The organism is Stutzerimonas stutzeri (genome assembly GCF_000590475.1).
In the GTDB taxonomy this organism is placed as follows: domain Bacteria; phylum Pseudomonadota; class Gammaproteobacteria; order Pseudomonadales; family Pseudomonadaceae; genus Stutzerimonas; species Stutzerimonas stutzeri_D.
Genome location: NZ_CP007441.1, coordinates 4537789 through 4653131, shown reverse-complemented (window position 1 = coordinate 4653131; position 115343 = coordinate 4537789). Strand labels below are relative to the sequence as shown.

Annotated in this window: 105 protein-coding genes and 1 tRNA gene (2 of these 106 only partly in view); 56 read left to right on the top strand and 50 right to left on the bottom strand. The window is 61.6% G+C overall.

Annotation, left to right across the window (positions count from 1 at the left end):
- The 4 genes from CH92_RS21100 to mdcH form a co-directional block, all read left to right on the top strand.
- Positions 1–785 carry the 3' portion of a biotin-independent malonate decarboxylase subunit beta gene (locus CH92_RS21100; RefSeq protein ID WP_025243749.1) on the top strand. The gene continues 82 nt to the left of window position 1, outside the view, so 785 of the gene's 867 nt are visible here — the last part of the coding sequence; the start codon falls outside the window, past its left edge; the stop codon is at positions 783–785.
- Positions 782–1567, top strand: coding sequence for a biotin-independent malonate decarboxylase subunit gamma (mdcE, locus tag CH92_RS21095; RefSeq protein ID WP_025243748.1), 786 nt, complete (start codon positions 782–784; stop codon positions 1565–1567). The genes CH92_RS21100 and mdcE overlap by 4 nt, the downstream gene beginning before the upstream one ends.
- Before the next feature lie 81 nt (positions 1568–1648).
- Positions 1649–2269 (top strand): malonate decarboxylase holo-ACP synthase, encoded by a 621-nt coding sequence (locus CH92_RS21090; RefSeq protein WP_025243747.1) that lies wholly within the window; start codon positions 1649–1651, stop codon positions 2267–2269.
- Positions 2266–3201, top strand: coding sequence for a malonate decarboxylase subunit epsilon (gene mdcH / locus CH92_RS21085; RefSeq protein ID WP_025243746.1), 936 nt, complete (start codon positions 2266–2268; stop codon positions 3199–3201). Before CH92_RS21090 ends, mdcH begins: the two co-directional genes overlap by 4 nt.
- Positions 3202–3477: 276 nt before the next feature.
- On the opposite strand, the gene CH92_RS21080 is transcribed toward mdcH, so the two are convergent.
- From CH92_RS21080 to CH92_RS21040, 8 genes are all read right to left on the bottom strand, one after another.
- Positions 3478–4794, bottom strand: coding sequence for a TRAP transporter large permease (locus CH92_RS21080; protein WP_025243745.1), 1317 nt, complete (start codon positions 4792–4794; stop codon positions 3478–3480).
- Positions 4791–5360: a TRAP transporter small permease subunit gene (locus CH92_RS21075; RefSeq protein WP_025243744.1), complete on the bottom strand. Its 570-nt coding sequence runs from the start codon at positions 5358–5360 to the stop codon at positions 4791–4793. Before CH92_RS21075 ends, CH92_RS21080 begins: the two co-directional genes overlap by 4 nt.
- Before the next feature lie 90 nt (positions 5361–5450).
- Positions 5451–6443: a TRAP transporter substrate-binding protein DctP gene (gene dctP, locus CH92_RS21070; RefSeq protein WP_025243743.1), complete on the bottom strand. Its 993-nt coding sequence runs from the start codon at positions 6441–6443 to the stop codon at positions 5451–5453.
- Between the two features lie 173 nt (positions 6444–6616).
- Positions 6617–7558 carry a LysR family transcriptional regulator gene (locus CH92_RS21065; RefSeq protein WP_025243742.1) on the bottom strand — a complete coding sequence of 314 codons (942 nt, stop codon included), beginning with the start codon at positions 7556–7558 and terminating at the stop codon, positions 6617–6619.
- Positions 7559–8332: 774 nt separating this feature from the next.
- Positions 8333–9496: a class C beta-lactamase gene (gene ampC / locus CH92_RS21055; RefSeq protein WP_025243740.1), complete on the bottom strand. Its 1164-nt coding sequence runs from the start codon at positions 9494–9496 to the stop codon at positions 8333–8335.
- Between the two features lie 120 nt (positions 9497–9616).
- Positions 9617–10318: a fumarylacetoacetate hydrolase family protein gene (locus tag CH92_RS21050; protein WP_025243739.1), complete on the bottom strand. Its 702-nt coding sequence runs from the start codon at positions 10316–10318 to the stop codon at positions 9617–9619.
- Between the two features lie 68 nt (positions 10319–10386).
- Positions 10387–12096 (bottom strand): IlvD/Edd family dehydratase, encoded by a 1710-nt coding sequence (locus CH92_RS21045; RefSeq protein ID WP_051517621.1) that lies wholly within the window; start codon positions 12094–12096, stop codon positions 10387–10389.
- A 115-nt stretch (positions 12097–12211) separates the two neighbouring features.
- Entirely contained in the window at positions 12212–13258 is a 1047-nt protein-coding gene (locus tag CH92_RS21040) for a LacI family DNA-binding transcriptional regulator (protein ID WP_025243737.1), read from the bottom strand.
- 216 nt (positions 13259–13474) lie between these two features.
- Here CH92_RS21040 and CH92_RS21035 point away from each other — a divergent pair, with 216 nt between their 5' ends.
- The 9 genes from CH92_RS21035 to CH92_RS20995 all read left to right on the top strand — a co-directional run bounded on the left by CH92_RS21035 (position 13475) and on the right by CH92_RS20995 (position 21984).
- Complete coding sequence (locus CH92_RS21035; protein ID WP_025243736.1) at positions 13475–14626, top strand: mandelate racemase/muconate lactonizing enzyme family protein; 1152 nt, start codon at positions 13475–13477, stop codon at positions 14624–14626.
- A 116-nt stretch (positions 14627–14742) separates the two neighbouring features.
- Entirely contained in the window at positions 14743–15720 is a 978-nt protein-coding gene (locus tag CH92_RS21030; RefSeq protein WP_025243735.1) for a Bug family tripartite tricarboxylate transporter substrate binding protein, read from the top strand.
- 34 nt (positions 15721–15754) lie between these two features.
- A complete protein-coding gene (locus CH92_RS21025) occupies positions 15755–16222 on the top strand; it encodes a tripartite tricarboxylate transporter TctB family protein (protein ID WP_025243734.1) in 468 nt (155 codons plus the stop codon).
- A gap of 32 nt (positions 16223–16254) precedes the next feature.
- Entirely contained in the window at positions 16255–17763 is a 1509-nt protein-coding gene (locus CH92_RS21020) for a tripartite tricarboxylate transporter permease (protein ID WP_025243733.1), read from the top strand.
- A 55-nt stretch (positions 17764–17818) separates the two neighbouring features.
- A complete protein-coding gene (locus CH92_RS21015) occupies positions 17819–18733 on the top strand; it encodes a dihydrodipicolinate synthase family protein (protein ID WP_025243732.1) in 915 nt (304 codons plus the stop codon).
- A 20-nt stretch (positions 18734–18753) separates the two neighbouring features.
- Positions 18754–19770 (top strand): 2-hydroxyacid dehydrogenase, encoded by a 1017-nt coding sequence (locus tag CH92_RS21010; RefSeq protein WP_025243731.1) that lies wholly within the window; start codon positions 18754–18756, stop codon positions 19768–19770.
- Positions 19760–20932, top strand: a complete 1173-nt coding sequence (locus CH92_RS21005) for an alpha-hydroxy acid oxidase (protein ID WP_025243730.1) — start codon at positions 19760–19762, stop codon at positions 20930–20932. The genes CH92_RS21010 and CH92_RS21005 overlap by 11 nt, the downstream gene beginning before the upstream one ends.
- Before the next feature lie 26 nt (positions 20933–20958).
- Complete coding sequence (locus CH92_RS21000; RefSeq protein ID WP_025243729.1) at positions 20959–21417, top strand: heme-binding protein; 459 nt, start codon at positions 20959–20961, stop codon at positions 21415–21417.
- A gap of 150 nt (positions 21418–21567) precedes the next feature.
- Entirely contained in the window at positions 21568–21984 is a 417-nt protein-coding gene (locus CH92_RS20995) for a VOC family protein (RefSeq protein ID WP_025243728.1), read from the top strand.
- 33 nt (positions 21985–22017) lie between these two features.
- On the opposite strand, the gene CH92_RS20990 is transcribed toward CH92_RS20995, so the two are convergent.
- From CH92_RS20990 to rutA, 7 genes are all read right to left on the bottom strand, one after another.
- Positions 22018–22386: a PH domain-containing protein gene (locus CH92_RS20990; RefSeq protein ID WP_025243727.1), complete on the bottom strand. Its 369-nt coding sequence runs from the start codon at positions 22384–22386 to the stop codon at positions 22018–22020.
- 206 nt (positions 22387–22592) lie between these two features.
- Positions 22593–23120 (bottom strand): NADH-dependent FMN reductase RutF, encoded by a 528-nt coding sequence (gene rutF, locus CH92_RS20985; protein ID WP_025243726.1) that lies wholly within the window; start codon positions 23118–23120, stop codon positions 22593–22595.
- A 13-nt stretch (positions 23121–23133) separates the two neighbouring features.
- Positions 23134–23724: a malonic semialdehyde reductase gene (locus CH92_RS20980; RefSeq protein WP_025243725.1), complete on the bottom strand. Its 591-nt coding sequence runs from the start codon at positions 23722–23724 to the stop codon at positions 23134–23136.
- Positions 23725–23736: 12 nt separating this feature from the next.
- The gene (gene rutD, locus CH92_RS20975) at positions 23737–24534 is read right to left on the bottom strand and encodes a pyrimidine utilization protein D (protein WP_025243724.1); all 798 of its coding nucleotides are present in this window, start codon (positions 24532–24534) and stop codon (positions 23737–23739) included.
- Positions 24535–24659: 125 nt separating this feature from the next.
- Positions 24660–25046, bottom strand: coding sequence for a pyrimidine utilization protein C (gene rutC, locus CH92_RS20970; protein WP_025243723.1), 387 nt, complete (start codon positions 25044–25046; stop codon positions 24660–24662).
- 61 nt (positions 25047–25107) lie between these two features.
- Positions 25108–25854, bottom strand: coding sequence for a pyrimidine utilization protein B (gene rutB / locus CH92_RS20965; protein ID WP_025243722.1), 747 nt, complete (start codon positions 25852–25854; stop codon positions 25108–25110).
- A complete protein-coding gene (gene rutA / locus CH92_RS20960) occupies positions 25854–26942 on the bottom strand; it encodes a pyrimidine utilization protein A (RefSeq protein WP_025243721.1) in 1089 nt (362 codons plus the stop codon). Before rutA ends, rutB begins: the two co-directional genes overlap by 1 nt.
- A 292-nt stretch (positions 26943–27234) precedes the next feature.
- Between rutA and rutR the strand changes: the two genes are divergently transcribed.
- From rutR to CH92_RS20920, 8 genes are all read left to right on the top strand, one after another.
- Positions 27235–27945: an HTH-type transcriptional regulator RutR gene (gene rutR / locus CH92_RS20955; RefSeq protein WP_025243720.1), complete on the top strand. Its 711-nt coding sequence runs from the start codon at positions 27235–27237 to the stop codon at positions 27943–27945.
- A gap of 33 nt (positions 27946–27978) precedes the next feature.
- Positions 27979–28635 (top strand): cysteine hydrolase family protein, encoded by a 657-nt coding sequence (locus CH92_RS20950; protein WP_025243719.1) that lies wholly within the window; start codon positions 27979–27981, stop codon positions 28633–28635.
- A gap of 318 nt (positions 28636–28953) precedes the next feature.
- A complete protein-coding gene (locus CH92_RS20945; RefSeq protein ID WP_025243718.1) occupies positions 28954–29964 on the top strand; it encodes an isopenicillin N synthase family dioxygenase in 1011 nt (336 codons plus the stop codon).
- A complete protein-coding gene (locus CH92_RS20940; RefSeq protein ID WP_025243717.1) occupies positions 29961–30347 on the top strand; it encodes a VOC family protein in 387 nt (128 codons plus the stop codon). The genes CH92_RS20945 and CH92_RS20940 overlap by 4 nt, the downstream gene beginning before the upstream one ends.
- Before the next feature lie 25 nt (positions 30348–30372).
- A complete protein-coding gene (locus tag CH92_RS20935; protein WP_025243716.1) occupies positions 30373–31473 on the top strand; it encodes a BMP family ABC transporter substrate-binding protein in 1101 nt (366 codons plus the stop codon).
- Positions 31470–33047 carry an ABC transporter ATP-binding protein gene (locus CH92_RS20930; RefSeq protein ID WP_025243715.1) on the top strand — a complete coding sequence of 526 codons (1578 nt, stop codon included), beginning with the start codon at positions 31470–31472 and terminating at the stop codon, positions 33045–33047. Before CH92_RS20935 ends, CH92_RS20930 begins: the two co-directional genes overlap by 4 nt.
- The gene (locus CH92_RS20925) at positions 33040–34176 is read left to right on the top strand and encodes an ABC transporter permease (protein ID WP_025243714.1); all 1137 of its coding nucleotides are present in this window, start codon (positions 33040–33042) and stop codon (positions 34174–34176) included. The genes CH92_RS20930 and CH92_RS20925 overlap by 8 nt, the downstream gene beginning before the upstream one ends.
- Positions 34176–35102 carry an ABC transporter permease gene (locus CH92_RS20920; RefSeq protein WP_025243713.1) on the top strand — a complete coding sequence of 309 codons (927 nt, stop codon included), beginning with the start codon at positions 34176–34178 and terminating at the stop codon, positions 35100–35102. Before CH92_RS20925 ends, CH92_RS20920 begins: the two co-directional genes overlap by 1 nt.
- A gap of 259 nt (positions 35103–35361) precedes the next feature.
- Here CH92_RS20920 and codA read toward each other — a convergent pair whose 3' ends face one another.
- The 3 genes from codA to codB are packed head-to-tail and all read right to left on the bottom strand — an operon-like array spanning position 35362 to position 39109.
- Positions 35362–36597: a cytosine deaminase gene (codA, locus tag CH92_RS20915; protein ID WP_025243712.1), complete on the bottom strand. Its 1236-nt coding sequence runs from the start codon at positions 36595–36597 to the stop codon at positions 35362–35364.
- Positions 36594–37832, bottom strand: a complete 1239-nt coding sequence (locus CH92_RS20910; protein ID WP_025243711.1) for a PucR family transcriptional regulator — start codon at positions 37830–37832, stop codon at positions 36594–36596. Before CH92_RS20910 ends, codA begins: the two co-directional genes overlap by 4 nt.
- Positions 37829–39109, bottom strand: a complete 1281-nt coding sequence (gene codB / locus CH92_RS20905) for a cytosine permease (protein ID WP_025243710.1) — start codon at positions 39107–39109, stop codon at positions 37829–37831. The genes CH92_RS20910 and codB overlap by 4 nt, the downstream gene beginning before the upstream one ends.
- Positions 39110–40082: 973 nt before the next feature.
- Between codB and CH92_RS20895 the strand changes: the two genes are divergently transcribed.
- From CH92_RS20895 to CH92_RS20840, 12 genes are all read left to right on the top strand, one after another.
- Complete coding sequence (locus CH92_RS20895) at positions 40083–40598, top strand: MaoC family dehydratase (protein ID WP_025243708.1); 516 nt, start codon at positions 40083–40085, stop codon at positions 40596–40598.
- Between the two features lie 104 nt (positions 40599–40702).
- A complete protein-coding gene (gene dctP, locus CH92_RS20890) occupies positions 40703–41698 on the top strand; it encodes a TRAP transporter substrate-binding protein DctP (RefSeq protein WP_025243707.1) in 996 nt (331 codons plus the stop codon).
- Between the two features lie 104 nt (positions 41699–41802).
- Positions 41803–42261 (top strand): TRAP transporter small permease, encoded by a 459-nt coding sequence (locus tag CH92_RS20885; RefSeq protein WP_235206176.1) that lies wholly within the window; start codon positions 41803–41805, stop codon positions 42259–42261.
- A 10-nt stretch (positions 42262–42271) separates the two neighbouring features.
- Entirely contained in the window at positions 42272–43543 is a 1272-nt protein-coding gene (locus CH92_RS20880) for a TRAP transporter large permease (RefSeq protein ID WP_025243705.1), read from the top strand.
- A gap of 13 nt (positions 43544–43556) precedes the next feature.
- On the top strand, positions 43557–44948 hold the full coding sequence (locus CH92_RS20875; protein ID WP_025243704.1) for an MmgE/PrpD family protein: 1392 nt from the start codon (positions 43557–43559) through the stop codon (positions 44946–44948).
- 44 nt (positions 44949–44992) lie between these two features.
- On the top strand, positions 44993–46144 hold the full coding sequence (locus CH92_RS20870; RefSeq protein ID WP_025243703.1) for an acyl-CoA dehydrogenase family protein: 1152 nt from the start codon (positions 44993–44995) through the stop codon (positions 46142–46144).
- On the top strand, positions 46141–47289 hold the full coding sequence (locus tag CH92_RS20865) for a CaiB/BaiF CoA transferase family protein (protein ID WP_025243702.1): 1149 nt from the start codon (positions 46141–46143) through the stop codon (positions 47287–47289). The genes CH92_RS20870 and CH92_RS20865 overlap by 4 nt, the downstream gene beginning before the upstream one ends.
- A 33-nt stretch (positions 47290–47322) precedes the next feature.
- Positions 47323–48093 (top strand): GntR family transcriptional regulator, encoded by a 771-nt coding sequence (locus CH92_RS20860; RefSeq protein WP_038623206.1) that lies wholly within the window; start codon positions 47323–47325, stop codon positions 48091–48093.
- The gene (locus CH92_RS20855; protein ID WP_025243700.1) at positions 48086–49285 is read left to right on the top strand and encodes an MFS transporter; all 1200 of its coding nucleotides are present in this window, start codon (positions 48086–48088) and stop codon (positions 49283–49285) included. Before CH92_RS20860 ends, CH92_RS20855 begins: the two co-directional genes overlap by 8 nt.
- A gap of 59 nt (positions 49286–49344) precedes the next feature.
- The gene (locus CH92_RS20850) at positions 49345–50145 is read left to right on the top strand and encodes an HpcH/HpaI aldolase/citrate lyase family protein (RefSeq protein WP_025243699.1); all 801 of its coding nucleotides are present in this window, start codon (positions 49345–49347) and stop codon (positions 50143–50145) included.
- Between the two features lie 28 nt (positions 50146–50173).
- A complete protein-coding gene (locus CH92_RS21515) occupies positions 50174–50758 on the top strand; it encodes a TetR/AcrR family transcriptional regulator (RefSeq protein WP_025243698.1) in 585 nt (194 codons plus the stop codon).
- Between the two features lie 267 nt (positions 50759–51025).
- Positions 51026–52804: an acyl-CoA dehydrogenase gene (locus CH92_RS20840; protein WP_025243697.1), complete on the top strand. Its 1779-nt coding sequence runs from the start codon at positions 51026–51028 to the stop codon at positions 52802–52804.
- 820 nt (positions 52805–53624) lie between these two features.
- Here the strand turns inward: CH92_RS20840 and CH92_RS20830 are convergent.
- A tRNA-Arg gene (locus tag CH92_RS20830) sits at positions 53625–53701 on the bottom strand.
- Between the two features lie 327 nt (positions 53702–54028).
- Here CH92_RS20830 and gabD point away from each other — a divergent pair.
- From gabD to CH92_RS20810, 4 genes are all read left to right on the top strand, one after another.
- The gene (gene gabD, locus CH92_RS20825; RefSeq protein WP_025243695.1) at positions 54029–55477 is read left to right on the top strand and encodes an NADP-dependent succinate-semialdehyde dehydrogenase; all 1449 of its coding nucleotides are present in this window, start codon (positions 54029–54031) and stop codon (positions 55475–55477) included.
- 348 nt (positions 55478–55825) lie between these two features.
- Complete coding sequence (locus CH92_RS20820; RefSeq protein ID WP_025243694.1) at positions 55826–57931, top strand: 3-hydroxyacyl-CoA dehydrogenase NAD-binding domain-containing protein; 2106 nt, start codon at positions 55826–55828, stop codon at positions 57929–57931.
- Positions 57932–57977: 46 nt separating this feature from the next.
- Entirely contained in the window at positions 57978–59174 is a 1197-nt protein-coding gene (locus CH92_RS20815; protein ID WP_025243693.1) for an acyl-CoA dehydrogenase family protein, read from the top strand.
- 12 nt (positions 59175–59186) lie between these two features.
- Entirely contained in the window at positions 59187–60329 is a 1143-nt protein-coding gene (locus CH92_RS20810; RefSeq protein WP_025243692.1) for an acyl-CoA dehydrogenase family protein, read from the top strand.
- A gap of 402 nt (positions 60330–60731) precedes the next feature.
- On the opposite strand, the gene CH92_RS20805 is transcribed toward CH92_RS20810, so the two are convergent.
- Entirely contained in the window at positions 60732–61634 is a 903-nt protein-coding gene (locus CH92_RS20805; RefSeq protein ID WP_025243691.1) for a serine aminopeptidase domain-containing protein, read from the bottom strand.
- 92 nt (positions 61635–61726) lie between these two features.
- On the opposite strand from CH92_RS20805, the gene CH92_RS20800 reads away from it, so the two are divergent.
- On the top strand, positions 61727–62314 hold the full coding sequence (locus CH92_RS20800; RefSeq protein ID WP_025243690.1) for a TetR/AcrR family transcriptional regulator: 588 nt from the start codon (positions 61727–61729) through the stop codon (positions 62312–62314).
- Between the two features lie 9 nt (positions 62315–62323).
- Here the strand turns inward: CH92_RS20800 and CH92_RS20795 are convergent, their stop codons facing one another.
- On the bottom strand, positions 62324–63106 hold the full coding sequence (locus CH92_RS20795) for an IclR family transcriptional regulator (RefSeq protein WP_025243689.1): 783 nt from the start codon (positions 63104–63106) through the stop codon (positions 62324–62326).
- Positions 63107–63693: 587 nt separating this feature from the next.
- Here CH92_RS20795 and rpmB point away from each other — a divergent pair.
- Positions 63694–63930, top strand: a complete 237-nt coding sequence (gene rpmB, locus CH92_RS20790; RefSeq protein ID WP_025243688.1) for a 50S ribosomal protein L28 — start codon at positions 63694–63696, stop codon at positions 63928–63930.
- Between the two features lie 11 nt (positions 63931–63941).
- Positions 63942–64097: a 50S ribosomal protein L33 gene (gene rpmG / locus CH92_RS20785; protein ID WP_025243687.1), complete on the top strand. Its 156-nt coding sequence runs from the start codon at positions 63942–63944 to the stop codon at positions 64095–64097.
- 248 nt (positions 64098–64345) lie between these two features.
- On the opposite strand, the gene CH92_RS20780 is transcribed toward rpmG, so the two are convergent.
- Positions 64346–65665 carry an aspartate aminotransferase family protein gene (locus CH92_RS20780; RefSeq protein ID WP_025243686.1) on the bottom strand — a complete coding sequence of 440 codons (1320 nt, stop codon included), beginning with the start codon at positions 65663–65665 and terminating at the stop codon, positions 64346–64348.
- Positions 65666–65863: 198 nt separating this feature from the next.
- On the opposite strand from CH92_RS20780, the gene CH92_RS20775 reads away from it, so the two are divergent.
- The gene (locus CH92_RS20775; RefSeq protein ID WP_025243685.1) at positions 65864–67357 is read left to right on the top strand and encodes an aldehyde dehydrogenase; all 1494 of its coding nucleotides are present in this window, start codon (positions 65864–65866) and stop codon (positions 67355–67357) included.
- Between the two features lie 141 nt (positions 67358–67498).
- Here CH92_RS20775 and CH92_RS20770 read toward each other — a convergent pair whose 3' ends face one another.
- The 9 genes from CH92_RS20770 to CH92_RS20730 all read right to left on the bottom strand — a co-directional run bounded on the left by CH92_RS20770 (position 67499) and on the right by CH92_RS20730 (position 79400).
- The gene (locus CH92_RS20770) at positions 67499–68899 is read right to left on the bottom strand and encodes a glycosyltransferase family 2 protein (RefSeq protein WP_025243684.1); all 1401 of its coding nucleotides are present in this window, start codon (positions 68897–68899) and stop codon (positions 67499–67501) included.
- The gene (locus CH92_RS20765) at positions 68896–70014 is read right to left on the bottom strand and encodes a HEAT repeat domain-containing protein (RefSeq protein ID WP_025243683.1); all 1119 of its coding nucleotides are present in this window, start codon (positions 70012–70014) and stop codon (positions 68896–68898) included. Before CH92_RS20765 ends, CH92_RS20770 begins: the two co-directional genes overlap by 4 nt.
- On the bottom strand, positions 70004–71134 hold the full coding sequence (locus CH92_RS20760) for a YaiO family outer membrane beta-barrel protein (RefSeq protein ID WP_025243682.1): 1131 nt from the start codon (positions 71132–71134) through the stop codon (positions 70004–70006). The genes CH92_RS20765 and CH92_RS20760 overlap by 11 nt, the downstream gene beginning before the upstream one ends.
- On the bottom strand, positions 71131–71520 hold the full coding sequence (locus CH92_RS20755; RefSeq protein WP_025243681.1) for a response regulator transcription factor: 390 nt from the start codon (positions 71518–71520) through the stop codon (positions 71131–71133). The genes CH92_RS20760 and CH92_RS20755 overlap by 4 nt, the downstream gene beginning before the upstream one ends.
- A complete protein-coding gene (locus CH92_RS20750; RefSeq protein WP_025243680.1) occupies positions 71517–74393 on the bottom strand; it encodes a CHASE3 domain-containing protein in 2877 nt (958 codons plus the stop codon). Before CH92_RS20750 ends, CH92_RS20755 begins: the two co-directional genes overlap by 4 nt.
- Positions 74394–74564: 171 nt before the next feature.
- On the bottom strand, positions 74565–76199 hold the full coding sequence (locus tag CH92_RS20745; RefSeq protein WP_025243679.1) for a diguanylate cyclase: 1635 nt from the start codon (positions 76197–76199) through the stop codon (positions 74565–74567).
- Positions 76192–76581, bottom strand: coding sequence for a response regulator (locus tag CH92_RS20740; RefSeq protein ID WP_025243678.1), 390 nt, complete (start codon positions 76579–76581; stop codon positions 76192–76194). The genes CH92_RS20745 and CH92_RS20740 overlap by 8 nt, the downstream gene beginning before the upstream one ends.
- A complete protein-coding gene (locus CH92_RS20735; protein ID WP_025243677.1) occupies positions 76578–78971 on the bottom strand; it encodes a PAS domain S-box protein in 2394 nt (797 codons plus the stop codon). The genes CH92_RS20740 and CH92_RS20735 overlap by 4 nt, the downstream gene beginning before the upstream one ends.
- Positions 78972–79013: 42 nt before the next feature.
- The gene (locus tag CH92_RS20730; protein WP_025243676.1) at positions 79014–79400 is read right to left on the bottom strand and encodes a response regulator; all 387 of its coding nucleotides are present in this window, start codon (positions 79398–79400) and stop codon (positions 79014–79016) included.
- A gap of 528 nt (positions 79401–79928) precedes the next feature.
- On the opposite strand from CH92_RS20730, the gene desA reads away from it, so the two are divergent.
- Positions 79929–81119, top strand: a complete 1191-nt coding sequence (desA, locus tag CH92_RS20725; protein WP_025243675.1) for a delta-9 fatty acid desaturase DesA — start codon at positions 79929–79931, stop codon at positions 81117–81119.
- Between the two features lie 141 nt (positions 81120–81260).
- Positions 81261–82259 (top strand): GGDEF domain-containing protein, encoded by a 999-nt coding sequence (locus CH92_RS20720; RefSeq protein WP_025243674.1) that lies wholly within the window; start codon positions 81261–81263, stop codon positions 82257–82259.
- A 121-nt stretch (positions 82260–82380) separates the two neighbouring features.
- Here the strand turns inward: CH92_RS20720 and aguA are convergent, their stop codons facing one another.
- From aguA to CH92_RS20705, 3 genes are all read right to left on the bottom strand, one after another.
- Positions 82381–83559 (bottom strand): agmatine deiminase, encoded by a 1179-nt coding sequence (aguA, locus tag CH92_RS20715; protein ID WP_025243673.1) that lies wholly within the window; start codon positions 83557–83559, stop codon positions 82381–82383.
- A 134-nt stretch (positions 83560–83693) separates the two neighbouring features.
- Positions 83694–84572 carry an N-carbamoylputrescine amidase gene (aguB, locus tag CH92_RS20710; RefSeq protein ID WP_025243672.1) on the bottom strand — a complete coding sequence of 293 codons (879 nt, stop codon included), beginning with the start codon at positions 84570–84572 and terminating at the stop codon, positions 83694–83696.
- Between the two features lie 134 nt (positions 84573–84706).
- On the bottom strand, positions 84707–85366 hold the full coding sequence (locus tag CH92_RS20705; RefSeq protein ID WP_025243671.1) for a TetR/AcrR family transcriptional regulator: 660 nt from the start codon (positions 85364–85366) through the stop codon (positions 84707–84709).
- 302 nt (positions 85367–85668) lie between these two features.
- Between CH92_RS20705 and CH92_RS20700 the strand changes: the two genes are divergently transcribed.
- Positions 85669–86211: a DinB family protein gene (locus tag CH92_RS20700; protein ID WP_025243670.1), complete on the top strand. Its 543-nt coding sequence runs from the start codon at positions 85669–85671 to the stop codon at positions 86209–86211.
- A 70-nt stretch (positions 86212–86281) separates the two neighbouring features.
- A complete protein-coding gene (locus CH92_RS20695; protein ID WP_025243669.1) occupies positions 86282–86632 on the top strand; it encodes a VOC family protein in 351 nt (116 codons plus the stop codon).
- A gap of 437 nt (positions 86633–87069) precedes the next feature.
- Here CH92_RS20695 and CH92_RS20690 read toward each other — a convergent pair whose 3' ends face one another.
- Positions 87070–88446, bottom strand: coding sequence for a glutamine synthetase family protein (locus CH92_RS20690; RefSeq protein WP_025243668.1), 1377 nt, complete (start codon positions 88444–88446; stop codon positions 87070–87072).
- A gap of 251 nt (positions 88447–88697) precedes the next feature.
- Between CH92_RS20690 and CH92_RS20685 the strand changes: the two genes are divergently transcribed.
- The 8 genes from CH92_RS20685 (at position 88698) to CH92_RS20650 (ending at position 98157) form a co-directional block, all read left to right on the top strand.
- Positions 88698–89444, top strand: coding sequence for a gamma-glutamyl-gamma-aminobutyrate hydrolase family protein (locus CH92_RS20685; RefSeq protein WP_025243667.1), 747 nt, complete (start codon positions 88698–88700; stop codon positions 89442–89444).
- 45 nt (positions 89445–89489) lie between these two features.
- On the top strand, positions 89490–90845 hold the full coding sequence (locus CH92_RS20680; protein ID WP_025243666.1) for a glutamine synthetase family protein: 1356 nt from the start codon (positions 89490–89492) through the stop codon (positions 90843–90845).
- A 178-nt stretch (positions 90846–91023) separates the two neighbouring features.
- Positions 91024–92382, top strand: coding sequence for an aspartate aminotransferase family protein (locus CH92_RS20675; protein WP_025243665.1), 1359 nt, complete (start codon positions 91024–91026; stop codon positions 92380–92382).
- A 247-nt stretch (positions 92383–92629) separates the two neighbouring features.
- Positions 92630–93727 carry a polyamine ABC transporter substrate-binding protein gene (locus tag CH92_RS20670; RefSeq protein WP_025243664.1) on the top strand — a complete coding sequence of 366 codons (1098 nt, stop codon included), beginning with the start codon at positions 92630–92632 and terminating at the stop codon, positions 93725–93727.
- Between the two features lie 228 nt (positions 93728–93955).
- Positions 93956–95041, top strand: coding sequence for a polyamine ABC transporter substrate-binding protein (locus tag CH92_RS20665; RefSeq protein WP_025243663.1), 1086 nt, complete (start codon positions 93956–93958; stop codon positions 95039–95041).
- A gap of 98 nt (positions 95042–95139) precedes the next feature.
- Positions 95140–96291, top strand: coding sequence for a polyamine ABC transporter ATP-binding protein (gene potA, locus CH92_RS20660; RefSeq protein ID WP_025243662.1), 1152 nt, complete (start codon positions 95140–95142; stop codon positions 96289–96291).
- Positions 96288–97184, top strand: coding sequence for an ABC transporter permease subunit (locus CH92_RS20655; RefSeq protein WP_025243661.1), 897 nt, complete (start codon positions 96288–96290; stop codon positions 97182–97184). The genes potA and CH92_RS20655 overlap by 4 nt, the downstream gene beginning before the upstream one ends.
- 76 nt (positions 97185–97260) lie before the next feature.
- Entirely contained in the window at positions 97261–98157 is an 897-nt protein-coding gene (locus tag CH92_RS20650) for an ABC transporter permease subunit (RefSeq protein ID WP_025243660.1), read from the top strand.
- A 114-nt stretch (positions 98158–98271) separates the two neighbouring features.
- On the opposite strand, the gene CH92_RS20645 is transcribed toward CH92_RS20650, so the two are convergent.
- Positions 98272–98859, bottom strand: a complete 588-nt coding sequence (locus CH92_RS20645) for a DUF6436 domain-containing protein (RefSeq protein ID WP_025243659.1) — start codon at positions 98857–98859, stop codon at positions 98272–98274.
- A gap of 86 nt (positions 98860–98945) precedes the next feature.
- Here CH92_RS20645 and CH92_RS20640 point away from each other — a divergent pair, with 86 nt between their 5' ends.
- Positions 98946–99884: an alpha/beta hydrolase gene (locus tag CH92_RS20640; protein WP_025243658.1), complete on the top strand. Its 939-nt coding sequence runs from the start codon at positions 98946–98948 to the stop codon at positions 99882–99884.
- Positions 99885–99894: 10 nt separating this feature from the next.
- Here the strand turns inward: CH92_RS20640 and CH92_RS20635 are convergent, their stop codons facing one another.
- Positions 99895–100665, bottom strand: a complete 771-nt coding sequence (locus CH92_RS20635; RefSeq protein WP_025243657.1) for a hypothetical protein — start codon at positions 100663–100665, stop codon at positions 99895–99897.
- A gap of 151 nt (positions 100666–100816) precedes the next feature.
- Here CH92_RS20635 and CH92_RS20630 point away from each other — a divergent pair, with 151 nt between their 5' ends.
- The gene (locus tag CH92_RS20630; RefSeq protein WP_025243656.1) at positions 100817–101425 is read left to right on the top strand and encodes a 2OG-Fe(II) oxygenase; all 609 of its coding nucleotides are present in this window, start codon (positions 100817–100819) and stop codon (positions 101423–101425) included.
- A 59-nt stretch (positions 101426–101484) separates the two neighbouring features.
- On the opposite strand, the gene dctM is transcribed toward CH92_RS20630, so the two are convergent.
- From dctM to rfbB, 9 genes are all read right to left on the bottom strand, one after another.
- Positions 101485–102765, bottom strand: coding sequence for a C4-dicarboxylate TRAP transporter large permease protein DctM (gene dctM / locus CH92_RS20625; RefSeq protein ID WP_025243655.1), 1281 nt, complete (start codon positions 102763–102765; stop codon positions 101485–101487).
- A complete protein-coding gene (locus CH92_RS20620) occupies positions 102766–103392 on the bottom strand; it encodes a TRAP transporter small permease (protein ID WP_025243654.1) in 627 nt (208 codons plus the stop codon). It lies immediately after the preceding gene.
- Between the two features lie 228 nt (positions 103393–103620).
- On the bottom strand, positions 103621–104616 hold the full coding sequence (gene dctP / locus CH92_RS20615; protein ID WP_025243653.1) for a C4-dicarboxylate TRAP substrate-binding protein DctP: 996 nt from the start codon (positions 104614–104616) through the stop codon (positions 103621–103623).
- 605 nt (positions 104617–105221) lie between these two features.
- A complete protein-coding gene (locus CH92_RS20610) occupies positions 105222–106610 on the bottom strand; it encodes a sigma-54-dependent transcriptional regulator (RefSeq protein WP_025243652.1) in 1389 nt (462 codons plus the stop codon).
- 1 nt (position 106611) lies between these two features.
- Positions 106612–108411 carry a sensor histidine kinase gene (locus CH92_RS20605; protein WP_025243651.1) on the bottom strand — a complete coding sequence of 600 codons (1800 nt, stop codon included), beginning with the start codon at positions 108409–108411 and terminating at the stop codon, positions 106612–106614.
- A gap of 97 nt (positions 108412–108508) precedes the next feature.
- The gene (gene rfbD / locus CH92_RS20600) at positions 108509–109420 is read right to left on the bottom strand and encodes a dTDP-4-dehydrorhamnose reductase (RefSeq protein ID WP_025243650.1); all 912 of its coding nucleotides are present in this window, start codon (positions 109418–109420) and stop codon (positions 108509–108511) included.
- On the bottom strand, positions 109417–109962 hold the full coding sequence (gene rfbC, locus CH92_RS20595) for a dTDP-4-dehydrorhamnose 3,5-epimerase (protein WP_025243649.1): 546 nt from the start codon (positions 109960–109962) through the stop codon (positions 109417–109419). Before rfbC ends, rfbD begins: the two co-directional genes overlap by 4 nt.
- Positions 109959–110831 carry a glucose-1-phosphate thymidylyltransferase RfbA gene (gene rfbA / locus CH92_RS20590; RefSeq protein WP_025243648.1) on the bottom strand — a complete coding sequence of 291 codons (873 nt, stop codon included), beginning with the start codon at positions 110829–110831 and terminating at the stop codon, positions 109959–109961. Before rfbA ends, rfbC begins: the two co-directional genes overlap by 4 nt.
- On the bottom strand, positions 110828–111898 hold the full coding sequence (gene rfbB, locus CH92_RS20585; RefSeq protein WP_025243647.1) for a dTDP-glucose 4,6-dehydratase: 1071 nt from the start codon (positions 111896–111898) through the stop codon (positions 110828–110830). Before rfbB ends, rfbA begins: the two co-directional genes overlap by 4 nt.
- A 313-nt stretch (positions 111899–112211) precedes the next feature.
- Here rfbB and CH92_RS21510 point away from each other — a divergent pair, with 313 nt between their 5' ends.
- Entirely contained in the window at positions 112212–112508 is a 297-nt protein-coding gene (locus tag CH92_RS21510; protein WP_025243646.1) for a hypothetical protein, read from the top strand.
- Between the two features lie 77 nt (positions 112509–112585).
- Here CH92_RS21510 and CH92_RS20575 read toward each other — a convergent pair whose 3' ends face one another.
- The 4 genes in view from CH92_RS20575 to CH92_RS20560 are tightly spaced (each overlapping or abutting the next) and all read right to left on the bottom strand, a layout consistent with a single transcriptional unit that may run on beyond the window.
- Positions 112586–113209, bottom strand: a complete 624-nt coding sequence (locus CH92_RS20575; RefSeq protein ID WP_025243645.1) for an ABC-type transport auxiliary lipoprotein family protein — start codon at positions 113207–113209, stop codon at positions 112586–112588.
- Positions 113206–114144, bottom strand: coding sequence for an MlaD family protein (locus CH92_RS20570; protein WP_025243644.1), 939 nt, complete (start codon positions 114142–114144; stop codon positions 113206–113208). Before CH92_RS20570 ends, CH92_RS20575 begins: the two co-directional genes overlap by 4 nt.
- Positions 114145–114930, bottom strand: coding sequence for an ABC transporter ATP-binding protein (locus CH92_RS20565; RefSeq protein ID WP_038623201.1), 786 nt, complete (start codon positions 114928–114930; stop codon positions 114145–114147).
- Positions 114930–115343: the 3' portion of an MlaE family ABC transporter permease gene (locus CH92_RS20560; RefSeq protein WP_051517619.1), read on the bottom strand. The gene runs 684 nt beyond the window's last position; 414 of the gene's 1098 nt are visible here — the last part of the coding sequence; the start codon falls outside the window, past its right edge — the gene reads right to left on this strand; the stop codon is at positions 114930–114932. The genes CH92_RS20565 and CH92_RS20560 overlap by 1 nt, the downstream gene beginning before the upstream one ends.

Sequence of the window (115343 nt, the reverse complement as noted above, 5' to 3'; positions counted from 1 at the left end):
GCGCGCTGATGGATGAAGGCAGTTTTCGCGAACTGCTTGATCCCTTTGAACGCATCACCTCACCCTGGCTGCCGAAGCAGGGCATCGTCACCCAGTCCGATGACGGCGTGGTGGTCGCCAAGGGCACTCTCGACGGCCAACCGGCAGTAATCGCCGCCATTGAAGGCGCATTCCAGGGCGGCAGCATGGGTGAAGTCGGCGGCGCGAAGATCGCCGGCGCGCTGGAGCTGGCCATCGAAGACAACCGCAATGGCATCCCGACCCGCGCCGTGCTGCTGTTGGAAACCGGCGGTGTACGTCTGCAGGAAGCCAACCTGGGCCTGGCGGCCATCGCCGAGATCCAGGCGGCCATCGTCGAATTGCGTGACTACCAGCCAGTGATCGGCGTGGTCGCCGGCTCGGTCGGCTGCTTCGGCGGCATGTCCATCGCGGCTGGGCTGTGCAGCTACCTGGTCGCCACCCGCGAAGCCCGTATCGGCCTCAACGGCCCACAGGTGATCGAGCAGGAAGCCGGCATCGAAGAATACGATTCGCGCGACCGCCCGTTTATCTGGAGCCTGAGCGGCGGTGAGCAGCGTTATGCCAGCGGTCTGGTTGACGCCTATGTCGCCGACGATACCGATCTTATCCGCGAGAAGCTGCACACGCTGTTTGCTCTGGGCAAGCCTGCGCAGCCACGCAGTCGCCGTCATGCCTGGTTCCTGCAACGCCTGACAGGGTTGGATTCCCGCACGCAGCACGGTGCCGCCGCGGTGCGTGCCCTCTATGAAGGAGATGCCCAATGAGCCGCGGATTGATCTGGTTGCAAGCCTTGGCCGGCGGCCAAGTTCTCGCGGGGTATCCGCCGTCGGTAAAGGTCGTCGACGGAACGCTGGGCAATCGCGCCGCACGCTACATCGCCGTGGTGCCGGATGCCGAGAATCCGTTCCTTCGTGCCCGCAATGGCGAGGTCGGCCTGCTCGAAGGTTGGGGCCTGGGCAAAGCGGTGGACGAGGTGATCGAAGCCGATCGCGACAAGGCTGACAAGCGTGTGCTGGTGGCCGTGGTCGACGTGCCGAGCCAGGCCTATGGGCGCCGCGAGGAAGCCCTTGGCATTCATCAGGCACTCGCCGGGGCGGTGGATGGTTATGCCAGGGCGCGGCTGGCCGGCCATCCGGTGATCGCCCTGCTGGTGGGCAAAGCCATGTCCGGTGCCTTTCTCGCCCACGGCTACCAGGCCCAGCGGATCATCGCCCTGCGCGACCCGGGCGTGATGGTGCACGCCATGGGTAAGGCCGCCGCCGCGCGCATCACCCTGCGCAGTGTCGAGGAGCTCGAAGCGCTGGCGTCGAAACACCCACCGATGGCCTACGACATCGACAATTACGCCACCCTCGGCCTGCTCTGGGAAACCCTGTCGGTGGACGACATCGAGCAGCCGGCGGGTGATGACCTGCAGCGGGTGCGTGACTGCCTGCAAAAAGCCGTGGCTGACATCGGTAGCAGCACCGATCTGAGTGGCCGTCTCGGCGCGCCGAACCGCGAGGCATCACTACGGGTGCGGGAGCTATTGCGCGAACAATGGTAGACATTGCGCAGGGCGGTTAGCCGCTCTGCGCCGCTTCAGCTGTTCAGCGACTCGACAATGATGATTATGAGGACGCCGCTAATGCGTGAGGCTCCACTCGCTCATGACCTGCTGTGGGGCATGACCCCAGCCCATCTCCCGGCCGACGCACCCGCCTGGGCGCGTCAGGTGCTAATCGCCGGGCAGCCAGTGGTGGTGCGCCGGGCCATGGTGGCGAGCGGTCAGATAGCGGTGGGTCTGCGTGGCGCCAGCCGTGACCAACGTTTCGCTGCGGTGGTACCGGCGAGCGCTCTCGTGCGTTGCGTGCGCCCCGAACAGCTCGTCGAATCAGTGCCACCCGGCGGCCAGCCGGCACTGTGTGCGTTGGCGTTGCTGAAGCCCGCTCTAGACGGCCTGGGGCTACGTTGGGGCGTAACCGGTTCGGTCGGTTATCAACTGGCTACTGGGCTTGCGGTTGTCCATCCGCAAAGCGACCTAGATCTGCTGCTTCGCACGCCGACCGAGCTGTCGCGCCCTGCGGCGCGGGAACTGCTGGGTCTTCTGGAAAGCAGCCCATGCCGCGTGGACCTGCAACTGGAAACGCCGTCTGGCGCCATCGCCCTGCGTGAGTGGGCCGGTGACTCGGCCCGCGTTTTGCTCAAGTGCCCCACCGGCGCGCGGTTGATCGACAACCCATGGCAGCAGCAGGCGCAGGTCGCATGAGCAGCCTGTTCGCCTTTCCCGGACAGGGTGCGCAGAAACCCGGCATGCTGCATCGTCTTCCGCAGGAGCCGGACGTGCGGGAATGCCTTGACCAGGCAAGCGAGGCTCTGGGCGAAGATGCGCTGGCTCTGGACAGCGAACAGGCGCTGGTCTCCACCCGCGCCGTGCAACTCTGTTTGCTGATCGCCGGTGTCGCCGGGGCTCGGTTGCTGATGCGCGGCGGTCAGGTGCCCGACTATGTTGCGGGCCTGTCCATCGGCGCCTATGCCGCCGCGGTGGTGGCCGGTGCGCTGGATTATCGCGATGCCGTGCGGCTGGTCGCCCTGCGTGGCGAGCTGATGCAGAACGCTTATCCAGAGGGCTTCGGCATGACCGCAGTCATCGGCCTCGACCTGGGAACGGTCGAACGGCTACTCGCAGAAGTGCATGGCGAACAATCACCGGTGCACCTGGCTAACATCAACGCCGACAACCAGATCGTCATCGCCGGTGCAGACTCGGCCATGGCTGCGGTCGCACAGCGGGCACAGGCGTTGGGTGCCTCTTGCGTCAAGCGGCTCGCCGTGAGCGTGCCATCCCACAGTGCTTTGCTGGACACCCCGGCCGCGCAATTGGCCGAGGCCTTCACCCGCGTCGAGCTGCGCGCGCCACGTATCCGCTACCTGAGCAGCACCACGGCACGACCCATCGCCGATCCTGTGCGATTGCGCGATGATCTGGCCTTCAACATGTGCCGCGTCGTCGACTGGCACGGCACCCTGCGCACCGCCTACGAGCGCGGGGTACGGCTGCATATCGAACTGCCCCCGGGCTCGGTGCTGACCGGCCTGGCGCGGCGGGTTTTCGATCAAGGCACGCTGGTCGCTTTCGATGGCGCCCGGCTGGACACCCTGGACGCCTTGCTGCGTCAGGAAGCCGATCGAGCCGAGTAGAGATACAAAAGCGTATCTTGAGCCCCAATCGCACCGACACCGATTCTCGAAGTAGCTGCCTGCGAGGCCGCGCGCCCTTCAGCCGTCCTCGCTCTAACAGCGGCGCCTCATAGGTCTACCAACGCTCCTTCAGTGACATCTGACGAACCGGGCTGGTCGATGATTGCCATCGGATCTGCCGCTATTGCTCAGGGATTGGACTCAGTTCATCGCAGAAAAAACGGGCTTCCGAGGAAGCCCGCTATATGGCCGATGGGCCGAGGCCGACATCTTGCTCTAGAGCGCTTCGCCCATGACGTAGTCAGGCAGAACGGTCGCGATCTGTGGGAATAGGCACAGCACAATGATCGCCAGCACCATGACCAGTGCGTATGGGAGGGCGCCCCAAAGAATTTCCCGCGTCGGCACCTGGGGTGCGATGCCATTGATGACGAAAAGATTCAGGCCCAGCGGCGGGGTGATCAGGCCGATCTCCATGTTGATGGTCAGCACCACCGCGAACCAGTAGGGATCGAAGCCGGCCTGCACGACGATAGGGAACAGCAAAGGCGCGGACATCACGATGACGGCCACCGGCGGAAGGAACATCCCGGCCACCAGCAGGAACACGTTGATCACGCCCATCAGGACCCAGCGGTTGACCTCCAGACTGGCAATCGTCTCGGCCAGCGATTGAGTGATGTAGAGCGAAGACAATGCGAAGGCAAACAGCTCGGCGGAAGCCAGGATCATCATGATCATGACGCTTTCACGCATGCCGGAGCTGAAGATGTTGCGGAAGGTGCCCAGCTTGAACAGCCGGTAAGCCAGCACCACCACCACCAGCGTGAGCATGGCGCCGGCGCCCGCTGCTTCGGAAGGCGTGGCCACTCCGCCGTAAAGCACGTAAAGCACGCCGATGATGACCAGGATCAGCGGGAATATCCGCGGCAGCGCTGACAGCTTATCGCGCAAGCTGTAGTACACACCTTCGGTACCGAAGCGAAAGCCCTTGCGGCGGGCATCGATCATCGCCCAGCACATGAACATGGCGGTCAGCATCAGGCCCGGTAGAACCCCGGCGAGGAAAAGCCGGCCGATGGATGTTTCCGTGGCGATGCCGTAGATGATCATCGTCACCGACGGCGGCAGCAGGATGCCGAGCGTGCCGCCCGCGGCAATCGACCCGGTCGCCACCGAAGAGGGGTAGCCTCGGTTGATCATCTCAGGAATGCCCAGCTTGCCGATCGCAGCGCAAGTGGCCGGGCTCGAGCCGGTCATGCCGGAAAATACCGCACAGGCCCCGATGTTGGATAACACCAAGCCACCTGGAACCTTGTACATCCAGCGATCCAGTGCGCGATAAAGGTCGGCTCCGGCGGGGGTGCCGGCGACGATGGCGCCCATCAGCACGAACATAGGAATCGAGACGAATGCCAGATTGCCGATGCCAGCGAACATGGTTTCCGCCACAACGCCGATGACATCGGGCCCCATCGCCATGAACAGACCGCCCATGGCCGCCAGGCCGAGGGCAAAGGCGATCGGCATGCCGGTGGCCAGAAACAGGAGCAAGGCACAGATCAGAAGCGTACCTGCAAGGGTTGGAGTCATGGTGCTTCTCCCAGATTCTGGCGGCTGTGGCCGATGATTTCGTCTTTCGCGGCCGAGTCGCTTTGCTGCCCCGAGATCGCCAGCGCGGGGCATATCAGCTTCATCATCTCTACCACGTATTGCAGACACAGCAGGCCGAAGCCCACCAGCATGGGCGTTGCGGGAATCCACAGCGGTATGGCGGCAATCGTCGGGGTGGTCCAGCCGCCTTCCCAGGCCTCGTGCACGTAGATGACGCTCGCCACGGTCATCAGCACGCAGAACGTCAGGCCCAGCACCGCACCGAGCAGCTGCATGCGGCGTCGGTTTGGCGGGGACATCATCAACTCTACGACGTCGACGCCGACGTGGCCCTTCTTCATCAATACGTAAGGCGCACCGATGAATATCGCCGCGGTGGCGGCAAACACCACGACTTCGGTCTGCCAGACGGTGGGCGCTCTGAACAGGTAGCGCATCAGGATCATCTGACACATGACAACCATGGCGATGATCAACAGCAACACGGAGCTGACCCCACCGAGGCGCGACAGGGCCTCGATGGAGCGAATGAATCGTCTGGGCATGGGGACTCCTTTAAACCCGAGCCATAAAGCAGGAGCGCGGCGCGAGCTCGAACACAGCGAAGGCCGCTGAGGAAGCGGCCATGTGGTGCATCACTGCACGGCGAGTGCCTTGTCCAGAAGGTCTTGGCCGCCTTTGACTTTCTCTGCGAAGTACTTGTAGGAAGAGTCGCGCGCGACTTGCATCCAGGCGTCGTGTTCCTCTTTGCTCAGGCTCACGACCTTGACGCCGGCCTTGGAAAAGGTCTCGTTCATCCGCTGCTCGCCTTTGGGACCTTCCTCGGCGAAGTAGGCTTCGGCCTTGCTTGCTGCGGCGAGCATGGCTTCCTTTTGTTCCGGGGTGAACTTGTCGAAGGTGCGCTTGGAGATGAGGACGGGTTCATACATGAACCACAGGGCGTTTTCACCCGGCGCGGTCAGGCATTTCACCTGTTCATACAGGCGGTACGAGACGAAGCTGTCGTTCGATGTGTTGGCGGCGTCCAGTACGCCGGTCTGCATGCCGCTGTAGATCTCGGAGGACGGCATCGACGATATCGAGGCACCGGCGGCGGCGAGCATGTTTTCGAAGGCCGGCCCGGCGGCGCGGATGACCTGGCCCTTGATGGTGTCGGGCGAAGTAATGCAGCTTTCCTTGGAGGCGAACCCACCGGCCAGCCAGGCATCGGCCAGGATGATCGCGCCGTTCTTCTCGGCAATCGCGTGTATTTCCTTGATGAAGTCCGACTCGTTCAGGCGCTGGGCGTGGTCATAGTTCTTCACCAGCCCGGGCATCAGTGTGGCGGAGAATTGCGGTACACGGCCGGACGCGTAATCCAGCGGCAGGGCCGTCATGTCGAGCTGCCCTCGGGTCAGGGCGCCCCATTGCTCAGTGGCCTTGTACAAGGACGACGCAGGATAGATCTGAACCTTCAGACCGACATTGGCGGCGGCAACTTCGCGGGCGATGATCTGCACCATTTCGTCGCGGGGGTCGCCCTGGTTGCCGGGAAACTGGTGGGACGCGCGCAGTACGGTTTCGGCGAAACTGGGCATGCTGGCGACCAGCATTGCAGCTACAACCGACGTACGGAGTAGGGCTTTCATTGGAATTCTCCTAGATTGACACTTCAGAACCGCGCGACGCGGCTCATAGTTATTTTTATTACGTCACAGGAATTTCTTCTTGTTATCCGAGCTTCCTTGCTTGGGTGAAATGCAGGCTAGCGTGCACGGGGAGGTGGATCAATTAAGACCTCCCTAGCATCGTTACGACTAAGTTAATGATTGCTGGAAGGCTCCGGAAGAGCCGGCGATCTGGACCGATACATGCGGCATTCCGCAACCAGCGCGAGCAGGTTGGGGTCGCGCTCCTTGGCCTTCAGGAACACCACGCCGATCTGCTGTTGCAAGCGGTATTTGCTTTGCAAGGGAATCAGCCGGATGCGGTTTTCGTACACCGCCGCGACGCGCCCGGGAAGCAGGGCGTAGCCGACGCCGGAGCTGACCATGCTGAGCAGGGTGAAAATGTCGTTGACTTGCATGCCCACGTTCGGCTTGAAGCCCGCCTGCTCAAATACCCGAGCACTGTCGCGATGGGTGGCGAAGCCCTGGGTAAGGGTAATGAAGGTGGCATCTCGCAGCTCGCCCAGATCGACCTCCGCTTGCTCGGCAAAGGGAGAATCGGTGGGTACGGCCAGAAAGATGTCATCGGCGAACAGCAGCAACTGCTCGCAGTCGATATTGATGAGGCTGTCGTCGAGGGAGATCAGGACGGCGTCCAGCTCCATGTTTTTCAGCTTGTAGAGCAAGTCGACATTGGAGCCGAGGATCAGGTCGATATTCAGCTCGCTGCGGCGCAGCTTGAGCCCCATGATCAGCTGCGGAACCGTCTTCACGGTCAATGAGTACAACGCGCCGAGCTTGAACCGTTCCGCCGAGAAGCCGGCCGCCTCACGCGTCTGCCGGACAGTTTCGACGACGTCCTTGATCAAATGCTGGGCTCGCTCCTCCAGCACGAAGGCGCTTTCCATCGGGATGAGGTTGCGTCCCTCACGCCTGAATAGCGGGCAGCGCAGCGCACTCTCCAATGAATGGATGGCACGGTGAACGCTGACGTTGCTGGTGTTCAGGTCGGCGGCTGCCTTGCTCAAATTTCCGCTGTGCATGAAGGCCAGAAACACTTCCAGCTTTTTCAGGGTGAGTTCTTCGTCGATCTGCATGGGCCGGCACTCCAGAAGGGAGTGGATTATGCCTACGCCAACCTGCTTCGGGCTCGATTGTCGGAGGCGGACGATGCGCGATTTAACAAAGCGCGATGCCTACCGGACCGGTGTGACCTTGCGTGCACAACGCATGGGCGTGCAACGTGTTCCATGCAAGTCGCATGACGCTCGTGAACAAGTAAATTTATAAGTTGTTGAATATAAAGATAAAAATGTTTGCCAGCATGATGGCACGTTCGATGCTCTGGTTGTGTGTTGCCGCTTGGCAAACGCTCACAACAATCGACGTCGGCAGGACGGACGCTCCCGCCGAGGATATGGAACGAAATGGATAACAGGCTGAACAGCAACACGCAGATATGGGCCGATGGGTATTCCTTCAGGGAGGTCTCCGAGACGCTGCTGATGGCTCTGGGAATTCGATCAGACGACCCTGATGCTGGGAAATCGGAACTTGGCCGAGTTGAGCCGGCCGCCTCGACGGCCCAGGATTTGACCGACGCGGAGGTGGACCGGTAGCCGGGCTCGGTTGAGCAGGTGCCGCTACTTGCGCTGAACCGCTGATCGAAAGCCGATCGCCTTGGCCATCTTCTAGACCGAGGCAGCCGCGACCGATCAGGCTCCAGTGGGCGGAAACCTGCACCTAGGGGCCGGCCGGCACGATAGCCACGCAAGCAAGCTGCACAGGGTGGGGTCGAGCGGCGCTCCGCTTCAGCCCACCAAAGCGGCGAGTCTTGAGCTGCGGGGCCCTGGGCGGCCGGCCATGACTGGCTATTGAGCCAGCTGGCCCAGGATGCGGTAAGCGAGCTTCACCCGCTCCTCGTTCGGGTAGTACCGGTTGGCCAGGATGACGATGCCCAGCTGCCTGGCGGGTATGAAGGCTACGTAGGCACCGAATCCGTTGGTTGAGCCGGTCTTGTTGACCCAGGCATCGGTCTGCGGCTGCAGGGGCAGGGAGATTGGCTTCACGGGCTGGCTTTCGAGCACCATCTTGCTGCCATTGCCGACCAACAGATCGTCCAACGCTACCGGGTACTCGTACTGCTCCCATACCAACGCCTGAGTCATGGCGCCGACCTGGTAATAGCCGGTTCGGGTCGTCTTTATCGCCTGTCTGACCAAGCTGTCCGTTTCGACAGCGCCGAGCTGCGCTTCGATGAAGTGCAGCAGATCCTGGCTGGTGGTTTTCGCGCCGTAGGCTTCGTTAGCGAGCAGCGCGGGGTTCAGCCTGACCGGATCGCCATCCTTGTTGTAGCCCTGGGCATAGCGCGCCATCTCGCTTGAAGGCACGTCGATGAAGGTGTTGCGCATCCCGAGCTTCGGTAGCAGCTGGGTCTGCAAGGCGTCGACATACGAAAGTCCCAGGCTGCTGGCCGCCGCCATGCCCAACAGACCCATGCCGGGATTGGCGTAGGTATGCCGTGTGCCCGGTGCGTAGTGTGGCTGCCAGGCTCTGAAGTAATTCGTCAGTTGCCGGTCGTTGCGGATATCGTCGGGCAGTTGCAACGGGAAATCACCGGCCGTATGGGTGGCCAAGTCGATCAGGGTGATCTGGTCGAGCTTGCTGCCTTGCAGGGTGGGCAGATAGCGAGTGGGACTGTCGGTGAGTGAAAGCTTGCCCTGGGCTTCGGCATAGGCAGCCAGGGTGGCCGTCAGCGTCTTGCTGACCGAGCCGATCTCGAACAGGGTTTCGCGAGTCACGGCCTGCTGCGTCGCGTTCGAGGCTACACCGTAGTTATAAAAGTACTGCTTGCCTTGCACCGTCACCGCGATGGCCAGACCCGGAATGGCGTACTGCGCCATCAGGGTCTGGGCGGCGTCTGCCACGGTTGCATCGATGGGGTCGTGTTCGGTATCGGCCACGGTCGTGCAACTGAACGCCAACGCTACCGCGACGGCTAACCACCGCCCCCGGCATGTGCAAAGCGAATGCATCGCGGATTCTCGATATCACCTGAAGGAATTGAAACCTACCACCCGGCAGCCGCTTGCAGAAGCGTTGCGGCTACGTGGTGGGACTGATCATCCGTTCGGTGATGACGTATGGCTCAACGCTTAGCCTACCGTGATGTCCAGCGTACCGATGCCTTGTACGCCGCCGCTCAGATGTTCGCCGCGTTGCACCGGTCCGACGCCCGCCGGGGTGCCGGTCATGATCAGGTCGCCGGGCTCGAGCACGAACAGCCGCGACAGGTAGGCGACCACTTCCGGCACGCTCCAGATCAGCTCTGCCAAGTCGCCTTCCTGGCGGGTTTCGCCATTGATCTCGAGCCAGATGCGACCCTCGGTCGGATGACCGATTTTCTCAGCCGGCACCAGCGCCGAGCAGGGTGCCGCATGATCGAAGCTTTTCGCGACCGCCCACGGGCGGCCCATCTTTTTCGCTTCGGCTTGCAGGTCGCGGCGGGTCATGTCCAGCCCCACGGCGTAACCGTAGACATGTTCGAGCGCCTGCTCGACCGGAATGTCGGCACCGCCGCGGCCGATGGCCACGACCATCTCGATCTCGTGATGAACGCTTTCGGTGCCTGTCGGGTAGGGGAATACGCTGCCGTCCGGCAGCAGGCTGTCCGGGTGTTTGGTGAAAAAGAAGGGTGGTTCGCGGTCTGGGTCGTGGCCCATTTCACGCGCGTGTTCGGCGTAGTTACGGCCGACGCAATACACGCGCCGCACCGGGAAGCGCTGGTCGCTATCCGCAATGGCGAGGCTGGGGATGCTCGGGGTGAAGAGGTAGTCGTTCTGGTCAATCGAATTCACGTTGCAGACTCCGGGTTCTTGTTACCGATGTTTATCGCCGCACCGCTGGTACGGCGCGACGAAATCATTCATTTGCGTTGCGGCACGCTTCCCGCCTCGTCCAGGCTGCGCAGGAAGTCGAAATCGCAGCCGCTATCCGCCTGTGTCACGGTTTCGAGGAACAGCTTACGGTAACCGCGACCGTCTCCTTCTCGCGGTTCGGGGAGTTTGGCGGCATCACGTCGGCGCGTCAGCTCCTCGTCGCTGACCAGCAGGTCCAGGGCGCGCTCGGCCACGCTCAGGCGCAGGCGATCACCGCTTTCGATCAGTGCAAGTGGCCCGCCAACGGCCGCCTCGGGCGTGACGTGCAGGATGATGGTGCCGCCCGCCGTGCCGCTCATACGGCCGTCAGAAATGCGCACCATGTCTTTCACGCCGGCCCGCGCCAGCTTGCGCGGGATGGGGATGTAACCGGCTTCGGGCATGCCGGGCGCGCCTTTCGGGCCAATATTCTTCAGCACCAGGATGTCGTCGGCATTCACGTCGAGGTCTGGGTCGTCGATGCGCTGAGCCAGATCCTCCAGGCCATCGAATACCACCACCCGGCCTTCATGCTCCATCAGCTCGGCGCTGGCAGCGGATTGCTTGATGATCGCCCCATCGGGTGCCAGGTTGCCACGCAAAAAGGCAATGCCGCCCTGTGGATAGATCGGATTATCCAGTGGACGCACCACTTCTTGCGGGAACGCGGCGATGTCATCGAGCTCTTCGCCCAGCGTGCGTCCGGTGACCGTCAATGCGTCAAGGTGCAGGAAGGGCCGCAGTTCACGCAGCACGGGCGCGAGTCCGCCGGCCTTGTGCAAATCTTCCATGTAGTGCGTACCGGACGGTTTGAGATTGACCAGCACCGGGATGTTGCGGCCGAGTGCATCGACCTGGTCCATGTCGATACGGATGCCACAGCGGCCGGCAATTGCTGACAGGTGCACGATGGCATTGGTCGATCCGCCGATGGCGAGCAGCACCATCAGTGCGTTTTCGAAGGCTTTCTCGGTGAGAATCCGGTCCGGCGTAATGCCCGCCTGAATCATCGCGACCGCCTGCGTGCCGGTGCGCTCGGCGATGCGGATGCGGTCAGCAGTGACCGCCGGTGGCGTGGCGCCGCCGGGCAGCATCATGCCCAGCGCCTCGGTGACGCAGGCCATAGTGCTGGCGGTGCCCATGACCGAGCAGGTGCCGACGCTGGCCACCAGCTGGTCGTTTACTTCGGTGATTTCCTGCTGGTCGATCTCATCGCCGCGGTACATGCCCCAGAAGCGCCGGCAATCGGTACAGGCGCCGACACGCACGCCTCGGTGCGAGCCGGTCAGCATCGAGCCGCTGACCAGCTGGATGGCCGGCACCCCGGCACTGGCGGCGCCCATCAGCTGGGCCGGCACGGTTTTGTCGCAGCCGCCGATCAGTACCACTGCGTCAATCGGGAGGGCGCGGATCATTTCCTCGGTGTCCATGGACATGAGGTTGCGCAGAAACATGCTGTTGGGGTGGGCGAAGCTTTCATGGATCGAGATGGTCGGGAAATCCACGGGCAACCCACCCGCCAGCATGACGCCGCGCTTGACCGCTTCGATCAGCTGCGGCGCATTGCCATGGCAGGGGTTGAAACCGCTACCGGTGTTGGTGATGCCGACGATTGGCCGCGACAGGGCATCGTCGGAATAACCGGCGCCCTTGATGAAGGCCTTGCGCAGAAACAATGAGAATTCAGCATCGCCGTAATTGGTCAGACCCTTGCGCATGCCTTGTGCGGGATGGTTGGCCTTGTTGTCATTATTTTCGGTCACGGGCGTTTCCTCTCGATGGGTTGGAACGGTGCCGTAGCGTTCGGCACTGGGTGATGGTGCGGCAGGTGGGTTATTCGAGCCCGGTCGGAGCCGGGCCAGAGCTTCCCCGCACTACCAGCTCGGTAGTCGTCTCGATCAGCCCCATGGGCCGCTTGCCCGCCAGGGCTTCGAGCAGATAGGCGCCGGCAAAAGCGCCTATCTGCGCAAGATCCACGCGAATGGTGGTCAACGGCGGAGACATGTACTTGGCGTAGTCGAAGTCGTTGAAACCGACGACGGAAATGTCTTCGGGCACACGAACGCCCAGGTTCTTGGCGGCCAACAGTGCGCCGAACGCCAGCAGATCGTTGGCACAAATGACGGCAGTGGGGCGGGTCGGGCCGCGCAGCAGACGCTGCATGGCCACGATCGCGCTTTCAAGCGTAAGGTCAGCCGCCACACGCCATTGAGCGGGCAGGTCCAACCCCTCTTCGGCGAGGCGCGCCTGGGTGCCTGCGATCCGGTCACCGACACGATCGTTGAACGACCGTTCGTTGACGATCATGCCGAACTTGCGGTGGCCCAGGGAGAGCAGATGTTCGACCATCTGCCGCGCTACGACGACGTTGTCGAAGCCGACGCTGGGGCGATCGCTGTCCTGCGACCAGGCCTGAACGCAGGGAATCCGCTTGCGATTGATCAGGTCCCACATCTTCGGATCATGGGTGCGGCCAACCACCATCAGCGCGTCCACGCCATGCTCCAGCATGGTCTGCACTTCCTTCAGCTCAACCTGCGCGTCGAAGCCGAAACTGGCGACGAGCAGGGTGTAGCCGGCTTCGTGGACCGTCTGCTGAAAAGCCGCAAGCGGGCGAGAGAACGTTTCTGTCGCGAGCGTCGGGACGACGGCTCCGATGGTCATGCTGCGCCTCGAAGCCAAGGTCCGCGCTGCTGCGTTCAGCACATAGCCGAGCTCATCACAGGCGTGCTGCACTGCGTGGCGCTTCTCGTCACTGACCGTCGCGCTGCCGTTGATGACCCGCGATACCGTTGCCGTCGACACACCAGCCAATCGGGCGACATCTTGCAAGCTGGCCCGCGACAGCAGTGGTGAGAAGTCAGATACCGAGTCATCCATTTCCATGTCCTTCTGATTTTGCCGTTTAGCAAATGTCGTTTGACATTAGGAAAAACCGAAACTAAGTTTTTGTAAACGCTTACATCGCATTATTTTCGAAATGTAAGCGATTACATAGCTGCTCTAACTCCCTTAATCGACTCCTGATACTGTGTTTTCAGGAATTTCGAGACAGGGAATGAAAGCGCTTACATCGCTTCGAGATGAGGAAAAACAATGGCAATAATCCGCTCCATCTCTGTTTGCGCAGCCCGCGTGCCGCTGGACCGAGTCACTTCGTTCTCCAACCGTACGGTCCATGCCCGGGACTATGGCCTGGTCAAGGTGACCTCTGAAGACGGCGTAACCGGTATCGGTTTCTGCTACGTCGGCAGTGCCGGCGGTGAGCTGCTGCCGATCGCGGTGGAAAAACTGCTCGCCCCCGTGTTGCTGGGTCGTGACTCGCTGGACGTCGAGGCGCTGTGGCGCGAGATGTACCAGGAGGCTCTGCTGCAGGGCCGCGCCGGTGTGGTCATGCGCGCCATCAGTATTCTCGACACGGCTCTCTGGGACCTGAATGCACGCAGCGCCGGCCTGCCGTTGCACCGCTACCTCGGTGCGGCCAGTGCCGATCGTGTACCGGCCTACGCCAGCGGCGGCTATTACCTCGACGGCAAGACCCCCGCATTGCTCGGCGAAGAGATGGCGCACTACGTATCGCTAGGCTTCAAAGCGGTGAAGATGAAAACCGGTCGTCTGTCGCCCAAGGAAGAAGAGGCGCGGGTGGCGGCGGCACGCGAAGCCATCGGCCCCGACGTCGAGCTGATGCTGGACGTCAACAATGGCTGGAGCGATGTCACCGAGGCGCTGCAGTACGTGCGCCGTTTCGAGCGCTACAACCCGGCCTTCGTCGAGGAGCCGTTTCTGGTCGACGACATCGACAGCCACGCACGGCTGGCACGTGCCACGTCGATTCCCATCGCCACCGGCGAGGTGGAGGTAGGCCGTTGGCGCCACAAGGAGCTGCTCGACAAGGGCGGCGCGGCCATCCTGCAGACCGACGCGGTGGTCTGCGGAGGTATTACCGAATGGCGTCGCATCGCCGCGATGGCCGCCGGTTACGGTGTGCCGATGTACCCGCACTGGTTCCACGACGTGCATGCGCCGCTGGTGGCGGCGACCCCTAACGCACGCTACGTGGAGTTCTTCTGGGACGACCAGGTGCTCAACTTCCGTCGTCTGATCGACCAGCAGCTTCAGCAGGAGGATGGCTATATCAAGCTGCACCAGACCCCTGGGCTCGGCTTCAACTTCGATGAGCAAGCCGTTGCGCGCTACTCGATCGCGGCTGACGACCAGTCCTGGATGACACTCGGAAACAACCGCTGAGTAAAGATTGGAATCACCCGCTGTAGGAGCGGTGGCGCACGGTTGCCGCCTCTGACCACGTCTGGGCTTGCGTGGCCCGACACCATAAATCCAACAAGAAATGTGGAGTGAGCGAAATGAAGATCAACCAGAAACTGTCCGTTGCCGTCCTTTCCGCCGTTACAGCGTTTGCCGTTCCTTTCGCCGCCCAGGCGGAATATGTCGCCGGTGACGAAATCGCTGTGCTGCAGGGCTTCAAGCCCGGTGGCGGCAGCGACGTACTGGCGCAGCTGGTGCAGCCCTATTTGACCAAAAAGCTCGGCGCGAACTTCGTCAACGAGTACATCCCCGGCGCAACCGGAGCGATCGCCTGGACGCGTCTGGCCAAGCAGTCGAAGAAGGACGGCACGGTGATCAGCATCACCAACACGCCGATGCTGATGACCAACTACATCATGAACGACGCCATCACCTACAACATCAAGGACCTGACCCCGATCGCCAACGTGGTGACCGACTCGGGTATCGCCGTGGTGGCCAAGGACAGCCCCTACAACACCATCGAGGATCTGTTTGCGGCAGCCAAGGAAAAACCCGGTCGTGTCACGGTCGGCAATTCCGGTGTGGGTGGCGATGATTTCTTCACCACGCTGGTGATCGAGAAGGCCACCGGTCTGTCCTTCAAGAAGGTGCCGTTCCAGGGCGACGGCCCGTCGGCCACCGCGGCGATGGGCAACAAGATCGATGTCAGCTTCAACAACGTCGGCAACGTCTATAGCCAGATCCAGAGCGGCAACCTGAAGGCGCTGGCGGTGTTCGCGGACAAGCGTTTCGAGAGTCTGCCCGACGTGCCGACGCTGAAAGAAAAAGGCATCAACGTAGTTGCCGGCTCTTCACGTGGCTACAGCGCGCCGGCCGGTATTCCGGATGAGGCTCGCGATCAACTGATCGCCGCGTTCGAAGAACTGAAGACCGACAAGGCGTTCCTCGACGATGCCAAGAAGCGCGCGCTTCATATCGACATCGTGACCGGCGACGAGTATGGCCAGATGTTCGAAGGCATGGAAAAAGAGTTCCAAGGCATCTGGAGCGAAGTCGGTGGCAAACAACAGTGAAGCCATCCGCCGGACTGAACGAGGGTAGGTGCCCATGAACAAGAACAGGCTGGTACTCGGGCTCTTCGGTATAGCCCTGGCGGCGGCGTTTTACACCAATGCGCACGGCTATCCGGAGGCCGCTGCGCAGATGCCGCTGATCTACTCCGTGACGGTCGGGTTGCTGTCGCTGGCAATCGTGGGGTCGGAACTGCTGCGCTGGCGCGCGGCAAGGCGGATCGAGGCGGTGCCGCCAGAGGCCGTCGACGAAGTGCAAGGCCCGCCGCGCTACGCGGTGACCGCCCTTGTTTTCGCCCTGGCGATTGCCTACGTCGCAGCCATCACCACGCTCGGTTATGTATTGGCGACCGTGCTGTTCATGGGCGTGGCGCTGGTGCTGATCCGTACCGTCTCGGTGCGTTTCGCCGTGATCGGTACGGTGGTGCTGGTGGCGGTGGTATGCCTGGTATTCGTGCAGTTTCTGGGGCTTCCCATACCGCTGTTGCCGTCAGCGATCGCCTGATCGCTCCCTTCCTTTTCGACGAGGCTTTTTCCGTGGAAAGTTCGATCGTCATGACAGGGTTGGTCAACGTACTGACCCTGGCTAACTTCGCCGCCATCTTCGGCGGCATCCTTTTGGGGCTGTTCGTTGGCGCCATGCCGGGGCTCTCCGCCACCATGGCGCTGGCCCTGCTCTTGCCGCTGACCTTCAGCATGGACACCGCGACCGGCTTGAGCATGCTCGCTTCGCTCTATGTCGGCGCCTCCTACGGTGGTTCCATCGCGGCGATACTGCTGCGCACGCCAGGTACCCCGTCGGCCGCCGCGACGGTGCTCGACGGCTTTCCGATGTCGCAGCAGGGCCAGGCGGGCAAGGCGCTGGGGATTTCCCTGTTCGCCTCCTTCATTGGCGGCACCATCAGCGGCATCGCGTTATTGCTGGCGGCACCGCTGCTCGGCAGCATCGTGGTCGAGTTCGGCCCCATCGAGCTGTTCGCCATCGCCGTGCTCGGTATCACCATCATCGGCTCGCTGGCGCAGGGGTCTGTGATCAACGGGCTGTTTTCCGGGGCGGTCGGATTGCTGATCAGTACCGTGGGCATGGACCTGATGACCGGTACGCCGCGCATGGCATTCGGCAACATCAACCTGTTCTCGGGGATCAGCTTTACCGTGGCATTGATCGGCTTGTTCTCGATACCCCAGGCGCTGTCGCTGATCGAGAACTCGCACGGTGCCACCAAGGTCGCCAGCCGCATCACCGACCGGTTGATTCCCAAGCTTTCCGAGCTGAAGGCGTTGATGCCCAACATCCTTCGTTCCAGTGGAATCGGCATCGTGGTCGGTCTGATTCCGGGAACTGGCGGCGATACCGCGAGCTGGTTCGCCTATAACGAGGCCAAGCGCTTCGCCAAGGATAAAAGTCGCTTCGGTAATGGCGACCCGGCCGGCGTCGCGGCGCCCGAGGCGGCGAACAATGCGGTAGTCGGTGGCGCGTTGATTCCGACCATTGCTCTTGGCATTCCCGGCAGCTCGGCCACCGCGATCCTGCTCGGCGCGCTGATGGTGCAAGGCATTCTGCCCGGGCCGAACCTGCTGACCGACTATGGTGATGTGACCTATACGCTGATCTGGGCGGTGATCTTCGCCAACATCGGCCTGCTCGGCGTTGGCCTGATGTTCACCAAGGCCAGTGTGGCGGTTACCCGAATTCCGGACGGTTTTATCGCCTGCGCCATCATCGCCTTATGCGTGATCGGTGCCTATGCGCTCAATAACAGCTTGTTCGAAGTGGGGCTGATGCTCGGTTTCGGCCTGTTTGGCTACTGGCTGGCCAAGGCCGGCGTATCCCCAGCGCCAATGGTCATCGGTCTGATTCTCGGTCCTGTGATGGAGAACGCTTTCCACCAGTCGATGCTGATCGGCAACGACGACTACCGGATCTTCCTGACCAGCCCGATCGCCGTGGTGCTGCTGTCCATCGCGCTGCTGTCGATCTTGCAGGCGACGCCGGTATTCCGCTGGCTGCTCGCACCGCTGCGCCGTCGTAGCCGGCTGGCCTGAATTCATGGGAGGCGGCCCCAGGGCTGCCTGATAAGTAAAAAAAGAGGAGAGCAGCATGGGTCAAGACAGGGGGCACGTATTGTCGCCGGTAATCACGCCGTTTGGCGCGGATCTCTCACCGGATACCAAGCGTTTCGTAGCGCATTGCCGCTGGCTGCTGGACCAGGACGTAGGGCTGGCCGTGTTTGGCACCAACTCAGAAGCCAATTCATTGGTCGCTGGCGAAAAGATCCGTCTGCTCGATGCGCTCATCGATGCAGGCGTGCCTGCCGCCCGGCTGATGCCAGGGACCGGTAGTTGCGCACTGCCGGACACGGTCGCGCAGACCCGTCACGCGACAGCCATGGGTGTGAAAGGGGTGCTGATGCTCCCGCCGTTCTTCTACAAGGGCGTGTCCGACGAGGGGCTGTTCCGTTATTACAGCGAGGTGATCGAGCGGGTTGGCGATGAGCGTTTGCGCATCTACCTTTATCACATCCCGCCGGTCTCCCAGGTGCCGTTGTCATTGGCATTGATCGAACGGCTGCTCAGGGCGTACCCGAACAATATTGCAGGTCTGAAGGACAGCTCCGGGGATTGGACCAACACTCAGGCGGTGATCGAGCAGTTCGGTCAGGACGGCTTCGAGGTCTATGCCGGCAGTGAAGCCTTTCTGCTACAGACCCTGCGTGCCGGGGGTGCTGGCTGCATCAGTGCCACGGCCAACGTCAATCCCGGGCCCATTGCACGGCTCGCGAAAGACTGGCAAGCCAGCGATGCCGATGAGCAACAGGCCGCCCTGGTGCGAACCCGCAAGATTTTCGAGCGCTTCCCGGTGATTTCGGCGCTCAAAGCGGCTACCGCCCGGTTCAGCGGCGACGAGCAATGGGCGCAGCTGCGGCCGCCACTGGTCGAACTTAATGAGCAGCAGCGCGGTGAGCTGTTCGCGCTGCTCGACGACGCCGGATTCGACATGCCCGGCCTCAAATAAAGCTGAGCAGGGAGTTATCGATGCACAAGAAACGAATCGTTGCCCTGCGTCGCCTGAAGGCCTCGCACCTGCAGCGCCTGCGCGAGGCCTTCGAGGTCGACTATTTCGAAGAGCCCGAGCAGCAGCCCGAGGCAGTCGCCAGCGCACTGCGCCAGGCTCACGGGCTCATCGGCGGTAAATTGCTGGTCACCCCGGCGCTGCTCGACGAGGCACCGCTGCTGGAGGCCATCGCCACCATCTCGGTGGGCTACGACAACCTGCCTGTGGCCGAGCTGAGCCGTCGCGGGATTCTGCTGACCAACACCCCGGACGTACTCACCGAAACCACCGCCGACACCGGCTTCATGCTCATCATGGCCAGCGCCCGGCGCCTGGTCGAGCTGGCGAACATGGTGCGCGAAGGGCGTTGGACCCAGCATGTCGGCGAGCCGCATTTCGGCAGCAACGTGCACGGCAAGACCCTCGGCCTTGTTGGGCTCGGGCGCATCGGCCGAGCTATCGCCCGCCGCGCACTCGGCTTCGACATGCGCGTGCTGTACAGCAATGCGTCGCCCAAGCCCGAGCTGGAAGCCGAGTGGGGGCTGGAGCGGCGCAGCTTCGAGCAACTGCTGGCCGAATCGGACTTCATCTGCCTGACCGTACCGCTGACCGAACAGACCGAGCACCTGCTCGGTTATGAACAATGCCGATTGATGAAACGCTCGGCATTCCTGATCAACATCGCGCGCGGCCGGGTGGTCGACGAAGCCGGGCTGATTCGCGCGCTGGAAGAGGGGCTGATTGCCGGGGCGGGCCTCGATGTCTTCGAGCGCGAACCCGTAGCAGCCGACTCGCCATTGCTGCGCATGGATAACGTCGTGACCCTGCCGCACATCGGCTCGGCTACCCACGAAACCCGTGAAGCGATGGCCAACTGCGCGGTGGAGAATATCTGTCAGGCTCTAAGCGGCCACCGCCCGCGTGATCTGGTCAATCCCGAGGCCCGCCCGAGCGGGTTTTCAGCACTACAGCAGGAACGCTCTGTCGATGCCCAGTAAGCCCCCGCGACGTTTGAAGTCGATTTTGAACCTGCACGATCTCGATCGCGCTGCGAAGCGCCATCTGCCACGGCCGATCTATGGCTATATCGCTAATGTCGCCGAGGACGGGCACACCGCCCGGGCCAATCGCAGCGCGTTCGACGCGTATTCGTTTATGCCGCGGGCCATGGTGGATGTGTCCAACATTTCACTCGAAACCGAACTGCTGGGTCAGCGCTACGCCTTGCCGATCGGCATCGCCCCGATGGGCATCAGCGCGCTCTCGGCCTACCGCGGCGATCTGGTGCAGGCGCAGGCGGCGGCCAGGGCCGGCATCCCGATGATCCTCAGCGGCAGTTCGCTGATCCGCATGGAAGATGTGCTCAACAATGGCAAGACCGACTGGTTTCAGGCTTACCTGCCTGGCGATGAAGCCGGCATCGAGGCGCTGATCGAGCGCGTACGCAACGCCGGATTCGACAAGTTGGTGATCACCGTCGATTACCCGGTACCACCCAACAGTGACAACAACACACGTTCAGGCTTCAGTTCGCCGCTGCGGCCCAGTTTGCGTTTGGCCTACGACGGGCTGATACGGCCGCGCTGGCTGTTCGGTACCTTCATGCGCACGCTGCTCAATCACGGCATGCCGCACTTCGAGAATAACTACGCCACCCGTGGCATCGCGATCATCTCCGGCAACGTGAAGCGGGATTTCTCCGGTCGCAGCCACCTCAATTGGCGCTATCTCGAGCTGGTCCGGCGGCTGTGGCCGGGCAAGCTGGTGGTCAAGGGCATCCTCCACCCGGACGACGCCCGCAAGGCCCGCGACGTGGGTGCGGATGCGCTCATCGTGTCCAATCACGGCGGACGCCAACTTGACGGCACGCTTTCAGCGCTCGAGGCGTTGCCCGGCGTTGTTGAGGCGGTCAGCGAATTGCCGGTGATGGTCGACAGCGGCTTTCGGCGCGGCACCGATGTGCTGAAGGCATTGGCGCTGGGCGCGCGGATGGTCTTCATCGGCAGGCCGTTCAACTACGCGGCGGCCTATGCGGGCGAGGCAGGCGTGACGCACGCAATCGACCTCATGGCGGGCGAGCTGCAGCGTGACATGGCGCTGCTGGGCTTGACTCGTATCGAGGAGGTCACCCGGGATTGCCTGATCAATAACAACAAATAGAGCGCAAACCCGGTAGCGGAGGTTTTATGGGACGCGGACTGCTGTCAGGACTATGGGACGTAGAAGCTGCCATTTATACCGGGCCTGCGCCGCTGGAGGATCGGTTTCAGCTCGGCGTACAACGCACCGAAGCAGTATTGCGCGCGGCGCGCGCCGAAGCCGAACGCAATGGCTGGGCGGTATCCATCGCAGTGGTCGATACCACGGGCGAGCCGCTTGGCCTGCTGAAACTCGACGGCAGTCCGCCCGACAGCGGCCGGTGCGCGATCAGAAAGGCTCAACAGGCCACCGCCGCCGAGCAATGTGGTTTGGTCGACGAGGCATCGCTGATGTCTGGCACGCGGCACCTTCGCTACGGTGCGGACGCAATCGCGCTCTACGTGGAAGACCGCTGCATCGGCGCGGTTGCCGCTCACGGTGTTCACCGCAGCGAAGCCGCGCAGGTGGCCCATGCTGGCGCCGAGGCGGTTGAGCGAGCAGGCTGAATCGGAAAGTCCTTATTGGCTGTAGGACGCCAGGCGATTCGCTGAGCAGCGATCATGCTCGGCCTGTCCGCTGCTGACGGAGAGCGAGCGGCCCATTCACCGGTTCTGTCCTACTCTGGCTGCAATTCCAAACGCACAGCGGAGCCTGACATGCAGCCAAGAATCACAGTCCTCACCCTAGGCGTCGAGGATCTCGACACCTCATTGCGCTTTTATCGAGACGGCTTGGGTTTCGCCAGTGAAGGCATCATCGGGCAGGAATTCGAGCACGGCGCTGTTGCGTTCATTCAACTGCAGCCTGGCCTGCGTCTGGCGCTTTGGCCGCGCAGCAGCATCGCCCATGACACTGGGCTGGCCCTCGGCCCGGCCAGTTCCACCGAAATGACCCTGGGACACAACGTGTCATCGAAGGCCGAAGTCGACGCCGTCATGGCAACGGCCGGTGCGGCGGGCGCCATGATCGTCAAACCGGCGCATGCGACTTTCTGGGGCGGCTATTCCGGCTACTTCAAAGACCCGGACGGCCATCTTTGGGAAGTGGTGTGGAATCCGCAGTTCACCGATTGAAGCATTGCGGAGCGATATCCGCGCTCGGCCGGTTCAGAGAAGGTGCTTGGAAATGTGCTTGGATATCTCGACGAGCGATGTCTTGCCGGTGAACTCGAACTTCACCTGACCCAGGGAGGAAAAGTAGATTTCCAGCTCGGAGTCCAGATCGAAGGTCCCGGACGTTTCCACCGAGTAGGCGACGATGTTCTTGTAAGGCAGCGAGGTGAAATCCTTCTTGCTGCCGGTAAGGCCCTGCACGTTCACCGCAATGATGCGCTTGGTGGTGAACACGACGCCGTCGCGCATGGACTTGTAGGCATCGATCACCTCTTCGCCGTCCAGCAGAAGCGATTTCACCCGTTCGGCGTATTCGTCGTTCTGCTTGAGCTTGAAGAAGCCCTTGTTAGTGAAGTCGATCATTTTGCGCGCCTCGTCATAGGGATCTCGTAGCATGCGGCATCTAGCACAACTTTCCGCAGCCTCGTCAAGGCATGGCAGGCGGCGCGGCGATCCCCCTGCGAAAGTCAGCCACCGAGCACACGTTCAGCCTGAAGACGGATGCCAAGTGCGTCATAAACCAGCTGCGCTGGCAATCTCGTCTCCATCGCCAAGATGCCGGCAAGGGTTTACAGCGCGGCGCTCACCCCATGGTAGTGACGATCGAAGTACACCAGCCCGTCGGCACTGTCACGGCGTCGCAGCGCAAACACCTCGCAGTAGAGGATGTCGTGGGTACCGACACTGCTGATCTGGCTGATACGACAGTCGAAGGAAGCCACGGCATCGTCGAGCACCGGCGCTCCGGTGGCCCAGGTCGACCAGTTGGCCGCAGCGAAGCGTTCCACCATGGGCGTCTTGCCGCCAAAAAGGTTCGACAGCGCCTCCTGATCGCTCGCCAGCGTGTTGATGCACAGAATGCCGTTGCCGATAACGGCCGGGTGGGCTGAGGCGCTGCGGTTGAGGCAGACCAGCAGAGTCGGCGGGTCATCGGTCACGCTGCATACCGCGGTCGCGGTGAAGCCGGCGCGGCCGCTGGGGCCGTCTGTGGTGATCACGTTGACCGCGGCGGCCAGGCGCGCCATGGCGTCGCGGTAATCCTGCTTGAGCACCGGCGGGGTCATATCGGGTGCGAAGTCCAGTTGAGCCAGTTGCATGGTCGGTTCTCCATCAGGCGAGGACGCAGGCCCGGTCGAAGGGCAGGCGTGGCAGGCGGTCGCGCAGTTTGCTGGCGTCGCCGTAGCCGAGGTTGATCAGGAGGTTGGATTTCCAGGTCGTACCGGCGAAAAAGGCCTCGTCCAGCGCCTTGGCATCGAAGCCTGACATCGGCCCGGTATCCAGCCCCAACGCGCGGGCGGCGAGGATCAAGTAGCCCGCCTGCAGCGAGCTGTTGCGCAGGGCGTTCTCGGTAATTAGCGCCGGCTGGCCGGCGTACCAGCTACGCGCGTCGGCAAAGGGAAACAACTCCGGCAGGGTTTCCGGAAAGCCTTCGTCATAGGCGACGATCACCGTAACCGGCGCGCTCATGGTCTTTTCCAGGTTGCCTTTGGACAAGCAGGGCGCGAGCTTTTCCTTGCCCTCGGGCGTGCGCAAGAAGACAAAGCGGCCCGGGCAGCTGTTGACGGCGGTCGGGCCGAGGCTGACCTGCGCATAGAGTTGTTCGAGCAGGGCGTCCGGCACCGGTTTGTCCAGCCAGGCGCTATGCGTACGGCCTTCGCCGAACAGCGTGGCGAGGGCGTGAGAATTGATGGGTGTAGACATGTTCGGGATCCCTCAGGCTGCCGCGACCTGACCGCATCGCTCGGCCAGATAGTCCAGCAGGACTCGGTTGAAAAGTTCGCTGTCGCTGACGCTGGAGGCGTGGCCGCCATATTCCAGCAGTTCCAGGCGCGCATTGGGCAGTACGTTTGCCATGTGCTGCGAGCGGTTCCAGGGGACCAGCATGTCGTCGCGGTTGGCGATCAGCAATGTCGGCGTCTGGATGCTTGCCAGTTCGGCCTCGATATCGAAATCCAGCAGCGCTTCGATCCGGCGCAGCAAGGTAATCGGGGCTGGGAAATGCGCCAGAGCATGCTCGTCGTCCTTGGCCAGTCGCGCACTGTTGGCGGCGATCCAGTCCGGGGGATAGAGAAACAGGGACTGCGCCTGTACATAGGCGGCCGGACCGCTGTCGCGCAGCAGGGTCGTCCGGACTGCGAAGCAGCGGGCGCTGTGCGGGTTCGGGCTGCTCCAGGCATTGATCAGCACCTGGCTCTGCAGCAGTTGCGGGCGCAACAGGGCCATTTGCAGCCCGACCAGCCCGCCAAGCGCATGGCCGATGAAATGGCACTGGCGGATGTCCAGGCTGTCGAGCAGATCCAGCAATTCGAGCGCCATGGATTCGATCGAGTAACCCTCCGGGAGCGAGGCCTGACTCTTGTTGGTGCCCAGCTGGTCATAGACCAGTACGCGGTAGTCCTGCGACAGGAGCGGCAATTGCGGTGTCCAGAAGGCACCCGCGCCGCCGAGCCCGGAGCTGAGCACCAGCGTCGGTGCGTCGGCGTCCAGGCGGCCGTGGATTTCGTAGTGCATGTTTGTACCTCCGCGAGGTGTTGGCACTTGCGTAGGAGCGGGCTTGCTTGCGAAGCCGCTCATTGGAAAGCATTGGAAAGCATTGGAAAGCGTTCGCGAGCAAGCTCGCTCCTACGGGGCGCATATCACTTGCCGACGTGCGCGATGCTGGCGATCTCGATCAATGCATCGGGCTTTACCAAACCGCACTGGATGCAGTAGCGCGCGGGCTTCTCGCCGGGGAAATACTCGGCGTACACCTCGTTGACCTTTGCGTAGTTGGCCCAGTCGGTGAGCATGATCATGTTGAAAGTGACGTCGTCCATGCTGCCGCCAGCGGCTTCGACGACGCCTTTGATGATTTCCAGCACGTGGCGGGTCTGTGCGGCGGCATCGCCGACATGGACGACATTGTTGTCCTTGTCGAAGGGCAAGGTACCCGAGACGTAGACCACGCCGTCGGCCATGGAGCCGGGGACGTAAGGGGCGAGTGGTTTGCCGGAGCCGGCGGGGATGATGGATTGCTTGGGCATGTCGGTGATCTCTTGCAAGGCGATTGAATGCGGCCGCTGCGGGGCGGCGCGTTGTTCGGATCTAGAGCGCGTCGGCAGTGGCCTTGGCGGAAGCAAAGGTGCTGCAGAAATCTTCTACGTTCGAGACCCAGCCAAAGAACGTCTCGATGTTGTACAGCGCGGCCTGCTGGGCGAATTCAGGCCCGGCCTGATGCGTCGCGTCGGCCAGCACCACGCCGAAATACTCCAGGTGGAAGCCGTCACGCAGGGTCGATTCCACGCACACATTGGTGGCGATGCCGGTGAAGACCAGATTGCGGATGCCGCGGGCGCGCAGGGTGCTGTCCAGGTGCGAGTTGAAGAAGCCGCTGTAGCGCGGCTTGGGCACCACGATGTCGCCGGACTGCGGCGTGAGTTCATCTACCAACTGGTAGTCCCAGCCGCCCTTGGCCAACAGCGTGCCGGCCAGCTCCGGGCGCTTGCGCATGGTTTTCAGCGCGTTGGACTTGTGCCAGTTGGGCGAACCCGGGCCGCCGGCCTCGACGTACCCGTTGTCCCAGCCGTTCTGCAGAAAGATCACCTGAATGCCGGCAGCACGTGCGGTGGCCAGCGCCTGGCGGATCTTCTCGATCACCGGCCCGGTGCTCGACACATCGAAGCCCGCCAGATCCAGGTAGCCGCCCTTGGTGGAATAGGCGTTCTGCATATCCACCACGATCAGCGCGGTTTCGCTCGCTTTCATTACCAGCGGCTCGGGGCGCGCCGGCAATTTCAGCGCCTCGTCCGGCGCCTCCAGGCCATAGCCGGAAAACGATCCAATGGCATTCATCAGGCGCTCTCCTTCAGCGGCTCGATATGGCGGCGGCTCTGCATCAGCGGCTGGATCTTCTGGCCGAAAGCCTCGATGCCCTCGAGGAAGTCATCGAAGGTCAGCATCACGCCCTGCATGCCAGGCACTGTGGCGATTTCGTCGAGCATCTTCGCGACATCGGCGTAGGAGCCAACCAGCGTGCCCATGTTGATATTCACCGCCGAGGTCGGGTCGGCCATCTGACGCACGTTGGTGTCGCCGCCGGAGGTCTTGTCCGCCGCGCCTTGTTCACCGAGCCAGGCAATGGCTTCCTGATCCGCGCCCGCCTTGTAGTGTTCCCACTTGGCGCGAGCGGCTTCGTCGGTCTCGTCGGTGATGACCATGAACAGCACGCAGGAGGTCACGCTGCGGCCGGTCTTCTCGGTGGCCTTGAGCAACCGATCGGTGGCCGGCGCGAAGGCAGTCGGGGTGTTCACGCCCTTGCCGAAGCAGAAGTTGTAATCGGCGTACTGCGCCGAGAAGGCCATGCCGGCATCGCTGGAGCCGGCGCAGATGATCTTCATGTCCGCCTGGGGCTTGGGGCTGACGCGGCAGTCTTCCATCTGGAAGTGCTCGCCCTTGAAGTCGCTGCGTCCGGTTTCCCAGAGGTCGCGCAGCACCTGTGCGTATTCGCCGAGATACTGATAGCGGGTGCCAAAGAACTCATCGCCCGGCCACATGCCCATCTGGCTGTACTCGGGCTTTTGCCAGCCAGTCACCAGATTCACGCCGAAGCGGCCGCCGGAGATCGAATCGATGGTCGAGGCCATGCGCGCGACGATGGCCGGCGGCAGGGTCAGGGTGGCGGCGGTGGCGAACAGCTGGATCTTGCTGGTCACCGCGGCGAGGCCGGCCATCAGCGTGAAGGATTCCAGGTTGTGCTCCCAGAATTCGGTCTTACCGCCGAAGCCGCGTAGCTTGATCATCGACAGCGCGAAGTCGAAGCCATAGCCCTCGGCCTTTTGCACGATGGCCTTGTTCAGTTCGAACGAGGGCATGTACTGCGGCGCGTTCTCGGAAATGAGCCAGCCGTTGTTGCCGATCGGAATGAAAACACCAACATCCATGGGAGCACCTCTGTAAACCGTGGCTGAAAGCGCTACCCGAACGTGGCGGGCAGGGTCGAAGATGCTTTAGCAGGATGCAGGCCAAAAACAGTTTCACTTTGTTTTCAATCGCTTGGGCTGTTATCAGAAAAACGAGTGGACCATTTGGTCTGAAACGGAGCACCTGGTTTGTGCGCGCTGCATGCCCGATGTGCGAAAAATGCGCAGAGGGGCGGTCGGCCGACGTCGTTCGTGCGTGGTGCCCTCGCCCCGCGCTACAGTAGCTTCCCGTTTGACCCCGACCGGTAACGCCGTGACAGACCAGACCCCAACACCCCCGCGCCGGCGCCTGACCGCCAGCAAGACCGTCAAGGCGAAGGGCGCCGTACGCGAGCCCAGCGCCAGCGCACTCAGCCGCCGCACACGCCTGATCGAGAGCAAACGCGCCGCGATTCTGCAAGCCGCACTGGAGCTGTTCTCCCGCTTCGGTCTACACGGCACCAGCCTCGATCAGGTCGCGACGCAGGCCGATGTCTCCAAGACCAACCTGCTGTACTACTTCGGCAGCAAGGAAGAGCTCTACGTCAACGTTCTGCGCCAGTTGCTCGACGTCTGGCTACGGCCGTTGCAAGCGTTTTCCGTCGAGCAGGATCCGATCGACGCGATCAACGATTATCTGCGCGTCAAACTCGAGCTCTCCCGCGACCATCCCGCCGAATCGCGCCTGTTCTGCATGGAAATCATGCAAGGGGCGCCGTTGCTGCTGGGCGAGTTGGAACAGCCTTTGCGTGACCTTGTGGAGAACAAGGTTGCGGTGATCCAGGCTTGGATCGACGCCGGCAAGCTGGCACCGGTCGAACCCCATCACCTGATCTTTTCGCTCTGGGCTACCACCCAGCACTACGCGGACTTTCGTGTGCAGATCGAAGCAGTCGCCGGCCGTACGCTGGATGACCCGACGTTTTTCGAAGACGCGCTGCAGAGCCTGCAATCATTGATACTCAACGGAGTTCGACCGCGCTGAGGCGCATCGGGCTTCGTCCAAGGAGCCCGAACCATGAGCAAGCCGCTGATCTCCTGGCCGCTGAATCCCGGCCGTACCGCTGTAATCGTCGTCGACATGCAAAAGGTATTTTGCGAACCGAATGGCGCGCTTTATGTGCCGGCCACTACCGGCATCATCCAACCGATTGCTGCACTGCTGGAGTGCGCCCGTGCCGCGGCGGTGCCGGTCATTTACCTGCGCCATGTGGTGCGAGGCGACGGCAGCGATACGGGCCGGATGCGCGATCTGTACCCCAACGTCGATCAGATCCTCGCGCGCGATGATCCGGGCGTCGAGATCATCGATGCGCTTGAACCCGACGCGGAAGACGTCATTGTCGACAAGCTTTTCTATAGCGGCTTCCACAACACCGACCTCGACACGGTGCTGCGCGCGCGGGACATCGACACCCTGGTCGTCTGTGGCACCGTGACCAATGTCTGCTGCGACACCACCATCCGCGACGCCGTGCACCGCGAATACAAGGTCATCGCCCTGAGCGACGCCAACGCCGCGATGGATTATCCCGACCTCGGCTGGGGCGCCGTCAGCGCAACGGACGTACAACGCGTTGCACTCACTACGTTTGCCTATGAGTTCGGTGAAGTCGCCACGACAGAAGACGTAATCGGCAGGCTCGCGGGCATTCGTCAGGGCGCTACCTCATAAGTGCGCTGCGCTTGTTGGGCTGGCCGGGGGCCCACGGGTAGGGGAGCATCGTTGGCGCGCCCCAACCTGTGCCGCTCTCCATGCGTGGCGCACAAACCAAGTGCTCCGAAGTGGACCATCCGATCCGATTCCGATGCTTCAAAAAGCTAAGCAGCTGATTAATAAGCGAATGTGCTTACTGGCACGCTTTCTGCTCTCTCCTCGGCTGTCGGCCCGCATGCAGTCGGGACGACTGGCCCGCTGCGGCCTTCATCAGAAGCGCTTGCGCCATTGGCGACGCGCTCGGGTTTCAGCCTTGCGTCAAAGGAGGGCTCCACCATGACTCTGCAATACGTACCCATCATCGACCTGGCGCCGTATTTCGCCGGCACGGAGCAGGGCAAGGCCCAGGTGGCCAAGGCCGTCGACCAGGCCTGTCGCGATATCGGTTTTCTGGTGATCACCAACCACCAGATTCCCACTGAATTGATCCAGCGCGTGTCCCGGCTGACGCGCGAATTCTTCGCCTTGCCGCTCCCGCAAAAACGCAAGGTCGACCGACCCAGCCCGGAAATGGTGCGCGGCTACAGCGCGGTAGCCGAAGAGAGCCTGTCTTATTCGCTTGAAGAGGCGGCGCCGGGCGATCTGAAGGAATCCTTCTCCATCGGCCCCAGCGATGTGCCGGGTGAGGACTACTACTGCTGCGCGGCCGCCGGCCCGCATTTCGCGCCGAATGTCTGGCCGACCGGGGTCGAAGGTTTCGAGCAGGCCTACCGCGACTACTTCGCGGCTATGAGCGAGTTGTCGCAGTCGCTCATGCGGATCTTCGCCCTGGCGCTGGAGCTGCCGGAAACCTTCTTCGACGACAAGATCGACAAGCACATCAGCATGTTCCGCAGCCTCAGCTACCCGGACGTGAAGGGTGAGGTGGAGCCTGGCCAGATGCGTGCCGGTGCCCACACCGACTATGGCAGCCTGACCATCGTAAAGCCGGACAACGCCCTGGGCGGCCTGCAGGCACGCAATCGGCAAGGCGATTGGGTGGACGTGCCCTATGTCGAGAACGGGTTCGCCGTGAACATCGGCGACCTGATGATGCAGTGGACCAACGATCAATGGATTTCCACGCTGCATCGGGTGGTCAACCCGCCTCAGGACAGTCCCGCCGACAATGGGCGCCAGTCGCTGGTGTTCTTCCATCAGCCCAACTACGACGCGCTGATCGAGTGCCTGCCAGGATGCTGCAGCGAATCCGATCCGCCGCGCCACGCACCGGTCACCTCCGGCGACAACCTGCTCTCCAAGTTCGTCAAGCAGACCACTTTCGGCAAAGGCCTGGAGGTCGCATGAACACGCTCTCCTACGTCAACGTCTTCGCCCGCGACATCGAAGCGCTGAGCGGCTTCTACCGCGAGCTGTTCGGCTTCCGGAACATTCCGGAGATCGCCTCGCCGATCTTTCGCGGGCTGGATACCGGTAAATCCTGTATTGGCTTCAACGCGCTGGAGGCCTACGAGCTGCTGCATCTTGAGGAATACGCCGAGACCCGCGGCTGCAAGTTTCTGCTCAACATCGATGTCGATTCGAAAGAGGAGGTTGATCGGCTGGTGCCCATCGCCCGCGAGATGGGCGCGACGCTGATCAAGGCGCCCTACGAGACCTATTACCACTGGTATCAGGCCGTGCTGCTGGATCCGGAAAAGAACGTGTTTCGCATCAACCACATGCTTTGACGATCCCACCATCAGGAAATCAAAAATGCTGAATAAGTTCATGAAACGGACCTTGTGTGCGGCAGTGGCTTTAGGCCTGACAGCCACGGCGGGCGTCGCTTCGGCGCAAGAAGGCCTTACCCTCGATAAGCCGGCAAAGATCGCCATGCTCTACATCAGCCCGCGCAATGACGGCGGCTGGACCCAGGCCTTTGATGAGGCGCGGCAGAAGCTCGAAACCGAGCTGGATACCAAGATCCAGTACGTCGAAAGCGTGCCAGAGAATGCCTCGTCCATCCGCCCGGCGGTGGATCGGCTGATCCAGCGTGGCGCCAACGTGATCATCGGCACCGCCTTCGGTTACTCGGACACCTTCAAGGAGCTGGCCGACAAGTACCCGGATGTAGCCTTCCTCAACGGCTCAGGCACAACCAACAGCGCCAATCTCGAGTCCTTCTACGGCCGTACCTACGAAAGCCAGTACCTGTGCGGCATGGCCGCTGGCGCGGCATCCAAGACCGGCAAGCTCGGCTTCGTCGCCGCCAACCCCTTCGGCCAGGTCAATTGGACCGTCAACGCCTTTGCCCTCGGTGCTCAGCAGATCAACCCGGATGCCACCGTCACCGTGGTCTACACCGGCGCCTGGAACGATCCGGTCAAGGAGCGCGCCGCTGCCATGGCGCTGATCGATGCTGGCGCCGATGTACTCGGCCAGCACGTCGACAGCCCGACGCCGCAGATCGTCGCCCAAGAGCGCGGCGTGTACGGCACCGGCCACCACCGCAACATGAGTGAGTTCGCCCCTGACGCTACCGTCTGCTCATCGGTCTGGGTCTGGGACAAATTCCTCGCTCCGGAGCTGAAGAAGATCAGCGCCGGCAACTGGACGCCGCCGGAGAACGGCGCGCTGCTGTCCATGGCCGAAGGCGGTACCGATGCGGCCTGCTGCGGCCCGGCCGTTTCCGAAGCGGACAAGGCCAAGATCATGGCCGCCCGCGAGGAGCTGCTCAAAGGCGAGAAGAAGATCTACGCCGGCCCCATGGTCGACCGTGACGGCACCGAGCGCATCGCCGCGGGTGAGGTCATGCCGGACCCTGAGTTGTGGCAGATGGACTGGTTCGTCAAGGGAGTGATCACCCAGCAATGAGCAACCTCAACGCGATTCAGCTTTCCGGGGTCAGCAAGTCGTTCGACGGCTTCATGGCCCTGACCCAGGCGAACTTCACCGCCAAGTGGGGCGAGGTGCATGCGCTGCTCGGTGAGAACGGCGCAGGCAAGTCGTCGCTGATGAACATCGCCGCCGGCCTCTACGCACCGGAAAGCGGATCGCTGCTGATCAATGACAATGCGGTACGGCTCAGCGGTCCGCGGGATGCGAGCCGCTACCACATCGGCATGGTTCACCAGCACTTCAAGCTGGTGAAGCCGTTCACCGTTGCCGAGAACATCCAGCTGGCGTTGCCCGAAGGGCCCGGCAATCATGCCTTTTCGGGCAGCCATCGCCAGCGCCTGGCGGCGTTGGAGCAGCAGATCAGCGAGAAGGCGGCCGAGCTGGGCTTTGTCATCGACCCGCGCAAAGTCACCGAGTCGCTTTCCGTGGCCGAGCAGCAGCGGGTGGAAATTCTCAAGGTACTGCTGGCGGGCGCGCGGATCCTGATCCTCGACGAGCCGACGGCGGTGCTCACCGATCAGGAAGCCGAGCGCCTGCTGGAAACGGTGCGCGCCTTTGCCCGCCAGGGCGCTGCGGTGATTCTGGTGACCCACAAGATGAGCGATGTAAAGCGCTTCGCCGACCGCGTCACCGTGATGCGTGGCGGGCGTACGATCCAGACCCTCGATCCGCAATCGGTTTCGGTGCCCGAGTTGGTACGCCTGACCGTGGGCGAGTCGGCGCCGGCCAGTGAATACCAGCCGGCGATACCGGGCGAGGTGCGGCTGCAGGTGCGTGATTTGCGTTCGTCAGGCGTGGGCGGGCACGGCGCGCTCAATGGTGTGACGCTGAATCTGCGCGCCGGCGAGATCTACGGCATCGCGGGTGTCGGCGGCAATGGCCAGAGCGAACTGGCCAATGTCCTGATGGGCCTGCCCGAACCCTGTGAAGGCACGCTGGAACTGGCAGGCTTCGGCGATCTTCACGGTGCCAGTCCAGAGCAGCGACGCGAGCTGCGCATCGCTGCGATCCCGGCCGACCGCTACGGCACGGCGTTGGCGGGTGAGCTTTCGGTGGCCGAGAACTTCGGCGTTGGGCAGATCCACAGCGGGCGCTACGGCTCGTTCTTCAAGCTGCGGCGCAAGCGCCTGGAGGCCGAGGCCGCCGAGGCGGTGTCTGGCTTCGACGTGCAGGGTGTGCGCTCGCTGAAACAGAAGGCCGCGCTGCTCTCCGGCGGCAATGCACAGAAGCTGGTGATCGCCCGCGAATTCTCCCGCGACCCGCGGCTTGTGCTGGTGCACAGCCCCAGCCGTGGGCTCGACGTGCGCGCCACTGCCGCCGTGCATGCCCGCCTGCGCGCCGCGCGCGATACCGGCGCGGCCGTGCTTGTGATCAGTGAAGACCTCGATGAAGTGCTGGCTCTGGCCGACCGCATCGGCGTGATGAACGCCGGGCGCATCGTCGCCGAGTTCGACCGTCCCGCGGACCGCCAGGCCATCGGCAAGGCCATGGTGAGCCATGGCGAGCTCAGTCACGGAGAGCTCAATCGAGAAGAGGTGAGCCATGAATGAACAGGTACGCCCCGTGATGCTGGAGCAGACTGCGCCGGTGGCTAAGCGCCCGAAACAGCCGCTACTGTCGCGGCGTTACGCCTTGGAGGTCCGCCAGCAACTGGCTTGGCACTGGCAGGCGGTGATCATCGGCCTCGCCTTGTTGCTGGGGCTGGGCATCTCCGCCGCGATTCTGATCGCCGCCGGGGTACCGGCCGGCGAGCTGCTCAACGAATTCGTCATCATGACGGTGTTCGATGCGCAGAGTCTCACCGCCGTGCTATTCCAGGCCTCGCCGATGATCCTGGTCGGCCTGGCCGGCTGCATGGCGTTTCGCGCCAAATTCTGGAACCTCGGCCTCGAAGGCCAGATGATCTGGGGCGCCATCGGCGCCACGGCGATCTCGTTGTTCGAGGTCGGCCCGCCCGTGCTGCGTCTGCCGTTGATGCTGGCAGCGGCAATTTTCTGCGGTTTGCTCTGGGCGCTGGCGCCGGTGCTGCTCAAGCTGCGGCTGAAGGTCAACGAGATCATCTCGACGCTGATGCTCAATTACCTGGCCCTCAACTTCCTCCTGCACCTGCTCTACGGCAGCTGGAAGGACCCGAAGAGTTCGTTTCCCTATTCGACGCAATTCCAGCCATTCGAGCGCCTGCCCGAACTGTTCGATGGCATCAGCGCGGCGGTGCCGCTGGCGGTGGTTGTCGCGCTGCTGGCGCTGTGGTTTCTCAGTATTTCCCGCGCCGGGCTGTACCTGCGCTTCGTCGACGCCAACCCGCGGGTGGCCGGCGCGGTGGGCGTGCCGGTGGAGAAGATGATCATCGGCACGGTGCTGATTTCCGGCGCCATGGCCGGGATTGCCGGCTTTCTGGTCACGGCGGGGCAGGAGGGCCGGTTGACTCAGTCGTTCTATCAGGGCTACGGCTTTTCCGGGATCCTTATCGCTTTTCTTGCGCGCAACAACCCGGTGGCGGCGCTGGTGGTGGCGCTCCTGATGGCGATGCTCTTCGTTGCCGGGCGCAGCCTGCAGGTCTTCTACCAGATCCCCTTTTCCATGGTGCAGTTGATCCAGGCAATTCTGGTGATCTGCGTCGCCTCGTCGGATTTCTTTATCCGCCACCGTATCCGCCGCATTCAGGGAGGCGAAAGCTGATGGACATGATCGCCAACTGGCTCGGCAATACGCCGGACTTCGCCGTGCCTTTCGCCCTGGCGGCGCTGGGGCTGATCCTCACCGAACGTGCCGGGGTGCTGGCTTTGGGCGCAGAAGGGCTGATGCTGGTCGGCGCGCTGGCCGGGATCGGTGCGCAGCTGGCCTATGGCATGCCAGGGATCTCGCTGATGCTGGCCATGGGCGCGGCGGCGATGGTGTCGCTGCTGTTCGCGCTGATGGTGCTGGTGTTGCGCATCAATCAGGTGATCGCAGGGTTGGCGCTGGTGTTCTTCTGCCAGGGGCTGACCGGCTTGCTCGGCACGCTGCTGGACTGGACCAACAAGCCGGTGAAGGGGCTGGGCGCCATCGAGCTCTGGCCGCTGTCGGAGCTGCCGCTGCTGGGCAAGATCTTCGTGCAGAACCCGCTGGTATTCATGACGCCGCTGATCGTGCTCGCCGTGGTCGCCTTTCTCACGCGGACCACCACGGGCCTGCGGATGCGCGCCGTTGGCGAAAACCCGCAGGCCGCGGATGCGGCAGGGATTTCGGTGCTCGGCTATCGGCTGGCGGCGATTCTCGCCGGCTCGGCGCTGATCGGCTTGGCGGGCGGCTATATCTCGGTGCTCAGCACCAAGCTGTGGATCGCCGACATGACTGGCGGGCGCGGCTGGATCGCCGTGGCGCTGGTGATCTTCGCGCGTTGGTCGCCGTGGAAGGCATTGGCCGGTGCGCTGCTGTTCGGCTGCATCGAAGCGCTGATCCCGCAACTGGCCGCCGCTGGCGTGCGCCTTCCGCAGTACTTCGTGCTGATGACCCCCTACGCGGTGACGCTTGCCGTGATGATCTGGGTCGCCAGCGGCAAGAACGTTGCCGGCAATCAGCCAGGGGCGCTCGGCATTCCCTTCATTCGAGAGGAGCGGCGCTGAGCAGAACGGATGAATCAGGGCCGACGCTTCCCGTGCACGGCGCTGCTTATCTGAATGGCTGAGTCGCGTGAAGCGCTGCCCCAACGATGCAAATGCCCCAACTTGTAGGGGCGAACTTGTTCGCCCAAAGGCATCGCAGCGTAAAGCGCTCTCAGGCACTCGGTGACGTGGCTTCCCAGTGCCTGCGAACGTCACCGGGAAACTTGAGGATTCAGCTCACGTCGCTAGAGCGTCCGGCAGCGCAGCCTCTGGCGAGACGTCAACACCGCTCGACGCGCGCCGGCGTGCGCTGCATCAGCAACTTTCCGTTGCGGATCGAGGCCAGCGCGTGGCCTTGCGTGCGGATCATTTCGTAGTCGTTCGGTGCCGAAAGAATCAGCAGATTCGCCGGCCGGCCGGCTTCGATGCCGTAGCCTTCGCCCAGATTCAGGGTGCGAGCGCTGTTGTCGGTAATCAGATCGAGGCCGCGTTGCAGGTCCTCATAGCCGAGCATATGGCAGATGTGTAAGCCGGCTTCGAGGATGCGCATGATGTTGCCGTTGCCCAATGGGTACCAGGGGTCGACGATCGAATCCTGGGCGAAGCAGATATTCATCCCGGCGCGGTCGATCTCCGCCACGCGCGTCAGCCCACGTCGCTTGGGGTAGCTGTCGAAGCGCCCTTGCAGGTGGATGCTTTCGGTAGGGCAGGAAATGAAGTTGATGTCCGACTGCTTCAGCAGCCGGAATAGCTTGGAGCAATAGGCGTTGTCGTATGAACCCATGGCCGTGGTATGGCTGGCGGTCACGCGCGCGCCCATCCCGCGTATGCGGGCTTCTTCGGCAAGCACTTCGAGAAAGCGCGACTGTGGGTCGTCCGTCTCGTCGCAATGCACATCCGCCAGAAGGTCCTTGCGCTCGGCGAGATCCATCAGAAATTTGATCGAGCTGACACCCTGCTCACGGGTGTTTTCGAAATGTGGAATCCCACCGACCACGTCGGCGCCGATGGCAATGGCTTCCTCCATCAGTGCACGACCGCCAGCGAAGGATTCGATGCCCTCCTGGGGAAAAGCGACGATCTGCAGGTCGATCAGGTGACGGGTTTCGTCACGCACCTCGACCATTGCTTTGAGCGCCGAGAGACTCGGATCGGTCACATCGACGTGGGTGCGCACATGCTGGATGCCGTGCTCGACGAGCATGTCGATGGTTTTCTTGGCCCGCGTCTTGGTGTCCTCATGGGTGACCGTGGCCTTGCGCTCGGCCCAGCGCTCGATGCCCTCGAACAGGGTGCCGCTCATGTTCCAGTTCGGCTCGCCGGCGGTAAGGGTGGCGTCGAGATGAATGTGCGGCTCGATGAAAGGCGCGGTGACCAGATTGCCGCCAGCATCCAAGTCGCCGCCGGCTGAATTGGCAGGGCTCGGTTGAGGGGCGATCGCCGCGATGCGCTCGCCGTCGAGCTCGACGCGATAGAGCCCTTCCTTGCCACGCAGACGGGCGTTGATGATGTTCATGCGGTACTCCTGTTTGGTTGGGGCGAAGACAGTCGCCAGATCATCAGGGCGACGGCCACGTTCAGTCGGTCGTGCGGGTCGTTGAATGAACAGCCGGTCAGCGCTTCGATGCGCTGCATGCGATAGCTGAGTGTGTTGCGGTGTACGGACAGCCGCTGGGCGGCGAGCGCCAGGTTGCCGTTCTCGTAGAACCAGGCTTCCAGCGTTGGCATCAGCACGGGTTCGTGCCGCGAGTCGTCGCCGATCAATGCCCCGAGCACCTTGTCGACGAAACGGTCAAGCAAGCTACGGTCGCGAATGGCACCGAGCAGCTCCAGCACACCGAGGTCGCTGAAACAGCACAGGCCCAGGCGCTCGGGAAACGATTGCGCGACGAGCAGTGCCTGGCGGGCTTCCCCCAGGCCGGTGGCAAGTTGCGCCGGGCCGTGGCCGCTGGCGCTCATGCCGGCGAACAGGCGCAAGGGCGCCAGCGTGGAGTTGAATTCATCCAGCGCTGTCGCCAGTACCTGATGGTTGCTGGGCTGATGGAGCGCCCGGTTTGGCAGCAGGGCGATCCAGTGTTCGCCTTGGCAAACCAGGGGCAGCGGATCGCCGAGTTCGTTGAGGATCTGCTCCAGCCTGCGTTGTAGCAGTTGTCGAGACGCCTGCAGGCGTCGTTCGGCATCGTACGCCGGCTCTGTTGTGAAGAGGCGTTCGCTGTCCTGCAGCTTCAGCAGCGCAATCTGGCGCGGCGCGGCCAGGCCTAATTGAAGGCTATCGGCTCGTCTCAACAGCCCGTCGAGTGACTGGTAGTCGCCCTCGAGTATCTGCTGCAGGACATGTTCGCGGGAGCGTCCGAGCATCTGCTCCTGAACCAGAGCCGTGCCAATTGACTGGCTGACCACCACCATCTTCAGCTGGTAGGGCTGCTCGAGCAGCGGGACGCCGAGCCGGTCGGCCTCGGTAAGCACAGGCTCGGGGATGCAGTGGATGAACTCCTCGCCGGTCAGTATCACCACGCCAGCGGCGACCCGCTCCTGCGCCTCATACAGCAAGCGCAGCAGATTGGCCTCGTCACGTGGATGGTTGATTCCGGTGACGAAGATCAGCTCGCCACCGGTTACCCAATCGGCAATGCCCTCGTTCTCGGCTACGTAGGTCCAGCGCACCGGGTTGTCCAGACCTGCTGCGCCCGCACGCAGGCGCAAGCTCTCCAGGCCTGGAAGTGCGAGGACTGTTGATACCGTGAGGCTCATGGTCGCGGTTGCGCCAGTTCCACTTTTCGGCCAAGCCGCGAACGCTGCAGTTCAAACAGCGCAACGTAAGCCAGTGCGCCCACCAGAATCCCGACGATGGGGGCGACCCAAGGCGACAGGTAGGCGCAGAGGGCACCGATGAAGTAGGCCGCGAGACCAACCCAGTTGAAGGCGGGCAGTTGCGCATCGGCCAGTAGCGGATAGCGGCCGCGATGGGCGTAGAAGTAGTCCGCCATGATCACGCCGCCGATCGGAGGAATGATCGAGCCGAGCAGGATCAGAAAGGGAACCAGCATGTCGGACATGCCGCCGATCGCCAGCAGCGTGCCAATTGCGGCGCCGCCAATGGTGACCAATCGGCGGCGGCCGGTGCGCAGCAGGTTGCAGCCGGCGGCGGCGAAGTTGTAGATGGTGTTGTCCTGGGTGGTCCACAGGTTGAGAAACAGCATCACCACGGCGGCCATGGAAAGGCCCTGCAGGACCAGTACTTCAACCACGTCCGGCTGCTGATAGACGATCGCGCCATAGGCACCGGCAATGATCATCAACCCGTTACCGATAAAAAACCCGATGAGGCTCGCCAACACGGCAACCCGCCCGCTGCGCGCGAAGCGCGTCCAGTTGGTGGCTTGTGTCGCACCGCTGACGAACGTACCGAAGACCATGGTGATGGCCATGCTCAGGCTCATGCTTTCGCTGGGCTCGATGGCCATCAGTGCGTCCAGGCCGCCCACGTCGCGAGTTGCGATCCACAGCGAGCAGATCAGCAGTGCCAGCATGGCCGGTACCGCGAAGCGCGACAGCAGATCGAGACCCTTGTAACCGACAAAAGCGGTGATGCAGAAGCCGAAGCCGAACAGCACCATCAGCGGGATCGTCAGGCTTTCAGGTAATTCGAGAATCTTGACCAGTACGAGTGCGATGGTCGCTGTGCCCCAGGCGTACCAGCCGACCTGGGTGAAGCCGAGGATCACATCGGAAAGCTTGCTGCCCACCTCGCCAAAGCAGATGCGCCCCATCAGCACCGAGTTGAGCCCGCTGCGACATGCGATAAGGCTGAGCACCGCGGCATATAGGCCCAACAACAGGTTGCCGATAACCGCAGCCCAGAGCAACGTGGTGAAGTCGAAGGCCATGCCGATGCGGCCGCCGGCAAACATGGTTGCCGTGAAGAACGTAAAACCGAACAGCATGATCGAGGTGGAAAACAATCCTTTGCGGGCCGTGGCCGGCACTTCGCTCAAGGGGAAGTCATCGTCTTGGTGAGCTTGAGACATGTCCTTAACTCCACAGGTGGGTGAAGTCATGCCTCTAGCAGCGGTCGTGCCACTTCGGGATCAGCGAATGGTCAGGGGGATATTCAATGATCGTTGTGCAGGTTGCACAGCTGGAGTTTCGCTTTTTGCCATAAATCGCCTTTTTTATTGTAAGAAGCGACGAAGGCGGGGATCGCCTTGGTGCAAGGCAATGGATCGCTGCACCGCTTTTGCCCGGCCAGATAGGCATGGCCCCTCTACGACTGGCTTGCGGTCAACGGTATAGCGATGACTGAACGCGGTTGGCTCCTTCCATGAAGTATCGGAAGGCAGTTACAAATCTCTTGTTGAAGCGAAGCGAAGGGAACCTCGCAGGGCATTATTTCCACTGCCGTTATTGCCCGTTGCGGCGGGCAGAGGCGCGCTTTGCGAACGCTTGCGTGCTATCGGGTGCAGTGGACCCTGGAACCTCGAAAATGCTGCCGATAGGGGCGGCTGATATCGATGATGTCGGTTTTGACCACTAGCTAAACCCTGACTCGTCTTGTCGTCGCCTTACTGAGCCTTACTCACACCTAGCGACTTGAGACCTGCAGTGGATGCCTTAGCCGGCCATGATCACCGGTGAAATTAACAGACTCATAAGACCCGGCGTTGCACCGTCGCGGCCCAGCCAAACACACCATCGCGTTCCCTGATTCAGCTTGATAGCGCTGGGTATTTGCCAGCGTTCGAGCTGGACTAACCAGCCTGCCGACGCATTAACCATTGTCACCGATAAGCCCAACAGACGAACGGTCATTGGCTCTAAGCCGATGTATAAAAACGGTTTTTTGCACGCCATAACTCCTGCCTTGCCTACCTTCTAACGAGCCGAATTTGCGCTCCTTGCCACCAGTCTCATTTTTAGCTAGCTTGTTGTCCGGACAACATGACAACCCGCAGTGGACTTGCATGTCAGTGTTGCGCAAAAACAACAAGAGGAGTTTCTCCCATGAGCGTTACTCAGATTGGTAAACAGCGTTATCGCGGGCAGATTGGCCGCTATTTCGAGGATTTCGAGATTGGCGACGTCTACGAGCATCGTCCAGGGCGCACCATTACTGAAACCGACAACATTCAGTTCTCCCTGCTGACAATGAATATGCATCCGATGCACTGCGACGCTGCCTATGCGGCCAAGAGCGAATTTGGCAAGCCGTTGGTCAACAGCGGGCTGACCGTGGCAATTGTGCTCGGTATGACCGTTCCGGATGTCAGCGGTAAGGCTATCGCTAACCTCGGTTGGACCGACATCAAGCTGACCGCACCGGTATTCCCTGGTGACACCATCTACGCCGCCTCTGAAGTGCTCAACAAGCGTGAATCCAAATCGCGTCCTAATCAGGGGATCGTCACCGTCAAAACCATCGGCATCAAGGCAGATGGCACGGAGTTCATGAGCTTCGAGCGCAATGTGCTGATCCAGAAGCGTGAAGGCAACACTCTAGATGAGGCTGCCGGCTACTGAATTCAGTGTTTCCGGCTACAGGTTGGGAATGCAGGGCAGCGACGAGCTGCTCCGATTGATCCAAATAATTCCTCAACAAAAAAATAAGTACGAGGAAACACCCGATGATCAAGTTAAAGCAATTTCTCGCTGCAACCGTTACGTCTTGCTCTTTGGCGGCTATCAACATGCCGCTTCAGGCTGCTGAGCTGGTGCTGCCAAACGAAGTCGCTGCCAGCCACTGGAAAACGGCTTACATGAACGAGTTCGCCGCTATGGTGGACAAGCGCACCAGTGGCAGCCTGGATGTAAAGGTCTTCCCCTCATCACAGCTCTACAACGACCAGGATGCTCTTGCGGCGCTCGGCACCGGTGCGGTGCAGATGGTCTGGCCGGTATCCGTGCGTATCGAAACCATTGACCCACGTCTAGGTGCGATCAACCTGCCATTCACCCTGACCGACAAGCTGATGAACAATCAGTGTTATGCGAAAGGGTTGACCGAGCTGATGTCTTCCTATGTCGAGCCACGCCAGCTGAAGATTCTCGGTTTGCTACGTGCAGCTGACCTGTTCTTCATCATGAGCCAGCGTGATGTCAGGCAAATGTCCGATTTCAAAGGCACCAAGATCCGTGTCATCGGCGGTCGGGTGTTCCTCGACACCATTCGGGCTCTTGATGCGAGCCCGGTATCGATGCCTGCATCGGAGATGAGTACGGCGTTGGGGCAGGGCGCCATCGACGGTGTGTTCACCTCCGCTGGCGGTTGGGCCGAGATGATCGGACAGACTGGCAAGCACGCCTATTACGTGCCGAACTTCTCGCTGACCACCTATGCAGTAGTTGTCGACAAGGCTTGGTTCGACGACCTGTCCAAGGTCGAGCAGGACGCTATCACCAGCAGCATGGATGAGATCTCCACCAAACAATGGAAGGAAGTGGTGGTTGAGGATCAGAAGCTGATCGACAAAATGGTGGCGGGCGGTGCGACCTTCACTCAGGCCACTGCGCAGGAGACCGAGGCCTACGAGACCATCGCAGCGAAGAACAAGAAACTCTTTGCCAATGAGCACCCCGATGTACTGCCTGCAATGGACGCCATCGAGAAGAGGTGCCTGTGATGTCGGCCGGGACGACGCCTGCTTCTCGGCAACAGGCGCAACGGCCGCGGCGCAGTATCTGGCTTTTGTTCGAACGGAAGGTACTGCTCAACGTAGCCACAGTGATGTTCCTGATCTCGACCGCAATCATGCTGTTCGAAGGTATATCCCGGGCTGCGTTCGACAGTAGTTCGTTCTGGGCTGAGGAAAGCGTGCGTTATCTCATGGTCTGGGCATTTTTTCTGACGCTGGGTATCGCTGGAAACGCCGGGAATCACATCCGCACCGAGCTGCTCGTGGAACGTCTGAGTCCGCGGTTGAGGTCGTGCTGCCATGTGGCATCCAGCCTGGTCGGCATTCTGTTCTGCGGGTTGCTGTTTTTTGCCTCGCTCCCGCAGGTCCATCGCTACTACACGATGGGCATGATGACTGAGTCGAACCTCGATTTACCGCTGTGGTTGCTGTTCTTGGTCATGCCGCTCGGTGCCTTGTTGTTTCTAGCCTACTACCTGCGTTGTCTGGTTATTGCGCTCAAGGGTGGCGACCCGTTCGGCAATGGTCAAATCACCGGCTCACAGCTCTAGGAGACTTCCAATGCTGATGCTCATTGCCTTGTTGGTAATGCTGGCGTTCCTTGCCATAGGAACTCACGTTGCGGTTGCCTTGGGCCTGGTCACTACCGGTCTGATCTTGTTCGTGGCTGGCGTGCCTACCACGGTCATCGCGCAGACTGCTTTCAAGTCGGTCAACAGCTATCCGTTGATGGCGATTCCGATGTTCGTTCTTGCCGGTAACCTGATGATGCGCGGCAACATCGCCGAGTTGCTGATTCAACTGGTTGGCAGTGTGGTGCAAGCCGTTCGGGGTGGTTTAGCGTTGACCGCGATGATCGCCAGCGTGTTCTTCGCCGCCGTTTCTGGCTCCAGCGTTGGTTCTGCAGCCGCTATCGGTGCATCGACCGTCGAGGGTCTGACCAAGGAAAATTATCCGCCGCGTTTTTCCGCCGCTATCGTTGCTGTGGGCGGAACCCTGGGGTTAATGATTCCGCCGTCACTGGGTTTTATCTTAATTGGTTCTATCGTCGGCCTGCCGGTGGATCAGTTATTCATCGCGGGTGTGCTGCCGGGTGTAATGGAAGCTGGTCTGTTGATGGTGGCGGTCGTGTTTTTCTGCCGACGCAACGGTTATGGCGCCAAGGCTAAGCGCTCTGATTGGGCAGCTTTTAGCCGTCGTCTGCCGGGTGCTGGTGCGGCGCTACTGATGCCAGTGCTGATTCTCGGCAGCATCTATTCCGGCTATCTAACGCCTACTGAGGTGTCGGCCTTCGCCGCCGCCTATGCAGCAATCCTTTGTCTGCTGGTGTACCGCAGCGTAACCCTTGGTGGCGTCTGGGATGTGGCACGCGACTCGCTGCTACAAACCACGATGATCTTCGCCGTAGTGATGGGCGGCAGCCTGATTGGCTTTGCCTTGGCCCGGATGGGCGTATCGGCCAGCCTCGTTTCGGCGGTCAGTGCCATGGATCTGAGCATTTGGCAGTTCCTGATATTGGTCAACGTCTTGCTGCTGATACTGGGCATGTTCCTCGATGGCATTGCCTTGATCGTGCTTACGGCACCACTGCTGTTTCCCATTGCGACTCACCTGGGCATCAACCCGATTCACTTCGCTGTGATCATGGTAGCCAACGTTGAAATCGCCACGCTGACGCCTCCCATTGGACTCAACTTGTTCGTCATGGGCGGTATTTCCAAGTTGCCGGTGCATGAAGTGGCGCGGGGCGTGCTGCCTTTCTACGGCGTGCGTTTGCTGGGGCTGGCTTTGATCACCTTTATTCCCGCTATTTCCTTGACTCTCGTCAGCTAGGAGGCGAACAACAATGAATACCTCTTCCGATAAGCCTATCGCTGCTGCTCTGGGAGCCTTTGCTGAGCAGTTGAGGTTCGAGGCTATCCCTGAGCAGGTGCGTCAGCGGGCCAAGCTGCTGATCCTTGATGCAACAGGTATTGCTCTGGCGTCTACGCGCTACGAATTTGCTCATCGCACGCTGTCTGCGGCGCGTGAGCTTGGTGAGGGCGTAAGCGATGTCATTGGCTACAGCGCCAAACTTTCGCTACGTGATGCCATTTTGCTTAACGCGGTGCTGGTGCACGGCCTGGACTTTGACGATACCCACGGCCGTGGAGTGATCCACGCGACGGCCAGTTGCTTCCCGGCAGCCTTGGGGATCGCTGCACAGCACGACGCCAGCGGTCGCGATTTTCTCACTGCCTACATACTCGGCATGGAAGTGGCAACGCGTCTTGCTGCGGTGGCCAAGGGGGGCTTCCATCAGGTCGGGTTTCATCCCACCGGGCTGATAGGTGCGTTCGGTTGTGCACTGATTGCCGGCAAGCTACAGGGCCAGACCGCCGAGCAATTGGCAATGACTCAGGGTATTGCTTTGAGCACGGCATCGGGCAGCTTGGAATTTCTCGAAGACGGTGCCTGGACCAAACGCATGCATCCCGGTTGGGCTGGCGTTGCCGGGCTAACGGCCGCGACCTTGGCGCGCCATGGGTTCAGCGGTCCAAAGGCTGTGTATGAAGGGCGCTTTGGCCTGTTCAAGAGCCACCTAGGTGAGCGCGAAGCAGAGTGCGATTACGCCCTGGCCACGGAAAACCTGGGCAGCACTTGGGAGGTCGGCGAGGTAGCCGTCAAGCCAGTGCCTGCTTGTCATTTCACCCATGCGGTCGCTGACTCGGCGGTGGTTCTCCACGAGCAAGGTATTCGCATCGAGGACATCGATCGCGTCACTGCTCTCGTGCCGAAAGAAACGGTTGGCATTGTCTGCGAGCCGGAATCAAGAAAACGCAAACCTGCCAATAGTTATGAGGCGCAGTTCAGCGTGCCGTACGCCATTGCCAGTGGCCTGCTTCGAGGACGCTTCGGTCTGGCCGATCTGGAACCAGACGCTTTTGCCGACCCGGCTGCGCTTGCTCTGATGGAAAAGATTGAATATCAGGTCGACCCTCAATCCGGCTTTCCGCGTCACTACTCTGGCGAGGTGGTTGTCACCCTTCGCGACGGTCGCGAGATTCGACACCGTGAGGCGATCAACCGTGGCGCGGCCGACCGGCCTCTTTCGGCTGACGACATCATCGCCAAGTACCGCGAAAACGCTCACACAGCGATTGCGCCACAAGCCGCTCAACGGATTCTCGATGCAGTGCTGAACCTCGACGCTGGCAGCACCCGCGAGCTTTCCCGTGCGCTCGCCGCGCGCGCCTGATCTTTCGAAACGAACACGACAAGAACAATCTGGAGAGACCTAAGATGAGTGAATACGACGAACAGGAAAGCATGATCTTAGACGCCTTGGATCGCTTCCTTGAAACCGAAGCCAAGCCGTTTGTGCATGAGCTGGAAAAGAACGACATCTACCCAGAAGAGATGGTCGAAAAAATGAAGGCCATGGGCCTGTTCGGCTGCATCATCGATCCGGAGTATGGCGGTCTGGGGCTGTCTACCGCCACCTATGCAAGAATCGTCGAACGTATTTCCTGCACCTGGATGTCCCTGTCCGGGATCATCAATTCCCACCTGATCATGGCTTCGGCCATCCAGCGCCACGGTACGCCGGAACAGAAGGAGCGCTTTCTGCCGCGTATGGCCAGCGGTGAGTTGCGTGGCGCCGTTGGCTTCACCGAGCCCGACGCCGGCACCGACCTGCAGGCGATCCGCACCACCGCTCGACGCGAGGGCGATCACTATGTGGTCAACGGTGCCAAGACTTGGATCACCAACAGCCTACACGGCGGCGTGCTGGCCCTGCTGGTGAAGACTGATCCAACCGCTGAGCCGCGACACAAGGGCATGAGCTGGCTGATCGCCGAGAAGGGTCCCGGCTTCAAGGTCGCGCGCAAGCTCGAGAAACTTGGGTATCGCGGCATCGACACCTGTGAATTGGTGTTCGAGGACTACAGGGTGCCGGTGGACTGCCTGATCGGCGGGGTAGAGGGGGTAGGGCTCAAGCAGGTGCTTTCCGGCCTGGAGTTAGGGCGCATCAACGTCGCCGCCCGAGGCGTCGGTGTTGCCCGGGCGGCCTTGGACGAGGCCGTGGCTTATTCGCAGGTTCGCAAAACGTTCGGCAAGCCGATATGCGAGCACCAGGCGATCCAGCTCAAACTCGGCGATATGGCCACCCGTGTAGAGGCGGCGCGGCTGCTCACCGAGTCCGCCGCCAAGGCCTACGACAAGGGCGAGCGCTGCGACATGGAAGCCGGCATGGCCAAGTATTTCGCCACCGAGGCGGCATTGGAGAACGCTACCGATTGCATGCGCATCCATGGCGGTTACGGTTATTCAAAGGAATACAACGTTGAGCGTCTGTATCGCGATGCTCCACTGCTGACCATCGGTGAAGGCACCAACGAAATGCAACGCATCATTATTGCCAAGCAGCTTGTGCTGAGGAATCCGACATGACCCTCCCTCTTCAAGGTGTACGCATCGTAGCCGTTGAGCAGTATGGCGCCGGCCCGTTCGGTACCCAGCACCTGGCTGATCTGGGTGCTGAAGTGATCAAGATCGAGAACCCTAACGAAGGCGGTGAGATTGGCCGTCACGTCGGGCCTTACTTTTTCGAGGAAGGCGATAGTCATTTCTATCAATCCTTCAATCGCAACAAGAAGAGCGTGGTTCTAAACCTCAAGAATCCCGAAGAAAAAGCCCAACTGATTGAGCTGTTGAAGAGCGCCGATGCGCTCTATGACAATCTGCGCGGTGATCTGCCGGAAAAGCTCGGCCTGACCTACGAGGCGCTTAAAGCGCACAACCCAGCTCTGGTGTGTTGTCACCTGTCGGCCTATGGTCGAGAGGGTGCGCGCAAGGCTTGGCCCGGATACGACTACCTGATGCAGGCCGAGGCGGGTTATTGCTCGCTGACAGGGGAACCGGACGGTCCGCCCGCGCGTTTCGGCCTTTCAATCGTCGACATGATGACCGGTACCACCGCTGCTCTTGCATTGGTCTCGGCGTTGGTCGGTGCTCGCGCGACCGGCGTAGGTCGGGACATCGATGTCAGCCTGTACGACGTAGCCATGCACAACATCAACTATCTGGGCACCTGGTACCTCAACGAGGGGGTGAAGACCGAGCGTACGCCGCGCTCCGCTCATCCGTCGCTGACCCCAAGCCAGCTGTACAAGACGCAGGATGGTTGGATGTTCATCATGTGCAACAAGGAAAAGTTCTGGGCCGTGTTGACTGAGTTGATCGGCAAGCCGGAGTGGGCGAGCAATGATCTCTACGGCAGCTTCAAGGCTCGGTTGGCTAATCGTGACCAGCTCACCGAAGCGCTTGATGCCGTGTTGATGCAACAGCCTACTGCATATTGGCTGAAACATTTTGGCGGTCTGGTACCAGCGGCGCCCGTCAATGACATTGGCCAGGCCCTGGATAACCCCTTTGCTTTGGAGCAGGGCGTCATCGTCGAGGGTGAGCACCCCGTTCGCGGTAAAATCAAAACCCTTGCCTGTCCAATTCGCTGTCCGGGCGAACAATTACCCAAGCGGCCGGCCCCTCGTCTTGGCGCGCATCAGTCAATACTGGCCACAGTGGGGCCTAGATGAGCGGCTGCGAACAATCTGCGGGAGTTAGCTGAGATGAAGCAGGAATTGCCTTCCCTACTGTCCGGTGGTCAGCCCCGTTATCTGGTGCTGGCACAGGCGCTGGTGGATGCGATCAAAGCTGGTCGCTATCCATTGAATAGTCTGCTGCCGACCGAGCATGAGCTGTGTAAGCAGTTCAATGTCAGTCGGCACACCGTTCGGGAGGCAATTCGGCGGCTCAATGAGTTAGGGCTGGTCAGTAAACAGCATGGTATCGGCACGCGAGTCAAAGCGGTCCAGCCGGCGTCGCGCTACGTGCAGGCCAGCGAAGGAATTTCCGACTTGCATCAATACGTGCGTGACGTGCGCATGGAATTGGGCGCCTCGGAGGAGGTCCGCGCCGATCAGGAACTGGCCGAGCTGCTTGAGTGCAACCCCGGCCAGTCCTGGGTGCGCACTGACGGCCTGCGTCATCGTGAAGGCGACAGCGCGCCACTGGCTCGTACTCTGGTGTACGTGCCGAGCGCTTACCGTGCGGCTCTGGATGCCTTTGGTGATGGACGTACGCCGATCTATGAGCTGTTGCAGCAGCGCTTTGGATTGCAGATGACGGAGGTGCGCCAAACCATCAGCGCGGTGAGACTTAACGAGGATGACGCACATGTTTTGCAGGTTGAGGCGGGCTCACCGGGACTGCACATTGTGCGCAAGTACTATGGCAACAACGATGAGCTGCTGGAGGTAGCGGTAAACGTCCATCCAGCAGAACGCTTCAGCTATTCGATCACCCAGCGACTGATCTGGCAGGGCGCGAACGGTGAATAGCCGATACTCGACGCTGGCGGTCACGCTGGCAATTCAGGCCTTGGTGTCCATGGCCACTTTCACTGTACCGGTGCTGGCGCCAGTCGTGCTGCCTGAACTTGGCGGTGGCGTCGGTTTGGTTGGCTTGTATGTGGCGCTGATTTACTTGGGAGCAATGATTTCCAGTCTGCTCAGCGGCAGCTGGATTCGGCGCTTCGGTGCGATCCGTGTCAGCCAGGTGTGTCTATTGCTATGCGGCGCTGGTTTGGCTATCGCTGCAGGCGGCCAGCTTTGGTGCCTGGTATTTAGTGCTTTGGCGCTGGGCGCGGGTTACGGGCCGGTGACGCCGGCCAGCTCGCATATCCTGGCTCGCACGACTGCGCCCCATTTGATGGGGTTGATGTTTTCCCTTAAACAGACCGGCGTGCCGATTGGCGGTGTGCTTGCCGGAATGCTGATTCCAAGGCTCGTTGCTGCTACCGACTGGCGCGGTGCGCTGCTGCTGACGGCCCTTGGCTGTGTAGTTATGGCTGGCATCGCACAACGGGTTCGTCGCGAACTTGATGATGATCGTGATCCGTCGGCCAATCCCCAACGCAGTGACCTGCTCAAACCATTGGCTATGGTTTTCGCTATGCCGCGTATGCGCAACTTGGCCTTATGTTCGATATTTTTCGGCGCCATGCAGCTGTGTCTGACCACCTATCTGGTGAGTTATCTGACCCATGATTACGGCCTGGCATTGGTCACCGCCGGGCTAATTCTTGCCTTGGCACAGGGCGCTGGAGTAGTGGGGCGTTTGCTTTGGGGCTGGGTTGCTGACCGTTGGCTGGAGCCGCGCCGATTGCTGCCACTATTAGCATTGCTGATGGCGACTTCTTCGCTGCTCACGGCGGCCTTCACCCAGAGCTGGCCGCTATCACTGGTGGCTGCGGTAAGCATGTTGTTCGGCGCCACCGCGATTGGCTGGAACGGCGTCTATCTCGCAGAAGTGGCACGGCTTGCGCCGGCGGGCACTGCCGGTCAATACACCGGCGGAACTCTATTCTTCACCTATTTTGGCGTGGTTGCCGGACCGCCGCTCTTTGCCGGGCTGACTCAGTTAGGCGATTCCCTGGCAAGTGGATATATGCTGTTCGGCGCCTTGATGGTGCTGGTTGCCCTGGCACTCGTGCGCTTCAACACCAGCAATATGCGCACCGACTCTGGCTAACGCCGCGGCATCGCTTCACCCCCCTCTTTTTCTTTTCAATCCCAACGTGGAGAACTGCCATGGCAGCCCGCTCGTACCTGTTCGTCCCTGGAGATCGCCCGGAGCGCTTTGATAAAGCCTGCGCCGCTGGCGCTGATGTGGTCATTCTCGATCTTGAAGACGCAGTAACGCCTGACCGAAAAAGCCAAGCGCGTGAGGCAATTCGCACTTGGCTAGACGCTGGCGGCAAGGCCTGGGTGCGCCTCAACGGAAGTGACACCGAATGGTATGCAGACGATTGCAGCTTGCTCGCGGCTCCCGGCCTGCTTGGCGTGTCCTTGCCTAAGGCAGAAACCGCCGTACAGATCGGCGCCCTGGCGCAGCGTCTGGCTGAACCACTGCGCATCCTGCCTATAGTCGAAACTGCTCGCGGCCTCTGTAATGCCGAAGAGATCGCTGGCGCACCCAAGGTCCAGTGCCTGGCCTTTGGCTCAGTGGATTTCCAGGTCGACACCGGAATTCTCGGCGATGGTGAGGAGTTGTTGTTCGCCCGTTCGCGTTTGGTGCTTGCCTCGGCGCTTGCCCGTATCGGCGCGCCGGTGGATGGCGTGACCACCAATCTGGACAACGTAGAGTTACTGGCCAGCGATGTGCATCGCGCTCGCCAACAGGGCTTCGCCGGCAAGCTCTGCGTGCATCCAAAACAGGTCGGGCCGATCAATGACGGCTTCCTCCCAGCAGAGCAAGAAGTGCAGTGGGCGCAAGCCGTAATGGACATCGTGGCGAAGCATCAGGGCGTAGGGGCGATCAGCCTCAACGGCAAGCTGATCGATTTGCCAGTGATTCTGCGCGCGCAACGCATTTTGGAAAACCTCACCTGAGCTCACACGATCAGGGGAGGAGCGGACCATGACAGCTGCCCTTAGACGCGCACCGGGGAATCCATGTGGGCGTCAGCAAATACTCGATAGCGCCCGCCAGCTTTTTGCAGAGCGCGGATTTCACGCAGTGAGCCTGCGAGAGCTCGCTCAGGTTGTCGGCATGCATGCAGGCTCGCTGTACGCACATATCGAGAGCAAGGACGCGCTTTTGCAGGAGCTGATCGAAGACGGATTCGCGCGCCTGATAGACAGCTGTCTGGCGCACCTGGCGACTGCGCTGCCCGAAAAGACGTTGACTATTTTCTTGCACCACCACCTGGATTTTCACATCGCGAATCCCCACTGGTATGCCCTCGCGCTGGTCGAGTCCCGCCATCTGAGCGCAGAGGCACAGGAAGAACTGCGCGGCATTAAAGCCGATTACGCAGCGCTGCTAGAGCGCGTTCTGCACGCGCGCCTGGGAGGGCGCGGAGATTCCTTGCGCATCGCTACGGTAGCGTGTCAGGCGCTGCGCTTGCTCGATGGTCCCCCGGGAGGCGGGGGGGCAGCGCTAGATGACTGCGTCGATGACATAGAACGCCTGATCCTCAGCCGGCTAACTTTGAACGCTTAGTGATCCCGCTCTCGCCTGGAAGCAGAGCATGGCCTCGGGGAGAGCTTCGCGCTAGCGACGAGGAGCTCGGCATAAGGCTTGTGCTGGCCCTGGGATTCCCGCGCTTTCGCAGCGGCCGCGACGCCATATCAAAACCAAGGGTTAGCCGGGTTTGTCGCCCGCGTAAACGCCATGCGCGCCACGGCGGGCTTTTACCGTCTGACCGACGACTTCCGTGCCCGGCTACGCGCCGGCCGGCGCTACTACTGATTGACGAGGACACTGAGAATGGCTAATTACATGCATCCCAACCGCGACACTGAGTTCGTACTCAATGAGGTGCTGTGCTTCGATCGCCTGTGCGCCGACCTAGGGCTGGCTGACGTCAACGGCGAGTTGGCCTCGGCGGTCTTGGACGAGGCCAGCAAGCTAGGCTCTACGGTACTAGCTCCGCTGAATGCAGTGGGCGATCGTAAGGGGGTGTGTCTGACCGATGCCGGAGTGCAGGAACCCCCGGGTTTTGCAGATGCCTACCGGCTGTTCAGTGAGAGCGGCTGGTGTTCGCTCACCGCCCCCGAGGCCTTTGGTGGTCAAGCGCTGCCCAATGTGCTTGGAACCGCAGTGAGCGAAGTGTGGCACGCAGCGAATATGGCCTTCGCGCTGTGTCCACTACTGACCCAAGGCGCCGTGGAGGCGCTGGTGCACCACGCCTCGCCCGCCATACAGGGTCTGTACCTGCCAAGGCTTATCAGTGGCGAGTGGACCGGCACCATGAACCTAACCGAGCCGGATGCAGGCTCTGATCTTGCGGCAGTAAGAGCCCGCGCTGTGCCGGAAGGCGATCACTACCGTATCAGCGGCCAGAAAATCTTCATCAGCTGGGGCGATCACCAGATGGCTCCAAACGTTATCCACTTAGTACTGGCCCGCCTGCCGGGTGCGCCGGCAGGAGTAAAGGGCCTCTCGCTATTCTTGGTGCCCAAATACCTTCCCGACGCGGCGGGCGAACCGGGCGAGGGCAACGACGTTCGCTGCGTGTCCTTGGAGCATAAGCTGGGTATCCACGGCAGCCCTACCTGCACTATGAGCTTCGGCGACGAGGGTGGGGCGATCGGCTATCTGGTCGGTGAGCCGCACTCGGGACTGGCCTGCATGTTCACCATGATGAACCACGCCCGCCAGGCGGTCGGCCTGCAGGGCCTGGCCATCGCCGAGCGCGCCTGGCAGGACGCACGTGCCTATGCCCGCGAGCGTCAGCAAGGAACCCATCGCGACGGCGGTCGCTACCCGATCATTCGCTTCCCAGATGTACGCCGCATGCTTATGCAGATGAAAGCCTCTACCGAGGCGATGCGCGCGCTAGCGCTAATCGCAGCCGCCGAGTCCGACCGCGCCGACCATTCGCCGAGCGAGCCCTCAGCATGTGTGCATCAGGGCCGGGTAGAAATGTACACACCAATCATCAAGGGCTGGCTGACCGAGCTGGCACAGGAAGTCACCTCGTTGGCCGTCCAAGTGCATGGCGGTATGGGCTATGTCGAGGAAACCGGCGTTGCGCGCCATTTCCGCGATGCACGCATCCTACCAATCTATGAAGGCACCAACGGCATCCAAGCGATGGATTTGATTGGCCGTAAAATCCTGGCCAACGGTGGTGCGCTGTTGGCTGGGCTGCTCGAAGACATTGAGACCACGCTAGGCCAGTTGCACGAGGACAGCCGTTGCACGGTGCTTTCTGCGCCGCTCGGCGGCGCTCTGGACGACGCGCGTCAGGCCTGCCAGTACTTGCTCAATGGCGCCACAGACGACCCGGCGCTTCCCGGTAGTGTTGCCTTCAACATGATGATGCTCCTCGGTTACTTATGTGGCGGTTGGGCTATGGCTCGCTCAGCGCTGGCTGCATCGAGTGCCCTTGATGCCTACCGTGGCGACCCGGTTTTTCTGGAAGCCAAACTTGTGACCGCGCGCTTCTATGCCGAGCAACTGCTGCCGCGCACTCGTACGCTATTGGTGTGCGTGCTGGCCGGTAGCTACAGCACTATGGCGCTCGACGATACGCAGTTCTAACCCATCGCCGCAGGCGATTCCCGTGCGTAGTGAACCGCCAGACGATGAGCTAGAGCGTCGGGCCTCACAGCCGCAAGCCTGGCTCTCTTACTGAGATCTCTGATCCGCGTGACCGGCCGGCGCGACTAGACCGGTCTGTCGAGGCCCGTGGCGCCGAGCTCATCGCGCTGGGCGGGTATGACCGGACTCGATTGCCAAACAGGGTTGCACCGATTGCGCCTCACTTCAAAGCGGCGCCGACGCCGCACCGGCAAGCCGCGCTGGTCGGCACCGAGGTGACTCACGATGGCTTGTTGCGCTTGCGGCTCCGCGCGGCTTGGTGGAGCCTCCTGCGGCAGACCATTTTTTACGCGTTCCAATACCTTCGCTGCCAGTAGCATTTTATTGGCTGCCGGGGAATTGCATAACAGTCGGCGAGCCTCAATGCGCAGAGCGTCAGGCGGTGTCTCGATAGGTGAACCTGGCGATACGATAACATTCGGCCTTATGATTGTGCCAAGGCGGCAGCGCTAACGACCACGAGTTCGAGATTCCAAGGCTGCGCCTTGAAATCGCAGTGCACGCCGAGCAAGCATCGGCGAGTTCGGGCGCTCGGAGCATGACCTGTATCGAGGAAATGCAGGCCCGGTTGGGCAAATTCGACGGAGACGATGCAAATCAAAATCGCAGAATTGGCACAGCTCGAGAACCCGCCTCAAAGTCGCTAAGGGCAGTGCTCATCGTCGCCTGACGGCTTTCATGGAATAGATTGTGCCGAAGAAAGTCGATCCAGAAGCTGAATCAGCAAAAGTCTTAGGAAAAGGCTTGTATCGAGAAGAGATGGCGCACCAGGCGGGATTCGAACCCACGACCCCTGCCTTCGGAGGGCAGTACTCTATCCAGCTGAGCTACTGGTGCGTTGCGGGGCGCAATCATACGCATGTCCTCCGCGGTCGTCCATGGCGCTTCGGCGGCTGGGTGGTGGATCGTATGAGAGCGACCGCGGCGACTCGAATGGCCATCAGGCTGGGCTATGGTGCGTTAATTTTTCCGAACATGGTGTTGCCTGCTGTCTGGCGTTAGGCCTAGCATTCGTTCGAGATTTCAAACGCTTTCAGGCGGTAGGAACCCAGAGCCTGGCCCTCGTTCTGAGAAAGGTCAGACGGCTCCACTGCCAATCGCCTCATATCGGCCAGACGGCCTCGGTCCAATTCCCGGCATCGCGCCGGCTCTCAGGAGACTGCCATGCAACTCAAAGACACTTCGCTGTTCCGCCAGCAGGCCTATATCGACGGAGCCTGGCGGGACGCGGACGGCGGCCAGACCATCAAGGTCAACAATCCGGCCAGCAATGAGATTCTGGGTACGGTGCCGAAGATGGGCGCGGCCGAAACCCGCCGCGCCATCGAAGCTGCCGAGCGTGCGCTGCCAGCCTGGCGTGATCTGACCGCCAAGGAGCGCTCGCAGAAGCTGCGCCGCTGGTTCGAGCTGATGATGGAGAACCAGGACGACCTGGGCCGCCTGATGACGCTGGAGCAGGGCAAGCCTCTGGCCGAGTCCAAGGGTGAGATTGCCTACGCCGCATCGTTCATCGAGTGGTTCGCCGAGGAAGCCAAGCGCGTTTATGGCGACACCATTCCGGGGCATCAGAAAGACAAGCGCATCATCGTCATCAAGCAGCCGATCGGCGTCACTGCGGCCATCACGCCGTGGAATTTCCCGGCGGCGATGATCACTCGCAAGGCCGCTCCTGCGCTGGCGGCGGGTTGCACCATGGTGGTCAAGCCGGCCAGCCAGACTCCATTCTCTGCCTTGGCGTTGGCCGAACTGGCAGAGCGCGCAGGCATTCCCAAGGGCGTGTTCAGCGTTGTCACCGGCTCGGCCGGTGACATCGGCAACGAGCTGACCGTCAACCCGACCGTGCGCAAGATCAGCTTCACCGGCTCCACCGAAGTCGGCGCGAAGCTGATGGCCCAATGTGCACCGGGCATCAAGAAGGTATCGCTGGAGCTGGGCGGCAACGCGCCGTTCCTGGTGTTCGATGACGCCGACCTCGACGAGGCGGTCAAAGGTGCCATGCAGTCCAAATACCGCAACGCCGGGCAGACTTGTGTCTGCGTCAACCGCATCTATGTGCAGGAGGGTGTTTACGACGCGTTCGCCGAGAAGTTTCAGGCGGCAGTGGCGAAGCTGAAGGTCGGAAACGGCCTTGATGAAGGCGTCGATATCGGTCCGCTGATCGATGAGAAGGCCGCGGCCAAGGTCAAGGAGCATATCGAGGATGCCGTCGCCAATGGCGCCCAGGTGGTCACCGGTGGCAAGGCGCACAACCTCGGCGGTAGTTATTTCGAGCCAACGTTAATGGTCAATGTGCCGCATGACGCCAAAGTGGCCAAGGAAGAAACCTTCGGCCCGCTGGCTCCGCTGTTCCGCTTCAAGGACGAGGCCGAGGGCATCGCGCTGGCTAATGACACCGAATTCGGGCTGGCTGCGTACTTTTATGCGCGCGACCTGGGCCGGGTGTTCCGCGTGGCCGAGGCGATCGAGTCGGGTATGGTCGGCGTCAACACCGGCATGATTTCCACTGAAGTAGCACCGTTTGGCGGGGTGAAATCCTCCGGCCTGGGCCGCGAAGGCTCCAAATACGGGATCGAGGATTACCTGGAGATCAAGTACCTCTGCCTGGGTCTGTAATTCCCACGGCACCACGAGGAGCCAGTTCCTGTCTTGGGGACTGGCTCCTTTTTGTTTATGGCCAGGTATCCCGTTCGCCAATGAACCAGCGTCCTGTCGCTGAGCCCACTAGGGTGCAGGGTGGCGTCTGCGGCTGCATGGACGCGGCAATATCCGTTGCGCTTCGATCAGGCGCTAAAACTCGCGAAAAGAGATGCCCGGTGCGTTCGGGTAACGTGATGGCCTTGTCAGTCGAGATGATTATTGCCAGTCTCTCGACATGCAGAAATGACTCGACTATTCTGCTGTGCGAAACCTGATTCCGTGAAATTACAAATCCAATCACCATTTCACAAGCGGAGGCCTGCCATGACGGACGCCGTACGGCTCGAACTTCGGGGCGAAATCGCTCTGATCACGGTCAACAACCCACCGGTCAATGCACTTGGCCAAGCCGTGCGTGAGGGTCTGCTTAGGGCCTTTCAGAGCGCTGAGGCGGAACCACAGGTTCGCGCCGTGGTGCTGCTTTGCGAAGGCAGCACCTTTATCGCCGGCGCCGACATCAAGGAATTTGGCAAGCCACCGCAGGCGCCGAGTCTGCCCGAAGTGATCGAGGTCATTGAAGGCAGCAGCAAGCCCAGCGTTGCGGTCATTCATGGCACCGCCCTGGGCGGCGGTCTGGAAGTCGCGCTGGGCTGTCATTACCGAATTGCACGCCGCGACGCCAAAGTCGGGCTGCCGGAAGTGAAGCTGGGTCTGTTGCCGGGTGCCGGCGGCACGCAGCGGCTGCCACGTCTGGCCGGGGTCGCCAAGGCGCTGGACATGATTGTCAGTGGCACGCCGATCAGTGCTGCCGAGGCGGTTGAGCACAGCATCGTCGATGAGCAGTTCGACGGCGATCTGAGAGACGCGGGCTTAGCCTATGCCCGTCGCATGATTGAAGAAGGCCGCGCGCCACGTCGTACTGGCGAGCAGACCCGCGGCTTGGAAGGTGCCGACAATGAGGCGCTGATCCGCGCCAAGCATGCCGAGGTGGCCAAGCGCATGCCCGGACTGTTTTCGCCGCTGCGTTGCATTGCGGCGGTCGAGGCGGCCACCCAGCTGCCGCTGGCTGAGGGTCTCAAGCGTGAGCGTGAGTTGTTCGCCGAGTGCTTGAACTCTCCGCAGCGCGGCGCGCTGATTCATTCGTTTTTCTCTGAGCGCCAGGCAGGAAAGATCAACGATCTGCCAGCCGATGTGAAACCGCGTGCGATCAATAGAGCCGCGGTGATCGGCGGCGGCACCATGGGTGTCGGTATCGCCCTGAGCTTCGCCAATGCCGGTGTCCCTGTGAAGCTGTTGGAAATCAATGACGAGGCGCTGCAGCGTGGTTTGCAGCGCGCCCGTGATACCTACGCGGCTAGCGTCAAGCGCGGCAGCCTGACCGAGGAGGCGATGGAAGCGCGCCTCAAACTGGTCGAAGGCGTCACCGAGTACGCCGCACTGGCAGATGTGGACGTGGTGGTCGAAGCGGTGTTCGAGGAAATGGGCGTCAAGCAGCAGGTCTTCGAGCAGCTTGATGCCGTATGCAAGCCAGGCGCGATTCTCGCCTCGAACACGTCGTCACTCGATTTGAATGCCATCGCGGCCTTCACCAAGCGACCGGAAGACGTGGTCGGCCTGCATTTCTTCAGCCCGGCCAACGTGATGCGCCTGCTGGAAGTGGTGCGTGGCGAGCAGACCAGTGATGAAGTGCTAGCCACCGCCATGGCCATCGGCAAGAAACTGAAGAAAGTCTCGGTGGTGGTCGGCGTCTGCGACGGCTTCGTTGGCAACCGCATGGTCTTTCAGTACGGCCGCGAGGCCGAGTTTCTGCTGGAAGAGGGCGCCACGCCGCAGCAGGTCGACGGTGCGCTGCGCAACTTCGGCATGGCCATGGGGCCGTTTGCGATGCGCGATCTGTCCGGCCTCGATATCGGTCAGGCGATCCGCAAGCGTCAGCGCGCTGACCTGCCGGCCGATCGCGATTTCCCCACCGTTTCCGACAAGCTCTGCGCCGCCGGAATGCTCGGGCAGAAGACTGGGGCCGGCTATTACCGCTACGAGCCAGGCAACCGCACGCCACTGGAGAACCCTGAGCTCGCGCCTATGCTGGAAGCAGCGTCTCGGCAAAAGGGCATCGAGCGCCGTGAGCTGGACGAGCAATACATCGTCGAGCGCACCCTCTTCGCCATGGTCAATGAAGGCGCGAAGATCCTCGAAGAGGGCATCGCCCAGCGCTCCAGCGATATCGATGTCATCTACCTTAACGGCTACGGCTTCCCAGCCTTCCGTGGCGGGCCGATGTTCTATGCCGACAGCGTTGGCCTGGACACCGTGCTGGCGCGGGTCAAGGAACTGCATGCGCGTTGCGGCGACTGGTGGAAGCCGGCGCCATTGCTGGAAAAACTGGCCGCCGAAGGCCGCACCTTTACCGAATGGCAGGCCGGGCAATGAACGCCGCCTGCCTGCACTCTGCCGATCGGCTATCGAGGACCTATTCATGAACGTCAATTTCACGGCCGAAGAGCTCGCCTTCCGCGATGAAGTGCGCGCCTTCCTGGCAAACGAGCTGCCGGCGGACATCGCCGCCAAGGTCAAGCTCGGCAAGCATATGTCCAAGGAAGATCACCAGCGCTGGCAGCAGATTCTGGTCAAGCGCGGCTGGTACGCACCGGGCTGGCCGGTGGAATTGGGAGGGACGACCTGGGGCCCGGTGGAAAAGCACATCTTCGACGAGGAATGCGCCGCCTTCGGTGCGCCGCGTAGCGTGCCGTTCGGCGTCAACATGGTCGCCCCGGTGATCATCAAGTTCGGCAGCCAGCAGCAGAAAGACCATTACCTGCCGCGCATCCTCTCGGGTGAAGACTGGTGGTGCCAGGGCTATTCCGAGCCGGGAGCCGGTTCCGACCTGGCGAGCCTCAAGACCCGTGCCGTGCGCGATGGTGACCACTACGTCGTCAACGGCCAGAAGACCTGGACCACCCTCGGCCAGCACGCCAACATGATCTTCTGCCTGGTGCGCACCGATCCTGAAGCCCAGCAGCAGCGCGGCATCAGCTTCCTGTTGATCGACATGAGCACGCCGGGCATCAGCGTGCGGCCGATCATTACCCTGGACGGCGACCACGAGGTCAACGAAGTCTTCTTCGATAACGTCCGCGTGCCGGTGGAAAACCTCGTCGGTGAGGAGAACCAGGGCTGGACCTGCGCCAAGTACCTGCTGACCCACGAGCGCACCGGCCTCGCCGGCATCGGCGCCTCGAAAGCGGCGCTTGCGCATCTAAAGCGCATCGCCATGAAGGAAGTCTGCGACGGCAAGCCGATGCTCGAAGACCCGCTCTTCCGCGCTCAAGTGGCGGAAGTCGAGATGCAGCTGATGGCCATCGAGATGAGCACCCTGCGCATTCTCGCGGCGGCGAAGGAGGGCGGCGTGCCCGGCGCCGAATCCTCGATCCTCAAGGTCAAGGGCACCGAGATCCGCCAAGCCATCACCAGCCTGCTGCGCAAGGTCATCGGCCCATACGCATTGCCGTTTCTCGATGAAGAGTTGCAGTTGGATTACGAGGGCGAGCTGCTGCACGCCGACTACAGCGCGGCGCTGGCCGGCGACTATTTCAACATGCGCAAGCTGTCGATCTTCGGCGGCTCCAACGAAATCCAGAAGAACATCGTCTCGAAGATGATTCTCGAGTTGTAAGGGGGCACCGCAATGGACTTCAAACTGACTGAAGAGCAGCAAATGCTGCAAGACACCGCGGCGCGTCTGGTGCGCGACGCCTACCCGTTCGAACAGCGCGAGAAATTCAGCGAATCGGAACTGGGCTTTTCGTCCGAGTTCTGGTCCCAGCTGGGCGAACTCGGCCTGACGGCCGTGCCGTTCGCCGAAGAGATCGGTGGTTTTGGCGGCGGCGGCGTGGAAATCATGCTGGTGATGACCGAGCTGGGCCGTGGCCTGACGCTGGAGCCGTACCTGCAATCGGTCATCTATGGCGGCGGCTTGCTCAGCCAGCTGGGCAGCGAGGCGCAGATACAGGATCTGCTGCCGCAGGTCGCGGCTGGTTCGCTGCAATTGGCGGTCGCTGTCGATGAGCCGCAGAGTCACTACAACCTCAACGACGTGCAGACCAAAGCCGAGGCGGTCGACGGCGGCTATTGCCTGTCCGGACGCAAGGCCGTGGTCATTGGCGGGCACAGTGCCGGGCTGCTCATCGTCTCCGCGCGCACGGCCGGCGATAGCCGTGACGAAGCCGGGATCAGTCTGTTCCTTGTCGATCCGAACGCCGAGGGCGTCAGCCGTCGCGTCTACCCGACCATCGACGGGCGCAAGGGCTGCGAGTTGTTCCTTGACAACGTTCAGGTCGGTGCTGATGCGCTGCTCGGCGAAATCGGCAACGCGCTCCCGGCGCTGCGCTACCAGCAGGGCCGCGCCATCGCCGCGCAATGCGCCGATGCGCTGGGCAGCATGGACGAGGCCTGCAAGCTGACCCTCGACTACCTCAAGACGCGCAAGCAGTTCGGCGTGCCGATCGGCAAGTTCCAGGTCCTGCAGCACCGCATGGTGGACATGCAGACCGAGCTGGAGCAGGCCACCAGCATGGCGATCCTCGCCGCGACCTTTGCCGACGGCGAAGACAACGACGACCGCCGTCGCATCATTGCCGCCGCCAAATACATCTGCGCCCGCGCCGCGCGTAAGGTGGCAGAGGAAGCAATCCAGCTGCATGGCGGCATCGGCATGACCTGGGAATACAACCTCGCCCACCACGCCAAGCGCCTGGTGATGATCGCCCACCAGTTCGGTGACGACGACCATCATCTGATGGCCTACGCGAAGTTGATGCAGGTGGCGTAACACGCCAATCGCAGTACCGCGACCGGGCCCCTTGGCCCGGTTTTGCTTTTACAAGCATGTTCCGCGACGCAAGGCTTCTGCCAATAGGGAAGGCAAAGGCACGAGCGGTGCTTTGTAGGCGGGCCGGCGGCGTTCTGCTTCCATCCCCCGTTGAGGCGTTGGCGGTGGGCTGAAGCCCGCCCTAGGGCTCGGAGCTGACGTGCCGCCTGATTGAAGGTCTGATGATTCTGTGCGGCCGGACAAGCGCCATAGGTGGATAGCGTTTCTCACATCCACGGGTTGGTTCTGCTTGGTGTCGCGGTGGCTCGGTGAAGCGCGAGCCACCCTGCGGTGCGGGTTCGACCGTAGGGTGGATGTCGCTTTTTACATCCACGCGTTGGACATGCTTGGCGTAGCGGTCGGCTATAGCGCCGCATCCAAGGCTGGTGCCTGGTTTCGATATGTTTGCTCCAGCTCCGGCAACAAATAATTCGTCCAGAGCGTAGTCGCGAAGGCTCGGCGGAAGAAGCCGAAGTGGCCGATGCGCTCCGCGCCGATCTCGCTCGGAGCGATGCGGTGCATGCTCTTTGGCGCGCCGGTGTAAAAGCCGTGCAGTGATGCAGTGTTGCGTGCCGACATCATCTCGTCGTCGGTAAACGACAGGGACGTCAATGGCGTCTGCACGGCGGCAAACGCGCGGCGCATGGGTTCACCCTCGATGCCAACCAGGTATTCGGGATGCAGGCACCAGCGACGCCACTGACGAATGACTCCGGCTGGCAGATCGCCGACCGCGCCGATACGCCCGCCGGGGAAATAGCCGAACACAGAGGTAAGCAGCGGGGCCAGCCCATGCCAGAGCAACCAGGCTTGGCGGCGAATCTGTGGGCTGTTTTCGCGCCAGTAACCGCTACCTGCGGCAATGGTCACGATACGGGTGAGTCGCTCATGGCCTTCTACCAAGGGGAGAATCTGCGCGCCGACACTGTGGCCTATCCAATAGAGCGGTAGCTCCCCGGCTGTGTCCGCGACCGTGGCCAGTACGGCACTGCAGTCGTGGCGGGCCCAGTCGAGGACGTTCACATCGAGTTGGCGTAGAGGAATATGGCGGGACCGGCCCATGCCGAGGTAGTCGAAGGTCACCACCAGAAAACCGCGTTCGGCGAGCCAGCCGGCGAAATGAGCGTAGAAGTCCTGTTTAACAGCCATAGCCGGGGCGATCAGCACGGCGCCGCGTGCTGTGCCAGCGGGCTTGTACCAGCAGCTAGCCAACGGGTGGCCGTTGCCGTTGTCGATCACGCGTGCTTCAGCCTGTATCGTCGCCATGCCTGTTCTCCGGTCTTTTTGTATTGCCTGGATCGGTGCAGTATACGAGCAGCAGAAATTAATTCTAGAAAATTATTCTAGCCGGAGAACGAATGGCCCGAAGTAGCCGCAAGCAAGAGATTCTTCAGGCCGCGCTGGCCTGTTTTACCGAACATGGCGTGGAAGCCACCACCATCGAGATGATCCGCGACCGTTCCGGCGCCAGCATCGGCAGCTTGTATCACCATTTCGGCAATCGCGAGCGCATCATCGCCGCGTTGTATCTGGAAGGCATTGGCGAATACGCCACGTTGCTGGAGGCAGGGCTGATCGAGACGCTGGATGCCGAAGCCTGCGTCAAGCTGTTCGTCACCCGCTATATCGACTGGGTGGTGGCGAACCCGGAGTGGGCGCGCTTCGTCTTGCATAACCGCGGCCGGGTCGAAGCGGGGGAGATGGGCGAGCAATTGCGCGAGGTGAATCGAACCCACAGTGAGCGAATCGCTGCGATTCTGCGGCGCCATCGGGACGGCGGCGCCTTTCGACGCATGCCCGGGGACTGCTTTCTCGCTGTGGTGATCGGGCCTTGCCACGACATGGCCCGTAACTGGCTGGCGGGACGCTCACGCACTCACATAGCCGAATGCCGCGAGCTGCTCGCCGACATCGCCTGGGCAAGCGTCAGAAGTCAGCGGCCTTAACTACTTAGGTCAGACGCCCAGGCTCTCGATGTCGCGAGCGAGCATTTCAAGCTGGTGCGCCAACGAGCCCCGCAGCGTTTCTTCGCTGAGCTGGAACGATGGGGCGCCGCAGGTCAACGCCATGATGCTGCCGTCGGCCAGGTGCAGCGGCACGCCGGCAGCCATCACGTTGCGATCCCAGTCGCCAAGCGAGAGGCAGAAGCCATGCTGGCGGAACTCCTCGAAGGATTCCTGTAACGACTGCTTCATGGTGGGCCAGTCTTCACCATATTTGGTTTCCAGCGCGGCCATCAGGTGCTCGCGCTCCTTTTCCGGCGTCGCTGCAAGAAAGGCGCGGCCTGCCGAGGTGGTGGCCAGCGGCAGGCGCACACCCGCATCCATGCGCAGCGTTGAAATCTCAGGTGGACGGCAGTTCTCGACGTAAATCATCGACAACCGATCGCGGCAGGTGAGGCCCACAGAGGTATTGGTGCGACGAGAAAACTCGTCCATGTAGGGCTTGGCCAACTGGCGCACGCGCAGATTGGACACATAGGCGTAACCCAAGGCCAGCACGCCGGAATCGAGCTGGTATTTTTCCAGTTGCTGGGAGTAGCTGAGATAGCCGAGCTTGGTCAGGGTGTAGGTCATGCGCGACACCGTGGGCTTGGGCAAGCCAGTGATGCGAGCGATATCCTGATTGCCCATCACCACCGAGCCGTGGGTGAAGGCGCGCAACACATCAAGGCCGCGAGACAGGGCCTCGACGAACTTGCGGTCCTTGGGGTTCTCGATGTCTTCAACGTCGCTCATGGTGATGTTCAGTCTGTCTGATTATGGCAGCGGGTGCGCACGATAGCAGATCGCCCTGAAGCCTGGCATGGCTGCGCTACTGCGAGGAACTTTATTCCATGATAGTAGAAAAATCGACTAGTGATTCCGCACAGTAAAACAAACGTTCGCTGAATAGATTGGGTTGAGTATGCCGATCCAAGGTTTGCATGGTGTTTGGAGATCGCCGAATCGCGATTTGGCTTGTGGGCTAGGGCTTGCGCGACAGTGCTATTGGATTGAATGTCGCTGCGGCAATCCGTTTCGACGTTATATAAGGCAGCCGACCTTACCCGCGAGGCGACGAACGGCGGATCCGTGCAAGCTAGCCCAGGCGCGGCCTGCCGAGCATTCGAGGCGGTTTCTGGCGGAGAGGAAAAGTCACTCCGCGCTTGTTGCTCGGGGGGCTTTCTGATATAAAGCAGCGCTCTTTTCTAGGGGCCCGGTTTCTTCGCTTGCCGCGTAGCCGGTAAGACCCCAACGAAACGCGGCGCTGAGCGCCAAAAGACAATTGAATTCAAGCGGCCAACCCATGCCGGGTTGGGCATGTGGTTTTAGAGGGCTGAGGCATGTCGAGAGTCTGTCAAGTTACCGGTAAGGGTCCGGTAACCGGGAACAACATTTCCCACGCGAACAACAAAACCCGTCGTCGTTTTCTGCCGAACCTGCAGCATCACCGCTTCTGGGTCGAGTCCGAGAACCGCTTCGTACGTCTGCGCCTGACCGCCAAGGGCATGCGCGTTATCGACAAGCGCGGCATCGATGCTGTTCTGGCTGAAATCCGCGCTCGCGGCGAAAAGGTTTAAGGAGAACTATCATGCGTGATCTGATCCGTTTGGTGTCCAGCGCCGGTACCGGCCATTTCTACACCACCGACAAAAACAAGCGCACTACCCCCGACAAGCTCGAAATCAAGAAATTCGATCCTGTCGTGCGTAAGCACGTGATGTACAAGGAAGCCAAGATCAAGTAATTGGTCGGCCCCTTGAAGAAAAACCCGCCTCTCGGCGGGTTTTTTCGTTTCTGGCGTAGCGGTTTTCAAGCTATGGAGGCCAAACGTTTCGCCCCGGGTCGGGCTCCCGAAAGCCCGAAAGCCCGAAAGCCAAAAAGCCTAAAAGTCAAAAAGCTAAAAGCCAGAGCCAACTCTGCACAGAACCGCTCAAGTGGGAGGCGCGCCGCGACGATGCAGGCCGCAGGCGTTCCAGCGCACCTGTCTTTCCGTCAGCCAGCCTTGCGGATCGCATCGGCGAGGCGCTCGATCATGGCATCGATGTGTTCGCGCTCGACGATCAGCGCCGGCGACAGCGCGATGGTGTCTCCGCTGGCGCGGGCCAACAGGCCATCCTCGAAGCATTGGCGGAACACCTCGTAGCCGCGCTTGCCGGCGCCCTCAGGGTGAGCGGCGAACTGGATACCGGCAACCAGGCCAACGGTGCGGATATCGGTGACGTTGGGCAGTCCCTGCAGGCTGAACAGGGCGTCCTGCCAATAGCTTTCGATCTCGACGGCTTTCTGGAACAAGTTTTCGCGCTGGTAGATCTCCAAGGCCGCCAGTGCCGCGGCACACGCCACCGGGTGGCCGGAATAGGTATAACCGTGGAAAAACTCGATGGCGCTTTCCGGGCCGTGCATGAAGGCGTCATGAATCTTCTCGTCGACGAACACCGCACCCATCGGGATCGCGCCGTTGGTCAGGCCCTTGGCACAGGTGATGATGTCCGGCGTGACACCCCAGCGCTGCGCGGCGAAGGCTTCACCGACGCGGCCAAAGCCCGTGATCACCTCATCGAATATCAGCAGGATGCCGTGTTTGGCGGTGATTTCGCGCAATCGTTGCAAATAGCCCAGCGGCGGCAGGATGACCCCGGCCGAGCCGGACATCGGCTCGACGATCACCGCGGCGATGTTCTCCGCACCATGCAGCGTGACCAGTCGCTCAAGCTCCTCGGCCCGTTCCACGCCATGCTCGGGCAGGCCGCGGGTGAAGGCATTGCGCTGCAGGTCGAGCGTATGCGGCAGATGGTCGACGCCTGGCAGCAGCGCGCCGAAAGCCTTGCGGTTGTTGGCCATGCCGCCGACTGAAATGCCGCCGAAGCCGACGCCGTGATAGGCCAGTTCTCGGCCGATGAGACGGGTGCGGCTGCCCTGGCCGATGGCCCGCTGGTAGGCCAGCGCGATTTTCAGTGCGGTGTCGGCGGACTCCGAGCCTGAGTTGGTGAAGAACACCCGGTTCAGCCCCGCCGGACTGATCTGCGCCAGGCGTTCGGCCAGCTCGAAAGCCAGCGGATGACCCATCTGGAATGTCGGCGCAAAGTCCATCTGTGCGATCTGTCGGCTGACCGCCTCGGTGATCTCGCGACGGCCATGTCCGGCGTTGCAGCACCAGAGCCCTGCGGTGCCATCAATCACTTGGCGTCCGTCGCTGTCGATGTAATACATGCCCTCGGCGCGTTCGAGCAGGCGCGGACTCCCTCTGAACTGGCGATTAGCGGTGAAGGGCATCCAGAAATGTTCGGCAGGCGCGGCGGAATCGTTGACCATTGCTAGCTCCGACAGGGCAGTTTTGGCGGCTATGCTGTAACGCGACGGGATTCGAGCGCTCAGCGGTTTCGGCGAGTCTATGTTTGATAAAACGAACAAAACAAGGCGTAAACTGCGCCTTCGTAAAAAATATTGATAGGCCTGGCGCCGCTGGTTTAGGGTGCCAGTCTGTTTAACCGATGAATCAGAGGACGCTCCATGACCACCCTGACACTCGCCGACTGGCAACAGCGTGCCCGCGACCTACGAATTGAAGGCCGCGCTTTCATCCAGGGCGAATATACGGCGTCCAGCGCGGCGGCCAGTTTCGATTGCATCAGCCCGGTCGATGGGCGTGTGCTGGCACAGGTGGCGAGCTGTGACGAGGCCGATGCCGATCGCGCCGTGATCAGCGCGCGCATGGCGTTCGAATCGGGCGTCTGGTCGCGCATGGCACCGGCCAAGCGCAAGGCGGTGATGATCCGATTCGCCGACCTATTAGAAGCCAATGCGCAAGAACTGGCGCTGCTGGAAACCCTCGACATGGGCAAGCCGATCAGCGATGCCCTGGGTGTGGATATCCCAGGCGCGGCGCGGGCGTTGCGCTGGTCCGGCGAGGCGATCGACAAGATCTACGATGAAGTGGCGGCTACCCCGCATAACCAGCTGGGCCTGGTCACCCGCGAGCCGGTCGGCGTGGTAGCAGCCATCGTGCCGTGGAACTTCCCGCTGATGATGGCCTGCTGGAAACTCGGCCCGGCCCTGTCCACTGGTAACTCGGTGGTGCTCAAGCCGTCCGAGAAATCGCCACTGAGCGCAATCCGCGTAGCGCAGCTGGCCATCGAGGCGGGCATCCCGCCGGGCGTGCTCAATGTGTTGCCAGGCTATGGCCACACCGTGGGCAAGGCGCTGGCGCTGCATATGGACGTCGACACGCTGGTCTTCACCGGCTCCACCCGGGTCGCCAAGCAGCTGATGATCTACGCTGGCGAGTCGAACATGAAGCGTGTCTGGCTGGAAGCGGGCGGCAAGAGCCCGAACATTGTCTTCGCCGATGCGCCGGACCTGCAGGCGGCTGCGGAGTCGGCGGCCGGTGCCATTGCTTTCAATCAGGGCGAGGTTTGCACCGCCGGCTCGCGCCTGCTGGTCGAGAGTTCGGTCAAGGAGCGCTTCTTGCCACTGGTGGTCGAGGCGCTCAAGGGTTGGAAGCCGGGCAATCCGCTGGACCCTGCCACCAACGTCGGCGCCCTGGTCGATACCCAGCAACTGGATACCGTGCTGGGCTACATCGAGGCGGGGCGTAAGGATGGTGCTCAGGTGCTTATTGGCGGTCAGCGGACCCTGCAGGACACCGGCGGCCTTTACGTCGAACCGACTATTTTCGATGGCGTCAGCAATGCAATGAAGATCGCTCGGGAAGAAATCTTCGGCCCAGTGCTGTCGGTGATCACCTTCGACACCGCGGCCGAGGCCGTGGCCATCGCCAACGACACCCCGTACGGCCTTGCCGCGGCGGTATGGACGGCGGATCTGTCCAAGGCCCACCTGACCGCCAAGGCACTGCGCGCCGGCAGTGTCTGGGTCAATCAGTATGACGGCGGCGACATGACCGCGCCGTTCGGCGGCTTCAAGCAATCCGGCAACGGTCGCGACAAGTCGCTGCATGCCTTCGACAAATACACCGAGCTGAAGGCCACCTGGATCAAGCTGTAAGAAACAGCTTGAAGCCGGAAGGAAAAGCTTCGGTAGGGTGGATGTCGCTGTTTACATCCACCGTGGCGACCGCGCGGTGGATCGGTAGAGCGTGATCCACCCTACGGCGGCCAAAGCTGAATCGTTTCCCGCTTCCAACTGCTACTGCCCCCACCGCCCGCTACGGCGCATTACGCCCCATTGATGTTTGCGCCGTGAAAACCACTGCCAGAGCCCGCGACAACGCCAAAGGGTATTCAGCTGGCGATAGCCGAAGTTCTCCAGCACGGCCATAAGGAACAACCGCAGCATGTCGCGGCGGCGCTCGTAGACGCGGAACGACATGGTCTCCAGCAGCAGCCCATTCACCGACAGCAGAATGCCCATGCCGATAGCGACAAGCAGGAAGGTCGCCAGCGCCGCGTAGGAGACCGCGCCAAGCATGAACCCCCCGATCATGAAGCCGTAGCCGACCAGCTCGATCACTGGCCCCAGCCACTCGAACAGCGCCATGAACGGCCAGGCCAGCCAGCCCGGCGCGCCTCCGCGCAGGCTGAAGGCGAGGCGGGCGTGGCGGCTCAGGCTTTCCGCCAGCCCGCGCTGCCAGCGGCTGCGCTGGCGGCCCAGGGTGCCGATGTCTTCCGGGCATTCGGTCCAGCAAATCGGGTCCGGTAGGTAGCGGATGCGGTAGGGAATGCGCTTTTCCCGGTGATAGCGATGCAGCCGCACCACGAGCTCCATGTCCTCGCCGACCGTGTCGGTGCGATAGCCGCCAACGTCCATGACCCGCTCTTTGTCGAACAGGCCGAAGGCGCCGGAAATGATCAGCACCGCGTTCATCGGCGACCAGCCGAGGCGGCCGAACAGAAAGGCGCGCAAGTATTCGACGATCTGGAAGCGTGCCAGCCAGTTGCTCGGCAAGCCGGAACGGATCAGAAAGCCGCCGCGCACTTCCGAGCCGTTGGCGATGCGCACAGTGCCGCCTGCCGCCACGGTGCGCTCGTCTTCCAGAAACGGCTGCACCACTCGCAGCAGGCTGTCGCGTTGCAGAATTGAATCGGCGTCGACGCCACAGAACAAACCGTGACGTGCGGCGTTGATCCCGGCGTTGAGCGCATCCGCTTTGCCGCCGTTGGCCTTGTCGATGACTCGCAGGTTGCCATAGCGGCGCGAGCGATAGATGGTCGCAACCGGCTGGTGGGCGACGGCCTGGCGCAGCGGCTCGGGATGCGGCACCAGCTCGAATTCGTCAATCAGTACGGCCAGGGTGTTGTCCTTCGAGCCGTCGTTGATCACCACCACTTCGAATTCGGGGTACTGCAATTGCAACATCGAGCGCACCGAGGTGCGAATTGTCGCCTCTTCATTGAAGGCGGGCATCAGTACCGACACCGGTGGTTCGACACCGAGGTAGGGCGCGATTTCGCCGGTTTCGCTGCGCTGGCGGATGTAGCCCGTCAGGCTCACCATCGACAGCAGATTGAGCAGCAGGTACATGCCGTTGAGCAGTAGAAAATAGAGGATGAACCCCACTTGCAGCCACCACAGCCAACTGCCACTCACCGTTTCACCTCCGCGATGGCTCGGCGCAGTGCATCCTGACCGTAGCGGTCTTCCACCTGATCGAGCAGTTGCTCCAGGCGTTCCGGCGTGGTGCCGGGCAGCGCCGTCAGACTGTCCGCTGCAGCTTGCCGAACCCACCAGCTGCTATCGCGCAGCAGCGGCATGAACAGCGCGTGGTCATCACTGCGCGCCTGCTTGTGCAGCGCCCGCAGTGCCTCCAGACGAACGTCAGCGTGGTTGTGCTGCAACGCGCGTAACAGCCGCGCTCGGTCACGTGGATCGCCGAGTTCGCAGAGGCAACGCAGGGCGACCTGCAACTGCTCCGGCGCGGCGTCTTCCTCCAGACGCGCGCGCGCCCACGGCGCTGCGTGTCGGGGATCGCCATAGATCAGCAAACCCACCAAGCGCTCACGGCGTGGATCTTCAGAACCGGCAAGCGCGATCAGCAAGGGCAGGGTCACAGCTTGTTCACCGGCCTGCTGGCAGAGACTGGCCAGGCGCGGCAGTGCCCAGTCGGAACGCCCTACGGCGGTCGGCAGGATCAACTGCATCGCACGGGGCGCATCCATGGCGATCAGCGTTTGTGCCGCGGCCAGAGAGACGATTACGTTACGGTTCAGCAGCAACGGTTGTACCGCTTCCCAGTGGGCGGGATCGGCAACGTGGCGCAGGCAGGTCAGCCCGATCAGCTTGCCTCGTACTCGTCCGCGCAGCAATCCCAGGGCGTGGCGGTCCATATCAAGCGCGGTGAGGGCGCGATTCATACGCTCGCGCGCGGTACCGCGCAATTGCAGTTGGGTGCGGTTCCACTGCAACAGAAACCACAGCTGGCGATTGCGAGGCAGCGCAGGAACCGGCTCGGGCAGATCGTCACCGAGGCTGCACAGCGCGAAGAAAGGTCGCCATTGATCGTTGAACGATTGCCGCCGCACTGTACGGCGCCTAGCGACCTCACCCAGCAACAAGACCTGGAACATTACCAGCAGGGTCAGGCCACCCAGGCCCAAGGCGCAGTAGAGCGCCAATTGCAGCATGCCGTCTTCTGGCCATATGGCCAGCCAGGCAGTGCGCGGCACCTCGCAAAGCCAGGCCGGACAGTTCAGCTCAGAAAGCATGACGCAGGCCGAGCCGCAGCCAGCGCCGCGTGTAATAGTCACCCTGGCGGTGGTGGCCGACTTCCCAGGACAGTGCCCACCGGCTACTCAGCCAATGCCGGCCTTGCAGGCTGAGGGCGCGCACGTCGCTGGTGATTAACGTTTGCTCCTCGACAGCTTCTTCCTCACCGACGGTCAGGCGCAGGCCCGCGTAGCTCAGCCCGGCGTAATAATAATCCAGCGCCAGGTCGTGCCCGATCGGCGTGCCCGCGTTGGCGACGTCGGTCACGTTCAGTGTGTAGCCAGCGCGCCAGGACCCCCAATAGCGCTCGGCGCTGAGCGCCAGCCGGTCGACCCGGGTGGTTTCGTACTCGGTGCGCCTGACACTCGCGGCGCCGAGAAAACCCGCCGGCAGCCGTCGTTGCAGGCGCAGGTCGGCATGCCATTCGGGCAGAAAATAGGGCGATGGCTGATAGCCGATCTCGGGCTGAAGGGTCCAGTTGTCATCCAGGGCGATCACCGCACCCGCCTCGACACCCTGATCCCATTCGCCAAAGCGTTGCTCGCGCAGCAGTGCGCCGTACCAGCCGAGGCCTTCCGGTTGCGTCGAGGCGTAATCCAGGCGCTGGCTGCGCCAGTTGTCGAAGCCGCTGTCCAGCCAGTCCTGGCGGGTCGACAACTCAAGTTCATGGCGGCGCTGCGTTGGCGCTATGGCAGCTGGCGCGGTCGCGGTCGTCGGCGATGTCAGTGCGGCGCGCGCCTGCTGCATGACCTGTTGGACGTCGGCGTAATCCGGCGCGATCTCGGCGGCCCGTTCAAGTGCCACCAACGCTGCCTGTGGATCTCCAGCCCAGAGCAGCGCCTGGCCCTGGCCGAGCAGGTAGTCGGCGTTGTTCGGCTCGCGTCGCAGCAGCTGTTCGTACAGGGGCAGCGCTTGCTCGGGCCTGCCCTGCCAGGCACGAACGCGGGCCAGCAGGAACTGCGCTTCGCGGTCCTCGGGCTGATTGGTCAGGTGGGTTTCAAGGGTCGTCTCGGCGGCGTCGAGTTGCTGTGCCTCTAGCTGCCGCTGAGCGGTCGCGACATCTGCCATCACCAGCGACGGCAAGAGGCAGAAGAGCAGCGCCAGAAACAGTCGACTCATCGTGGCCTCCTCAGCAGGCGGCGGATTCGCGCTAACAGTTCCTCCGGCTGGAACGGCTTGGTTACGTAATCATCGGCGCCCAGTTCCAGCGCTCGGACGATATCCACTTCACGTGCTTTGGCCGTGAGCATGAGGACCGGCACGCGTTCCCAGCCGGGCTGTGCACGCAGCCGTTCGATCAACTCCAGGCCATCGTGATAGGGCAGCATGATGTCCATCAGCGTCAGGTCCGGCGGGCTGGAGCTGCTCAGTTTTTCCAGGGCCTGGCGACCATCGACCGCATGCTCGACGCTGAACCCGTGGCGCTCGAGCATGAAACGGATGAGGAATGCGATGTCTTCTTCGTCCTCCACCATCAAAATACGCTGGCTTCCGGAATCACTCATGCGTTGACCTCTTCAGAATCTGGGGCCTGACCAGGCGGCCAGTGTTGAAGCAATTGCTGGATCAGTGCGGCAAGCTCTTTGCCGTCATGGCGGGTCTTTACCAGTTGGCGCAGGGCCAGGCGGCTGTCATGCACAGGTGAATCCAGCGCGGAAAAAATGATCACCGGCGGGGGTGGCAGAGTCTGGGCCAACTGATCGAACAGTTCGCTGCCATTACCGTCGGGCAGTAGCAGGTCGATGATCGCCAGGTCGAAGTGCTGGCGGTCCAGGAGGCGGCGGGCTTCGGCCAGACTGGCAGCGCTCTGCAACTCGATGTCCAGGGGGGCGACCAAGCGAACCAGCAACGCCTGCAGATCTTCGTCGTCCTCGACATGCAGGATGCGCGCGCGGGCACCCCGGGTATCGAGACAGGCACGCACTACATCCATGACCCGTGACGGATCGACCGGTTTGTGCAGCCAGTCGATTACGCCCACCGCACCGCCGCGCAGGACGCCGTCGTCGTTATCGCGACGCTGCGGTTGCAGGCTGACGATCAGTACCGGCAGATGCCGGTAGGCGTTCTGGCCGCGTAGGTTCTGCAGGAAGGCAATACTGTCCTCGTCGTTCAGCGAAGGGCTGAGCGTCAACGCCTGGATGCTGAATTCCGCCAGTAGCTCGCGAGCCTGGGCGGCGGTTTCGGCGATCAAGATGGCATAGCCGTGCTGCTGCAGGGCACTTGCCAGCTGCTGGGCCGATGCTGCATCGGGCTCCAGCACCAGAATGCGGGTCGTCGCTCGGCCGTTTTGGGTGAGCGGAAGAGGTGGCATCGCAGTGGTCGATGTTGGCTGTGTTGGCTCCGTCTGCGTCATAGGCAGCTGCAGCCAGAAGCGCGTGCCCTGGCCCTCTTGCGAGTCGAAACCGATCTGGCCATGCATCTGCTGCACCAGCGAACGGGTGATCGCCAGGCCCAGCCCGGTGCCGCCGCGCCTGCGCGCATCGGATGAGTCGGCCTGGGCGAAACGTTCGAAAATGCGCGAGCGGAACGCCTCTGGGATGCCCTGGCCCTGGTCCTGGATACCGATCTCAAGGCTACCGTCGTTATTGCGCAGGTCGATGTTGACCATGCCTCCGGACGGTGAGTGCTTGATCGCATTGGAGAGCAGGTTGGCCATCACCTGGGCAAAGCGATCCGGGTCCAGATTGACCTTGGCCTGGATCGGAACGGCTGGCGGAATGAGCATCAGGCTGACGGCGTAATCGTCCGCGTAGGGTCTGATGTCGACCAGCGCCTGTTCGATCAGCACTTGCACATCACAGTGGCTGAGGTGAAACGGCAAGCGCCCGGCTTCGAGCTTCTCGATATCGAGGATGTCATTGATCAAGCGCACCAGGCGCTCGCTGTTCTTGTGGGCGATATCCAATAGTGACCGCGCGTCGTCACCGACCTCACCGGCAACGCCACCGACCAGCATGCCCAGCGCGCCCCGAATCGCCGTCAGTGGCGTGCGCAGTTCGTGGCTGACAGTGGAAATGAACTCGGTCTTCATCTGTTCCATGCGCCGTCGAAGAGACATATCGACCGCCACGGTGACGACGTGGCAGGCGCCGCTGGACATCGTCATGGGGCGCTTGACGACCTGTAGCCAACGCTCCTGGCCCTGTGCATCGGTCAGCCCAACCTCGGTGATACGCAGTTCGCCGCTGCCGCTGAGCAGCTCCGCTTCGCCCTGCAACAGCGGCAGCACCTGCTGGGCATCTGCAACATCCTCGGCTCGGCGTTGCTCGATGGCACCCGGGTGGCTGTCGAGCAGATCGGCGAAGGCGCTGTTGCACAGCAGGAAGCGACCCTGTGCGTCGCGCACGAAAATCAGGTTCTCGTCGGTGTCCACGACCCGCCGCAGGAATACTTTCTGGTCTTCAAGTTTGTCGTGGCTGCGTTGGAGTGCGGTAACGTCGCGGGCGATCGCCAGGTGATCGCCAAGGCCGGTGGGCGCCAGGCGCACCTCGAAGGTCCGCTGGCCTTCCACTTCACACCAGGTCGTTCGGGAAAGCTCCAGGGAGTCGTCAGTGTGCTGGAGCAGGCCTAAGAGTAGCGGCTCGATTGCGCCGGGCGCCGGGCTGCGGCTGTCGCTCGCCAGGGACAGCGCGGTAACCCGGCGCTGGCGGTCAATGGCGTACAGGTTGTCCGGGACGGCCTGCAACAGGGCACCCAGGCGGGCTTCTCCAGCTTGAGCCTTGACCGCCAACGCCTGACGAATGTGCAGATTGCGACGAGTAGCCCACATGGCCGCCAGGAACAGGGCCGCCACCATCAGGCTGCCGAGCAGTGCCAACTGTCTGCTGCGCTCAATGGTCTCGGCGACGTCGCGATCTGCCGTGGCAAGTTGGCGACGTTCGCGTTGCTCGACGGCAAGCAACAGCGCTCGCAGACGATCCATGATCTGCTTGCCACCCGCCTGCATCAGTCGGTCAACGGCCGCTTGCAGCCCGGCGTCACGGCGCGTCTGGATATTGCCGGCAGCAATCACCAGGCGCTCGGCAATGTTGCGGTCGAGCTCGTCGAACCAAACCTTGCCAGGCTGCTCACGATCCTCCAGGAGCATCTGCAATTCACGACGATGCGCTTCGAGCTGCATCAACCCCGCCTCGTAGGGTTCCAGATAGCTGGGCTCGCCGGTCAGGACAAAGCCACGTGAGCCGGTCTCGATGTCCTGCAGCGAGGACAGCATGGCTTGGGTCGCTGTGATGATCTCCAGGCTGTGGCTGACCGATTGATTGGTCGTCAGCACCGCCTCCTGAGTGCGTTTGCCCTGCCAGCCGAGCGCGGCGAGCAGAACGAAAGCGACCAGAAAAGCGAGCGAATGCCAAGTTATCGGGGGTTTCGCATGCAAACCGAAACTCCTTCCGCCGGTTGAAATGGTCGTGGATAACGATGAGGTGTCGGCTTGCGCTACGTCCCACACGGCGACTGGAAACGCACCACCTGGTCGCGCGGGATTAATGCAGTGTAGTTGGAGTCGAAGACGCTGCAGTGGTTCGCTTGGTTTTGCGCGACAAGGCGATCAGTGCGGTGAGGTGGTTTGAACCTGGTTGCGGCCCTTGTGCTTGGCTTCATAGAGGGCCTGATCGGCACGCTCCAGCAATGCGGACGAGCTGGAATGGCCGTCGGTCTCGCTGATGCCGGCACTCAGGGATACGTTGAACACCTTGGATCCTGCATGGAAGGGAAGCGCTGAGAAGCGTTGGCGGATTTCATCGACGATCTGCCGGGCCTGCTCCAGGTTGCAGTCGGGCAATACCGCGACGAACTCCTCGCCACCGTAGCGACCGAGGCTGTCAATCCGGCGCAGGCGTTGACGCATCAGGTTGGCCAGCGAACGGATGACGTTGTCTCCGGCCGCATGCCCGTACTGGTCGTTGACCTGCTTGAAATGGTCGAGGTCGAGCATCACCACGCTCGCGGGTTTGCCGCTGCGCAGCGCGCGCTCCACTTCCAGCGCTACCTGTTCCTTGATATCGGCGTGCTTGAGCAGGCCGGTCAGGCTGTCGCGAGACAGGGCCATGCTCAGCGTGCGCGCGCGTTGGACATGGGAAAACACCGCGGCGGTCAGGGCGCCGTCGCTGATGGGTTTGGTAATGAAATCGTCGCCTGCCTTGAGCAGTGCCGCCATCTGCCGGTTGATGTCGGTTTCGCCAGAAAGATAGATGATGGTCACGCGCAACCACTCGTCGTTGAGCCTAATCATCTGCGCCAATTCGGGCCCGGTGAACTCCGGCATGTTCATGTCGAGCAGTACCACCTCGGGATGGAACGCCCGCATGACCTCGAACAGTTGGCTAGGGTCGGTCAGGGTCTGCACCAGCATCTGCGAATTGCGCAGCACCAGGCTGTAACGTGCGACCAGATCGGTGTCATCGTCGATGATCAGTACCCGGTATGGCTCACTCAGCTGCAGGTTGAGGCAGTTTTCCAGGGTGTTTTCCAGCCGGGTGACGTCTAGCGGCCGGGTGAAATAGCCTTTCGCGCCGGCGCGTACAGCCGCCAGCTGGCTGTCGAAATCGACGCCGTGGCCGATCACCAGCAGCGGCAGCGGCGACTCAAGGGTCTGCTGCAGCGCGTTCACCTCCTCGAGCTCAGCGTCATGTTGGCTGACGATGAGGGCATCCGGCAGCTGCCCCTGAACGGCGGTTTGAAGCAGCGAGAGTTCTGGAAACAGCAGCACTTCATAGCCAAAGTTGCCCAACGTACGGCACATTTCCTGTCCGGTTTCGGCGTCTTTCTCGAGTAAATAAATGCAGCAGCCTGCCGGCAATTGTTCGTGGGTTTCTGATTGCCCGGCCTGGCCGAGGGTCCCGGTTTGCGCGGCAGCGGCCAATTGCTGGATGGCCTGGATCAACGCAGAGAGCATCCGGCCGCTGGGTTTTGCCGCTTCCAGCCAGCAATCGGCACGCTGCTCCAGCAACCGCGACTGCTCGCCCAGCGCGGTGAAGCCGAAGGTGCCGGCCGTGCCGGCCAGGCGATGCAGGCGTTGGTGGAGATCAACCACCATCTGCCGGCGCTGCTCCTGCTCACGAATCAGCAATAACTGCTCGGCACCTTGCTCGAGGGCCGCCAATTCGTCTTTCAAGCGCTCGGCAAATTTCTCATTCAGCGCTTGCAGGTGATCGCGCAGGATTTCGTTGGTGCCGTCACTCATGCTCGGCATTCCATATGTTGTTCAATTGTGTCGCCAGCTGTAGGGGGTCGAAAGGTTTCTGCAGCAGCTTGCGCACACCGAGTCGTCTCAGTTCTTCGGGATCGGCAGGGGCTTGCGAGTGGCCGGTGAGTAACACCACAGGGATGGCCTGCAGATCGATCAACCGTGCCAGCTGGCACAACAACTCCATGCCGCTCATCCGCGGCAGCATCACGTCCATCAGGATCATATCCGGCGCGAAACGCTGGACCTGCGCCAGCGCGTCCTGGCCAGAGGCGCAGCTGAGCACCTCGAAACCACCGAGTTTCTCCAGGGCGACCCGGGTTACCACCTGGATAGAGGGCACGTCTTCGACATGCAGGATCCGTCGCAGCGGCTTCACGGTTGCGGCTCGCGCAGCGGGTGGCAAGGCAGCTCGAACCAGAAGCAGGCGCCTGCGCCGGGTGTCGAATCGAAACCGATCTGTCCGTTCATGTGCTCGATCAACTCCTTGCTGATGGCCAATCCCAGACCGGTACCGCCTTGCTGGCGGGTATCCGAGGCGTCCGCCTGGGCGAACTTGCTGAATATCCGCGGACGAAATGCATCGGCGATTCCCGGCCCCTTGTCCCGCACGCTTACGCGCACCCTGTGATCGCCGACCGCATCGGCCCACAGCTCAACGGTTTCGCCGGGAGGCGAATATTTCGCCGCGTTCGACAGCAGATTGCTTAACACCTGTTCCAGACGCATCGTATCGACCTCGATCGATACGGCTGGGCAATAGCCCAGTTCGGTCGCGACAGAATAGCTTTCGGCATACCCCTGATTGCTGCGAAGGGCTTGTTCTAGCAAGGGCTGTAGCGGTTGCAGCAGAAGTTCGAAGCGCATCTTGCCGGCGTTGAGCTTGTCGATGTCCAGCAGATCATCGATCAGTGCGCTCAGGCGTTTACTGTTCTGATGGGCGATGTCGAGCAATTCCTGTAGATGCTCAGGTACCTCGCCAATTACCTGGCCGCAAATCAGTCCCAGCGAAGCGGTGATGGAGGTCAGCGGCGTGCGTAGCTCATGGCTGACGGTCGAAACGAAGTCACGCTGCAGGGTCTCGATCTGCTTGCGGTCGGTGATGTCATGCAGCACCACCACCGCACCGTTCTGCTGGCCGTTGGAGGCATACATCGGATCGGCATTGGCCAGCACGTAGCGGGCCGTGCCATGTAGCACGATGCTCATTTCCACGTTGCGGATCTGCTCCCCACGCAGCGCGCGCATCAGCGGGACCTCGTCATAGGCCATCGGTGTCACGCCGTCGGCGTGGTAGAGGCGATAGACGTTCGGCCACTGCTCCGGCGCAACGCGCTGCGCGTCGAGTCCATGCCAGCGACGAGCGGTATGATTGAACAGGGTCAGATTGCCTTCGGCGTCGCAGGCCACCACCGCTTCGGACAGCGCTTCGAGCAGGCGTCGGTTCATTTCCTGCTGCTTGTCCAGCTCCAGCTGTTCGGCCTTGCGCTCGGTGATGTCGGTCACCAGCCCGTGCCAGAGCACCGAGCCATCGGCCTGACGCATCGGCGTGGCACGCGCCTCGACCCAGATCAACCCTTTGCGTGGATGATCGATACGGTGTTCGAAATGCCACGGCGTGAGCGTGGAAGCGGCGTGGCGAATGCTCGCCAGCACCTGCTCGCGATCGTCGGGATGAACCCTTTCGTAGATCGGCCCGATGCTTGGCGCCATCTCGACCGCGCTCAGACCGTAGATGTCTTCGACGCCTTCGCTGAGGTAGGGAAACGAGCTGTTACCGTCGGGCCGCCAGCAGAACTGGAACAGCATGCCTGGAACTTGCGCAGCGATCTGCTGCAGCCGCAGCTGCAGGTGCTCCTGATGGGCCAGGTCATAGGCGCTGACGATGTAGCCGCGCAGCAGTTCGTGCTCGTCATGGATCGCCGAGACATTCAGCAGCACCGGCACACTGTCGCCGTTGCGATGCAGCAGGCGCCACTCGCGCATTTCGCGCCGCCCTTCGAGCACTGGCGCCGTGAGCACGGCGAACCCCGGCTCGATGGGCTCGCCCAGTTCGGCACTGAGAACGGCCGCCCGACGCGCCAGAGCGTCCGGTGGAAACAACATTGAGGTCAGCGGTTGGTCGATCAGCATCTGCTCGCAATAGCCAAACAGACGCTCGGCGGTCGGGTTGACCCCTGATATCCGCCCTTCGGCGGTGGTGACCAGCATCGCGCTGGCGGCGCTATTGAGCAGCGCCTGTTGCATGGCTGACTGTTCAGCGTAGCGGTGGGCCTGCAAGCGCTCCTCGAACAGCCGCATGATCTGCCGACTCAGGCGCGCCAGGGCGCCGCGCTGGGCCTCGCTGAGCTCGCGAGGCTGGTGGTCGATCACGCACAGGGTGCCAAGGTTATAGCCGTCCGGGGAGGTTAGTGGCGCGCCGGCATAGAAGCGGATGTGCGGGTCGCCGGTTACCAGCGGGTTGTCACGAAAGCGCTGATCCTGGTGCGCGTCATGGATCTCGAAGATGCCCTGGCCTTCGATGGTATGGGTGCAGAAAGAGATGTCCCGCGGGGTTTCGCTGACGTCCAGGCCGAGGCGACTCTTGAACCACTGGCGATGGTTGTCCACCAGCGAGACCAGGGCGATGGGGGTGTCGCAGATGTACGCAGCCAATTGGGCGAAATCGTCGAAGGCGGACTCATCCGGCGTGTCGAGAATCTCGTAGCGTAGCAGCGCCGCGAGTCGGGACAGCTCGCGGGGTGCCGGCATCGATTTCGAAGACTCCATCTGGCGGACCTTTCTCGCAGGGTTGAGGGTGGTTAACGGCGGCTAACCGCCGTCGGCGTCCCAGATCGCTTGGATCTGGCTGGCCAGACGCATCGGGTCGAAGGGCTTTACGATGACGTCACGCGCGCCGAGTTTTCGCAGATGTTCGATTTCGCCGGGCTGAACCTTGGCGGTCATGAAAGCCACCGGCACCTGTGCCAGATCGATCCGCTCGCCGAGTCTGGTCAGGGTTTCCGTGCCGCCCATGCCGGGCATCATCACATCGAGCAGGATGAAGTGCGGGACGAAGCGTTCAACCTCTTCCAGGGCCTGCAGGCCGGACGAGCAGGACAACACCTGATAACCACCAATCACCTCCAGCGCGACTTTGACGACGGCCTGGATGGAGGGGTCGTCCTCGACGTGCATAATTCGTTTCAGCTCCGTCATACAGGTCCTCCAACGACAGTACTTCGAGCGATCGAAACGAGCAGTTTGCCAGCTTGATAGTGTGCTGGCACATCGCTCGCAAAAAATAGCCTGACGGACGGAATGGCCTGGGAACCCTAACGATCGGGCTGACATAGGTACCTGTTCGAGAACTAGCCGAGCCGACGTGCTGCGGCACGTTGTTGCGGTCTCGTCGTAGGCCGCACAGCGTTCGACTTCGCGGCCAGACGAGAATTTCCCCCTGCGAGTCCTGCCCACGCCTCATTTACCGCGCTCAGGCGATCAACACCGGTGGGCCCCTCGCTGGAAACGCCGGAATAGAGCTTTCGAAAGAGCAACGGCGGCCGAACGAGGGCGATCGTTCGTTGCGCTCACGTTAGCGGTTGGCCGCCGGACGGTCCCTGGTATCGTCGGGAAAATCCTGTCGTGCGACGGGCGGGTGCGGCATTACGCCGCCATAAGCAGATAATCTCCGGGTGCTGGCACTTGCCGGCCTGTGTTTTTCTTCGCTGCGAGGCTGCAACAACTATGTGGTACACCGGTTTCCTCGACCTTTCGGCCTGGGAGGTGATTGCCGCCACCCTGCTTCTGACGCACGTGACGATTGTCGCCGTCACCGTCTATCTCCACCGTTATTCCGCTCACCGTTCGCTCGAGCTGAACGCTGGACTCAAACATTTCTTCCGCCTGTGGCTATGGCTGACCACGGCGATGAATACCCGCGAATGGACCGCCATCCACCGCAAGCACCACGCCAAATGCGAAACCCCGGACGATCCACACAGCCCGGTGCAGAAGGGCCTGGGCACAGTCCTGCGGCGGGGCGCCGAGCTGTATATGGAAGAGGCGAAAAACGAAGAAACCCTGCGCATCTACGGCAAGAACTGCCCGGACGACTGGATCGAGCGCAACCTGTACTCGCGCTTCCCCAACCTGGGCATCGTGTTGATGCTCGGCCTCGACCTGGCGCTGTTTGGCGTGATTGGTTTGAGCGTCTGGGCGGTGCAGATGATCTGGATCCCGCTCTGGGCCGCCGGAGTGGTCAACGGACTGGGGCACGCCGTGGGCTATCGCAACTTCGAGTGCCGCGACGCGGCGACCAATCTGGTGCCGTGGGGCATCCTCATCGGCGGCGAAGAGCTGCACAACAATCACCATACCTATCCGAATTCGGCCAAGCTGTCGGTGCGCAAGTGGGAATTCGACATGGGCTGGGCCTGGATCAAGCTGTTCAGCCTGTTCGGCCTGGCAAAGGTGAACCGCACCGCGCCCATCGCCCATCGCGTCACGCCCAAGCGTCAACTGGACATGGACAGCGCCATGGCGATTCTCAACAACCGTTTCCAGATCATGGCGCAGTACCGCAAGCTGGTCATCAAGCCGCTGGTGCGGCTGGAACTGGAGCGCGCCGACGCGTCGGTACGTCATCAGTTCCGCCGGGCCAAACGGCTGCTGTCGCGTGAACCGAGCCTGCTACAAGACGAGCAACAAGCGCATATCGCCGTGATCCTCGAGCAGAGTCAGTCGCTGCGGGTGATCTACGAGCAGCGCTTGGCGTTGCAGCAGATCTGGACCCGTACCAGCGCCAACGGACATGACATGCTCGCCGCGATCAAGCAATGGGTGCAGGACGCCGAAGCCAGCGGTATCCAATCGCTACGCGAGTTCGCCGAGCACCTGAGAACCTATTCGTTGAGACCGGCGGTCGCCCTGGCGTGACCTCCGATCGACACGAACGCTGACGGGCGGGCGAACTGGAACTTTGCCCATTTGGCGCTCTCTGATGGGCATTCTGGTGCTAACGCGACAGCTGCCCCTGCGGCTCTCCGCTGGTGCCTGGCGTCATTTTGGAACGCAGGTATGAATTTGGTGAACCAGCGAAGCGAAGCGGGGGGTGGCATTCTCCCTCCGACCGAGGCGCAAACCTTGTTGGCCTTGATGCACGCCCGCGCCGAGGTCGAGCGCTTGAGCGAGCGGGAGCAACTGTTCAGCACGCTGATGGGCGCCGTCAACGCGGTGCTTTGGGCATTTGATTGGCAAGCCCAGCAGATGATCTACGTCAGTCCGGCGTACGAGCAGGTATTCGGTCGTTCCGCCGCTTTGCTGCTGGCGGATTTCGACGAGTGGCGCAACAGCATCTATCCGGACGATTCGGAATACGCCCAGCAGAGCATGCTCGACGTGCTGGACAAGGGCTCCGTCGAAGGCCGGGAATACCGCATCATTCGCGCCGACGGACAGCTGCGTTGGCTTAGCGACAAATGCTTCATCGCACGCAACGCGGACAACGCGCGCGGGCCGATCATTGTCGGAATCGCCGAAGACATCACGGAAAAAAAGCAGCTTGAAGGCGAGCTGCAGCGTCTGGCCACCGTCGATGTGCTGACCCAGAGCAGCAACCGCCGTTACTTCTTCGAGTGCGCCCAGCGCGAGTTCGACCTGGCTCGCCAATACGCCACCTCGCTGGCGTTTCAGCTGCTGGACATCGACGACTTCAAACGGATCAATGATAACCATGGCCACCAGATGGGCGATCAGGTGTTGCAGCGCGTCGCTCAGTGCGGTTCGTCCGTGTTGCGCCGTGGGGACCTGTTCGGCCGCATTGGCGGAGAAGAGTTCGCCTTGCTGCTACCCGGTTGCCAGCCAGACCTCGCCGAGCAGATCGCCGAACGCCTTCAGCGTGAGATTCAGCGACTGGTCTTTACCAGCCCCGATGGCCAGCGCTTCGGCGTCACCATCAGTCTTGGGGTGACCTACCTTCGGGTCAGCGACCCGGACCTCAGCGCGCTGTTCGCGCGCGCCGATGCGGCGATGTATACCGCCAAGCGCCTGGGCAAGAATCAGGTGATCGTCAGCTAACAGACCCACGTATAGACGCGTTGCGGCGACTGTCGATTCGCAAGCGCCGTAGTTCGCACGGTGGATCGGCCACCCGTGATCCGCCCTGCGCGTCGCGAACGGGCTCGGTGGAAGCGACCCGCTACGATGGCTGAACCGGCTGCGACAACCCGCGCGGCTTGACCGTGGATGGCCTGGGTTGGTTCGCCCCTTGGCGGCGCTGAGCCGGCAGCGGCTGCTGCTGGGTGATGCAGTGGATATTGCCGCCGCCGAGCAGAATCTCACGGCCCGGCACCATCACCACCTCGTGATCGGGGAACAGTCGAGCCAGGATGGTTTTCGCTTCCTTGTCCAGCGGATCGCCGAACGACGGGGCGATGATTCCGCCGTTGACGATCAGAAAATTCACATAGCTGCCCGCCAATCGGATCGACGGATCACGCGGCTGTGTGCCGACCAGCGGTACGATGCCAGCGCATTCCTGCTCGGTAGCGTGTAGCGGGCCGGGAATCGGCATCTTGTGTACGGTCAGCGGACGATCCCACGCATCCCGTGCCTGCTCCAGCACGCGCATGGCGGCCTGGCAACGCTCGTAGTTGGGGTTGTCGCGATCATCGGTCCAGGCCAGCAGCACTTCCCCGGGACGGACGAAGCAGCAGAAATTATCCACATGACCGTCGGTTTCGTCGTTGTACAGGCCGTGCGGCAACCAGATGACCTTGTCGATCGCCAAATAATCGGCGAGAACCGCTTCGATCTTCTCGCGGGACAGGTGCGGGTTGCGGTTGCGGTTGAGCAGACACTCCTCGGTGGTGATCAGGGTGCCTTCGCCGTCGACGTGAATCGAGCCGCCTTCGAGCACGAAACCCTCGACGCGGTAGCGTTCGCAGCGCTCGATCTCAAGGATCTTGCGCGCCACCTCATCGTCGCGCTGCCAGTCTTCATACAGGCCGCCCTCCAGCCCGCCCCAGGCATTGAATGTCCAGTCGACACCCCGTAGGCCGCCTTTGCCGTTGATCACGAAGGTCGGGCCCGTGTCGCGCACCCAGGCGTCGTCGCTGCTGATCTCCACCAGCCGGATGCGTGGGTCGTCCAGTTGCTCCCGCGCGGTCACGTATTGCTCGGCGGTGACGCAGACAGTGACCGGCTCGAAGCGCGCGATGGCCTTGGCCACCGCGGTAAAAGCCGCCTGCGCCGGTGTGCCCTGGTCGCGCCAGTTGTCCGGACGCTGCGGCCAGACCATCCAGGTCTGGCTGTGTGGCGCCCATTCGGCAGGCATGTGGTAGTCGTCGGCGCGCGGGGTCGTGGTCAATGTGGTCATCGGTTTACCTGGCAAGGACGGCAATTATCGAGGCCGGATGTAACCGGCCATTCTTCAGCGGCGACATATCTGACCACGGCGCAGAGGATTCAACCGTACCAAGCTGTGCGGCAGCGCCCCTTTGGGGGTCAGGCTCAGGACTCCAGCGAGCCGTCGAGCGTTTTGATTGGGCTGTACAGATTCGGCCGGCGGTCCCGGAACACGCCCCAGGCACTGCGGATGTGCTCCAGCTGATCGAGATCGAACTGATGCACCAGCACGCCTTCGCTGGTCTCGTCCATTTCCTCAACCTTGGCGCCGAACTGGTCGGCGATGAACGAGGAGCCGTAGAAGGTGATGTCGTAGCCGTCCTGTTCTTCCTGGCCGATGCGGTTGCTGGCGATCAACGGCATCAGGTTGGCACCGGCATGGCCCTGCTGGACGCGCTGCCAGTGATCACGCGAGGTGATATTGGGGTCATGCGGCTCGCTGCCAATGGCGGTGGGGTAGAACAGCAGCTCGGCGCCCATCAGCGCCATGCTGCGCGCGGTTTCGGGGAACCACTGGTCCCAGCAGATGGCCACGCCGATCTTGGCGTAGCGGGTGTTCCAGACCTTGAAGCCGGTGTCGCCCGGGTTGAAGTAGTACTTCTCGTGATATCCGGGGCCGTCCGGGATGTGGCTCTTGCGATAAACGCCGAGCACCTTGCCATCGGCATCGATGATGGCGATCGAATTGAATCGCGCACGGCCAGCGACCTCGAAGAAGCTGATCGGCAGCACCACCTGCAGCTCGGCGGCGATCTTGCAGAAATGCTGGATCGCCGGGTTCTCCTCCACCGAAGTGGCCAGCTGCAGGTATTGCGGGTTTGGCTTCTGGCAGAAGTAGGGCGTCTCGAACAGTTCCTGGATCAGGATCACCTGCGCGCCCTTGGCGGCCGCTTCGCGGACCAGCTTCTCGGCATTGGCAATGTTGGCTTGGCGATCCCAGGAGCAGGCCATCTGGGTTGCGGCGACGGTGACGGTGCGGGACATTGAAAACCTCGCGGATGCTGCGTGAGTGAACCCTACCTCGGGTGGAGCGGAATTTATTCGATACTTATCTGCATTTGAAGCGTTTTCTTCACTAGAACGGCTTAAATTACGAGTAGCTTATCGATAAATATCGGCTATTTGTCCAATTGGTCACGTTTGGGCAAGAAAGGCGGGAGATACAGGCCCAGGTACGCATCGAATACCCGCATGCCTTCTTCCGCCATTCGCTTCGTAATCAGACCGTGCTCATGCATGGACCGCGCATACACCCGGTCGCCAAGTTCCAATGCGAGGGCGAACACCGTGATGTCGCCGGGCAGTGGCGGTAGATGGAAATGCCGTTCAAAAAGGACCTGCATCAGTTCGCCGAGTTCGATGTCGTGCTGGCGGTCCGCCTGGGTGACTTCGGTCAGGCCGTGCTGTGCGAGGATCAGCTGACGGGCCGCGGCATCCCCCTCGTAGATCATCAGCATGCGACGTTCGATCAGCCGGGACAGGTCTTGCCAGCTATCCAACGCGTGATGATCGACGGGCTGCTCGAGGCTGGCGCGGAAGGCTGCATGCACGTCGGCCGTAAGCGCATTGAGCAGCGCCGGCACGCTGGCGAAGAAGTGATAGACCGAGGAGGGCGGAATCGCCGCCCGCTCCGCCACGCTGTAGATCGACAGCCCGGCCACGCCCGCTTCGGCGAGCAATTCGCGGGCGGCGGCCAGTATCTGTGCGATCCGCGCCTGACTGCTGGCGCGAGGCTTGCGGCCGGGAGGAACGCGTGGGGCGGGGATGGCTGTGCTCATGGGACGCTATTGGATGTCAGGGCGGCGACGGATGCAACGGGTACGGCCGTCTCACACCGTCGACGAGAGACCATCGCGACGGGTGCTTGCCAGCTGTCCTCTGCTGCCCCAACCGGAGCAGGCTCCGTGTCAAAGCGCCGGTTGAGGATAGCCGGTCACGCTCCTGCCAGAACGTCGTCTATAAGTAACAGGAGCACAGTGAACAGGCCGGACGATAAAGGGCAGTTTTCTGAACGCAGAAATGCGCCAGTCGATAGGCTCGGTACATCTCGATATGTAACCGGTAAACGAGAAAAAACCTGATGAGCTTGAAAGAACACTTCGAATTGCTGGCTTCCTACAACCAATGGATGAATTCGAAAATTTATGAGGCTGCGGGTCAGCTAGGCGCAGATGAACTGGCCAAGGACCGTCGAGCCTTTTTTGGCTCGATTCTGGGCACGCTGAACCACATTCTCATTGCCGATATCATTTGGCTTAAACGGTTTGCTACACCTCCGTGCGGCCTGACTTCGTTGCGTGAAATAGTCGAGCTTCCAGACCCGAGTAGCCTGGATCAGATGCTTTTTGAAGATTTCGCCGCCCTGTCTGAGCAGAGGTTCTGGTTGGATCGCCAGATCTGCAATTGGATAAATGAGCTATCCGAAGATGATCTGGATCTCGTCCTCAGCTACCACAACACCAAAGGGGTTCCTGGCAATAAACGCCTTTCGAGCTTGGCGCTTCACTTCTTCAATCATCAGACTCACCATCGCGGTCAGGTCACTACTCTGCTATCTCAGGTTGGTAAGAGTATTGAAGTTACAGACCTTCTGGTGCTGATTCCTGAAGAAGATCCTATATAACCCGTCGTTGTTGCAGAGCAATTGATCCGTCGCGTCGTGGCTGCCAAATCGCCGAATCAGTGGAGTTCGCTTGAAGATCAAACGCATCGTGGCCAACGTTACGGTCGCCGATCCGGCTGTTGCGCACGCATTCTACAAAGACGTTCTGGGGCTCGAGCTGGCTATGGATCATGGCTGGATTCGTACTTATACGAGTCCGGAGAACATGACCGCGCAGGTCAGCTTCGCAAGCCAAGGCGGCTCCGATACGGCTGTCCCGGATCTTTCCATAGAGGTGGATGACTTATCTGACGCTCTGCGTCGTGTTCAGGACGCAGGCATGGCGTTGGAGTACGGTCCGGCCACCGAACCCTGGGGTGTTCGGCGCTTCTACGTCAGGGATCCCATGGGCAAGTTGATCAATATCCTGCAGCACCTGTAATGGGGCTTCTGTGTGAAGCGGTCAGCTCGATTCGCCGAGCTTCGCCTGCGATGGTTCTACGGCGCGAGGGCTTATGCGGACGTTTACGCTCAACCTGTTCGAAACGCCTCGGTCTTATCAGGGAAGTTTGGGCGTGCGAGCGGTCCGGTATGCAGCTTGGGCTGTTCTCGCCGGGGCCACCGACTCACGATGCCGCGACCGCCCAGACCCTGCTCGCCATGGTGGCCAAAGGCGCGATGCCGTCCCTCGTGCTGGTCGTTGACGCTTGCCGTGACGCCTACAATCGGATGCGCGACCAGGGCGTGGAATTCACGCAGGAACCTCAGGATCGGTATGGCCCTGTGGATGCCGGTTTCCGTGCCCCCTCCGGAAGCGGATGGAAAATGCTGCAACGCGCCGCTGAAAGGAATAGACACCGTCTGATGCGGCGCGCCGCATCAGACGGTGTGCAGATACCAGTTGTATTCCAAGTCGGAGATCGAATGCTCGAACTCGGCCAGCTCGCTCTCCTTGCAGGCGACAAAGATGTCGATGTAGGTGGAGTCGATATAGCGGGCCATGATCTCGCTGTCGTCCAACTCGCGCAGGGCATCGCGCAGGTTGGTCGGCAGGCTCTGCTCGACCTGCTCGTAGGAGTTGCCCTCGATAGGCTCGTCCGGGGCGATCTTGTTGGTCAAGCCGTGGTGAACCCCAGCTAGCACGCTAGCTAGCAGCAGGTAGGGATTGGCGTCAGCGCCGGCTACCCGATGCTCGATGCGCACGGCATCCGAGCTGTCAGTGGGCACGCGCAGCGCCACGGTTCGGTTGTCCAAGCCCCAGCACGGTGCGTTGGGCACATAGAACTGAGCACCGAAACGGCGGTAAGAGTTGACGTTGGGGCAGAGGAAGGCCATCGATGCCGCCATGGTCTGCTGAATGCCGCCGATGGCGTGGCGCAGCGTTTCGCTTTCCAGCGGGTTATCGGTGGCGAAGATATTGTTACCGTTCTTGTCCAGCAGCGAGATGTGCACATGCAACCCGTTACCGGCCTGGCCGGGGTAGGGCTTGGCCATAAAGGTACTGTCCATTTCATGGTCGTATGCGATGTTCTTGATCAGGCGCTTGAGCAGCACGGCGTAATCACACGCCTTGATTGGATCGGCTACATGATGAAGGTTGACTTCGAACTGCGCCGGGGCGCTTTCCTTGACGATGGCATCGGCGGGAATGCCCTGTTCCTTGGCGCCTTCGAGGACGTCCTGCAGACAGTCGACATATTCGTCGAGGTCATCGATCAGATAGACCTGGGTGGAATGCGGGCGCTTGCCGGAAATGGGCGAGCGTGGCGGTTGTGGCCGGCCGTTCACGTTCTCCTGATCGATCAGATAGAACTCCAGTTCGAACGCGGCGCAGATGGTCAGGCCCAGCTCGTCGAACTTGCTTACCACTTGGCGCAGCACCTCGCGGGGGTCGGCAAAAAACGGCGAGCCATCGCGTTCGTGCATGGTCATCAACAGTTGCGCGGTCGGGCGCTTCTGCCAGGGTTCGTTACTCAGAGTATTGGGGATCGGGAAGCAGGTCCGGTCGGAATCACCGATGTCCATGCCCAGGCCTGTGCTCTCTACGGTGATGCCATTGATGTCGAGGGCGAACAGCGAGGCCGGCAGGTTGATACCTTTTTCATACACCTTGTGCAGGCTGGCGCGTTCGATGCGCTTGCCACGAACGACTCCGTTCATGTCTGCGATCAGTAGGTCGACGTACTGGACCTCCGGGTGTTCCTTGAGAAATGCGTTCGCTTCGTTGAGCTGAACGGCACGCGGCGGCGGAAGCATGATGAAGCACCTTAATTGTTAAAAATTTCAATCATCAAACAGCTTGACTCGGAGTCAATCGAAAAGCCTTGTCCCTGTCAATAGCGCCTCGAAATGCCCCACCAAGGCCCACATTGGGCGTTTTTGGGGCGATTGAGAAAATAATCGCCCATTGTTGAAGGCGCTTTCCGAAGCGGGAATGCTCGGCTATTGTCTATAAAAACGAACAAGACTACTCTCCGACGAGCCCCATCTGGAAAGACGAGTATCCCATGCCTCGCGTGCCATTGATCGGCGTTTCGGCCTGTACCAGGCAGATCGGCCACCACAGTTTCCATATTGCCGGTGACAAATACCTGCGGGCGGCGGCTATAGCCGGGATGCCATTGGTCATCCCGGCGCTCGGCGACCTGATTGACCCCGCTGCTGTATTAGATAGCGTAGACGGCCTCTTCTTTACCGGCTCGCCTTCCAATGTCGAACCTCATCGGTATGGTGGCCCGGCCAGCGCCGAAGGCACGCCGCACGACCCCTCTCGAGATCAACTGACGCTACCGCTGATTCGTGCAGCGGTCGAAGCCGGCATCCCGGTGTTCGGGGTATGCCGTGGGTTTCAGGAAATGAACGTTGCCTTTGGCGGCAGCTTGCACCAGAAGGTCCACGAAGTCGGGCCCTACGCGGATCACCGTGAGCGCGCCGAAGACCCAGTCGAGGTTCAGTACGGCCTGAGCCATCCTCTGCACGTGCAACCGGGTGGGCTACTGGAGCGTCTTGGGCTGCCTGCGCAGATAGAGATCAACTCGGTGCATGGCCAGGGCGTCGAGCGGCTCGGCGCGGGGCTGCGTATCGAAGGTCTGGCGCCGGATGGCTTGATCGAGGCGTTTTCTGTCGAGGGCGCACAGAGCTTCGCTCTTGGTGTGCAGTGGCACCCGGAATGGAAGGTGCATGAACATCCTTATTACCTGGCGCTGTTCGAGGGATTTGCCCGCGCTTGCCAGGAACGCGCGGGACGGCGCTGAGCGCAGGCCGGCACGGCGCTCTTTTCATCAATTCTTGAGGTCGATATGTCCAGCAAGCTCGACCAGCTCACCGGCTGGCTGAAAGAACGCAAGATTACCGAGGTGGAATGCCTGATAAGCGATCTGACCGGTATCGCCCGCGGCAAGATTTCACCCACCAACAAGTTTCTCGACGAGAAGGGCATGCGCCTGCCGGAGAGCGTGCTGCTACAGACCGTGACCGGCGACTATGTTGAAGATGACATCTATTACGAACTGCTCGACCCGGCTGATATCGACATGTTCTGCCGGCCCGACCCGGATGCGGTGTTTCTGGTGCCGTGGGCCATCGAGCCCACCGCTCAGGTGATCCACGACACCTACGACAAGATGGGCAATCCCATCGAAATCTCGCCGCGCAACATCCTCAAGCGCGTACTGAAGATGTACGCCGACAAGGGCTGGCAGCCCATCGTCGCGCCGGAGATGGAGTTCTACCTGACCAAGCGCTGCGAAGACCCGGACCTGCCGTTTCAGCCGCCGATTGGCCGCTCGGGTCGCCAGGAGACTGGCCGGCAATCATTCTCCATCGACGCGGCCAACGAATTCGACCCCCTGTTCGAAGACATGTACGACTGGTGCGAGGCCCAAGGGCTGGATCTGGATACGCTGATCCACGAAGAAGGCACCGCCCAGATGGAGATTAACTTCCGTCATGGCGAGGCGTTGCACCTGGCCGACCAGATCCTGGTGTTCAAGCGCACCATGCGCGAGGCGGCGCTCAAGCACAACGTGGCCGCCACCTTCATGGCCAAGCCCATGACCGGCGAACCCGGCAGCGCCATGCACCTGCACCAGAGCGTGGTCGACGAGACCGGGCGTAACATCTTTTCCAACAGCGACGGCACCATGAGTCAACTGTTCCTGCATCACGTTGGCGGCTTGCAGAAATACATCCCTGAACTGCTGCCGTTGTTCGCGCCCAACGTCAATTCGTTCCGCCGCTTCCTGCCCGACACCTCGGCGCCGGTCAATGTCGAGTGGGGCGAAGAGAACCGTACCGTCGGCCTGCGCGTACCGGATTCCGACCCGCAGAATCGCCGCGTCGAGAATCGCCTGCCAGGGGCAGACGCCAATCCGTATCTGGCCATCGCCGCCAGTCTGCTATGCGGGTACATCGGCATGATTGAGGAGCTGCCGCCGAGCCAGCCGGTCAAAGGCCGAGGCTACGAACGCCGCAACCTGCGCCTGCCGCTGACTCTGGAGGCCGCGCTGGAACGGATGGAGAGCTGCCGGCAGCTGGAGAAATACCTGAGCCCGAAATTCATCACCGGCTACGTCGCGGTCAAGCGCGCCGAGCAGGAGAACTACCATCGGGTGATCAGTTCCTGGGAGCGGGAGTTCCTGATGCTCTCGGTTTGAAGACAGCCGTAGGGTGGATGGCGCTTTTCTCATCCACCTTGGCCCCGTTCGGTGGATCGCCACCCAGTGGAATGCCACCCGGTGGATCGGTGAAGCGTGATCCACCCTACGTTTGGCCGGAGGCTCCGCGTGGATGAGTTTTTCATCCACCGAACATTACGGATTAAAGAGGTGATTGATGAGTGATTCGCAAACCCTGCAATGGCAAGCCCTGAGCCGCGACCACCACCTCCCGCCATTCACCGACTTCAAGGCGCTGAATGCCAAGGGCACGCGCATCATTACTCGTGGCGAAGGTGTGCACCTCTGGGACAGCGAAGGCCACAAGATTCTCGATGCCATGGCCGGGCTCTGGTGCGTCAACCTCGGCTACGGTCGCGAAGAGCTGGTCGAGGCGGCAACCCGCCAGATGCGCGAACTGCCTTACTACAATCTGTTCTTCCAGACCGCCCACCCCCCAGCACTGGCCCTGGCCAAGGCCATCGCCGAGATTGCACCAGAAGGCATGAACCATGTGTTCTTCACCGGGTCGGGCTCGGAAGCCAACGACACCGTGCTGCGCATGGTGCGTCATTACTGGGCGATCAAGGGCCAGCCGCAAAAGAAGGTGGTCATCGGTCGCTGGAACGGCTATCACGGTTCGACCATCGCTGGCGCCAGCCTCGGCGGCATGAAAGCCATGCACGAGCAGAGCGATGGACCCATTCCAGGGATCGAGCACATCGATCAACCCTACTGGTTCGGCGAGGGCGGGGACCTCGATCCGGAGGAGTTCGGCGTGCGGGTCGCCGAGCAGCTGGAGCGGAAGATTCTCGAAGTCGGCGAAGACAAGGTCGCTGCCTTTATCGCGGAGCCGATCCAGGGCGCTGGCGGCGTAATCATTCCGCCAGACAGCTACTGGCCGAAGATCCGCGAGATCCTCGCCCGTTATGAGATTCTCTTTATCGCCGACGAGGTGATTTGCGGTTTCGGCCGCACCGGCGAATGGTTCGGCAGCGACTACTACGGCAACGCGCCGGACCTGATGCCGATCGCCAAGGGCCTGACATCAGGCTACCTGCCCATGGGCGGCGTGGTGGTGCGCGACGAAGTGGTGCATACGCTCAACGAAGGCGGCGAGTTCTACCATGGCTTCACCTACTCGGGACATCCGGTGGCCGCGGCGGTGGCGCTGGAAAACATTCGCATCATGCGTGAAGAAAAAATCGTCGAGCAGGTCAAGACGAAGACGGCACCCTATTTGCAGTCTCGTTGGCGTGAGCTGGTCGAACACCCGCTGGTTGGCGAGGCGCGTGGCGTCGGCATGCTCGGTGCGCTGGAGCTGGTGAAAAACAAGAAAACCCGTGAGCGTTTCGCTGATCCGGGCGTGGGCATGCTCTGCCGCGAGCATTGCTTCCGTAATGGGCTTGTGATGCGTGCGGTTGGAGACACCATGATCATTTCGCCGCCGCTGGTGATCAACGAAGAGCAGATCGATGAGCTGATCGACAAGGTTCGTCTGTGCCTGGATGCCACCGCGAAGGATGCATTGCGCTGACGAAGCCAGATCGGGGCGGTGCCCTGGTCGCGGAGCTATGTTACGAACGGAGGCGCAAACGCGTTTGGGTTGTTGAAAAACAGAGGTCGACCTTGCCAGACTGCGCGCGTGCTTTGGCCTGACTTACCGAGGGGTGTGTCGATGCCGGCACACCCTTTGCTGCCCAGGCGCAACGGACCCGGCGACGATCGCCGGCCAGTGTGACCTGTCCTTAGCCCGACACATGATCACAACAGGAGCTGCACGGATGAAACCCTTTGCCAAAACCCTACTTGCGGTGACGCTGGCCGGCGCGGTTGCTAGCGCTGCACAAGCTCAGGAAAAAGTGCTGCATGTTTTCAACTGGTCCGATTACATCGCCGAAGACACGCTGGAAAACTTCACCAAGGAAACCGGTATTAAGGTTGTCTACGACGTTTTCGATAGCAACGAGGTGCTGGAAGCCAAATTGCTCGCCGGCAGTTCTGGCTATGACATCGTCGTGCCCTCCAACCCATTCCTGGCCAAGCAAATCAAGGCTGGTGTGTTCCAGAAGCTCGACAAGAGCAAACTGCCGAATTGGGAGAACCTCGATAAGGACCTGCTGAAGGCGCTGCAGCCTAGTGATCCGGACAACCAGTACGCGGTGCCCTACATGTGGGGCACGATCGGCATCGGGTATAACGCGGAAAAGGTCAAGGCAGCACTTGGTGAAGACGCACCGGTCGACTCCTGGGATCTGGTGTTCAAGCCAGAGAATATGGAGAAGCTGAAGGCGTGCGGTGTCTCCTTCCTCGATTCGCCGACCGAAATCCTTCCGGCGGCGCTGCACTATTTAGGTTATAAGCCTGACACCACCAAGTCTGACGAACTGAAGAAGGCCGAAGATCTGTTCATGCAGATCCGTCCGAACGTGGCTTACTTCCATTCCTCGAAGTACATCTCAGACCTGGCCAACGGCAACGTCTGCGTCGCCATCGGCTATTCCGGTGACATCTATCAGGCCAAGGCGCGTGCTGAAGAAGCGGGTGGCAAGGTCAAGGTCAGCTATAACATTCCGAAGGAAGGCGCTGGCACCTTCTTTGACATGCTGGCCGTCCCGGCCGATGCGAAGAACGTCGACAATGCGCACGTATTCCTCAACTACCTGATGAAGCCCGACGTGATGGCCTCCATTACGGACTACGTCCAATTCCCCAACGGGAACGCAGCGGCGACCCCGCTGGTTGACGAGGCAATCCGCACGGACCCGGGCATCTACCCGAGCAAGGCTGTCCTGCAGAAGCTCTACACTTTCCCGGACCTGGACCCGAAGACCCAGCGGACCATGACCCGCAGCTGGACCAAGATCAAATCCGGCCGTTGATGCACAGCCGTCTCGACAGACCCGCTTGCGGGTCTGTCGAGCTGGCACCAGTTCCTTGAAGGGGCTATGTACGGACCCGTATCTGGCTTGCAATCCGTATGCAGTACCTCCCTTGGAGCGTGACCGTATGGCTCGTTACGCAGTGCCAGTTGCTTTTTAGAGGTTTTTCCAATAAACAGCCCGCCTTTCGCCCGCTGATCGCGCGGCCTGCAACAAGAGGACACTCTCATGCCTTCGACATTGAAGTCGCTTCTTCTCGCCGCTGCGGTCAGCGGTGCTGCATCCGCTCAGGCTGCCACGGTGCATATCTACAATTGGTCCGATTACATCGGTGAAACCACCCTGGAAGAATTCAAGAAAGAGACTGGCATCGAGCCCGTCTATGACGTCTTCGATTCCAACGAAACCCTCGAAGGCAAATTGCTCGCCGGCCGCACCGGCTATGACGTGGTAGTGCCTTCCAATCATTTTCTCGGCAAGCAGATTCAGGCCGGGGCGTTCCAGAAGCTGGACAAGAGCAAGCTGCCGAACTGGAAGAACCTGGACCCGGCGCTGCTCAAGCAGCTGCAGAAGAACGACCCGGGCAATACCTACGCGGCGCCCTATCTCTGGGGAACCAATGGCATTGGTTACAATGTCGAGAAAGTGACCGCGGCGCTGGGCATCGAAAAGGTCGACTCCTGGGCTGTGTTGTTCGAGCCAGAAAACGCCAAGAAGCTGGCCGAATGCGGTATCGCCTTTCTAGACTCGCCCGACGAGATGATTCCGGCGATGCTCAATTATCTGGGGCTGGATCCCAATAGTGAAAACCCGGACGACTACGCCAAGGCTGAAGCCAAGCTGCTGGAGGTGCGTCCTTACGTGCGGTATTTCCATTCATCCAAGTACATTTCCGATCTGGCCAATGGCAATATCTGCATCGCTGCTGGCTTCTCCGGGGATATTTTCCAGGCGGCCGCTCGTGCCGACGAGGCCGGCAAGGGCATCGACATTGCCTATTCCATTCCCAAGGAAGGCGGCAATCTCTGGTTCGACATGCTCGCCATTCCGGCAGACGCGCAGAATGTCGACGAAGCCCACGCGTTCATCAACTACCTGCTGAAGCCTGAGGTGATTGCGTCAGTCAGCGATTACGTGGGCTATGCCAACCCCAACCTGAAAGCGGATGATCTGATGGATCAGGAGGTGCGCAAGGACCCCTCGGTCTATCCGCCTCAGGAGGTACTGGACCGGTTGTATGTCTCCGCCGAGCTGCCGCAGAAGATCATTCGCTTGATGACCCGCACCTGGACCAAGGTCAAGTCTGGTCAATAAAGACCCCCAACCAGACGAGCGCGGCGGAGCTGCCGCCGCGTATCGAACGACATTCCCGGTGCTGTCCGGGCCCATTTTTTCCAATCGGGAGTTCGCGCATGGCCGTTGCCTCCAGCGCCTACAAAAAAGCCCTCACCGGTGAGAGTCAGAACAAACAGGTGCTGCTGAAGATCGACCGCGTCACCAAGAAGTTCGACGAAACGGTGGCCGTCGATGATGTCTCGCTGAGCATCCGGCAAGGCGAGATCTTCGCCTTGCTTGGTGGCTCGGGCTCAGGCAAATCGACCTTGCTGCGCATGCTGGCGGGTTTCGAGCGGCCGACGGAGGGGCGGATCTTTCTCGACGGCCAGGACATCACCGACATGCCGCCCTACGAGCGGCCGATCAACATGATGTTCCAGTCGTACGCCTTGTTCCCGCACATGACGGTGGCACAGAACATCGCGTTCGGCCTCAAACAGGACGGGCTGTCCAAGGGTGAGGTACAGACGCGCGTCGATGAGATGCTGACGCTGGTGCAAATGAGCCAGTACGCTAAGCGCAAGCCGCATCAGTTGTCCGGCGGCCAGCGCCAGCGCGTGGCACTGGCCCGCTCACTGGCCAAGCGGCCCAAGCTGCTGCTGCTCGACGAGCCCATGGGCGCGCTGGACAAGAAGCTGCGCTCGCAGATGCAGCTGGAACTGGTGCAGATCATCGAGCGGGTCGGCGTGACCTGCGTGATGGTTACCCATGATCAGGAAGAGGCCATGACCATGGCCGAACGCATCGCCATCATGCACCTGGGCTGGATCGCCCAGGTCGGTAGCCCGATGGATATCTACGAGACTCCGGCGAGCCGTCTGGTCTGCGAATTCATCGGCAACGTCAACCTGTTCGACGGGGAGCTGATCGAGGATGTCGAAGACCATGCCGTCATCGCCTGCCCGGCCCTGGAAAACCCCATTTATGTCGGCCATGGCATCAGCACCCGTGCGCAGGACAAGCAGATCACCTATGCCCTGCGTCCGGAAAAGCTTCTGATCGGCACCGAGCTGCCTGAGCTTGAGCGTCCTGGCTATAACTGGGCCAGGGGCGTGGTGTACGACATCGCCTATCTCGGTGGGCATTCGGTCTACTACATCAAGCTCTCGTCGGGGATGATCGTGCAAGCCTTTCTCGCCAATGCCGAGCGGCATGTGAAGTGGCCTACTTGGGAGGAAAGTGTGTACGTGTACTGGTGGGACGACAGCGGCGTGGTGCTGCAGGCATGAACCGCTCACGCTTGAACAGCGGGCGCCGACTGGTCATCGGCGTACCTTTTCTCTGGCTGATGTTGTTTTTCCTGTTGCCGTTCGCCATCGTGCTGAAGATCAGTTTCGCCGAAGCGGACGTGGCGATACCTCCTTACACCGAGATCTTCGCCTACGCTGAACAGCAGCTACAGCTGGTGATCAACCTCGGCAACTACATTTTCCTCAGCGAGGACGACCTGTATTGGGCGGCCTATGCCGGCTCACTGCGCATCGCCTTCTTCAGCACCCTGATATGCCTGGCGGTCGGTTATCCCATGGCTTACGCCATCGCCCGAGCGCGCAAGGATCTGCAGACGGTCCTGTTGCTGCTGATCATGATGCCCACCTGGACGGCGATCTTGATCCGCGTCTACGCCTGGATGGGCATTCTCAGCAGCAACGGCATCCTCAATGGCCTGCTGATGGGAATGGGGCTGATCGATGAGCCGCTGCGCATCCTCAATACCGATCTGGCTGTGTACATCGGGGTGGTCTATTCGTACCTGCCGTTCATGATCCTGCCGCTCTACGCGAACCTGGTGAAGCATGACACGAGCCTGCTCGAGGCGGCCTCGGACCTTGGCGCCAGTAACCTGCGAGCGTTCTGGAAGATCACCGTGCCGCTGTCGAAGAATGGCATCGTCGCCGGCTGCATGCTGGTGTTCATTCCGGTGGTGGGCGAGTTCGTGATTCCCGAGCTGCTCGGTGGCCCGGAGACGCTTATGATCGGCAAGGTGCTCTGGCAGGAATTCTTCAACAACCGTGACTGGCCGGTGGCGTCTGCTCTTGCTGTGGTGATGCTGGCGATACTGCTGGTGCCGATTATCTTGTTCAACCGCAACCAGACCAAAGAAATGGAAGGCAAGCTATGACGCGCCCGGCTCATTGGTTGCGGTGTTCAACCGGCTCTCTACCTAACAGCGTAACCAAGGACATAGAGGGCGAGAGATGAAACGCTACAGTTTTTCCAACCTGATCCTGGTGCTCGGGCTGCTGTTCATCTACCTGCCGATGGTGCTGCTGGTCATCTACTCGTTCAATGCCTCTCGGCTGGTGACCGTGTGGGGCGGCTGGTCGCTCAAGTGGTATGCCGGACTGCTGGAAAACAGCCAGCTGATGGGGGCGGTGATGCGCTCGCTGGAGATTGCGCTCTACACGGCGGTGGCGGCGGTGGCGCTGGGCACCATGGCGGCATTCGTGCTGACGCGTATTCCGAACTTCCGCGGCCGTACACTGTTTGGTGGCCTGGTCACTGCGCCGCTGGTCATGCCCGAAGTAATTACCGGCCTGTCGCTGCTGCTATTGTTCGTGGCGATGGCGCAGCTGATCGGCTGGCCGGCACAGCGTGGGATCGTAACGATCTGGATCGCGCACACCACGTTCTGCTCGGCTTATGTCGCGGTGGTGGTGATGGCGCGTCTGCGCGAGCTCGACCAGTCCATCGAGGAAGCGGCGATGGACCTCGGTGCTCGGCCGTGGAAGGTGTTTTTTCTGATCACGATGCCAATGATCGCGCCTTCACTGGCGGCCGGTGGCATGCTCTCGTTCGCCCTGTCGCTGGACGATCTGGTGTTGGCCAGCTTCGTCTCCGGGCCGGGCTCGACCACGCTGCCGATGGAGATCTTCTCTGCCGTCAGACTCGGGGTAAAACCTGAGATCAACGCGGTGGCCAGTCTGATCCTGCTGGTGGTGTCGCTGGCGACATTCATTGCCTGGTACCTCAGCCGCCGTGCAGAGAAGCGCCGTGTTCGCGCGATGCGTCAGGCGATGGATGACGGCGCCAAACAGAACTGGCGACCGACAATCGACAATACGGTGATGGCACCGCCCTCTGCGCATAGCTGATCAGCGGGCCGGCGCGAGGAATCAATCGCTGGCGCCGGCGGCCGAAACATGCCTTTGCCGGTCGTCGCCGGCGGAATATCTTCGAAGCCCGCGGGCTGGCCACTGAAGCAATCGTCAACCGTCAACCGGAGGGCGGTCCTTCCAGTCACAGAAGCAGCCTACCGCGAGTGAATGCGTGGCATTGACCTGACGGCCCGCCAATATCGCCTCCAGGATCGGTTCGATGAAGCTGTTGCTGGAATTGCACACCGCACCTTCGCTGTAGGGGCCGACATACACCAGTCGACCATTCTTGTTCCAGATACCTACGGCAGGGCTGGCCGGCAGCGTTTCCGAGCCGGGCAAGGTTGATAAGGCTTGCAGGCCAGCCAGCTGCTCCGGGAGGCGACCGTGGGTGCCCGGCTTTTGCAGCGCATAAAAGCTGACGCCCCGATCGCCGAATCGCTTAATCAGTTCGGCCAGATGTTGCTGGTTACCGGCATTGCAAGGGCAGGCAGGGTCCCAGAAATGCACCACGCGGACCGATCCCGCCCCGCCCAATGACCCGGGCAACGCCAGGTATTCTCCGGAAAACAGTTCGGCACGTTCACTATCAAAGGGCCGCAGGTAGCGCGCCTCGAACCACCAGAAGGCGGCCAGCATGGCGCCGCCCCAAAGCAGCGCGACCAGCGCTGCGAGCAAATATTTGATGCGTACGGACATGGCGGCGCTCTTCGATGGGGGCATCAGCTTGCCACGTCGCGCTGCAGAGCTGAATATTCCATTCCATCCGAGCAAGAAAACCTGTCATGCCCTCGCGAATCGATCCCGACGCCCTCCGCGCGCAGCTGCGCCCCATCAGTCATGGCGCCGAACTCAGCAGCGATGCGAACTTCTACCAAGCCTACTATGGCCTGGACTTGCCCCATCACCGCAATGTCCAGCGGCGTCTGGGCTGCTTCTCGGTGCATGGCTACGAGGTCGCCGCTCAAGCCTGGTGCCCCGAACAGCCGGTGGCGACGCTGCTCGTCCTGCACGGCTATTACGACCACATGGGCCTCTATCGGCATGTAGTGGACTGGGGCTTGGGCATGGGTTTCGCCGTGCTCGCCTGTGATCTGCCGGGGCACGGACTGTCCAGCGGACCACGTGCCAGCATCAACGAGTTCGCCGAGTATCAGGCGGTGCTGCAGGGTTTGCTGCATGAAGCCGCTGAGCTGGGGCTGCCTCGACCTTGGCACTTGCTGGGGCAGAGTACCGGCGCGGCGATCGTGCTCGATTATCTGCTGTCCCCGCCGGAGTATCCGCAGTTGGGGCGCGGCATTCTGCTCGCGCCGCTGGTGCGGCCGCGTGCCTGGGGCTGGTCACGGTTCAGCTACGAGGTGGTGCGCCGCTTCGTCAAACAGATTCCTCGGCGCTTCAGCGAGAACTCGGGCGATCCGGCATTTCTCGAATTCATTCAATCGAGCGATCCGCTGCAGCCGGATATTCTGCCGACCGCCTGGGTAGGCGCACTGTCGCGCTGGATCCCACGGATCGAAGGCGCGCCGCGTAGCCCGCACAGTCCGATCATTATTCAGGGGGACGCTGATATGACGGTCGACTGGCAGCACAACCTGCCGGTGCTCGAGCGCAAGTTCACCGCGCCGGAAATCCTTCGCCTTCCTGAGGCGCGTCATCACTTGGTCAATGAGCGCGAAGCCATACGCCGAGAATACTTCGACTTTCTCAGCGAACGGCTGCGGTAGCGGCGAACCCTTAGCGCGTCGCGCCGGCGTGCGCCTGGATCTCGCTGCCGCTCATGCCGACCGCAAGACCCGCCCGCAAGGCTTTCAGCGCGACCTGGTAATAGTGCTGGCCCGCTTCGGATTGGGCAAACTCGACGAACTCCTCCAGCTCGACATCGGAAAGATCGCGATAGATATATAGCAAGGTATTGTCCAGGTCGGCCTCGACCTGCTGATGCAAACGTTCGCGCTGGCTATTGAGCAGTCCCTGCGCCTGATCGCCGCCGAGCAGGCCGGGGATCATCTGGCTGAGACTGTCGGCCGCCACCCCGGCCAGCGCCAAGCTGACTTCCGCGCCGGCTTCGGCAGCCGGCAACGCCTGGGCCAGATGACGGATCAGCAACTGCCGATTGCTGCCGGCTTCCATTCGCGGCAAACCATTTTCATAGCGGGCCAGCTGTTCGCGACGGCCGGCCAGTGTTTCCGCTGCAACCACCTTGTGGCCCAACGTCGACTGGAAGAAATCCAACGCGGGTTGAGGATCCGACAAGTGCTGCCGTAGCGCCCGCTGGGCGCGCTGGTCGATAGCATTGGCGGCAAAGCGTCGGTTGCTGTTGGTCACCAATGCCTGATAAACCGCCGGCGGCAGGCTGCTCTTGTAGCGCTGCTGGGCGGTCGTCAGGGCATCGGAAAAATTGGCACGTTGTTCGGTCCAGCCCGCGGCCTTGTAAAGTTCATCGTAGCCATCGGCCAGGGTGTTCAGGCTGAAGGCAAGTAATACACAAGCGATAAGGGCGCGCATGGAAGCTCCTCTGTGGCGGGCGGTTTATTTTCGGCGCCGCGACCCGGGCTTGTCGAGGAGCGAAAGCACTGCTGCTAGACTCAGCCGCTGTTTCCCTGCGGGCCCACCGAGGCCGCCGGAAGCATCATCTGACCCATTGGAGTCACTTTCCTTGCCGTTCTCAACGATCATCGACGACCTGGCCGCGCGCGGCTGGTCGCTGCAGAGTTCCTTCCTGTCCAGTGATATGACCCGAAAGCTGGCCGGCGAGTGCCGCAGACGCTATGCCGAGGGTGCGCTGGCGCCGGCGGGTGTCGGTCGAGGCGACGAGCAGGCGGTGCGCGAAGGCATTCGCGGCGACCATATCCACTGGCTGGAAGAGGGGCAGGCGGAGGTTTGTGATGCCTATCTGGTGCTGATGAACGAGCTGCGGCAGGTGCTCAATCGCGAACTGTTCCTCGGCCTCGAGGAATTCGAGTGCCACTTCGCGCTTTATCCGCCCGGGGCCTTCTATCAGACGCATCTGGACCGTTTCCGTGATGACGACAGCCGTTGCGTGAGCGCGGTGCTCTACTTGAATCCGGATTGGCAACCGGCCGATGGGGGCGAGCTGCGCATGCACTTCGCCGATGGGTCCAGCCTCGATATCGCGCCGCTGGCCGGCGATCTGCTGATGTTTCTGTCCGGCGATTTCCCCCACGAAGTGTTGGTTACCCAGACCGACCGATTGTCATTGACCGGCTGGTTTCGCCGCCGTCCGGTGGATCTGCTGGCACTCTGAGCGGGCATGAAAAAGCCCGGCGCTAGGCCGGGCTTGGAGCAGCTCTCGGATCGCTGGGGTTACATCCCCAGCAGGTTTGGCAGCGCGAGAGAGATCATCGGCACATAAGTAATGAGTACCAGGAACGCCATCATCAGCGCCAGCCACGGCAGCACGGCGCGAATCACTTGAGTGACCGGCATACCGGTCACCGCCGAGGCGACGAACAGGTTCAGCCCCACCGGTGGGGTGATCAGACCGATTTCCATATTGACCACCATGATGATGCCCAGGTGAATCGGATCGATGCCCAGCTGGATGGCGATCGGGAACAGGATCGGCGCCAGGATCAGGATGATCGCCGAAGGCTCCATGAAAGCACCTGCAACCAGCAGCACGATGTTCACCACCAACAGGAACATCCAGGGCTGCAGCCCGGCCTCGAGGACCATCGCGGTGATCTGCTGCGGAATCTGTTCAGTGGTCAACACATGCGCGAAGAGCATGGCGTTGGCAATGATGAACATCAGCATGATGGTGAGCTTGCCCGACTCCAGCAGCACCTTCGGACAGTCACGAATCGTGATGTCCTTGTAGACGAACAGCGCGATGAAGGCGGAATAAACCGCCGCAACGGCCGCCGCTTCGGTCGGTGTGAACATGCCCGAATAGATGCCCCCGAGGATGATCACCATCAGCAGCAGGCCCCAGATGGCCTCGCGAGCGGCCGCCAGCCATTCGCGGAAGGACGCTCGCGGCAACGCCGGGAGATTCTTCTTCACCGCAACGATGTAGATCGCCACCATCAGTCCGAGGCCCAGCAGCAGGCCAGGCACGACGCCGGCCATGAACAGCTTGCCGACGGAGGTTTCGGTGGCGGCGGCATAAACCACCATCACGATCGATGGCGGGATCAGGATGCCCAGGGTACCGGCGTTACAGACGATGCCGGCGCCGAACGCCTGAGGATAGCCGGAACGAACCATGCCGGCGATGGCGATCGAACCGACTGCGGCCACGGTGGCCGGCGAGGAGCCGGACAAGGCGGCGAACAGCATGCAGGCCATTACGGCAGCAATGGCGAGGCCGCCTCGGATGTGGCCAACGCTGGCGTTGGCGAAGTCGATCAGGCGCTTGGCGACGCCGCCGGTGGTCATGAAGGCGCCAGCCAGCAGGAAGAACGGAATGGCCAGCAGCGTGTAGTGCTCGGACGTCTCGAACAGCTTGATCGCCAGCGACGTGACCGAATCCGCACTGAACAACAAAATGGTCAGCGAACCGGCCAGGCCCAGGGAAACGGCCACCGGCACGCCGATGAACATCAATGCGAAGAGCGCAACGAAGAGGAACAGGATGGTCATTTACTTCGGCTCCTCTGCGCCCAGTTTCGCGGCTTCGGCGGCTTCGTCTGCCAAGCCCAAACCGGTCTGTTCGTTGCGCAGGATGCGCACGAAGATTTCGGCGAAACGGATGAAGACCATGGCGAACCCGATCGGCACGATCATGCCGATGTGCCACTGCTTGACCCCGAAGTGGCCGAGGTCTTCAGCGCCGATGTTGGCGGTGAACAGGGCAGAGATCCAGTTGAAGCTGGCAAAGGCCAGCAGAGCCGCGTAGCCGAGGCAGAACAGGCAGGCAATGATGCCGATGTAGCGCTGGACGTGACGTGGTACGAGCTTGACCAGCGCATCGATGCCGATATGTCCGGCGGTGCGTACGCCGTATGCCAGACCGGAGAAGATCAGCCAGGCGAACAGCGCCTTGGTCAGCGCGGTGCTCCAGGTCATCGCCTGGGCCATGCCGATGACGAAGTCGCCAATGGCGAAAAAGAAATCGCTGGCCCCCTCGAATCGATCGCCAAGGCTATAGAAGACGGTGTAGAGGTTATTCAGGACCACATAAACGAAGGTCACCAGAGTCATGGCGGCCAGCAGAAAGGCAATGAAGCCTTCCTCGAAGTGGTCCCAGACGCGCCAGAGGGCGTTCATGGATGACATCTCCCGATGGAATGCATTGTTTCGACGGGCGTACGGATCGTGCGCCGTTGTTCCGGTCTGGTTACCGGATGACAGAGCAATGAAGATGCTTGTTTTAGAGCGGATGGAAGCCGTGGGTCAGCTTGCCGTCATGCTCGTCTGGATATTCTTCATTGCGCTGTCGGTATTGCTGTTGCCGGAACGGAGGGAGCGAGAGGCCTCGCTCCCTCTGCCCAGGACTTATTTAGCCTGGTTGGACGCTTCGGCTGCCTTGATCAGGTCGGCACCGATGTCATTCTCGAACTTCTTCCAGACCGGCTTCATGGCTTCACGCCACTTGGCACGCTCTTCCGGCGTCAGTACGAGGATTTCAGTGGTGCCGGCGGCCAGGATATCTGCCTTGGCTTTCTGGTTCAGCGCGTCGGCCTGCTTGTTCACCTCGACCGTGACTTCGTCCAGGATGGTTTCCAGTTCGCCACGGACGTCATCCGGCAGACCGTTCCAGAACTTGGTGTTGGTGATCAGCATGTAATCGAGCAGACCATGGTCGGACTCGGTGATGTGCTTCTGCACTTCGTGCATCTTCTGCGAGTAGATGTTCGAGTAGGGGTTCTCGGCACCGTTTACCACACCGGTCTGCAGACCCTGATAAACCTCGGCGAAGCTCATCTTGCGCGGGTTGGCGCGCAGGGCTTTGAACTGCTCGTCGAGTACGGCAGAAGCCTGCACACGGAACTTCAGACCACGGGCGTCTTTGGGCTCGCGCAGTTCCTTGTTGGCCGACAGCTGCTTCATGCCGTTGTGCCAGTAGCCCAGGCCGGTGATGTTCTTGTCTTCCATGGAGCTCAGCAGCTTCTGGCCGGCTTCGCTCTGCTGGAAGCGGTCGACCGCCTGGATGTTGTCGAACAGGAACGGCAGGTCGAACACCTGAACGCCCTTGGAATAATGTTCGAACTTGGCCAGCGACGGAGCGATCAGTTGAACGTCGCCCAGCAGCAGCGCTTCCATTTCCTTGCCGTCGCCAAACAGCGACGAGTTCGGGTAAACCTGAACTTCGACCTTGCCGGGCAACCGTTCTTCTACCAACTTCTTGAACAGGTTGGCGCCTTGGCCCTTCGGCGTGTTGTCGGCAACCACGTGGGAGAATTTGATCAGAATCGGGTCGGCAGCCTGGGCCAGGCCTGCAATTCCCAGGGATAGGGCGCAGGCAAGCGCCGTGGCGGTCAGTTTGAACATTGTTGTTTTCCTCTTGTTGTGAATTGAGCTACCGCATAAAGCGAAAAGCTCGGCTGTAACCAGCAAGACAAGTCTAGGCGTCATTGGCAACATGCGCCCCTAATCGGCTCGGCTTGCCGGTTCATCGTGTTAGCGAGAGCAAGCCCTGTGCCAAATGCATAGGACGATGCGACTCGTAACACGGGAGTTTACTCGCATGATGGCAAAATACTGACGAATAATTCTCAGCCGCCCCGTCTGGCCCGCAGGTTTGCCGTCTTGTCAGCGTGCATGGCCATAGGCCGTAGATGGCAGATTGCCGTGCTGGCGGTCGGCATCTTTCATCAATCGAGTGATCCCTCATCTCGGATGACTCTACTTGGGGCCCCGGACCGCTGGAAATTCACCATTGAACAAGCCCGGCTTCGCCTTTCGCGAATGCGAGGGCCTGAGAATGCGGGTTCTCGAGAGGTGGGTTCGTAATCGATGGGCCGGTTGATCAAGCGGTTCACCTCCTCGAGAGGTGCTGGGCGGCGCCTCGGCCTCTGCCCGGGCGCCCATTGACGAGCGGTACGTCAGCTCGACTTCCGGATATTCCCTGCCATTGCATGGCGAAAAACCGCCAGCTAGTCGCAATCATCCGGCGAGGTTCCGCCAACATCATTGAAGACCAGACCGTGCTTGCGCAACTTGTCGTGCAGGGTCTTGCGTGGCAGGCCGAGGGCTTCGGCGACGCTGCGCAACGAGTTGTGCGGACGGCCCAGCTCGGCGGCGATCAACGCGCGCTCGAAGGCGTCGACTTGCTCGTTGAGGGTGCTAGCTGTCGCTGCGGCGGTGTCGGAAGCATGTACGGGATCTTCCAGGCCCAGTTCGAGGCCTAGGGCAAAGCGCTCCGCGGTGTTTTGCAATTCGCGGACGTTACCCGGCCAGGTATGCCGGAGCAGCTGTGCGCGCTGCTCCGGCCGCAGCTCACGGATCGGCAGGTCGTGTCGGCTGGCGGCGGTCTCGGCAAAATGCTGGAACAGGAACAACAGGTCCTCGCGACGTTCACGCAGCGGCGGGATGCGCAGCGGCGCGACGTTCAGCCGGTAGTAGAGGTCGGCACGGAAACGGCCTTGATCGGCGGCTTGGCGCAGGTCCTCCTTGGTGGCAGCAATGATGCGGATGTCCAATGCAATTGACTGGTTGCCGCCCAGCCGTTCGACGACCCGCTCTTGCAGCATGCGCAGCAGCTTGACCTGCACGTCCAGACTCATGCTCTCAATTTCATCGAGGAACAGGGTGCCGCCATTGGCGAATTCGAACTTGCCGATGCGGCGCTTCTGCGCACCGGTAAAGGCGCCTGCCTCGTGGCCGAAGAGTTCGCTCTCGACCACAGACTCGGCCAGCGCGCCGGCATTGATGGCGACGAAAGGGCCGCCGCGGCGGCCGGACAGGTCATGCAGCGCGCGCGCAACCACTTCCTTGCCGGCACCGGTTTCGCCGAGGATCAACACATCGGCCTGGGTGCCGGCGAGCGCGCCGATCTGCTCACGCAGGCGCTGCATGGCTGGCGATTGACCGAGCAGGCGCGTCGACAGTTGCTGACGGTCGGCCAGCGCCAGGCGCAGGCTGCGGTTGTCGAGGACCAGCTGCCGCAGAGCCAGCGCACGGCGCACGCCGTCGAGCAGCGCCTCGCTGGGAAAGGGTTTCTCGAGAAAATCGTAGGCGCCCGCGCGCATCGCCTGCACAGCCAACTGTATATCCCCGTGGCCGGTGATCAGCAGTACCGGAAGCTCGCTGTCGAGCGTATGCAACTGTTGTTGCAATTCGAGGCCGTCCAGGCCGGGCATGCGGATGTCACTGACCACCACGCCGGGCCAGTCCATCGGCAACATCGCCGCTAGACCGCGGGCATCGCCCAGGCTGAGTACTTTGAGCCCGGCGAGATCGAGCGTCTGGCTCAACGCCTTGCGCAGGTGCGGATCGTCATCGACCAGGACTACCTGAAACTGCGGGTCGATCTGGCTGGTCATGCTAGTCCTCGCTCGGAAAGGCGACGCCGGGATCGGCGGATCGCAGGTAGAGACTGAGCTGGGCGCCGCCCTCGGGATGGTTGGTCATCGTCAGCTCGCCGTCCAGGGCGCGCGTCAGGGTATCGCAGATGGCCAAACCGAGGCCCAGGCCCTGAGCGCTGGTCTTGGTGGTGAAGAACGGCTCGCGAGCGCGCTGCAGCGCTGCGCTGGAAAATCCCGGGCCATTGTCGCGCAAGGTGAGTAATACGCCATCGTCCTTGCGTTCGGCACGCAGCCAGATGCGCCGTACCGGCGGCCGCTCGTTTAGCGCATCGAGGGCGTTGGCCAGCAGGTTGGAGAGGATCTGCCGCAGCCGCGTCTCGCCCGCCTGAACCCATAGCGTCGCGTCTGGAAGATCGCGAATCAGCTCGACGCCCATGGCTTGTCGCCGCTTGGCCAGCAGCGCCAGCGCATCGTCCAGCGCGGGTTGCAGCGCCACCCGTTCCGGCGCATGCCGATCGCGCCGCGCGAACGCACGCAGATGGGCGATGATGGACGCCATCCGAGCGGTCAGTTCGCTGATCAGCCTGAGGTTGTCGCGAGCCTCATCATTGCGCTGCTGATCGAGCAACACGCCGGCGTTGTCGGCATAGCTGCGAATCGCGCCCAGCGGCTGATTGAGCTCATGGCTGATGCTCGCCGACATGGTGCCCAGCGCCGATAGCTTGCCGGCCTGGAGGAGTTCGTCCTGAGCGCGCACCAGCTCCTGCTGGGCCTGCTCCCGCTCTAGGACTTCCTGCTTGAGCCGGCTGTTCAGCGCTTCCAGGTCCTGTGTCCGTTCCTGCACGCGGCGCTCCAGCTGCTGTCGCGCCTTGGCGTCCAGCGCAATCCGCTCCAGGTAATGGCGGCGGCGCTGCATCAGCAAGCCAAGCAGCAGCAACAAGGCGGCCAGGGTGGCGGCGCCGATCGCCACCACCGTCTGCACAGGCCGCTCGACCAGGTTGATCGGCGCCAGAATACGCACCGTCCACCCGGTTTCCTTGAGCTCACGACTCTGAATCAGCCAGGTATCGATATCCAACGTCAGGTCTCGTGGCCGAAGCGTTGGGTAAGGGCGTTCGGATGCGATCTGCTCGCGCTCATCGATATCCAGCGCCCGGCTTGCGCGAAATCGCCATTCCGGCTTTGACGTAAGGATTACCACGCCGAAACTGTCGGTAACCATCAGTTGCTCGGGTGTGTTGCCCCACAGCGTTTCCGTGTAATCCAGATCGACCTTGACCACCAGCACGCCCAGAACCTCGTCGCCGTCGCGCACGGCTGCTCCGAAGTAATATCCACGCTTACCGGACGTGGTGCCGAGCCCGAAAAAACGTCCCAACTCGCCAGCCATGGCTTCCCTGAAATAGGGTCGAAAGGCGAAGTTGCGATTAACGAAGCTATCTTCGTCATTCCAGTTCGATGCGGCCAAGGTATTACCATCCGGCGCCATCAGATAAATCACGTCTGCGCCCGTTTGCTTGCGTAGCTGGTCCAGCAGGCGATTGGCCTGGTCCTTGGCGGTTGGATTGGCAGGCTGACTCAGCGCAGCGCGAAGCGTAGGCAGATCGCCAAGAATGCGCGGCAGCACCTCGTAGCGGCGCAACGAGCCGAGCAGGTTGGCTACGTAGAGATCGAGCGTTTGCCGATTCTGCTCGATCAGCTCGTTGCTGTAATAGCGCTCGGCCAGCTGCTGTAACGGCCACAGCAGCGGCGCCAGCAGCAGTGCGACCAGGGCCAGATTGCGCCAGCGTGGGCGACGAGGGGGTTCGGGTGATGTCATGCAGATGCGCCTGTGATCCGGGCGACATTATGCACGTTCAGCCCAACGCCGGCGCTCCGGCACTGGAGCGGTGCGACGGCGAGCCGGTCTGGAGGATTCAGACGCTTTGTATGGCCTGGACGTCGTGTTCCGCCAGCATTTCGTCGGTACTGCCAAGGCACTGGTGCAGCGCGGCTTCCCAATCCGGCAGCTCGATGCCCCAATCACGCTGCAGCCGTGCGCAGCTAAGGCGTGAATTGAGCGGGCGCTGAGCGGCGGTGGGGTAATCGGTAGACAAAATGGGGGTGATCTCGGCGCGCAATAGGCCCTGCCGCTCCAGATGCCGGGCGATGCTGCAGGCGAAGCCGTACCAGGATGTCTCGCCAGTGGCGGTCAGATGGTATAACCCGCTGGGCCCGCCGGTTCCGTTTCGCCACTTGCGAACCATTTCCGCGGTGACAGCGGCTATCGTGCCGGCCCAGGTCGGTGCGCCGATCTCATCGTCGACCACTGACAGCGAGTCGCGCTCCTGCAGCAGTCGCTGCATGGTCAGTAAAAAATTGCGGCCCTGCAACGAATAGACCCAACTGGTCCGCAGGATCAGATGCTCGCCGCCGACTGCCTGAATCGCCTGTTCGCCGGCCAGCTTGCTGGCCCCGTATACGCTCAAGGGGGCCGGCTGGTCCTCCTCGCAATAGGGCTCGGTCTTGCGCCCGTCGAAGACGTAATCGGTCGAGTAGTGAATCAGGGGCACACCCAGCGCCGCCGCTTCTTCGGCCAGCACACCAGGGCCGGTGGCATTTACCGCGAAGGCCTGGTCGCGATCGCCCTGCGCCGGGTCGACGGCGGTATAGGCGGCAGCGTTGATGATCAGGTCGGGGCGTAGCAGGCGAACCTGCTGACGAATCTGTGTCGGGTTGGCCAGGTCCAGCACCTTGTGACCCAGTGCGAGGACTTTTCCTTCACCGGCAAGTGCCAGTTGCAGCGCCTGGGACAATTGCCCCTTGCTACCGGTGATGAGGATCTTCATGCAAACAGCTCCGCCTCGCTGAGGATCTTGCCCGCTGCGTCCTTTTGCGAGAGCTGCGGTAATTCCTGGAACGGCCATTCAATGCCGATCTGCGGGTCGTTCCAGAGCAATGAGCGCTCATGGTCCGGCGCGTAGTAATCGGTGGTCTTGTAAAGGAACTCGGCGTTCTCGCTAAGAACCACGAAACCGTGTGCGAAGCCTTCCGGGATCCACAGTTGGCGTTGGTTATCGGCACTCAGGCGGGTGCCAACCCAGCGACCGAAACTTGGCGAGCTACGGCGCAGATCGACCGCTACGTCGAACACCTCGCCAGCGACGACCCGCACCAGTTTCCCCTGGGGCTGCTGGATCTGGTAGTGCAGCCCGCGCAGCACGCCGCGCTGTGACTTGGAGTGATTGTCCTGGACGAAGGTGCGCTTGAGTCCGGTCGCGGCTTCAAACGCCGCGGCGTTGAAGCTTTCGTAGAAAAAACCGCGTTCGTCACCGAATACCTTGGGTTCGATGATCAGCACATCGGGAATATCGGTTTCGATGATCTTCATGCGTCTTCACCGGCCAACTTGAACAGGTACTGGCCATAGCCGGTCTTGCCCAAGGCGTCGGCGCGGCGCAGCAGTTGCTCGCGGTCGATCCACTTGTGCTGGTAGGCGATCTCTTCCAGGCAGGCCACCTTCAGCCCTTGGCGGTGCTCGATGGTCTGCACGTACTGCGAGGCTTCCAGCAAGCTGTCATGGGTGCCGGTGTCGAGCCAGGCAAAGCCGCGACCGAAGCGCTCGACGTTCAGATCGCCACGCTTGAGATAGGCATTATTGACGTCGGTGATCTCCAGCTCGCCACGCGGCGAGGGTTTGATCGACCTGGCGATCTCGATCACGTCGTTGTCGTAGAAATACAGGCCGGTCACGGCGTAGCTGGACTTCGGTTTTTTCGGTTTTTCTTCGATCGAAAGGGCTTTGCCGTTCTCGTCGAAGTCGATCACGCCGAAGCGTTCCGGATCCGTGACCCAATAGCCGAAGACTGTGGCGCCTTTGGTCTGCGCCGAGGCGCGCTGCAGCTTCTCGGTGAAATGCTGACCATGGAAGATGTTGTCGCCGAGGATCAGGCACACCGAGTCATCACCGATGAACTCCTCGCCGATCAGAAAGGCTTGGGCCAGACCATCTGGCGACGGCTGTTCGGCGTAGCTGAAGTTCACCCCGAACTGGCTGCCGTCACCCAGCAGGTTTTTGTACTGCGGCAGGTCCTGCGGGGTGGAAATCAGCAGGATGTCGCGGATCCCGGCGAGCATCAGCACCGAGATCGGGTAATAGGCCATCGGCTTGTCGTAGATCGGCAGCAGCTGCTTGGATACGCCCAGGGTAATGGGATGCAGACGGGTGCCGGAGCCTCCGGCGAGAATGATTCCTTTCATGCGTTCTCCAGCGCGCCAAGGCGCTCACGTTGATAGCTGCCATCCTGGACGCGACGGCACCATTCGAGGTTGTTCAGGTACCACTGCACCGTCTTGCGCAGACCGGTTTCGAAGGTTTCCTGCGGGACCCAGCCGAGCTCGCGCTCGATCTTGCTGGCGTCGATGGCGTAGCGCAGGTCATGACCGGGGCGATCCTTGACGAAGGTGATGAGGTCCTCGAAACGCTCGAGCCCTTCGGGCTTCTGCGGCGCCAGCTCTTCGAGCAGGGCGCAGATGCCGCGTACCACGTCGATATTCTTCTGCTCGTTGTGACCGCCGATGTTGTAGGTCTCGCCCACCTTGCCTTCGCTGACCACCTTGAACAGGGCGCGCGCGTGATCTTCGACGAACAGCCAGTCGCGCACTTGCGTGCCGTTGCCATAGACCGGCAGCGGCTTGCCGTCCAGCGCATTGAGGATCACCAGCGGAATCAGCTTCTCGGGGAAGTGATACGGCCCGTAGTTGTTCGAGCAGTTGGTGATCAGCACCGGCAGACCGTAGGTGCGCTGCCAGGCACGGACCAGATGGTCCGACGAGGCCTTGCTGGCCGAATAGGGCGAGCTGGGTGCGTAGGGCGTGGTTTCGGTAAACAGGTCATCGACCCCGTGCAGGTCGCCATACACCTCGTCTGTAGAGATGTGGTGGAAGCGGAACGCTTCGCGGCGCGCTTCGGGCAGCGTCTGCCAATAGGCACGGGTCGCTTCGAGCAACTGGTAGGTGCCGACGATATTGGTCTGGATGAACTCGGCCGGGCCGTCGATCGAGCGATCGACGTGGGATTCGGCGGCCAGGTGCATGATGGCGTCCGGCTGGAATTCCAGGAGGGCTTCGCTTACCTGCTCGCGGTCGGCGATGTCTGCATGAAGAAATTGATAACGTTCATTGCTTTGCACGTCTGCCAGCGACTCGAGATTGCCGGCATAGGTCAGCTTGTCCAGGTTGAGCACGCTGTGCTCGGTGTCTTGAATAAGATGGCGGATCAGTGCTGAACCGATGAATCCGGCTCCGCCGGTTACGAGAATGCGCATGATTGATAGGCTTCCTTGGCGCGCTACAGAGCAGCAAGCTCTTGGCATGTCGGCAGGATAGACCTGCCGAAAATGTAAAAATTCCCAGCCGTGGCGTAGGAGATGGCAAGGCAGGTGAAAGTTTGAGGTAGCTTCGCTCGACAGACAATGAGATTGATCCGATGGATGCGATGGCACTTGCGGGACACGGCGCGGTAAGCGCCAAGACGGATTCGGTGCCAGTGCACAAAAATGGCGTGACGGCGAAAGGGAGCGTGGCGCGGCGGGTGCAATTGAGTACTATCGCGTCGACATTCATGACCGGTGCAAAGGAATGCATACCCGTAACGAACAGCTCGCCGAGCTGCTGAGTCTCACCGCGCGCAATCTTTCGCAGCTGTCCGAGGCGCTGACGGCCTTCTCCTTGGAGCTGATGGCCAGCGAGGATCCAGCTGTGCGCATCGCCAGCCGTCGAATGGTGTCCCGCGTCTCGACGATTCAAGCGGTTTTCGATCAGAAGTCCAATGCGCTCCTCACTGCGCTCTGCGGCCCGCTGGCGCCGCATGCGATCGCTTCTTCAGGGGCGGATGACGGCATTGAGAGCACCGGTGAGCAGCCCGCGGAGCGCTAGCCCTAGCCGCTCGCCGGACCGTCTGGTGTTTATCTGGACCACTCCGTTGCAGTTAACCGGTCATTTTTGCGCGCCAGTCAGGGCAGCTGGCGAGCATGGGACAGGGTCCAGTCGAGGACCTCGCGGCTGAGGGTGTCGCTGGCCTGTCCAAACGCTTCGACCACGCTTGCCACGTCGGGAGCGGCGCTGGGCTGGCGGATTTCGAACCGTCGGTTGGCCAGGGTGCGCTGGTCTTCGCGGTCCACCAAGCGCGCGTCGAGGCGAATCAGCACCTGCGGTTTGCCTTCGATGTATTCACTCTGAAAAGCGCGCAGGTCGCTGTGCAGGCTGATGTCGGCATAGAGATTGACGTTCTCGTTGCTCACCGAGGGCATCCGGCCGTCGCGCTGGAAGGCCTCGATCAGGCGATCACGAAGTAGCACAGGCGCCGCATCGCTCCAGCGCGCGCCTGCGTAGGCGCTGATCTGGTTGCCTTCGGGCACTACAGCGATGCGCGGACTGGCGAGGGCTCGGCTGGCCTGCGGGGTGTTGATGCGCAGCGCGTGTCGCAATGTCGGTTCGCTGGCTTGCGGCGGTGGTGTCGTGGCGGGCAGCAGGTAGATGCGCAGCGGTTCTGCGTCCGGCAGTATCGAACACGCCGACAGCGCGCTGAGCAACCCGAGCAGGAGCAGTCCGGGCAGGGAACGACGACGAAGACTCATGGGTTGAACTCCTGCAGTTTTTCTCGGCCAAGCAGGAACCCGCTCGGATTGTCTTCCAGGCGCTGAGTCACCCGGCGCAAGGCACCGAGGGTAACGCGCAGCTCGTTGATCGCCGGGCCCAGCTCATTGAAGCCCTGCATGCCGTTGTTCAGCGCGCCCTGGTTTTCTGCCAGCAGGGTGTCCAGGCGCGTCGTGGTGCGATCCAGCGCGCTCATCGACTGCGCCGCGCTGTCCAGCACGCTGCGGCCCTGATCGTCGAGCAGGCTGTTGGCGTTGCGCGCCAGGCTCGACAGCTCGCCCATGACGGTATTGGCCTGCTGGCTCAACTGGTTGAACTGCTGCAGTGTCTGCGCCAGATCGCCGCGCTGGTCCGACAGCACGCGGGTGGCCTGCTCCAGATGCGCCAGGGTGCGACTGAGGCGTGTGGTGTTTTCTTCGGAAAAGATCTGGTTGGCGCTGAGCAGCAGGTTATTGATGTTGCTCATCAAGTCTTCGCCATTTTCCAGCAGTGCGCTGAGCGGGGAGGGGTCGGCGACGATCAGCGGTGGGTCGTCGGGATCACCTTCCAGGCGTGGACTCTGCGGAGTGCCGCCGTGCAGCTGGATAACCATGCTGCCGGTGATATTGGCCAGCGCCAGGCGCGCCTGGGTGTCAGTCTTGATCGGCGTGCCGCCATAGACACGGATGCGCGCGCGGACCTTGCGCGGATCATCCGGCTCCAGCCACAGCTGGACGACGTCGCCGACCTTGATGCCGCTGTATTCCACCGAGCTGCCGCTAGACAGACCGCTGACCGCCTGGCTGAAGCCGATGTCGTAGTAGCTGTATTCGCGATCGATGCTCGATTTGCCCAGCCATAAAGCGAACAGCAGCGCGCCGCCGACCGCGATCACGGTGAACAGTCCGATCAGGACATGATGGGCTCGGGTTTCCATTCAGGGCGTCTCCAGCATCAGCGCGGCGCCATGCGCGGCGCGGCCACGCGGGCCATGAAAATATTCGCGAATCCAGGCGTCGTCAGCGGCGGCCACGGTCTCCAGGGTGTCGACCACCAGCACGCGCTTCTGTGCCAGCACCGCAACGCGGTCGCAGATGGTGTAGAGCGTGTCCAGGTCGTGGGTGACCAGGAATACGCTGAAGCCCAGGGCATCGCGCAGGGTCAGGATCAACTGATCGAAGGCCGCCGCACCGATCGGGTCGAGGCCAGCGGTAGGCTCGTCGAGAAACAGCACCTCCGGGTCCAGCGCCAGCGCCCTGGCGAGAGCTGCGCGCTTGACCATGCCGCCGGATAGTTCGTCCGGGTATTTGCAGGCGGCATCCGGCGGCAGTCCGGCCAATGCCAGCTTCTGCCGCGCCAGGTGTTCGGCATCGGCCCTTTTGAGGCCGATGTGTTCGATCAGCGGCAAGGCGACGTTTTCCTGCAGGTTGAGCGAGGTGAACAAGGCGCCACGCTGGAACAGCACGCCGAAGCGTCGTTCGATCTCCGAGCGGCGCTGGCCGGACAGCTTCAACAGAGTCTCGCCGAACACCTTGATGCTGCCGGCGTTGGGCTGGCGCAAGCCGACGATGCTGCGCAGCAATACCGACTTGCCGGTGCCGGAGCCGCCGACCACGCCGAGAATCTCACCACGGCGAATGTCCAGGTCGAGATTGACGTGCACCGCCTGGCTGCCGAAACGGTTAACCAGACCGCGCACCTGGATCACGGGCTCGTCACTCATCACCAGCCCATCTCCATGAAGAACAGCGCGGCGATTGCATCGATCAGGATCACCATGAAGATCGACTGCACCACGCTGGAAGTGGTGTGCTCGCCTACCGACTGCGCGCTGCCGCTGGCTTTAAAGCCTTCCAGGCAACCGATCACGGCAATCAGGAAGGCGAACACCGGCGCTTTGCCGAGGCCGACCAGGAAGTGGTTGAGCGGGATGTCGCGCTGCAGGATGTTGAAGAACATCGACGGCGAGATATCCAGCGCCAGGGCGCAGACGGTCAGCCCGCCGACAATACCGCTGAGCATGCCGATAAAGGTCAGGATCGGCAGTGTGATCAGCATCGCCAGCACGCGCGGCAGTACCAGCAGCTCGATCGGGCTCAAGCCAAGGGTGCGGATGGCATCGATTTCCTCGTTGGA

Bases quoted from the DNA above. Each gene is read 5' to 3' on its own strand.
- mdcE (WP_025243748.1), top strand. From the start codon at position 782: ATGAGCCGCGGATTGATCTGGTTGCAAGCCTTGGCCGGCGGCCAAGTT.
- CH92_RS21090 (WP_025243747.1), top strand. From the start codon at position 1,649: ATGCGTGAGGCTCCACTCGCTCATGACCTGCTGTGGGGCATGACCCCA.
- mdcH (WP_025243746.1), top strand. From the start codon at position 2,266: ATGAGCAGCCTGTTCGCCTTTCCCGGACAGGGTGCGCAGAAACCCGGC.
- CH92_RS21080 (WP_025243745.1), bottom strand. From the start codon at position 4,794: ATGACTCCAACCCTTGCAGGTACGCTTCTGATCTGTGCCTTGCTCCTG.
- CH92_RS21075 (WP_025243744.1), bottom strand. From the start codon at position 5,360: ATGCCCAGACGATTCATTCGCTCCATCGAGGCCCTGTCGCGCCTCGGT.
- dctP (WP_025243743.1), bottom strand. From the start codon at position 6,443: ATGAAAGCCCTACTCCGTACGTCGGTTGTAGCTGCAATGCTGGTCGCC.
- CH92_RS21065 (WP_025243742.1), bottom strand. From the start codon at position 7,558: ATGCAGATCGACGAAGAACTCACCCTGAAAAAGCTGGAAGTGTTTCTG.
- ampC (WP_025243740.1), bottom strand. From the start codon at position 9,496: ATGCATTCGCTTTGCACATGCCGGGGGCGGTGGTTAGCCGTCGCGGTA.
- CH92_RS21045 (WP_051517621.1), bottom strand. From the start codon at position 12,096: ATGCGCAAGGGTCTGACCAATTACGGCGATGCTGAATTCTCATTGTTT.
- CH92_RS21040 (WP_025243737.1), bottom strand. From the start codon at position 13,258: ATGGATGACTCGGTATCTGACTTCTCACCACTGCTGTCGCGGGCCAGC.
- CH92_RS21035 (WP_025243736.1), top strand. From the start codon at position 13,475: ATGGCAATAATCCGCTCCATCTCTGTTTGCGCAGCCCGCGTGCCGCTG.
- CH92_RS21030 (WP_025243735.1), top strand. From the start codon at position 14,743: ATGAAGATCAACCAGAAACTGTCCGTTGCCGTCCTTTCCGCCGTTACA.
- CH92_RS21025 (WP_025243734.1), top strand. From the start codon at position 15,755: ATGAACAAGAACAGGCTGGTACTCGGGCTCTTCGGTATAGCCCTGGCG.
- CH92_RS21015 (WP_025243732.1), top strand. From the start codon at position 17,819: ATGGGTCAAGACAGGGGGCACGTATTGTCGCCGGTAATCACGCCGTTT.
- CH92_RS21010 (WP_025243731.1), top strand. From the start codon at position 18,754: ATGCACAAGAAACGAATCGTTGCCCTGCGTCGCCTGAAGGCCTCGCAC.
- CH92_RS21005 (WP_025243730.1), top strand. From the start codon at position 19,760: ATGCCCAGTAAGCCCCCGCGACGTTTGAAGTCGATTTTGAACCTGCAC.
- CH92_RS21000 (WP_025243729.1), top strand. From the start codon at position 20,959: ATGGGACGCGGACTGCTGTCAGGACTATGGGACGTAGAAGCTGCCATT.
- CH92_RS20995 (WP_025243728.1), top strand. From the start codon at position 21,568: ATGCAGCCAAGAATCACAGTCCTCACCCTAGGCGTCGAGGATCTCGAC.
- CH92_RS20990 (WP_025243727.1), bottom strand. From the start codon at position 22,386: ATGATCGACTTCACTAACAAGGGCTTCTTCAAGCTCAAGCAGAACGAC.
- rutF (WP_025243726.1), bottom strand. From the start codon at position 23,120: ATGCAACTGGCTCAACTGGACTTCGCACCCGATATGACCCCGCCGGTG.
- CH92_RS20980 (WP_025243725.1), bottom strand. From the start codon at position 23,724: ATGTCTACACCCATCAATTCTCACGCCCTCGCCACGCTGTTCGGCGAA.
- rutD (WP_025243724.1), bottom strand. From the start codon at position 24,534: ATGCACTACGAAATCCACGGCCGCCTGGACGCCGACGCACCGACGCTG.
- rutC (WP_025243723.1), bottom strand. From the start codon at position 25,046: ATGCCCAAGCAATCCATCATCCCCGCCGGCTCCGGCAAACCACTCGCC.
- rutB (WP_025243722.1), bottom strand. From the start codon at position 25,854: ATGAATGCCATTGGATCGTTTTCCGGCTATGGCCTGGAGGCGCCGGAC.
- rutA (WP_025243721.1), bottom strand. From the start codon at position 26,942: ATGGATGTTGGTGTTTTCATTCCGATCGGCAACAACGGCTGGCTCATT.
- CH92_RS20950 (WP_025243719.1), top strand. From the start codon at position 27,979: ATGAGCAAGCCGCTGATCTCCTGGCCGCTGAATCCCGGCCGTACCGCT.
- CH92_RS20945 (WP_025243718.1), top strand. From the start codon at position 28,954: ATGACTCTGCAATACGTACCCATCATCGACCTGGCGCCGTATTTCGCC.
- CH92_RS20940 (WP_025243717.1), top strand. From the start codon at position 29,961: ATGAACACGCTCTCCTACGTCAACGTCTTCGCCCGCGACATCGAAGCG.
- CH92_RS20935 (WP_025243716.1), top strand. From the start codon at position 30,373: ATGCTGAATAAGTTCATGAAACGGACCTTGTGTGCGGCAGTGGCTTTA.
- CH92_RS20930 (WP_025243715.1), top strand. From the start codon at position 31,470: ATGAGCAACCTCAACGCGATTCAGCTTTCCGGGGTCAGCAAGTCGTTC.
- CH92_RS20925 (WP_025243714.1), top strand. From the start codon at position 33,040: ATGAATGAACAGGTACGCCCCGTGATGCTGGAGCAGACTGCGCCGGTG.
- CH92_RS20920 (WP_025243713.1), top strand. From the start codon at position 34,176: ATGGACATGATCGCCAACTGGCTCGGCAATACGCCGGACTTCGCCGTG.
- codA (WP_025243712.1), bottom strand. From the start codon at position 36,597: ATGAACATCATCAACGCCCGTCTGCGTGGCAAGGAAGGGCTCTATCGC.
- CH92_RS20910 (WP_025243711.1), bottom strand. From the start codon at position 37,832: ATGAGCCTCACGGTATCAACAGTCCTCGCACTTCCAGGCCTGGAGAGC.
- codB (WP_025243710.1), bottom strand. From the start codon at position 39,109: ATGTCTCAAGCTCACCAAGACGATGACTTCCCCTTGAGCGAAGTGCCG.
- CH92_RS20895 (WP_025243708.1), top strand. From the start codon at position 40,083: ATGAGCGTTACTCAGATTGGTAAACAGCGTTATCGCGGGCAGATTGGC.
- dctP (WP_025243707.1), top strand. From the start codon at position 40,703: ATGATCAAGTTAAAGCAATTTCTCGCTGCAACCGTTACGTCTTGCTCT.
- CH92_RS20885 (WP_235206176.1), top strand. From the start codon at position 41,803: ATGTTCCTGATCTCGACCGCAATCATGCTGTTCGAAGGTATATCCCGG.
- CH92_RS20880 (WP_025243705.1), top strand. From the start codon at position 42,272: ATGCTGATGCTCATTGCCTTGTTGGTAATGCTGGCGTTCCTTGCCATA.
- CH92_RS20875 (WP_025243704.1), top strand. From the start codon at position 43,557: ATGAATACCTCTTCCGATAAGCCTATCGCTGCTGCTCTGGGAGCCTTT.
- CH92_RS20870 (WP_025243703.1), top strand. From the start codon at position 44,993: ATGAGTGAATACGACGAACAGGAAAGCATGATCTTAGACGCCTTGGAT.
- CH92_RS20865 (WP_025243702.1), top strand. From the start codon at position 46,141: ATGACCCTCCCTCTTCAAGGTGTACGCATCGTAGCCGTTGAGCAGTAT.
- CH92_RS20860 (WP_038623206.1), top strand. From the start codon at position 47,323: ATGAAGCAGGAATTGCCTTCCCTACTGTCCGGTGGTCAGCCCCGTTAT.
- CH92_RS20850 (WP_025243699.1), top strand. From the start codon at position 49,345: ATGGCAGCCCGCTCGTACCTGTTCGTCCCTGGAGATCGCCCGGAGCGC.
- CH92_RS21515 (WP_025243698.1), top strand. From the start codon at position 50,174: ATGACAGCTGCCCTTAGACGCGCACCGGGGAATCCATGTGGGCGTCAG.
- CH92_RS20840 (WP_025243697.1), top strand. From the start codon at position 51,026: ATGGCTAATTACATGCATCCCAACCGCGACACTGAGTTCGTACTCAAT.
- gabD (WP_025243695.1), top strand. From the start codon at position 54,029: ATGCAACTCAAAGACACTTCGCTGTTCCGCCAGCAGGCCTATATCGAC.
- CH92_RS20820 (WP_025243694.1), top strand. From the start codon at position 55,826: ATGACGGACGCCGTACGGCTCGAACTTCGGGGCGAAATCGCTCTGATC.
- CH92_RS20815 (WP_025243693.1), top strand. From the start codon at position 57,978: ATGAACGTCAATTTCACGGCCGAAGAGCTCGCCTTCCGCGATGAAGTG.
- CH92_RS20810 (WP_025243692.1), top strand. From the start codon at position 59,187: ATGGACTTCAAACTGACTGAAGAGCAGCAAATGCTGCAAGACACCGCG.
- CH92_RS20805 (WP_025243691.1), bottom strand. From the start codon at position 61,634: ATGGCGACGATACAGGCTGAAGCACGCGTGATCGACAACGGCAACGGC.
- CH92_RS20800 (WP_025243690.1), top strand. From the start codon at position 61,727: ATGGCCCGAAGTAGCCGCAAGCAAGAGATTCTTCAGGCCGCGCTGGCC.
- CH92_RS20795 (WP_025243689.1), bottom strand. From the start codon at position 63,106: ATGAGCGACGTTGAAGACATCGAGAACCCCAAGGACCGCAAGTTCGTC.
- rpmB (WP_025243688.1), top strand. From the start codon at position 63,694: ATGTCGAGAGTCTGTCAAGTTACCGGTAAGGGTCCGGTAACCGGGAAC.
- rpmG (WP_025243687.1), top strand. From the start codon at position 63,942: ATGCGTGATCTGATCCGTTTGGTGTCCAGCGCCGGTACCGGCCATTTC.
- CH92_RS20780 (WP_025243686.1), bottom strand. From the start codon at position 65,665: ATGGTCAACGATTCCGCCGCGCCTGCCGAACATTTCTGGATGCCCTTC.
- CH92_RS20775 (WP_025243685.1), top strand. From the start codon at position 65,864: ATGACCACCCTGACACTCGCCGACTGGCAACAGCGTGCCCGCGACCTA.
- CH92_RS20765 (WP_025243683.1), bottom strand. From the start codon at position 70,014: ATGCTTTCTGAGCTGAACTGTCCGGCCTGGCTTTGCGAGGTGCCGCGC.
- CH92_RS20760 (WP_025243682.1), bottom strand. From the start codon at position 71,134: ATGAGTCGACTGTTTCTGGCGCTGCTCTTCTGCCTCTTGCCGTCGCTG.
- CH92_RS20755 (WP_025243681.1), bottom strand. From the start codon at position 71,520: ATGAGTGATTCCGGAAGCCAGCGTATTTTGATGGTGGAGGACGAAGAA.
- CH92_RS20745 (WP_025243679.1), bottom strand. From the start codon at position 76,199: ATGAGTGACGGCACCAACGAAATCCTGCGCGATCACCTGCAAGCGCTG.
- CH92_RS20735 (WP_025243677.1), bottom strand. From the start codon at position 78,971: ATGGAGTCTTCGAAATCGATGCCGGCACCCCGCGAGCTGTCCCGACTC.
- CH92_RS20730 (WP_025243676.1), bottom strand. From the start codon at position 79,400: ATGACGGAGCTGAAACGAATTATGCACGTCGAGGACGACCCCTCCATC.
- desA (WP_025243675.1), top strand. From the start codon at position 79,929: ATGTGGTACACCGGTTTCCTCGACCTTTCGGCCTGGGAGGTGATTGCC.
- CH92_RS20720 (WP_025243674.1), top strand. From the start codon at position 81,261: ATGAATTTGGTGAACCAGCGAAGCGAAGCGGGGGGTGGCATTCTCCCT.
- aguA (WP_025243673.1), bottom strand. From the start codon at position 83,559: ATGACCACATTGACCACGACCCCGCGCGCCGACGACTACCACATGCCT.
- aguB (WP_025243672.1), bottom strand. From the start codon at position 84,572: ATGTCCCGCACCGTCACCGTCGCCGCAACCCAGATGGCCTGCTCCTGG.
- CH92_RS20705 (WP_025243671.1), bottom strand. From the start codon at position 85,366: ATGAGCACAGCCATCCCCGCCCCACGCGTTCCTCCCGGCCGCAAGCCT.
- CH92_RS20700 (WP_025243670.1), top strand. From the start codon at position 85,669: ATGAGCTTGAAAGAACACTTCGAATTGCTGGCTTCCTACAACCAATGG.
- CH92_RS20690 (WP_025243668.1), bottom strand. From the start codon at position 88,446: ATGCTTCCGCCGCCGCGTGCCGTTCAGCTCAACGAAGCGAACGCATTT.
- CH92_RS20685 (WP_025243667.1), top strand. From the start codon at position 88,698: ATGCCTCGCGTGCCATTGATCGGCGTTTCGGCCTGTACCAGGCAGATC.
- CH92_RS20680 (WP_025243666.1), top strand. From the start codon at position 89,490: ATGTCCAGCAAGCTCGACCAGCTCACCGGCTGGCTGAAAGAACGCAAG.
- CH92_RS20675 (WP_025243665.1), top strand. From the start codon at position 91,024: ATGAGTGATTCGCAAACCCTGCAATGGCAAGCCCTGAGCCGCGACCAC.
- CH92_RS20670 (WP_025243664.1), top strand. From the start codon at position 92,630: ATGAAACCCTTTGCCAAAACCCTACTTGCGGTGACGCTGGCCGGCGCG.
- CH92_RS20665 (WP_025243663.1), top strand. From the start codon at position 93,956: ATGCCTTCGACATTGAAGTCGCTTCTTCTCGCCGCTGCGGTCAGCGGT.
- potA (WP_025243662.1), top strand. From the start codon at position 95,140: ATGGCCGTTGCCTCCAGCGCCTACAAAAAAGCCCTCACCGGTGAGAGT.
- CH92_RS20655 (WP_025243661.1), top strand. From the start codon at position 96,288: ATGAACCGCTCACGCTTGAACAGCGGGCGCCGACTGGTCATCGGCGTA.
- CH92_RS20650 (WP_025243660.1), top strand. From the start codon at position 97,261: ATGAAACGCTACAGTTTTTCCAACCTGATCCTGGTGCTCGGGCTGCTG.
- CH92_RS20645 (WP_025243659.1), bottom strand. From the start codon at position 98,859: ATGTCCGTACGCATCAAATATTTGCTCGCAGCGCTGGTCGCGCTGCTT.
- CH92_RS20640 (WP_025243658.1), top strand. From the start codon at position 98,946: ATGCCCTCGCGAATCGATCCCGACGCCCTCCGCGCGCAGCTGCGCCCC.
- CH92_RS20635 (WP_025243657.1), bottom strand. From the start codon at position 100,665: ATGCGCGCCCTTATCGCTTGTGTATTACTTGCCTTCAGCCTGAACACC.
- dctM (WP_025243655.1), bottom strand. From the start codon at position 102,765: ATGACCATCCTGTTCCTCTTCGTTGCGCTCTTCGCATTGATGTTCATC.
- CH92_RS20620 (WP_025243654.1), bottom strand. From the start codon at position 103,392: ATGAACGCCCTCTGGCGCGTCTGGGACCACTTCGAGGAAGGCTTCATT.
- dctP (WP_025243653.1), bottom strand. From the start codon at position 104,616: ATGTTCAAACTGACCGCCACGGCGCTTGCCTGCGCCCTATCCCTGGGA.
- CH92_RS20610 (WP_025243652.1), bottom strand. From the start codon at position 106,610: ATGACCAGCCAGATCGACCCGCAGTTTCAGGTAGTCCTGGTCGATGAC.
- CH92_RS20605 (WP_025243651.1), bottom strand. From the start codon at position 108,411: ATGACATCACCCGAACCCCCTCGTCGCCCACGCTGGCGCAATCTGGCC.
- rfbD (WP_025243650.1), bottom strand. From the start codon at position 109,420: ATGAAGATCCTCATCACCGGTAGCAAGGGGCAATTGTCCCAGGCGCTG.
- rfbC (WP_025243649.1), bottom strand. From the start codon at position 109,962: ATGAAGATCATCGAAACCGATATTCCCGATGTGCTGATCATCGAACCC.
- rfbA (WP_025243648.1), bottom strand. From the start codon at position 110,831: ATGAAAGGAATCATTCTCGCCGGAGGCTCCGGCACCCGTCTGCATCCC.
- rfbB (WP_025243647.1), bottom strand. From the start codon at position 111,898: ATGCGCATTCTCGTAACCGGCGGAGCCGGATTCATCGGTTCAGCACTG.
- CH92_RS21510 (WP_025243646.1), top strand. From the start codon at position 112,212: ATGCATACCCGTAACGAACAGCTCGCCGAGCTGCTGAGTCTCACCGCG.
- CH92_RS20575 (WP_025243645.1), bottom strand. From the start codon at position 113,209: ATGAGTCTTCGTCGTCGTTCCCTGCCCGGACTGCTCCTGCTCGGGTTG.
- CH92_RS20570 (WP_025243644.1), bottom strand. From the start codon at position 114,144: ATGGAAACCCGAGCCCATCATGTCCTGATCGGACTGTTCACCGTGATC.
- CH92_RS20565 (WP_038623201.1), bottom strand. From the start codon at position 114,930: ATGAGTGACGAGCCCGTGATCCAGGTGCGCGGTCTGGTTAACCGTTTC.